Source organism: Priestia sp. D51 (assembly GCF_053345675.1).
On sequence record NZ_JBLTIR010000003.1, the window covers coordinates 57,672 to 173,014 of the forward strand.

Annotated in this window: 119 protein-coding genes, 1 tRNA gene and 1 other annotated feature (2 of these 121 cut by a window edge); of the genes, 86 read left to right on the plus strand and 34 right to left on the minus strand. The window is 37.2% G+C overall.

Annotated elements, in window-relative coordinates; all coding sequences use genetic code 11:
• The 7 genes from ACNHOZ_RS12250 to ACNHOZ_RS12280 all read left to right on the plus strand — a co-directional run.
• Window positions 1–398: the 3' end of a carbamoyl phosphate synthase small subunit gene (locus tag ACNHOZ_RS12250; RefSeq protein ID WP_028412385.1), read on the plus strand. 676 nt of this gene lie to the left of the window's left edge; only the last 398 of its 1,074 coding nucleotides appear in the window; its start codon lies off the left edge, out of view; it ends in the stop codon at window positions 396–398.
• Window positions 391–3,501 (plus strand): carbamoyl phosphate synthase large subunit, encoded by a 3,111-nt coding sequence (locus ACNHOZ_RS12255; RefSeq protein WP_255899182.1) that lies wholly within the window; start codon window positions 391–393, stop codon window positions 3,499–3,501. The genes ACNHOZ_RS12250 and ACNHOZ_RS12255 overlap by 8 nt, the downstream gene beginning before the upstream one ends.
• Window positions 3,498–4,448, plus strand: coding sequence for an ornithine carbamoyltransferase (argF, locus tag ACNHOZ_RS12260; protein ID WP_028412383.1), 951 nt, complete (start codon window positions 3,498–3,500; stop codon window positions 4,446–4,448). Before ACNHOZ_RS12255 ends, argF begins: the two co-directional genes overlap by 4 nt.
• A 102-nt stretch (window positions 4,449–4,550) precedes the next feature.
• Window positions 4,551–5,195: an SDR family oxidoreductase gene (locus ACNHOZ_RS12265; protein WP_028412382.1), complete on the plus strand. Its 645-nt coding sequence runs from the start codon at window positions 4,551–4,553 to the stop codon at window positions 5,193–5,195.
• A gap of 133 nt (window positions 5,196–5,328) precedes the next feature.
• A complete protein-coding gene (locus tag ACNHOZ_RS12270; RefSeq protein ID WP_013055394.1) occupies window positions 5,329–5,508 on the plus strand; it encodes a YjzC family protein in 180 nt (59 codons plus the stop codon).
• Between the two features lie 115 nt (window positions 5,509–5,623).
• Complete coding sequence (clpB, locus tag ACNHOZ_RS12275; protein ID WP_255899187.1) at window positions 5,624–8,227, plus strand: ATP-dependent chaperone ClpB; 2,604 nt, start codon at window positions 5,624–5,626, stop codon at window positions 8,225–8,227.
• Window positions 8,228–8,415: 188 nt separating this feature from the next.
• On the plus strand, window positions 8,416–8,667 hold the full coding sequence (locus tag ACNHOZ_RS12280) for a hypothetical protein (RefSeq protein WP_014461601.1): 252 nt from the start codon (window positions 8,416–8,418) through the stop codon (window positions 8,665–8,667).
• A 28-nt stretch (window positions 8,668–8,695) separates the two neighbouring features.
• On the opposite strand, the gene ACNHOZ_RS12285 is transcribed toward ACNHOZ_RS12280, so the two are convergent.
• Window positions 8,696–9,589, minus strand: a complete 894-nt coding sequence (locus ACNHOZ_RS12285; RefSeq protein ID WP_013081740.1) for a helix-turn-helix domain-containing protein — start codon at window positions 9,587–9,589, stop codon at window positions 8,696–8,698.
• Between the two features lie 338 nt (window positions 9,590–9,927).
• Between ACNHOZ_RS12285 and ACNHOZ_RS12290 the strand changes: the two genes are divergently transcribed.
• Together ACNHOZ_RS12290 and galT are read left to right on the plus strand one after the other, a co-directional pair.
• Window positions 9,928–11,106: a galactokinase gene (locus ACNHOZ_RS12290; RefSeq protein ID WP_255899192.1), complete on the plus strand. Its 1,179-nt coding sequence runs from the start codon at window positions 9,928–9,930 to the stop codon at window positions 11,104–11,106.
• Between the two features lie 30 nt (window positions 11,107–11,136).
• Window positions 11,137–12,660, plus strand: a complete 1,524-nt coding sequence (gene galT / locus ACNHOZ_RS12295; RefSeq protein WP_028412379.1) for a UDP-glucose--hexose-1-phosphate uridylyltransferase — start codon at window positions 11,137–11,139, stop codon at window positions 12,658–12,660.
• A gap of 42 nt (window positions 12,661–12,702) precedes the next feature.
• On the opposite strand, the gene ACNHOZ_RS12300 is transcribed toward galT, so the two are convergent.
• On the minus strand, window positions 12,703–13,587 hold the full coding sequence (locus ACNHOZ_RS12300; RefSeq protein ID WP_033578041.1) for an NAD(P)-dependent oxidoreductase: 885 nt from the start codon (window positions 13,585–13,587) through the stop codon (window positions 12,703–12,705).
• Window positions 13,588–13,790: 203 nt separating this feature from the next.
• The gene (locus ACNHOZ_RS12305) at window positions 13,791–13,979 is read right to left on the minus strand and encodes a YjzD family protein (RefSeq protein WP_028412377.1); all 189 of its coding nucleotides are present in this window, start codon (window positions 13,977–13,979) and stop codon (window positions 13,791–13,793) included.
• A gap of 209 nt (window positions 13,980–14,188) precedes the next feature.
• Between ACNHOZ_RS12305 and ACNHOZ_RS12310 the strand changes: the two genes are divergently transcribed.
• The 3 genes from ACNHOZ_RS12310 (at window position 14,189) to ACNHOZ_RS12320 (ending at window position 16,267) form a co-directional block, all read left to right on the plus strand.
• Window positions 14,189–14,929, plus strand: a complete 741-nt coding sequence (locus ACNHOZ_RS12310) for a hypothetical protein (RefSeq protein ID WP_013055401.1) — start codon at window positions 14,189–14,191, stop codon at window positions 14,927–14,929.
• A 181-nt stretch (window positions 14,930–15,110) separates the two neighbouring features.
• Window positions 15,111–15,995 carry an NAD-dependent epimerase/dehydratase family protein gene (locus tag ACNHOZ_RS12315; RefSeq protein WP_033578042.1) on the plus strand — a complete coding sequence of 295 codons (885 nt, stop codon included), beginning with the start codon at window positions 15,111–15,113 and terminating at the stop codon, window positions 15,993–15,995.
• A gap of 77 nt (window positions 15,996–16,072) precedes the next feature.
• Entirely contained in the window at window positions 16,073–16,267 is a 195-nt protein-coding gene (locus ACNHOZ_RS12320) for a ComZ family protein (protein WP_013081746.1), read from the plus strand.
• A 28-nt stretch (window positions 16,268–16,295) separates the two neighbouring features.
• On the opposite strand, the gene ACNHOZ_RS12325 is transcribed toward ACNHOZ_RS12320, so the two are convergent.
• Window positions 16,296–16,496 (minus strand): hypothetical protein, encoded by a 201-nt coding sequence (locus ACNHOZ_RS12325; RefSeq protein ID WP_028412375.1) that lies wholly within the window; start codon window positions 16,494–16,496, stop codon window positions 16,296–16,298.
• Between the two features lie 256 nt (window positions 16,497–16,752).
• On the opposite strand from ACNHOZ_RS12325, the gene ACNHOZ_RS12330 reads away from it, so the two are divergent.
• The 10 genes from ACNHOZ_RS12330 to ACNHOZ_RS12375 all read left to right on the plus strand — a co-directional run bounded on the left by ACNHOZ_RS12330 (window position 16,753) and on the right by ACNHOZ_RS12375 (window position 26,829).
• Complete coding sequence (locus ACNHOZ_RS12330) at window positions 16,753–17,691, plus strand: beta-ketoacyl-ACP synthase III (protein ID WP_013081747.1); 939 nt, start codon at window positions 16,753–16,755, stop codon at window positions 17,689–17,691.
• Window positions 17,692–17,730: 39 nt separating this feature from the next.
• On the plus strand, window positions 17,731–18,972 hold the full coding sequence (fabF, locus tag ACNHOZ_RS12335) for a beta-ketoacyl-ACP synthase II (RefSeq protein ID WP_028412374.1): 1,242 nt from the start codon (window positions 17,731–17,733) through the stop codon (window positions 18,970–18,972).
• 106 nt (window positions 18,973–19,078) lie between these two features.
• Window positions 19,079–19,852, plus strand: coding sequence for a DUF2268 domain-containing protein (locus tag ACNHOZ_RS12340; protein ID WP_016763040.1), 774 nt, complete (start codon window positions 19,079–19,081; stop codon window positions 19,850–19,852).
• 226 nt (window positions 19,853–20,078) lie between these two features.
• Window positions 20,079–21,101 carry an ABC transporter ATP-binding protein gene (locus ACNHOZ_RS12345; protein ID WP_048021969.1) on the plus strand — a complete coding sequence of 341 codons (1,023 nt, stop codon included), beginning with the start codon at window positions 20,079–20,081 and terminating at the stop codon, window positions 21,099–21,101.
• Window positions 21,101–22,084: an ABC transporter ATP-binding protein gene (locus tag ACNHOZ_RS12350; RefSeq protein ID WP_447697134.1), complete on the plus strand. Its 984-nt coding sequence runs from the start codon at window positions 21,101–21,103 to the stop codon at window positions 22,082–22,084. Before ACNHOZ_RS12345 ends, ACNHOZ_RS12350 begins: the two co-directional genes overlap by 1 nt.
• Window positions 22,085–22,127: 43 nt before the next feature.
• Window positions 22,128–23,867 carry an oligopeptide ABC transporter substrate-binding protein gene (gene opp4A / locus ACNHOZ_RS12355; protein ID WP_053001505.1) on the plus strand — a complete coding sequence of 580 codons (1,740 nt, stop codon included), beginning with the start codon at window positions 22,128–22,130 and terminating at the stop codon, window positions 23,865–23,867.
• Window positions 23,868–23,888: 21 nt separating this feature from the next.
• Window positions 23,889–24,854 carry an oligopeptide ABC transporter permease gene (opp4B, locus tag ACNHOZ_RS12360; protein ID WP_016763044.1) on the plus strand — a complete coding sequence of 322 codons (966 nt, stop codon included), beginning with the start codon at window positions 23,889–23,891 and terminating at the stop codon, window positions 24,852–24,854.
• A gap of 11 nt (window positions 24,855–24,865) precedes the next feature.
• Complete coding sequence (opp4C, locus tag ACNHOZ_RS12365) at window positions 24,866–25,780, plus strand: oligopeptide ABC transporter permease (RefSeq protein ID WP_013081753.1); 915 nt, start codon at window positions 24,866–24,868, stop codon at window positions 25,778–25,780.
• A 112-nt stretch (window positions 25,781–25,892) separates the two neighbouring features.
• Window positions 25,893–26,051, plus strand: coding sequence for a hypothetical protein (locus ACNHOZ_RS12370; protein WP_155017005.1), 159 nt, complete (start codon window positions 25,893–25,895; stop codon window positions 26,049–26,051).
• 28 nt (window positions 26,052–26,079) lie between these two features.
• A complete protein-coding gene (locus ACNHOZ_RS12375; protein ID WP_028412368.1) occupies window positions 26,080–26,829 on the plus strand; it encodes a YjbA family protein in 750 nt (249 codons plus the stop codon).
• A 30-nt stretch (window positions 26,830–26,859) separates the two neighbouring features.
• On the opposite strand, the gene trpS is transcribed toward ACNHOZ_RS12375, so the two are convergent.
• Window positions 26,860–27,849 carry a tryptophan--tRNA ligase gene (gene trpS / locus ACNHOZ_RS12380; protein ID WP_447697135.1) on the minus strand — a complete coding sequence of 330 codons (990 nt, stop codon included), beginning with the start codon at window positions 27,847–27,849 and terminating at the stop codon, window positions 26,860–26,862.
• Between the two features lie 76 nt (window positions 27,850–27,925).
• Window positions 27,926–28,130: a binding site (T-box leader), on the minus strand.
• A 666-nt stretch (window positions 28,131–28,796) separates the two neighbouring features.
• Here trpS and ACNHOZ_RS12385 point away from each other — a divergent pair.
• From ACNHOZ_RS12385 to ACNHOZ_RS12405, 5 genes are all read left to right on the plus strand, one after another.
• Window positions 28,797–30,443 carry a peptide ABC transporter substrate-binding protein gene (locus ACNHOZ_RS12385; RefSeq protein ID WP_430053734.1) on the plus strand — a complete coding sequence of 549 codons (1,647 nt, stop codon included), beginning with the start codon at window positions 28,797–28,799 and terminating at the stop codon, window positions 30,441–30,443.
• 97 nt (window positions 30,444–30,540) lie between these two features.
• The gene (locus ACNHOZ_RS12390) at window positions 30,541–31,476 is read left to right on the plus strand and encodes an ABC transporter permease (protein WP_013055415.1); all 936 of its coding nucleotides are present in this window, start codon (window positions 30,541–30,543) and stop codon (window positions 31,474–31,476) included.
• Between the two features lie 2 nt (window positions 31,477–31,478).
• Window positions 31,479–32,405: an ABC transporter permease gene (locus tag ACNHOZ_RS12395; RefSeq protein ID WP_014461585.1), complete on the plus strand. Its 927-nt coding sequence runs from the start codon at window positions 31,479–31,481 to the stop codon at window positions 32,403–32,405.
• Between the two features lie 14 nt (window positions 32,406–32,419).
• Window positions 32,420–33,490: an ABC transporter ATP-binding protein gene (locus ACNHOZ_RS12400; protein ID WP_028407470.1), complete on the plus strand. Its 1,071-nt coding sequence runs from the start codon at window positions 32,420–32,422 to the stop codon at window positions 33,488–33,490.
• Between the two features lies 1 nt (window position 33,491).
• Window positions 33,492–34,409 (plus strand): ABC transporter ATP-binding protein, encoded by a 918-nt coding sequence (locus ACNHOZ_RS12405; protein ID WP_028412364.1) that lies wholly within the window; start codon window positions 33,492–33,494, stop codon window positions 34,407–34,409.
• Between the two features lie 279 nt (window positions 34,410–34,688).
• Here the strand turns inward: ACNHOZ_RS12405 and ACNHOZ_RS12410 are convergent, their stop codons facing one another.
• Entirely contained in the window at window positions 34,689–35,264 is a 576-nt protein-coding gene (locus ACNHOZ_RS12410; RefSeq protein ID WP_310884197.1) for a GNAT family N-acetyltransferase, read from the minus strand.
• Between the two features lie 435 nt (window positions 35,265–35,699).
• Here ACNHOZ_RS12410 and ACNHOZ_RS12415 point away from each other — a divergent pair, with 435 nt between their 5' ends.
• The 6 genes from ACNHOZ_RS12415 (at window position 35,700) to madM (ending at window position 42,239) form a co-directional block, all read left to right on the plus strand.
• The gene (locus ACNHOZ_RS12415) at window positions 35,700–37,064 is read left to right on the plus strand and encodes an amino acid permease (protein ID WP_028412362.1); all 1,365 of its coding nucleotides are present in this window, start codon (window positions 35,700–35,702) and stop codon (window positions 37,062–37,064) included.
• A 487-nt stretch (window positions 37,065–37,551) separates the two neighbouring features.
• On the plus strand, window positions 37,552–38,955 hold the full coding sequence (locus tag ACNHOZ_RS12420) for an amino acid permease (protein ID WP_447697136.1): 1,404 nt from the start codon (window positions 37,552–37,554) through the stop codon (window positions 38,953–38,955).
• Window positions 38,956–39,375: 420 nt separating this feature from the next.
• Entirely contained in the window at window positions 39,376–39,774 is a 399-nt protein-coding gene (spxA, locus tag ACNHOZ_RS12425) for a transcriptional regulator SpxA (RefSeq protein WP_013055422.1), read from the plus strand.
• Window positions 39,775–39,975: 201 nt separating this feature from the next.
• The gene (locus tag ACNHOZ_RS12430; RefSeq protein WP_048021985.1) at window positions 39,976–40,872 is read left to right on the plus strand and encodes a LysR family transcriptional regulator; all 897 of its coding nucleotides are present in this window, start codon (window positions 39,976–39,978) and stop codon (window positions 40,870–40,872) included.
• 195 nt (window positions 40,873–41,067) lie between these two features.
• Window positions 41,068–41,481 carry a malonate transporter subunit MadL gene (madL, locus tag ACNHOZ_RS12435; protein WP_028412359.1) on the plus strand — a complete coding sequence of 138 codons (414 nt, stop codon included), beginning with the start codon at window positions 41,068–41,070 and terminating at the stop codon, window positions 41,479–41,481.
• Window positions 41,478–42,239 carry a malonate transporter subunit MadM gene (madM, locus tag ACNHOZ_RS12440; protein WP_028412358.1) on the plus strand — a complete coding sequence of 254 codons (762 nt, stop codon included), beginning with the start codon at window positions 41,478–41,480 and terminating at the stop codon, window positions 42,237–42,239. Before madL ends, madM begins: the two co-directional genes overlap by 4 nt.
• Before the next feature lie 96 nt (window positions 42,240–42,335).
• On the opposite strand, the gene ACNHOZ_RS12445 is transcribed toward madM, so the two are convergent.
• Window positions 42,336–43,001: a TerC family protein gene (locus ACNHOZ_RS12445; RefSeq protein ID WP_221833211.1), complete on the minus strand. Its 666-nt coding sequence runs from the start codon at window positions 42,999–43,001 to the stop codon at window positions 42,336–42,338.
• 360 nt (window positions 43,002–43,361) lie between these two features.
• Between ACNHOZ_RS12445 and mecA the strand changes: the two genes are divergently transcribed.
• From mecA to pepF, 4 genes are all read left to right on the plus strand, one after another.
• Entirely contained in the window at window positions 43,362–44,042 is a 681-nt protein-coding gene (mecA, locus tag ACNHOZ_RS12450; RefSeq protein ID WP_013055427.1) for an adaptor protein MecA, read from the plus strand.
• A 214-nt stretch (window positions 44,043–44,256) separates the two neighbouring features.
• On the plus strand, window positions 44,257–45,774 hold the full coding sequence (gene cls / locus ACNHOZ_RS12455) for a cardiolipin synthase (RefSeq protein ID WP_025749882.1): 1,518 nt from the start codon (window positions 44,257–44,259) through the stop codon (window positions 45,772–45,774).
• Between the two features lie 119 nt (window positions 45,775–45,893).
• Window positions 45,894–47,075: a competence protein CoiA gene (locus tag ACNHOZ_RS12460; RefSeq protein WP_221833209.1), complete on the plus strand. Its 1,182-nt coding sequence runs from the start codon at window positions 45,894–45,896 to the stop codon at window positions 47,073–47,075.
• 163 nt (window positions 47,076–47,238) lie between these two features.
• Entirely contained in the window at window positions 47,239–49,056 is a 1,818-nt protein-coding gene (gene pepF, locus ACNHOZ_RS12465; RefSeq protein WP_338705229.1) for an oligoendopeptidase F, read from the plus strand.
• 506 nt (window positions 49,057–49,562) lie between these two features.
• Here pepF and ACNHOZ_RS12470 read toward each other — a convergent pair.
• The 4 genes from ACNHOZ_RS12470 to ACNHOZ_RS12485 all read right to left on the minus strand — a co-directional run bounded on the left by ACNHOZ_RS12470 (window position 49,563) and on the right by ACNHOZ_RS12485 (window position 52,422).
• Window positions 49,563–50,414, minus strand: a complete 852-nt coding sequence (locus tag ACNHOZ_RS12470; RefSeq protein WP_028412354.1) for a ClpXP adapter SpxH family protein — start codon at window positions 50,412–50,414, stop codon at window positions 49,563–49,565.
• A gap of 26 nt (window positions 50,415–50,440) precedes the next feature.
• The gene (locus tag ACNHOZ_RS12475; RefSeq protein WP_013055433.1) at window positions 50,441–50,851 is read right to left on the minus strand and encodes a globin domain-containing protein; all 411 of its coding nucleotides are present in this window, start codon (window positions 50,849–50,851) and stop codon (window positions 50,441–50,443) included.
• Window positions 50,852–51,137: 286 nt separating this feature from the next.
• Window positions 51,138–51,827 carry a lytic transglycosylase domain-containing protein gene (locus ACNHOZ_RS12480; protein ID WP_447697137.1) on the minus strand — a complete coding sequence of 230 codons (690 nt, stop codon included), beginning with the start codon at window positions 51,825–51,827 and terminating at the stop codon, window positions 51,138–51,140.
• A 4-nt stretch (window positions 51,828–51,831) separates the two neighbouring features.
• A complete protein-coding gene (locus ACNHOZ_RS12485; protein ID WP_165635470.1) occupies window positions 51,832–52,422 on the minus strand; it encodes a CYTH domain-containing protein in 591 nt (196 codons plus the stop codon).
• A 216-nt stretch (window positions 52,423–52,638) separates the two neighbouring features.
• On the opposite strand from ACNHOZ_RS12485, the gene ACNHOZ_RS12490 reads away from it, so the two are divergent.
• The 4 genes from ACNHOZ_RS12490 (at window position 52,639) to ACNHOZ_RS12505 (ending at window position 55,455) form a co-directional block, all read left to right on the plus strand.
• Window positions 52,639–53,025, plus strand: coding sequence for a UPF0738 family protein (locus tag ACNHOZ_RS12490; RefSeq protein ID WP_014461567.1), 387 nt, complete (start codon window positions 52,639–52,641; stop codon window positions 53,023–53,025).
• A 27-nt stretch (window positions 53,026–53,052) separates the two neighbouring features.
• A complete protein-coding gene (locus tag ACNHOZ_RS12495) occupies window positions 53,053–53,688 on the plus strand; it encodes a GTP pyrophosphokinase (RefSeq protein ID WP_014461566.1) in 636 nt (211 codons plus the stop codon).
• A 61-nt stretch (window positions 53,689–53,749) separates the two neighbouring features.
• Window positions 53,750–54,547, plus strand: a complete 798-nt coding sequence (locus ACNHOZ_RS12500) for an NAD kinase (RefSeq protein ID WP_025749877.1) — start codon at window positions 53,750–53,752, stop codon at window positions 54,545–54,547.
• A 14-nt stretch (window positions 54,548–54,561) separates the two neighbouring features.
• The gene (locus ACNHOZ_RS12505) at window positions 54,562–55,455 is read left to right on the plus strand and encodes an RluA family pseudouridine synthase (RefSeq protein WP_028412351.1); all 894 of its coding nucleotides are present in this window, start codon (window positions 54,562–54,564) and stop codon (window positions 55,453–55,455) included.
• 33 nt (window positions 55,456–55,488) lie between these two features.
• On the opposite strand, the gene prpE is transcribed toward ACNHOZ_RS12505, so the two are convergent.
• A complete protein-coding gene (prpE, locus tag ACNHOZ_RS12510) occupies window positions 55,489–56,229 on the minus strand; it encodes a bis(5'-nucleosyl)-tetraphosphatase PrpE (RefSeq protein ID WP_098625764.1) in 741 nt (246 codons plus the stop codon).
• Window positions 56,230–56,406: 177 nt separating this feature from the next.
• On the opposite strand from prpE, the gene mgtE reads away from it, so the two are divergent.
• The 5 genes from mgtE (at window position 56,407) to ACNHOZ_RS12535 (ending at window position 61,246) form a co-directional block, all read left to right on the plus strand.
• The gene (mgtE, locus tag ACNHOZ_RS12515) at window positions 56,407–57,783 is read left to right on the plus strand and encodes a magnesium transporter (protein WP_014461563.1); all 1,377 of its coding nucleotides are present in this window, start codon (window positions 56,407–56,409) and stop codon (window positions 57,781–57,783) included.
• Window positions 57,784–57,941: 158 nt separating this feature from the next.
• Window positions 57,942–59,801, plus strand: a complete 1,860-nt coding sequence (locus tag ACNHOZ_RS12520; protein ID WP_447697138.1) for a monovalent cation:proton antiporter family protein — start codon at window positions 57,942–57,944, stop codon at window positions 59,799–59,801.
• A 170-nt stretch (window positions 59,802–59,971) separates the two neighbouring features.
• Window positions 59,972–60,106, plus strand: a complete 135-nt coding sequence (locus tag ACNHOZ_RS12525) for a hypothetical protein (protein WP_447697139.1) — start codon at window positions 59,972–59,974, stop codon at window positions 60,104–60,106.
• 214 nt (window positions 60,107–60,320) lie between these two features.
• A complete protein-coding gene (locus ACNHOZ_RS12530; protein WP_033578056.1) occupies window positions 60,321–60,833 on the plus strand; it encodes a CotO family spore coat protein in 513 nt (170 codons plus the stop codon).
• A 77-nt stretch (window positions 60,834–60,910) separates the two neighbouring features.
• On the plus strand, window positions 60,911–61,246 hold the full coding sequence (locus ACNHOZ_RS12535; RefSeq protein ID WP_048022000.1) for a DUF1360 domain-containing protein: 336 nt from the start codon (window positions 60,911–60,913) through the stop codon (window positions 61,244–61,246).
• 47 nt (window positions 61,247–61,293) lie between these two features.
• Here ACNHOZ_RS12535 and ACNHOZ_RS12540 read toward each other — a convergent pair whose 3' ends face one another.
• Window positions 61,294–62,127 carry a hypothetical protein gene (locus ACNHOZ_RS12540; protein ID WP_033578058.1) on the minus strand — a complete coding sequence of 278 codons (834 nt, stop codon included), beginning with the start codon at window positions 62,125–62,127 and terminating at the stop codon, window positions 61,294–61,296.
• A gap of 139 nt (window positions 62,128–62,266) precedes the next feature.
• On the minus strand, window positions 62,267–63,004 hold the full coding sequence (locus ACNHOZ_RS12545; RefSeq protein ID WP_028412344.1) for a BMQ_0737 family morphogenetic spore coat protein: 738 nt from the start codon (window positions 63,002–63,004) through the stop codon (window positions 62,267–62,269).
• 261 nt (window positions 63,005–63,265) lie between these two features.
• On the opposite strand from ACNHOZ_RS12545, the gene ACNHOZ_RS12550 reads away from it, so the two are divergent.
• From ACNHOZ_RS12550 to ACNHOZ_RS12570, 5 genes are all read left to right on the plus strand, one after another.
• Window positions 63,266–63,652, plus strand: coding sequence for a hypothetical protein (locus ACNHOZ_RS12550; protein WP_028412343.1), 387 nt, complete (start codon window positions 63,266–63,268; stop codon window positions 63,650–63,652).
• A gap of 67 nt (window positions 63,653–63,719) precedes the next feature.
• Window positions 63,720–63,890, plus strand: a complete 171-nt coding sequence (locus tag ACNHOZ_RS12555) for a hypothetical protein (RefSeq protein WP_014461556.1) — start codon at window positions 63,720–63,722, stop codon at window positions 63,888–63,890.
• A gap of 61 nt (window positions 63,891–63,951) precedes the next feature.
• Window positions 63,952–64,131 (plus strand): hypothetical protein, encoded by a 180-nt coding sequence (locus ACNHOZ_RS12560; RefSeq protein WP_014461555.1) that lies wholly within the window; start codon window positions 63,952–63,954, stop codon window positions 64,129–64,131.
• 87 nt (window positions 64,132–64,218) lie between these two features.
• Complete coding sequence (locus tag ACNHOZ_RS12565; RefSeq protein WP_013055448.1) at window positions 64,219–64,341, plus strand: YjcZ family sporulation protein; 123 nt, start codon at window positions 64,219–64,221, stop codon at window positions 64,339–64,341.
• Between the two features lie 133 nt (window positions 64,342–64,474).
• Window positions 64,475–64,732 carry a stage VI sporulation protein F gene (locus tag ACNHOZ_RS12570; RefSeq protein WP_013055449.1) on the plus strand — a complete coding sequence of 86 codons (258 nt, stop codon included), beginning with the start codon at window positions 64,475–64,477 and terminating at the stop codon, window positions 64,730–64,732.
• A 47-nt stretch (window positions 64,733–64,779) separates the two neighbouring features.
• On the opposite strand, the gene ACNHOZ_RS12575 is transcribed toward ACNHOZ_RS12570, so the two are convergent.
• Complete coding sequence (locus ACNHOZ_RS12575) at window positions 64,780–65,568, minus strand: M48 family metallopeptidase (protein WP_028412342.1); 789 nt, start codon at window positions 65,566–65,568, stop codon at window positions 64,780–64,782.
• Between the two features lie 265 nt (window positions 65,569–65,833).
• The gene (locus tag ACNHOZ_RS12580; protein ID WP_048022002.1) at window positions 65,834–68,152 is read right to left on the minus strand and encodes an ATP-dependent helicase; all 2,319 of its coding nucleotides are present in this window, start codon (window positions 68,150–68,152) and stop codon (window positions 65,834–65,836) included.
• Window positions 68,153–68,529: 377 nt separating this feature from the next.
• Between ACNHOZ_RS12580 and ACNHOZ_RS12585 the strand changes: the two genes are divergently transcribed.
• On the plus strand, window positions 68,530–68,781 hold the full coding sequence (locus ACNHOZ_RS12585) for a hypothetical protein (protein WP_033578061.1): 252 nt from the start codon (window positions 68,530–68,532) through the stop codon (window positions 68,779–68,781).
• A gap of 75 nt (window positions 68,782–68,856) precedes the next feature.
• Here ACNHOZ_RS12585 and ACNHOZ_RS12590 read toward each other — a convergent pair whose 3' ends face one another.
• The 6 genes from ACNHOZ_RS12590 to ACNHOZ_RS12615 form a co-directional block, all read right to left on the minus strand.
• On the minus strand, window positions 68,857–69,534 hold the full coding sequence (locus tag ACNHOZ_RS12590) for a DUF421 domain-containing protein (protein WP_028412339.1): 678 nt from the start codon (window positions 69,532–69,534) through the stop codon (window positions 68,857–68,859).
• 89 nt (window positions 69,535–69,623) lie between these two features.
• Window positions 69,624–70,058 (minus strand): GNAT family N-acetyltransferase, encoded by a 435-nt coding sequence (locus ACNHOZ_RS12595; RefSeq protein WP_048022004.1) that lies wholly within the window; start codon window positions 70,056–70,058, stop codon window positions 69,624–69,626.
• Between the two features lie 5 nt (window positions 70,059–70,063).
• Complete coding sequence (locus tag ACNHOZ_RS12600) at window positions 70,064–70,576, minus strand: YjcG family protein (protein ID WP_013055455.1); 513 nt, start codon at window positions 70,574–70,576, stop codon at window positions 70,064–70,066.
• A gap of 82 nt (window positions 70,577–70,658) precedes the next feature.
• Window positions 70,659–71,384 (minus strand): alpha/beta hydrolase, encoded by a 726-nt coding sequence (locus ACNHOZ_RS12605; protein WP_048022007.1) that lies wholly within the window; start codon window positions 71,382–71,384, stop codon window positions 70,659–70,661.
• Between the two features lie 71 nt (window positions 71,385–71,455).
• Window positions 71,456–71,722 (minus strand): hypothetical protein, encoded by a 267-nt coding sequence (locus tag ACNHOZ_RS12610; RefSeq protein WP_080968680.1) that lies wholly within the window; start codon window positions 71,720–71,722, stop codon window positions 71,456–71,458.
• 94 nt (window positions 71,723–71,816) lie between these two features.
• Window positions 71,817–72,203 (minus strand): hypothetical protein, encoded by a 387-nt coding sequence (locus ACNHOZ_RS12615; RefSeq protein WP_048020037.1) that lies wholly within the window; start codon window positions 72,201–72,203, stop codon window positions 71,817–71,819.
• A 172-nt stretch (window positions 72,204–72,375) separates the two neighbouring features.
• On the opposite strand from ACNHOZ_RS12615, the gene ACNHOZ_RS12620 reads away from it, so the two are divergent.
• Entirely contained in the window at window positions 72,376–72,912 is a 537-nt protein-coding gene (locus ACNHOZ_RS12620; protein ID WP_028412335.1) for a phosphatidylglycerophosphatase A family protein, read from the plus strand.
• A 125-nt stretch (window positions 72,913–73,037) separates the two neighbouring features.
• Here the strand turns inward: ACNHOZ_RS12620 and ACNHOZ_RS12625 are convergent, their stop codons facing one another.
• Together ACNHOZ_RS12625 and ACNHOZ_RS12630 are read right to left on the minus strand one after the other, a co-directional pair.
• Entirely contained in the window at window positions 73,038–73,517 is a 480-nt protein-coding gene (locus tag ACNHOZ_RS12625) for a GNAT family N-acetyltransferase (RefSeq protein ID WP_048020038.1), read from the minus strand.
• Window positions 73,518–73,684: 167 nt separating this feature from the next.
• Window positions 73,685–74,530 carry a MurR/RpiR family transcriptional regulator gene (locus ACNHOZ_RS12630; protein ID WP_048020039.1) on the minus strand — a complete coding sequence of 282 codons (846 nt, stop codon included), beginning with the start codon at window positions 74,528–74,530 and terminating at the stop codon, window positions 73,685–73,687.
• Between the two features lie 150 nt (window positions 74,531–74,680).
• Between ACNHOZ_RS12630 and gnd the strand changes: the two genes are divergently transcribed.
• The 5 genes from gnd to ACNHOZ_RS12655 all read left to right on the plus strand — a co-directional run bounded on the left by gnd (window position 74,681) and on the right by ACNHOZ_RS12655 (window position 81,316).
• The gene (gnd, locus tag ACNHOZ_RS12635; protein ID WP_034269374.1) at window positions 74,681–75,580 is read left to right on the plus strand and encodes a phosphogluconate dehydrogenase (NAD(+)-dependent, decarboxylating); all 900 of its coding nucleotides are present in this window, start codon (window positions 74,681–74,683) and stop codon (window positions 75,578–75,580) included.
• 25 nt (window positions 75,581–75,605) lie between these two features.
• Window positions 75,606–77,147: a gluconokinase gene (gene gntK, locus ACNHOZ_RS12640; RefSeq protein ID WP_028412332.1), complete on the plus strand. Its 1,542-nt coding sequence runs from the start codon at window positions 75,606–75,608 to the stop codon at window positions 77,145–77,147.
• A gap of 278 nt (window positions 77,148–77,425) precedes the next feature.
• Entirely contained in the window at window positions 77,426–78,952 is a 1,527-nt protein-coding gene (locus ACNHOZ_RS12645; RefSeq protein WP_033578068.1) for an NCS1 family nucleobase:cation symporter-1, read from the plus strand.
• Between the two features lie 269 nt (window positions 78,953–79,221).
• On the plus strand, window positions 79,222–80,550 hold the full coding sequence (locus ACNHOZ_RS12650) for a GntT/GntP/DsdX family permease (protein ID WP_047751641.1): 1,329 nt from the start codon (window positions 79,222–79,224) through the stop codon (window positions 80,548–80,550).
• A 154-nt stretch (window positions 80,551–80,704) separates the two neighbouring features.
• Complete coding sequence (locus ACNHOZ_RS12655) at window positions 80,705–81,316, plus strand: DUF1349 domain-containing protein (protein ID WP_338705232.1); 612 nt, start codon at window positions 80,705–80,707, stop codon at window positions 81,314–81,316.
• 38 nt (window positions 81,317–81,354) lie between these two features.
• On the opposite strand, the gene ACNHOZ_RS12660 is transcribed toward ACNHOZ_RS12655, so the two are convergent.
• Window positions 81,355–81,975 carry a YitT family protein gene (locus tag ACNHOZ_RS12660; protein WP_048020041.1) on the minus strand — a complete coding sequence of 207 codons (621 nt, stop codon included), beginning with the start codon at window positions 81,973–81,975 and terminating at the stop codon, window positions 81,355–81,357.
• A 172-nt stretch (window positions 81,976–82,147) separates the two neighbouring features.
• Here ACNHOZ_RS12660 and ACNHOZ_RS12665 point away from each other — a divergent pair, with 172 nt between their 5' ends.
• Window positions 82,148–82,597: an Lrp/AsnC family transcriptional regulator gene (locus ACNHOZ_RS12665; protein WP_034269385.1), complete on the plus strand. Its 450-nt coding sequence runs from the start codon at window positions 82,148–82,150 to the stop codon at window positions 82,595–82,597.
• A gap of 27 nt (window positions 82,598–82,624) precedes the next feature.
• Here the strand turns inward: ACNHOZ_RS12665 and ACNHOZ_RS12670 are convergent, their stop codons facing one another.
• Window positions 82,625–83,380: an arylamine N-acetyltransferase family protein gene (locus ACNHOZ_RS12670; protein ID WP_063248130.1), complete on the minus strand. Its 756-nt coding sequence runs from the start codon at window positions 83,378–83,380 to the stop codon at window positions 82,625–82,627.
• Between the two features lie 524 nt (window positions 83,381–83,904).
• Between ACNHOZ_RS12670 and ACNHOZ_RS12675 the strand changes: the two genes are divergently transcribed.
• The 3 genes from ACNHOZ_RS12675 (at window position 83,905) to ACNHOZ_RS12685 (ending at window position 86,172) form a co-directional block, all read left to right on the plus strand.
• Window positions 83,905–84,993 carry a tyrosine-type recombinase/integrase gene (locus tag ACNHOZ_RS12675; protein ID WP_447697140.1) on the plus strand — a complete coding sequence of 363 codons (1,089 nt, stop codon included), beginning with the start codon at window positions 83,905–83,907 and terminating at the stop codon, window positions 84,991–84,993.
• Window positions 84,994–85,148: 155 nt separating this feature from the next.
• Window positions 85,149–85,862 (plus strand): hypothetical protein, encoded by a 714-nt coding sequence (locus ACNHOZ_RS12680; RefSeq protein ID WP_447697141.1) that lies wholly within the window; start codon window positions 85,149–85,151, stop codon window positions 85,860–85,862.
• Window positions 85,863–85,950: 88 nt separating this feature from the next.
• A complete protein-coding gene (locus ACNHOZ_RS12685; RefSeq protein WP_447697142.1) occupies window positions 85,951–86,172 on the plus strand; it encodes a hypothetical protein in 222 nt (73 codons plus the stop codon).
• 46 nt (window positions 86,173–86,218) lie between these two features.
• Here ACNHOZ_RS12685 and ACNHOZ_RS12690 read toward each other — a convergent pair whose 3' ends face one another.
• The 3 genes from ACNHOZ_RS12690 to ACNHOZ_RS12700 all read right to left on the minus strand — a co-directional run bounded on the left by ACNHOZ_RS12690 (window position 86,219) and on the right by ACNHOZ_RS12700 (window position 87,910).
• A complete protein-coding gene (locus ACNHOZ_RS12690) occupies window positions 86,219–86,491 on the minus strand; it encodes a hypothetical protein (RefSeq protein WP_447697143.1) in 273 nt (90 codons plus the stop codon).
• Between the two features lie 243 nt (window positions 86,492–86,734).
• On the minus strand, window positions 86,735–87,367 hold the full coding sequence (locus ACNHOZ_RS12695; RefSeq protein ID WP_447697144.1) for a hypothetical protein: 633 nt from the start codon (window positions 87,365–87,367) through the stop codon (window positions 86,735–86,737).
• A 57-nt stretch (window positions 87,368–87,424) separates the two neighbouring features.
• Entirely contained in the window at window positions 87,425–87,910 is a 486-nt protein-coding gene (locus ACNHOZ_RS12700) for a YjcQ family protein (protein WP_447697145.1), read from the minus strand.
• Between the two features lie 303 nt (window positions 87,911–88,213).
• Between ACNHOZ_RS12700 and ACNHOZ_RS12705 the strand changes: the two genes are divergently transcribed.
• On the plus strand, window positions 88,214–88,954 hold the full coding sequence (locus ACNHOZ_RS12705) for a hypothetical protein (protein WP_447697146.1): 741 nt from the start codon (window positions 88,214–88,216) through the stop codon (window positions 88,952–88,954).
• Here ACNHOZ_RS12705 and ACNHOZ_RS12710 read toward each other — a convergent pair.
• The 3 genes from ACNHOZ_RS12710 to ACNHOZ_RS12720 form a co-directional block, all read right to left on the minus strand.
• A complete protein-coding gene (locus ACNHOZ_RS12710) occupies window positions 88,951–89,178 on the minus strand; it encodes a hypothetical protein (RefSeq protein WP_447697147.1) in 228 nt (75 codons plus the stop codon). The two genes, ACNHOZ_RS12705 and ACNHOZ_RS12710, sit on opposite strands and share 4 nt — an antisense overlap.
• Before the next feature lie 111 nt (window positions 89,179–89,289).
• Window positions 89,290–89,535 carry a helix-turn-helix domain-containing protein gene (locus ACNHOZ_RS12715; protein WP_447697148.1) on the minus strand — a complete coding sequence of 82 codons (246 nt, stop codon included), beginning with the start codon at window positions 89,533–89,535 and terminating at the stop codon, window positions 89,290–89,292.
• Entirely contained in the window at window positions 89,532–89,900 is a 369-nt protein-coding gene (locus ACNHOZ_RS12720; RefSeq protein ID WP_447697149.1) for a hypothetical protein, read from the minus strand. Before ACNHOZ_RS12720 ends, ACNHOZ_RS12715 begins: the two co-directional genes overlap by 4 nt.
• Before the next feature lie 515 nt (window positions 89,901–90,415).
• Here ACNHOZ_RS12720 and ACNHOZ_RS12725 point away from each other — a divergent pair.
• The 11 genes from ACNHOZ_RS12725 (at window position 90,416) to ACNHOZ_RS12775 (ending at window position 100,041) form a co-directional block, all read left to right on the plus strand.
• Window positions 90,416–90,559 carry a hypothetical protein gene (locus tag ACNHOZ_RS12725; protein WP_447697150.1) on the plus strand — a complete coding sequence of 48 codons (144 nt, stop codon included), beginning with the start codon at window positions 90,416–90,418 and terminating at the stop codon, window positions 90,557–90,559.
• Between the two features lie 50 nt (window positions 90,560–90,609).
• Entirely contained in the window at window positions 90,610–90,798 is a 189-nt protein-coding gene (locus ACNHOZ_RS12730) for a hypothetical protein (RefSeq protein WP_447697151.1), read from the plus strand.
• A 49-nt stretch (window positions 90,799–90,847) separates the two neighbouring features.
• On the plus strand, window positions 90,848–91,615 hold the full coding sequence (locus ACNHOZ_RS12735; RefSeq protein ID WP_447697152.1) for a hypothetical protein: 768 nt from the start codon (window positions 90,848–90,850) through the stop codon (window positions 91,613–91,615).
• Between the two features lie 88 nt (window positions 91,616–91,703).
• Window positions 91,704–92,036, plus strand: coding sequence for a hypothetical protein (locus ACNHOZ_RS12740; protein ID WP_447697153.1), 333 nt, complete (start codon window positions 91,704–91,706; stop codon window positions 92,034–92,036).
• Between the two features lie 336 nt (window positions 92,037–92,372).
• Entirely contained in the window at window positions 92,373–92,549 is a 177-nt protein-coding gene (locus tag ACNHOZ_RS12745) for an HNH endonuclease signature motif containing protein (RefSeq protein ID WP_447697243.1), read from the plus strand.
• A gap of 161 nt (window positions 92,550–92,710) precedes the next feature.
• On the plus strand, window positions 92,711–93,208 hold the full coding sequence (locus ACNHOZ_RS12750) for a hypothetical protein (RefSeq protein WP_447697154.1): 498 nt from the start codon (window positions 92,711–92,713) through the stop codon (window positions 93,206–93,208).
• Complete coding sequence (locus tag ACNHOZ_RS12755) at window positions 93,201–94,946, plus strand: terminase TerL endonuclease subunit (protein ID WP_447697155.1); 1,746 nt, start codon at window positions 93,201–93,203, stop codon at window positions 94,944–94,946. The genes ACNHOZ_RS12750 and ACNHOZ_RS12755 overlap by 8 nt, the downstream gene beginning before the upstream one ends.
• 369 nt (window positions 94,947–95,315) lie before the next feature.
• Window positions 95,316–95,849, plus strand: a complete 534-nt coding sequence (locus ACNHOZ_RS12760; RefSeq protein WP_447697156.1) for a Panacea domain-containing protein — start codon at window positions 95,316–95,318, stop codon at window positions 95,847–95,849.
• Between the two features lie 27 nt (window positions 95,850–95,876).
• On the plus strand, window positions 95,877–97,949 hold the full coding sequence (locus ACNHOZ_RS12765) for a hypothetical protein (RefSeq protein WP_447697157.1): 2,073 nt from the start codon (window positions 95,877–95,879) through the stop codon (window positions 97,947–97,949).
• Between the two features lie 213 nt (window positions 97,950–98,162).
• Window positions 98,163–99,104 (plus strand): HNH endonuclease, encoded by a 942-nt coding sequence (locus ACNHOZ_RS12770; RefSeq protein WP_447697158.1) that lies wholly within the window; start codon window positions 98,163–98,165, stop codon window positions 99,102–99,104.
• A gap of 133 nt (window positions 99,105–99,237) precedes the next feature.
• A complete protein-coding gene (locus ACNHOZ_RS12775) occupies window positions 99,238–100,041 on the plus strand; it encodes a restriction endonuclease (RefSeq protein ID WP_447697159.1) in 804 nt (267 codons plus the stop codon).
• A gap of 93 nt (window positions 100,042–100,134) precedes the next feature.
• Here the strand turns inward: ACNHOZ_RS12775 and ACNHOZ_RS12780 are convergent, their stop codons facing one another.
• On the minus strand, window positions 100,135–100,914 hold the full coding sequence (locus ACNHOZ_RS12780) for a hypothetical protein (RefSeq protein ID WP_447697160.1): 780 nt from the start codon (window positions 100,912–100,914) through the stop codon (window positions 100,135–100,137).
• 448 nt (window positions 100,915–101,362) lie between these two features.
• On the opposite strand from ACNHOZ_RS12780, the gene ACNHOZ_RS12785 reads away from it, so the two are divergent.
• The 3 genes from ACNHOZ_RS12785 (at window position 101,363) to ACNHOZ_RS12795 (ending at window position 103,742) form a co-directional block, all read left to right on the plus strand.
• A tRNA-Val gene (locus ACNHOZ_RS12785) sits at window positions 101,363–101,434 on the plus strand.
• A 168-nt stretch (window positions 101,435–101,602) separates the two neighbouring features.
• The gene (locus ACNHOZ_RS12790) at window positions 101,603–103,048 is read left to right on the plus strand and encodes a DEAD/DEAH box helicase (RefSeq protein ID WP_033578076.1); all 1,446 of its coding nucleotides are present in this window, start codon (window positions 101,603–101,605) and stop codon (window positions 103,046–103,048) included.
• A 64-nt stretch (window positions 103,049–103,112) separates the two neighbouring features.
• A complete protein-coding gene (locus tag ACNHOZ_RS12795; RefSeq protein WP_033578077.1) occupies window positions 103,113–103,742 on the plus strand; it encodes a copper homeostasis protein CutC in 630 nt (209 codons plus the stop codon).
• Window positions 103,743–103,992: 250 nt separating this feature from the next.
• Here the strand turns inward: ACNHOZ_RS12795 and ACNHOZ_RS12800 are convergent, their stop codons facing one another.
• Window positions 103,993–105,384 (minus strand): amino acid permease, encoded by a 1,392-nt coding sequence (locus tag ACNHOZ_RS12800; RefSeq protein ID WP_338705255.1) that lies wholly within the window; start codon window positions 105,382–105,384, stop codon window positions 103,993–103,995.
• Window positions 105,385–105,830: 446 nt separating this feature from the next.
• On the opposite strand from ACNHOZ_RS12800, the gene ACNHOZ_RS12805 reads away from it, so the two are divergent.
• The 9 genes from ACNHOZ_RS12805 to ACNHOZ_RS12845 form a co-directional block, all read left to right on the plus strand.
• Window positions 105,831–106,169 carry a general stress protein gene (locus ACNHOZ_RS12805; protein WP_048020044.1) on the plus strand — a complete coding sequence of 113 codons (339 nt, stop codon included), beginning with the start codon at window positions 105,831–105,833 and terminating at the stop codon, window positions 106,167–106,169.
• 283 nt (window positions 106,170–106,452) lie between these two features.
• Window positions 106,453–107,175, plus strand: a complete 723-nt coding sequence (locus ACNHOZ_RS12810; RefSeq protein WP_028412321.1) for an MBL fold metallo-hydrolase — start codon at window positions 106,453–106,455, stop codon at window positions 107,173–107,175.
• Between the two features lie 4 nt (window positions 107,176–107,179).
• The gene (locus ACNHOZ_RS12815) at window positions 107,180–107,758 is read left to right on the plus strand and encodes a TetR/AcrR family transcriptional regulator (protein ID WP_033578081.1); all 579 of its coding nucleotides are present in this window, start codon (window positions 107,180–107,182) and stop codon (window positions 107,756–107,758) included.
• A gap of 259 nt (window positions 107,759–108,017) precedes the next feature.
• Window positions 108,018–109,967, plus strand: a complete 1,950-nt coding sequence (locus tag ACNHOZ_RS12820) for a BglG family transcription antiterminator (protein ID WP_447697161.1) — start codon at window positions 108,018–108,020, stop codon at window positions 109,965–109,967.
• Between the two features lie 162 nt (window positions 109,968–110,129).
• Window positions 110,130–110,435: a PTS sugar transporter subunit IIB gene (locus ACNHOZ_RS12825; RefSeq protein ID WP_028412318.1), complete on the plus strand. Its 306-nt coding sequence runs from the start codon at window positions 110,130–110,132 to the stop codon at window positions 110,433–110,435.
• A gap of 13 nt (window positions 110,436–110,448) precedes the next feature.
• Entirely contained in the window at window positions 110,449–111,807 is a 1,359-nt protein-coding gene (gene celB / locus ACNHOZ_RS12830; protein ID WP_028412317.1) for a PTS cellobiose transporter subunit IIC, read from the plus strand.
• Window positions 111,808–111,820: 13 nt separating this feature from the next.
• Window positions 111,821–112,150 carry a PTS lactose/cellobiose transporter subunit IIA gene (locus tag ACNHOZ_RS12835; RefSeq protein ID WP_034269415.1) on the plus strand — a complete coding sequence of 110 codons (330 nt, stop codon included), beginning with the start codon at window positions 111,821–111,823 and terminating at the stop codon, window positions 112,148–112,150.
• On the plus strand, window positions 112,147–113,475 hold the full coding sequence (locus ACNHOZ_RS12840; RefSeq protein WP_034269418.1) for a 6-phospho-beta-glucosidase: 1,329 nt from the start codon (window positions 112,147–112,149) through the stop codon (window positions 113,473–113,475). Before ACNHOZ_RS12835 ends, ACNHOZ_RS12840 begins: the two co-directional genes overlap by 4 nt.
• A 120-nt stretch (window positions 113,476–113,595) precedes the next feature.
• A protein-coding gene (locus ACNHOZ_RS12845; protein WP_447697162.1) for a LytS/YhcK type 5TM receptor domain-containing protein crosses the window boundary here: on the plus strand, window positions 113,596–115,343 show its 5' portion. The gene runs 4 nt beyond the window's last position; the window shows 1,748 of its 1,752 coding nt (coding positions 1–1,748); its start codon is at window positions 113,596–113,598; its stop codon lies beyond the right edge, outside the window.

A 115,343-nucleotide genomic window follows, 5' to 3' on the forward strand; every position in this document is an offset into this window, starting at 1 on the left:
ATGAATTAAAAGAAATTATTTCAGCGTATCCAACTTTGGGAATTTGCTTTGGACATCAGTTAATTGGGCTTGCTTTTGGGGCAGAAACCAAAAAGCTGGCGTTCGGTCACCGAGGAGCTAATCAGCCTGTAATTGATTTAACGACTAACAAAGTGTGTATGACGTCTCAAAACCATAGCTATGTCGTAGATGAACAGACGATTACGTCTACGCCATTAAGCGTTCGATTTAAAAATGTGAATGACGGATCGGTTGAAGGTTTAATGCATAAAGACCTTCCTGTTATTTCGGTTCAATATCATCCAGAAGCACATCCTGGACCAAGTGACAGCACGTATATCTTTGATGAATTTATGACGAAAGTACAGCAAGTAGGGAGCGGAAAAGTATATGCCTAAAGACCAAACATTAAAAAAGATTTTAGTAATCGGATCAGGACCAATCGTAATTGGGCAAGCAGCAGAATTTGATTATTCAGGAACTCAGGCATGCTTGTCATTAAAAGAAGAAGGTTATGAAGTTATCTTAATCAATAATAATCCAGCTACGATTATGACGGACACTCACGTAGCAGATCGAATCTATTTTGAACCATTAACAGTAGACTGCGTAGAGAAAATTATTGCAAAAGAAAAGCCGGATGGTTTGTTAGCTACATTAGGCGGACAGACGGGTTTAAACTTAGCCCTTGAGCTTCATGAACAAAATATTTTGCCAAAATACGATGTGAAACTTTTAGGAACACCGATTGAATCAATCAAAAAAGGTGAAAGCCGTGAAGAGTTCCGTGCATTAATGAATGAACTAAATGAACCGGTGCCGGAAAGTGAAGTTGTCACAAAAGTAGAAGAAGCATTAGCTTTTGCCGAGAAAATTGGTTTTCCTGTTATTGTACGTCCTGCTTATACGTTAGGCGGAACGGGCGGAGGAATTGCTTATTCTATGGAAGAACTTGAAAAACTTTCAGCGTCAGGTTTACGTGAAAGTGCTATTACTCAATGCTTAATTGAAAAAAGCATCGCTGGATTTAAAGAGGTTGAGTACGAGGTTATGCGTGACGTGAACAATACGTGCATTACAATTTGTAACATGGAAAATATTGATCCCGTGGGTGTTCATACTGGAGATTCGGTAGTTGTTGCTCCTTCTCAAACGTTAACCGACGTGGAATATCAAATGCTTCGTTCGGCTTCAGTTAAAATTATTTCATCGCTTGGCATTATTGGAGGTTGCAACATTCAGTTTGCGCTTGATCCAAAAAGCAAGCAGTACTATTTAATTGAAGTAAATCCGCGTGTGAGCCGTTCGTCTGCTCTTGCATCAAAAGCAACGGGCTATCCGATTGCTAAAATTGCTGCAAAACTATCAGTAGGCTACACGCTTCATGAGTTATTAAATCCTGTAACAGGAGACACATATGCAAGCTTCGAACCAGCTCTTGACTATGTAGTAGTGAAATTTCCAAGATGGCCGTTTGACAAGTTTTTCTACGCGGAGAGAACGCTTGGCACGCAAATGAAAGCAACTGGAGAAGTAATGGCTATTGACCGTAACTTTACACGTAGCTTCCAAAAGGCACTGTCTTCTTTAGAAATTGATTTACAAGGATTGGAAGTAGAAGAACTGCAAGAACTTTCAACGGATGAATTAAAAAGCAAGCTTGGCGAACAAAGCGATGAGCGTATTTTTGTTATCCTTGAGCTTTTACGTCGCGGTACAACGCCTGAGTATATCCATGAAGTAACGCAAATTGATTATTTCTATTTAACACACTTTACGCAGCTGATTAAAATGGAAGCCTCTTTGAAGGAAGTACGTTTTGATTCCATTACAGCTGAACACTTCAAGCAAGTGAAGGAGCATGGTTTTACAGATGCGTATCTAGCAAGCGTATGGAACGTGCCAGAGCTTGACGTAAGAGCGAAACGTAAAGCACTACATATTACGCCAAGCTACAAAATGGTAGATACATGTGCAGCGGAGTTCGAATCCTCTACGGCTTATTTCTACTCTAGTTATTATGGCGAGAGTGAGATTGAACCATCAACGAATAAAAAAGTTGCGATTATCGGTTCTGGACCGATTCGTATCGGCCAAGGAGTAGAATTCGACTACAGCTCTGTACACGGTGTGTTAGCTCTTGAAAAAGAAGGATACGAAACAATTTTAATTAACAACAATCCAGAAACGGTAAGTACGGATTTTGAAGTAGCAGACCGCTTATATTTTGAACCTGTAACAGTAGAAGATGTGCTAAACGTTCTTGATGCTGAAAATGTGACGGATGTAATTGTTCAATACGGAGGTCAAACGGCTATTTCGCTTGTTAAAGGGCTAGAAGAAGCTGGCGTCAATTTACTAGGGATTACAAATGATGTTATTGATGCACTTGAAGATCGCGACCTGTTTTATAAGCTCTTAGACGACTGTGATATTCCGCATATCCCAGGTGAAATGGCGAAAGATGAGCAAGAACTTGTACAAAAAGCAAAAGCTATGGGATTCCCATTACTTATTCGTCCTTCTTACGTCATTGGCGGAAAAGGAATGCTGACAATTCAAAATGAAACGGAGCTGCAGGCTTGTTTACCGGCTATTAAAGCGTCTCATTTCCCAATGCTTATTGATGCTTACTTCCCTGGAAAAGAAGCAGAAATTGATGTTGTAGCAGACGGAAAAGATGTGTTGATTCCGACAATCGTTGAACATATTGAAAAAGCCGGCGTTCATTCAGGAGACAGCTATGCGCTTTTACCAGCAAAAACAGTAGAAGCAGCACATAAAGAAAAAATGGTGAGCTACGCTCAAAAAATTGTAAACAAACTTCAATATAAAGGGATTATGAATATCCAATATGTTATTTACAACGATGAAGTCTACATGCTGGAAGTTAATCCGCGTGCCAGCCGTACAGTGCCTGTAGTAAGCAAAGTGTGCAACACGCCGCTTGTTTCGCTATCAACTCAAATATTGCTTGGGAAAGCATTGTCGGAAATTAGCGAGAAGCTAGGTTTATTGCCGGATCCGGCTTATACAACTATTAAGTTTCCAGTGTTTTCGACAAGTAAATTATCAGGAGTTGATCCGCTTGTTGGACCAGAAATGAAGTCAACTGGTGAAGGAATTGCGATTTCTTCAACGATTGAAGAAGCAGCAAAAAAAGTATTCCATCAGTATGTGTTAAGTAAAAAAGGTGCTGCAGAAGTGTATATTAACGGAGAAGCACAGGGCCTTGAAGAACTTGCGCAAAGCGCGGGATTAACTCTTGTTAAAGATAAAGAAGTTAGTGAATGGGTAAAAACGAAAGAAGCTTTATTATATGTAAGTTTACAGCCTGAAGATAAAGAAAGCCGTATGTCAGCATTAAAACACGGTTTAATGGTTATGACGGAGGCAGAAACGGCTTCGCTATTTTTCCAATCGTTCCAAGTCAATGAATATCACGTTTCATCACTACAAGAATGGTTTCAAAAAACTAAAAAGGAAGTGACAGTATCATGAGTACAGTATCGGTAAATACGAATTTAAAGGGAAAAGATTTGCTTACGCTTAAAGATTTATCATCAGACGATATTATGTCACTTTTAGAAAGCGCCATTGAGCTGAAAGAAAAGCATAAAAATGGTGAAATCGTCACATCGTTAAAAGGAAAAACGCTGGGGCTCATTTTTGAAAAATCTTCAACAAGAACAAGAGTCTCATTTGAAGCGGGAATGATGCAGCTTGGAGGAAACGCCCTCTTTTTAAGCAGCCAGGATTTACAAATTGGACGCGGAGAAACGATTGCTGATACAGCACGCGTACTATCTGAATTCATCGATGCTATCATGATTCGTACGTTTGAACATAGCAAGATCGAAGAGCTTGCAGATTACGCATCCATTCCCGTTATTAATGGTTTGACAGATGATTATCATCCTTGTCAGGCTCTAGCTGATTTATTAACGATTTACGAGCACAAGAAATCATTTGATGGGCTAAAAGTAGCTTATGTTGGAGACGGAAATAATGTAGCGCATTCCTTAATGATTGCATGTGCAAAAATGGGAATAGATATTTCAATTGGATGCCCTGACGGATATGAGCCAAAAGACTTTGTAACAGCTTATGTTAATGAAGTAGCTGCTAAAACGGGTGCGAAGGTTACGATTACAAAAGATCCTGTAGAGGCTGTAAAAAATGCCGATGCTATTTATGCAGACGTGTGGACAAGTATGGGACAGGAAGAAGAAGCACAGCAGCGCTTGAAAATATTTGCTCCTTATCAAGTAAATGAAGAGCTAGCTGCCCATGCGAAGTCAGACTATTTATTTCTCCACTGCCTGCCTGCGCATCGTGAAGAAGAAGTGACAGCAAGCATTATTGACGGACCAAATTCGGTTGTTTTCCAGCAGGCTGGAAATCGTATGCATGTACAAAAGGCCTTGCTTCAAGCAATTTTAGGCTAAGAAAAAAACCTTTCTGAGAATATCAGAAAGGTTTTTTTGTTTAAAGGGAATTAATTGTGGGAACACCAGTTGTATACTAAACAGAACGAAAGGTGATTTATGATGAAAGTATTAGTTGTTGGAGCAAACGGAACAACGGGAAAACAAGTGGTAGAAAAAGTCGCAAACAGCAAGCAGCATGAAGCTTATGCGATGATTCGCGACGAAAAACAAGCAGACGCTTTAAAAAAGCTGGGCGCTAACGTTGTACTTGGTGACTTGGAGCAAGATGTTTCAGATGCTTTAAGAGGTATGGATGCTGTCATATTTGCAGCAGGTTCTGGAGGACATACGGGAGATGAAAAAACAATCGCTGTGGATCAAAACGGTGCTAAAAATATCATTGATGAAGCAAAAAATCAAGGTGTGAAGCGCTTTGTTATGTTAAGTTCAATGGGAACAGATGCACCTGAACAAGGACCAGAAGGCTTACAACTTTACCTGCGTGCTAAAGCGATAGCGGATGAATACTTAAAGCAGTCTAATCTGCAATATACAATTGTACGACCAGGAACTTTATCGAATGATTCAGCTACTGGAAAAATTGATATCAATAATGATATTGAAGATAAATCTCAGACGATTCCTCGAGCAGATGTAGCAACCGTGCTTGTAGAATGCCTAAACGAAGAAGCTACGATAGGAAAAACGTTTGAAATGTTAGCCGGAGAAACTGAAATTGAACAAGCTATTAAATTTACTCATTGATACAAAAGGGCAGATCTAAAGGTCTGCTCTTTTCTGTTCTGTTCCTAATATGAAAACATCTCCATTATGAAACGGAAATCTTAAGGGAATAGTATAGGAGAACATTTCATTTCAGGAATGAGGAGGCAGGACAATGGGACAAAATCGTCATTTCACACCGGGTCAAAAAGCTCCTAATAACGGAGTGTATATTGAAATTGGTGAAACAGGAAGCAACGTAAATAATCCTCAAAAGGTTAAATTAAAAGCAGGAGAGCGTTTTCCAGAGACGGCAAACGATGACCGCCACTGGACATACATGCGCAAGCCTTAAATAGTAAAAAAATAAAGAAGCCATTCTAAATTGAATGGCTTTACTTGTTTTCCCATTGCTGGGTATAATGAAATAAAGGTCAATAAAGGTCAAATGTATCGAAGGAGGATGTTCAATGGACATAAATAAAATGACCCAAAAATTGCAAGAAGGCGTGATGGAAGCGCAGTCCGAAGCTATTAAACGAAATCAGCAGGAAGTGGATATTGCTCATTTGCTTTATACGCTTATTCATCAGCAAGATGGTATTGCTCCTCGCATATTAGATCATTTACATATAGATCATCAATCTTTTCAGCAGCAGGTAAATCAACTGCTTGCGAAAAAACCTGCTGTTACAGGAAGTGGAGCTGAAGTAGGGAAAGTTTATATTACAAATAAACTCCAGCAGCTGTTTGTCAAAGCTCAAGAAGAAGCATCTCGTCTGCAAGATGATTATGTTTCAGTTGAGCACATCTTTTTAGCCTTAGCACAGGAACCGTCTTCTAGTGAATATGGCAAGTTATTTTCAAGTCACGGTATAACAAAAAAAGCTTTGCAAGATGTGCTTACTAGCCTTCGAGGAAATCAGCGAATTACAAGTCAAAATCCGGAAGTTACATATGAAGCGTTAGCTAAATATGGAAGAGACTTAGTGGCAGAAGTAAGAGCAGGGAACATTGATCCAGTCATTGGACGAGACGGAGAAATTCGCCGCGTTATCCGCATTTTATCGCGAAAAACAAAAAACAATCCAGTTTTGATTGGAGAACCTGGCGTTGGTAAAACAGCGATTGTTGAAGGTCTAGCACAGCGCATTGTTCGTAGAGATGTGCCTGAAGGATTAAAAGATAAAACCATCTTCTCATTAGATATGGGAGCTTTAGTAGCAGGAGCGAAGTTCAGAGGCGAATTTGAAGAGCGTTTAAAAGCTGTTCTTCAAGAAGTTAAGAAAAGCAACGGTCAAATTCTTTTATTTATTGACGAACTTCATACAATCGTTGGAGCAGGTCGTACGGACGGAGCGATGGATGCAGGGAATATTTTAAAACCAATGCTTGCTAGAGGAGAACTTCACTGTATAGGAGCTACAACTCTTGATGAGTATCGTCAGTATATTGAAAAAGATCCAGCTCTTGAAAGACGCTTTCAACAGGTGCTGGTTGAAGAACCTTCAGTAGAAGATACAATCTCTATTTTACGCGGTTTAAAAGAACGGTTTGAAATTCATCACGGTGTAAACATTCATGACCGAGCGATTGTTTCAGCAGCGGTTATGTCTGATCGTTATATCTCAGATCGCTTTTTACCTGATAAAGCAATTGATTTAATTGATGAAGCATGCGCAACCATTCGAACAGAAATTGATTCGATGCCATCAGAATTAGATGAAGTAACACGACGTGTCATGCAGCTTGAAATTGAAGAAGCGGCATTAAGTAAAGAAACAGATCAAGCAAGCATCACAAGGTTAGAGGCAATTCGAAAAGAAGTCTCTGATTTAAAAGAACGTGCAGATACAATGAAGCTGCAGTGGGAAAAAGAAAAGCAGTCGATTCAAACGGTGCAAGATGTCCGGGAGCAGCTTGAGAAAGCGAAGCGAGATTTAGAAGAAGCTGAAGGGAAATATGATTTAAATAAAGCAGCCGAACTTCGCCACGGACGCATTCCAGCTCTTGAAAAAGAACTAAAACAGCTGGAAGAAACAGCTGCTGAAAAAGCACAAGAAAACCGTTTGTTAAGAGAAGAGGTAACGGAAGAAGAAATTGCTGAAATTGTAGGAAGGTGGACGGGAATTCCGGTGTCGAAACTAGTTGAAGGAGAAAGAGAAAAGCTGTTGAAGCTTGAGTCAATTTTACAGCAGCGTGTGATTGGACAGGACGAAGCCGTATCCTTAGTTACAGATGCTGTGATTCGCGCAAGGGCAGGCATTAAAGACCCGAACCGCCCAATTGGATCATTTATTTTCCTAGGACCTACCGGAGTAGGAAAAACGGAGCTAGCCAAAACGTTGGCACATTCGTTATTTGACAGTGAAGAACAAATGGTTCGTATTGATATGTCTGAATACATGGAAAAGCATGCGGTCTCTAGGCTTATAGGAGCGCCTCCTGGCTATGTAGGGTATGAAGAAGGCGGACAGCTAACGGAAGCGGTGAGACGCAAGCCTTATTCAGTCGTTTTGTTAGATGAAATTGAAAAAGCTCATCCCGAAGTATTTAACGTGCTCCTTCAAATACTAGATGATGGAAGAGCAACAGATTCAAAAGGAAAAGTCATTGATTTTAAAAATACAGTCATTATTATGACGTCAAATATTGGTTCTCAATTTTTATTAGACGGTTTAACAAGTGAAGGCGAGATTACTGAAAAAGCCAGAGAGCAAGTGATGGCTCAATTAAGACAGCATTTTCGCCCAGAATTTTTAAATCGAGTAGACGACACGATTTTATTCAAACCGCTAACTGTTCATGAAGTAAAGGGAATTATTGATAAGCTATTGCTTCAGCTTGAAAAGCGTTTATCCGATCGTCATATTTCGTTAATGTTAACAGAAGAAGCAAAAAATCATATTGCAGCCTCCGGGTTTGATCCGGTATACGGAGCGCGCCCTTTAAAAAGGTTTATTCAAAAATATATTGAAACAAAAATTGCCAGAGAATTAATTGCAGGGCAAATTGAAGATTATAGTCAAGTGACAGTTGATGTAAAAGATGATGAGTTTGTTGTCAGCGTATAAGTTTTCTAAAAAGGCCATTCATGATAATTTGAATGGTCTTTTTTTGCTATTAAGAGCAGCATCCCTTTTAAAATAAATAAAAAAAATACGTGAGAGCTAAGCGTAAAAACTTATTCAGTTTTAGGTTGTAGAATATATCTAATTCATTTATGATAATACAAAATGGGCAAAGGAGCATGAATGAGCACATGAAGGACCGTATAGAGCTTATATATGACGAAGCATACGATTTTATAGATCAGGCATTAACTAAAATAAGAGCGCTGGATAAAAATGATCTTCAAGCTGAAAATGAAGAAGTGCAGGAAAAGGCAGAACGGACAGAGTTTGCACTTCAAGCTGCACGAGATATTTTAGAAAATATGATTATCCCGGGTAAAAAATTGACTTTTATTTACGAAAAAGGTTCTGTGGTAGTAGAAATTCCCGATAAAAAATAAAAACGACTTCCTTTTATGGAAGTCGTTTTTATTTTGGTAATGCAAAGTGTTCATCAATGGATGCATCACTTTTTCGATACTGCCCGGGTGTCATATTGGTTGTTTTGCGAAATACTTTTGTTAAATAATTGGCATTTGCATAGCCGACGTTTTCAGCAATTTCTTCGATTGAATACTTGGTTTGATGCAATAGCTCGGCCGCTTTTTGAATGCGAAGCTTCGTTAAATATTGAATCGGCGTAATCCCTGTTGTTTGTTTGAATAACCGGCTAAAATGATAGCGAGATAAATGAGCTGCATCTGCCATTTCATCCGGACCGATTTCTTCATGATAATGATTGCGGGCAAATAAAATAGAGCTAATGATACTTTCAGGCCAATCCTCTGTAAAACTGTCCATGCTTTTAATATATTGATACAGCTCCATTACAAAGCGGTAAGATAAGCTTGAGGCATGAAATGGATCTGCTATATGTTTTTCACTTGCCCTCTTATATATCTGAGCAAGCAGCTGAACAGGTGCTGATTCAGGGTGAAATCGAATTACAGGGGAGTGGGTTGACTGAATATAATCCCAGCATTTTTGTACTTCATCTCCGTATAATGTAAGAAAAATAAACTCCCAGTTTTCACTTTCCTTTGGTAAGTAATAGCGATAATTTCCAGGTATATTGACGATGAATGCTTTTCCAGCATCCACTTTATATTCTTGTCCATCTATTTCAATCATCCCGTACCCAGAAACCGTGTATTGAAAAATATATTTTCCTACATCTTTTCGCTGATTTCCGCTCCAGTTATAAAGGGGCGAGAAAACTTCATCCCATCCAACCGACCAGAGCTGCGCAACTTCGTTTGTGCGGGATTCTAAAAACCTGTATGCGTACGTTGAATATTCTTGAGCTTGGAAATGTGAGAGCAAATTTTCACCTTCTTTTTGAAATAAAGTAGTACTTAATTCTTACTTTAACGTAATCGCTTTCATTTTTCTATAATTTTTTGAAAATATCATGATTATTTTTAGTGAATGTCTCTAAATCTATTATTTTCTTATAATTTGCAAGTCAAGGCTCCCATGAAGATAACACCTTTTTGGCGCAAGAGCAGTTCATCATCAATTTAAAAGAATCATTTTTAAAGTGATAAGCAAAAAAGTACCGATTATCGATAGGAATTTTACCATTGAGGCAAGGAAAATTGGACTTTACAATGTACATATGAATCCGTTTCCAAAAAACTACTTAAAATAGGTGATAATAAATGCTGGAAAAATTAATCGAAGAGTTCAAACAAATATTTCATTCGTCAGAAGCTATTCGCTGCTTTTTTGCACCAGGGCGTGTCAATTTAATTGGAGAACATACTGATTATAATGGAGGGCATGTTTTTCCTTGTTCATTGAGTATAGGAACGTATGCGGTAGTACAAAAACGTCATGATGGAAAAATACGTATGTACTCTAAAAACTTCTCTGAAGCAGGCGTTATTGAATCCTCTTTAGAGCAATTAACGTACAAAACCGAGGATGATTGGGCTAATTATCCAAAAGGAGTAATGGACACCTTTAAAAAGCAGGGATATGATCTTCCTTTTGGTTTTGATATCTTGTTTTTCGGCAACATTCCTAACGGAGCAGGGCTTTCATCGTCGGCATCAATTGAGTTAGTCACATGCGTACTTTTAAATAAAATTCTTGAATTGAATATTGATATGATGGACCTTGTAAAAATGGCGCAGCAAGCTGAAAATGAATTTATCGGCGTAAGCTGCGGGATTATGGATCAGTTTGCAATTGGAATGGGAAAAGAAAATCAAGCCGTATTGTTAAACTGCCAGACTCTTGAATACCAGTATAGCCCGCTGCAGTTAACAGATGCTGTGCTCGTTATTTCTAACACAAATAAGCGAAGAGGGCTGGCAGATTCAAAATATAATGAGCGCCGTATGGAGTGTGAAAGAGCACTATCAGATTTGCAAACTTCACTTTCCATTGATTCGCTTGGTGATTTAACGAAAGAACAATTTGAAAAGCACAAATCTTTAATACAAAACGAAGTAGATTGTAAGCGCGCTAAACATGCGGTATATGAAAATGAACGCACAAAAGAAGCGGTTGCTAAATTGCAAAACGGCGATTTAAAAGGATTTGGTCAATTGATGAATGAGTCGCACTGTTCGCTGCGAGATGACTATGAAGTAAGTGGAAAAGAATTAGATGCTCTTGTAGAAGCAGCCTGGTCGCAAGAAGGTGTGATTGGATCACGCATGACGGGTGCAGGCTTTGGCGGCTGTACAATCAGTATCGTAAAAAAAGCACAGGTTGATAGATTTATTGAGGAAGTAAAAGACGCTTATTATAAGCAAACGAGTTTAGAAGCTGAATTTTATGTGGTTACGGTTGGAGAAGGAGCGCGTGAACTCACATTAGAAGCAGTATAAGAGAAAACAGATAGAGAAAGGAACGAGTGTATGTCAGTCAACATTCATGAAGAAATCACCCGACTTATTCAATATGGTTTACAAAAGAATCTAGTAACAAAATGGGATATAGATGTGGTGAGAAATAAACTGCTGGAAGTGTTAGAACTCGACGAATGTATTACGGTAGAAGTTAAAGAAGAACGTTTGGAACATCCAGCTGCTATTTTAGATAACATGCTTGATTGGGCTGCCGAAAACAATCGAATCGCCGATAATTCTATCACATATAGAGATTTATTCGATACCAAAATAATGGGATGCTTTGCAAGCATGCCTTCAGAGGTTAATCGAACCTTTTACGATCACTATCAGCAAAACCCTCAAAAAGCCACAAGCTATTATTATAAGCTGTCAAAAGACATTCACTATATTCGCAGAGATCGAATTGCTAAAAACGAAAGATGGGTAACAAACACTGACTTTGGAGAACTTGAAATTACTATCAACTTATCTAAGCCGGAAAAAGATCCAAAAGCAATTGCAGCAAGCAAATCACTGAAAGAAAGCAACTACCCGCTATGCCTGCTCTGTAAAGAAAATGCTGGCTATGCAGGCCGCATTAACCACCCAGCTCGCCAAAATCACCGGATTATCCCTGTGGAATTGCAGGAAGAGCTGTGGTACATGCAGTTTTCACCTTACGTTTATTATAATGAACATGCCATTGTTTTTGCGAGTGAGCATACACCTATGCATATTTCAAAGCAAACGTTTAAGCGGCTGCTTGCCTTCGTTGAACAATTCCCACATTATTTTTTAGGGTCAAATGCAGATTTACCCATCGTAGGAGGATCTATTTTAACGCATGATCACTTTCAAGGAGGCTATCATGAGTTTCCTATGGCTAAAGCAAGAATAAATAAATCGTTCTCTCTTGAAGCGCATCCAAACGTGAAAGCTGGAATTGTTCATTGGCCAATGTCGGTCGTTCGTCTTCAAAGTTCGCACCTTGCACCATTAGTGGAAGCAGCGGATTTCATTTTGAAGAAATGGAAATCATATAGTGATCAAAGTGCTGGTATTTTAGCTTTTACAGATCAAACTCCTCACAATACGGTCACGCCTATTGCTAGGAAAAGAGGGGATTTGTACGAATTAGATTTAGTACTGCGAAACAATCGAACAAACAGCAAGCATCCAGATGGCATTTATCATCCGCATGCAGAAGTTCATCATATCAAAAAAGAGAACATAGGTTTAATTGAAGTAATGGGGCTTGCGGTTTTACCCGGTCGTTTGAAAGACGAAATGAGTCTAGTGGCCAAAGGGTTAGTTCAGAATAACCTGAGTGAAGTAGCCAGCAGGCATGATCAAGTGAAAAAACACGTGAAGTGGGCTGAACACATCAAGAAAAAATATCCGCATATTGAAGTGGAAAATGTCCAAAGCATTCTTCAACAAGAGCTCGGTTTGATCTTTGCGACTATTTTAGAGCATGCAGGTGTGTTTAAACAAACTGCTGAAGGGCAGCTCGCATTCAGTCGTTTTATGAATTCGTTAAATGAAGCGTAAATCATTAATAAAAACAGGCAGCTCGTAATGAGCTGCCTGTCTTTATACAGTTAGGGCATGCTGTTTTAAAAGGGTATACAGAGCCTGTGTTCCTTTATTATCCTGGCCTTGTTTTTCGAGCTGTTCATAAAGCGATTTTGCTAATTTTAGCCCGGGTGTATACAGCTCCATTTCTTCAGCTGATTCAATGGCAATCTTCATATCTTTAATGAAGTGTTTAATATAAAAGCCTGGTTCGAAGTCTCCTTTAATCATGCGAGGAGCTAAATTGCTTAACGACCAGCTTCCCGCTGCGCCTGTTTCAATACTTTTTAGAACGGTATTCGGATCTAATCCGGCTTTTTCAGCATAAAGTATCGCTTCGCAGACACCCATCATATTAGAAGCAATAGCAATTTGATTGCACATTTTTGTATGTTGACCAGCACCGGCGCTTCCTTGAAGAACGATATTTGTCCCCATTTTTTCAAGAATAGGCGTAACGGCAGAGAATGCTTCAGAATCGCCTCCTACCATAATCGCTAAGGTTGCTTTCTGAGCCCCAATATCTCCTCCTGAAACAGGAGCGTCAAGCGCATGAATGTGCTTCTCTTTTGCTGCTTGATAAATCTCACGAGCAAGTATAGGGCTTGATGTCGTCATATCAATTGTATAGCAGCCTTTCTTTGCATTATGTATAATGCCGTCTTTTCCTAAATAAATCTCTTTTACATCGTGAGGATAGCCTACCATGGTGATAATAACATCAGATTGTTCGGCCACTTCTTGAACGGTTTCTTTCCATTTGGCCCCTTTTTCAAGTAGTGCTTGAGCACGAGTTTTTGTTCGTGTATAAACAAGGACTTCATATCCTGCGTCAATTAAATGCCCGGCCATGCTTTGACCCATAACGCCTGTTCCGATAAAACCAATTTTTTCTTTAGTCACAGCAGTATTCACTCCTAAAGTTAATAGTTTGATTATTCTAAAATTATATAGTTAAAGTTTGGGATAATCAATGATTCCGACTATATATAGATAGAGAAAAGCACTCTCAGTCCTATGTCTTGAATACGAGGTAAGGAAAGAAAGTACTGAGAAGAACCTATGCCAAAAAATAAAAAAAGCGCTGGCTTTACAGCCAACACTTTTTAGTGTTGATTATTTGCTGGTTTATTCGGTACACCCAGTTCTCCAATCAAAATTACAACTAGCGTGAAAACTACTCCAAGGATGGAAGCGGTTGCGAAACTGTAAGTACCGCCCGTCATTGCAGAGATTACGTACACTGCCATATTCATTAGTAAAAAGCCCCAAACAAAAGCCATTACGACACGCATTCTATTCACCTCGTTTACAGTACAGTTTGATTTCATTTTAGCATATAGCAGTCAAATAAGAAATTGAATTTTTTATGAATAAATAAGGGGCGTGCTCCCATGCAGAAACAAAAGAGCAATAAGTCAGAAATAGGCATTATTCTAGTGCGCTTTTTTATGGTTCTATCATACACTGTATGGAACAACTAGTAAGTTACGGAGGAAGAGCTATGATACATCGACGCTTTTTTAGCTTAGATACGCAATGGAATGTCGTACATGTCCCTGAACGACCGAATGGTTTCGGTGTGTTAGTATTGGGTGATAAAGATCATTTTGTTGAAAGTTCAACTAGCTTATGGATTCAGCACGGCGGAAGGTCACAGCTGTTGCAATGTTTACAAGATGAAGGATACACAGTATTTTATTCCAATTTATATGGCCGGCATTGGGGGTCTCCTGAAGCATATCACCTTGCAAAACAACTTTATCATTTAGTAATGAAACAAGAAATTTTAAATAAACGAATTCATATTTTAGCTGAAGGAATGGGGGCTCTGTTAGCGCTGCAGCTAATGGAAAATGACGGGAATACGTTCATTCGATCAGCTGGTTTACTAAATCCGTGTATTGATCTTCATACGCATGCAGAACATGAAAAAAACAATAAATTCTTTTATAAACAATTCACGAAGGACTTGACTCAAGCTTATAAAGTGGAGCGGAAGCAAGTATCAAAGCTAATTAAGGAGTACCCTTCCGTTACGGAATTAAAATCAACGCTGCCCGTGAAGATATGGACCGCGCCTAATGCCTCTACTCATTATCCAATTGCACACAGTAAAAAATATGAACTACATCGTGAAGAACTTCACTCTCCGATTATGCTTTCACTTTATTTGCCTGAAAAAAACTATTTATTTGAACGGTCCCTTCTCCAATTTTATAAACAGCATGAAAAAGTGTTATAAGCAAAGCTTCTATGATTATACATATCATAGGGGCTTTTTGTATAAGAGATAAAAGGAAAAAGAGAGTTCATGATGTTTTTACGGATGAACTACTTTGAAATAAGGAATGAGTACTCTCTATAACTATAGGGCTTTAAGCTTTTGTTTAATAAATGATGAATGAAGAATTGGAGGAAGCGATATGGGAAATGTAGTAGTAATAGGGGCAAACCGCTTTATTGGTTTTCATTTATGTATGACTTTTTTAGACGAAGGTACAGAAGTAAAAGGATATACACATTCTGCTCATAAAGAAGAAGATGATTTGCAGGAAGAGATGAAATTTTTCTTAGGGCGAAACGCTAATTATGTATCGACTGAAGTAGGCGATTCATTAGATATGATTACCTCAGAAACGGATATTGTCTACTTCACATATTTCGATGGAGGAGATTTTTATCATCCTGATTTTTTAAGACAAGAAATGCAAAAAGCGCAGCAAGTACTCATTCAAGCACTTAATAAATGCCGTCAATTCAACATTCGATTTGTGTTTGTTTCTACCATGCGCGTATTTGGAGACCAGCAGCGAAAGATTGAAGAAACAACGATTCCAGAACCGGACAGTAGTGAAGGAAGGCTATACGTTCATTTTGAGCGAATGATAGAAAAATATAAAGATGATGGATGGCCCATTATGATTGTCAGAACGCCCACTCTTTACGGACCTTGGCAGCCTTTGTCAATGTGCTATTCTAAAAATATTGCCGGGTACGAGGAAGCTTTTACCATTATGGAAGGCACGGATTTTATTATTTATATTGAAGACGCCGTCAGTGCACTCAGACGCTGTAAAACTGGTGCATATTCATATGAAGTGGTTCATTTAGTTGAAGAAAAATTACAGCCTTGGAGCGCTGGAGCAAACATTACTCATATGGAGGTGAAGGAAGAAGCGGCTCAAGAAAAATATGAAATCAGCAGGAAAGCGAAAGAACTGCTGCATTTTTCTTCCAAAGTAACGGCTAAAGAAGGCATTTACCTGCAAAAAAAACATATGAGAACATTCTTTTTACCTCTTCATTAAAAGGAGAAAGTTGTACTTATAGAATAGATTCGCTAATATAAGGAGGAATAAATGTTTTTAATAAAGGAGATTTCACTATGGAAGAGCAAAATATGCAATTCATGCAAATTGCAATGAAGTACTTGCCAGAAGCAAAGCAGATTTTAGATGAAACAGGCGTTGAGTTATCAATGGAACACGTACAGCCGGTATTGACATTACTGACAAAAGTAATGAACGACGCCTATGAGCTTGGCAAGCAAGATGCATTAGCTGAAAATGAAAACAACTAAAGAAAACAGCTCGGTAGAATCCGAGCTGTTATTTTTGTTTGTAAAATAAATCGACTAAAGGGGCAAACTGTTTAAGAAGAGGAGCTAGTTCTTCAACGGCGAGTACAATTTCATCGATTTGTTTGAATAATCTTTCCCACTCCTCTCGCTCTCTTTCTTCTCTTGATTTTCTGCGCCCAGCTCCAAACATAAAATCAGAAAAAGCTTCATTTCTTTGTCTTCTTGCCATGATACTCATTCCTTTCACTATTTTAATGGTGGGTAAGTTCTTACCTAATGTCCCATACTAGAGTAAGAGGGACCCGTATGATTACTATATGTAGCATGATAGATACCTGAGTAGGACGAACACCCATATAGACAAAAAATAAAAAATGAAGTAAAATTAGTACCAACTCATAATAATTGATTATATAATCGGTAAATGAAATGACAGATATAGGTTTTATAGGAATATAAGCCTTTTATTTAAAGGAGAGGTTGATATGAACGCTGGCGTTCTAGGAATTGGACGTTATGTACCAGAGAAAGTTGTAACAAATTTAGATCTTGAAAAAGTAATGGATACATCAGATGAGTGGATTCGTACGCGCACAGGTATTCAAGAGCGCCGAATTGCAGCCGATAACGAGGACACATCTGATTTAGCTTATAAAGCAGCAGTTGAAGCTTTACATAAAGCTAACGTCGAGGCAGAAGATATTGACATGATCATTGTTGCTACGGTAACGCCAGATCAACCGTTTCCTACAGTATCATGTATGCTGCAAGAAAAATTGGGAGCAAAAAAAGCAGCTTCTTACGATGTGAGTGCAGCATGTGCAGGATTTATGTACGGCATGATTACAGCTAAGCAATTTATTGAAACTAATGCTTACAAGCATATATTAGTGGTCGGTGTAGAAAAGCTTTCTAAGATTACAGATTGGGACGACCGTAACACGGCTGTTTTATTCGGAGACGGAGCAGGTGCAGTTGTAATGGGACCTGTGTCAGAAGGACGAGGTATTTTATCCTTTGAACTAGGATCCGACGGTACAGGAGGCAAGCACTTGTATCAAAACGAGCTTGATCATATTGTCATGAACGGACGTGAAGTATTTAAGTTTGCTGTTCGACAAATGGGGGAATCTGCTGTTAATGTAATTGAAAAAGCAGGTTTAACAAAAGAGGATGTTGATTTTCTTGTACCTCATCAAGCGAATATTCGTATTATGGAAGCTGCAAGACAGCGATTAGACTTGCCTGAAGAAAAAATGTCTAAAACAATCCAATACTACGGCAATACATCAGCAGCATCGATTCCAATTTCAATTGTTCATGAGCTTGAAGCAGGGAAAATTCAAGACGATGATTTAATTGTAATGGTTGGCTTCGGAGGCGGCTTAACATGGGGAGCTATTGCCATTAGATGGGGAAAATAACACTACATTTTTAAAGCAACTGAAGGAGATGAATGTACGATGAATAAAAAACGTGTAGTTGTAACAGGACTTGGTGGGCTTACACCAATTGGAAATGACGTAGAAACAGCTTGGAAAAACGCAGTAGCAGGCGTGTCTGGCGTTGGTCCTTTAACAAGACTAGATGCAGATGAATTTCCTGCTAAAGTAGCGGCTGAAGTAAAAGATTTTAACGTGGAAGATTTTATTGACCGCAAAGAGGCTCGTAAGATGGATCGCTTTACTCAATATGCGATGGTAGCTGCATTGGCGGCTGTTAAAGATGCGAATTTGACTATTACGGAAGAGATTGCTCCAAACGTCGGGGTTTGGATTGGATCTGGAATTGGCGGTATGGAAACGTTTGAAAATCAATATTCAACGTTATTAGAAAAAGGTGCCCGCCGTGTAAGTCCATTCTTTATTCCGATGATGATTCCTGATATGGCAACAGGACAAGTTTCTATTGCTTTAGGGGCGAAAGGCGTGAACTCTTGTACGGTAACGGCGTGTGCAACAGGTACAAACTCTATTGGTGATGCATTTAAAGTCATTCAACGCGGAGATGCAGACGTGATGGTGACGGGCGGTACGGAAGCACCAATCACGCGTTTATCTATTGCTGGTTTCTGTGCGAATAAAGCACTTTCTACAAATCCAGATCCTGCAACAGCATCTCGTCCGTTTGATAAAGACCGCGACGGCTTCGTTATGGGAGAAGGTGCGGGTGTTATTGTGCTTGAAGAGCTTGAACATGCATTAGCACGCGGCGCACGTATTTATGCTGAAATTGTGGGCTATGGTTCAACAGGAGATGCTCATCATATCACAGCGCCAGCTCCAGGAGGAGAAGGCGGCGTTCGTGCAATGCGTCATGCGATTGAAGATGCAGGTCTACAGCCAAGTGATATTGATTACATCAATGCTCACGGTACAAGTACAGGGTACAACGATAAATTTGAAACGATGGCTATTAAAGAAGTATTTGGTGACCACGCTCAAAAAGTAGCAATTAGTTCAACAAAGTCAATGACTGGCCACTTGCTAGGAGCTGCTGGTGGAGTAGAAGCTATTTTTAGTGTGAAAGCAATTCAAGACGGTATTCTTCCTCCAACAATTAACTATCAAACACCCGATGAAGAGTGCGATTTAGACTACATTCCAAACAAAGCGCGTAAGCAAGAAGTAAAAGCGGTGCTAAGCAACTCACTTGGATTTGGCGGTCACAATGCAACAATCATCTTTAAAAAATACGAAGCATAATGAAAAATTCTAGGCTGACGCCTAGAATTTTTTTTATTTTTAATAACCAAAAGAGTAGCTGTGAACATATCATGAAGCAAAAGGATGAAGAAAGAGAGGGGAAAACATGCCGATTGTTTCAACTTCTACTTGGACGGAGCCGAAAGAAATAAGCCGTTATCTTGCGCGCTATTTTAAGAAATTAAAAGAAAAAGAATATATGGAATTACTTTTTAACTATGGAATGTGTCCGCCTTCTTTAATGTTTATAAAAGAATTAGAAGAAATGAAGAAAAGGCAGGTTTGGAAGAAAGTAAAAGCACATTATGAAAAGCTTAAAAAAGCATGGAATGGGCCGGATGTAGCGGTGCTAGTGCTTCCAAGCAATCCTCGAAATCGAAAAATGCAGCGTGAATTTAACGGAAGAGCAGGTGTCGCTTTTACCGATAAATTATTTGTGTTTATGACAAGCCATACATCCGATGAAGAAATGTTAGCGGTGCTTACCCATGAATATCATCACGTTTGCAGGCTAAAAGCCATTAACAAATCTGATGAAACGATTACTTTGTTAGACGCTATGATGATGGAAGGGTTAGCTGAAAGAGCAGTGGAGGAATATTGTGGTAAAAAATATTTAGCCCCTTGGACAAATTATTATACCATTGAAGAAGCTAAAAAAATGTGGGAAAAGCATGTTAAACCTTATTACAATCTGCGCGCTGACGAAAAAAAATATGATCAACTGTTATTCGGCCAAAATTGGTATCCAGAAATGATGGGCTACAATATCGGTTATCATCTTGTTACTTCATGTATGAAGCCTCACACTTTAACTACTACCCAGCTGCTTCCTCTTAGTACCAATACTATCTTAAAAAAATCTGCGTTCCAACTGTAAAAAAATAAGTTCTATATACCTAAAACAAAAAATAGTAAATTTTATCCTGTTTTCAACAAAAAATTAGGAGGTTTATGCGTTAAAGTGCTGAAGAGATATTCAAAAATCATTATTTTAAAAATAAAAAATATAATTAATTTTCAAAATATATTGATTTTGTAATGGAATTGTAATAATATCTTATTCAAATATAACAATTTTTAGAAAAATGAGGTGTGCACTATAAATGGATAAAAAGCCCGTCGAATCAACACCTTTACTAGAAGTGAAAAATTTACAAACTGCTTTTTCCATTAATGATTCCTGGCATAATGCTGTGGACGACGTGTCGTTTCAAGTCGGACGAAAGCGAATTGTAGGAGTTGTAGGAGAATCTGGCTGTGGAAAAAGCGTATTGTCTTTATCCGTTATTGGGCTATTACCTAAAGTAAATAGTCAAATTAGAAGCGGAAGCGTTGTATTTAACGGAAAGAGTCTTACGCACTTATCAGAGGATGAGATGAATGATGTTCGGGGAAAAGACATCTCAATGATTTTCCAAGAACCGATGACATCTCTCAATCCTGTTTTAACCATTGGGTATCAGCTGCAGGAAGTATTGTTTAACCATATGAATATATCGAAAGCGGAAGCGCGTGAAAAAAGCATTGCGCTTTTAAAAAGCGTTGGTATTTCGAGATCCGAAAAGCTCATCGATGAATATCCGCATCAGCTGTCGGGAGGAATGAGACAGCGCGTCATGATTGCCATGGCGGTAGCTTGTCAGCCTAAACTTTTAATTGCGGATGAGCCGACAACCGCCCTGGATGTTACGGTTCAAGCTCAAATTTTAGAATTGTTAAAAGAAATTCAAGAAAGCAATGATATGTCTATTATTATGATTACTCATGATTTAGGAGTCGTTGCTGAGATGTGTGATGAAGTGATTGTCATGTATGGCGGGAAAATTGTTGAGCATACAGATGTTGATACGTTATTTTATGCCCCAAAACATCCGTACACGAAAGCTCTTCTTCACTCAATTCCACGCATGGAAGATGATGTAGAAGTATTAAATACGATCAAAGGAATTGTGCCTTCTCTTGTAAACATGCCGAGGACAGGCTGTCGTTTCGTTAACCGATGTCCTCATGCAATGGAAGACTGCAGTTCCGTTACGCCTGTTCTTCGCGAGGATTCACAGGGGCATGACGTCGCATGTCTGCTGTATGAAAACAGCTATCCGTCAAAAGGAGTGAAGACAAGCTAATGACTAAAGCAGTGAAAGATGTATTGCTAGAAGTTCAGCATTTAAAAACCTACTATCCTATTCACGGGGGATTTTTTCGAAAGAAAATTGGTGATGTAAAAGCAGTTGACGGTATTTCCTTTGCGATTCGAAAAGGAGAAACGCTCGGTCTGGTAGGAGAATCTGGCTGTGGAAAATCCACGGCAGGAAGGACGATTCTAAGACTGTTGGAACCAACTAGCGGAAAAATTATTTTCGATGGTAAAGATATCACAGAAGCAAGAGGAACTTCTCTCCGTAAAATTAGACAAGATTTCCAAATGGTTTTTCAAGATCCCTATGCTTCCCTCAATCCAATGCAAATGGTTGGAGATGTTATTTCTGAACCAATTCGGAATTTTACAGGAAAATCAACCAATCAATTAAAATCAGAAGTTATGAATCTACTTACAAAAGTAGGGTTACCGGAAGATGCATACTATAAATATCCTCACGAATTTTCCGGTGGACAGCGTCAGCGTATTGGAATTGCACGTGCACTTGCACTTCGTCCAAAACTTATTATTGCTGATGAACCGGTGTCGGCACTTGACGTTTCTGTCCAATCACAAGTTTTAAACCTTCTTAAAGAACTTCAACAAGAATTCGACCTAACCTTTTTATTTATTGCCCATGATTTGAGTGTTGTTAAACATATGAGTGACCGTATCGGTGTTATGTACCTAGGCGGTTTAGTGGAAATTGCTGATAAGAAAAGTCTATACGCAGAGCCGTTGCACCCTTATACGCAAGCGCTTGTATTGGCTATACCTGAACCAGATCCACGGAAGAAAAAACAGCGTATTATTTTACAGGGAGATGTGCCAAGTCCAATTGATCCGCCAAAAGGCTGTGCGTTTCATCCTCGCTGTATACATGCCATGGCAGAGTGCAGCCAAACGAAACCTGCCTTAAAGGAGGTGAGACCTGGCCATCAAGTAGCTTGCCATTTATATAACTCGTAAAAGCTACATACGAACAGATTATTAGTTAAATAGGGGGAACGTCATGATGAAAAAGAAATCGTTTTTATCACTTGTTTCCATTTTGCTTGTGCTATCGCTTTTTCTAGCGGCATGTAGCGGTGGAAGCAGTTCTTCATCTTCTAGTAATAAAGAAGGCGGAGAAGCAAAAACTGAAGGTGCAAAAACAGACAAGCCAAAAGATGGCGGAACGATTACGTATGGAATTGACGGAGCGCCGGAAGGAGTATTCGATTTTAGTTTTTATCAAGGTGAATACGACGCTAACGTTCTGCAGTTCATTAATGAAGGTCTTTATGATTACGATAAAGAAATAAAAATTCAGCCGAACTTAGCTACTTGGAAAATTAGTGACGATAAATTAACGTATACCTTCAAATTAAAAGAAGGTGTTAAATGGCATAACGGCGATGAACTAACAGCCGATGACTTTAAGTATACGTACGAAACAATAGCAAATAAAGATTACACAGGGCCACGTTATGCCAACGTAGAAATTATTAAAGGTGCTCAAGAATATCACGATGGCAAAGCAGACTCTATTTCTGGAGTAGAAGTTGTTGACCCTCATACGTTTAAAGTAACGTTTAAAGACGTTCGAGTAAATAATCTAGATACTTTATGGGCATACCCAATGCCAAAGAAATATTATGAAGGCATTGCTGTGAAGGACCTTCAAGAGTCGAAAAAAGTTCGTCAGGAGCCAATCGGCGTAGGTCCTTTTAAAGTAAAGAAAGTAGTATCAGGAGAGTACGTGGAGTTAGAGCGTAATGATGACTATTGGCAAGGGAAGCCTCACTTGGATAAAGTTGTCGTAAAGGTTATTGACCCATCTGTTGCGGCCGGAGCTTTAAAGAAAAATGAAATCGATGTATTGAGTGTACGCCCAGCAGATTTAGGACAAATCAATAAATTGGACAACATTGAACTTCTCGAAGGAAAAGCATCTATTTATTCTTATATAGGCCTTCGTTTTGGTCATAGAGATAAGGACAAAGGTATCAGTGTAGACGATTATGATAAGTTTAAAGATAAAAAAGTGCGTCAAGCGCTAATGTATGCATTAAATCGACCAGCTATGATTAAAGCGTTCATGAATGATAAAGCAACGGTTTCAAATACGGTTATTCCGTCTGTTTTCTGGTTAGCAGCAGATCCAAAAGACTTAAACCAGTATAAATATAACCCAGAAAAAGCTAAAAAATTATTAGCAGAAGCAGGTTATAAAGATGTAAATGGCGATGGATTTGTTGAAGATCCAAATGGTAAGCCATATAAGATCTCGTTCGGACATTACGCTGGCCCAGCAAACTTTGAGGGGCGCGCAAAAGCCATTATTCAAGCATGGAATGATATTGGTGTGAAAACTGAATTAGCATCGGGTTCATTAATTGAATTTAACTTATACAATGAAATGAAAGAAAACGATGACAAGTCGTTAGATGCATTTTTTGGCTCATGGGGAACAGGATATGACCCAGACCCAAGTATTACGTGGGGATCAAATGCAGAGTGGAACCATGGTCGTTGGATTAATAAAGAATCTGATCAGTTGATTAAAGATTCGTTAAGTGAAAAAGCATTTGATGATAAATATCGTAAAGATGTTTCTGTAAAGTGGCAGAAGTTATTTAACGAAGAGCTCCCAGCCCTTCCTTTATGGGAAAATGTTAACATCTATGCAGTTAATAAACGTCTGAAAAATGTAACGATGGATCCAGACACAATCATCCTAGATTCACATAAGTGGTCAGTGACAGAATAATTAAAAGAAGGAGAATCAACGATGCTACAATACTCATTAAGACGTATTTTAGGAATGATTCCTATGTTGATTCTAATCTCCTTTGTAGTTTTTTCCCTGGCAAAAATGATGCCAGGGGACCCTTTTGGGGGCATGATTGACCCAAGTAAGACAGATCCAAAATATATCGAAGAGATGCGTGATAAGCTTGGATATAATGATCCTATCTACGTACAGTATTGGACTTGGATTAAAGGGGTGCTTCAAGGAGATCTTGGAAAATCAACAACACATAAGTTGCCGACACTTGAGATTATAAAAGAACGTATGCCTAATACTATATTTTTAGCGCTAACTTCATTATTCATTACTTATGTATTTGCTTTTATACTAGGGATGTATGCAGGTAAAAAACCGTATACTTTAGGAGATAATCTAATTGCAGGGTATAACTATTTTGCATTAGCAGTTCCATCGTTCATTGCCGGAATTGTAGGAATTTATTTCTTTTCTTTTCAGCTAGATTGGTTTCCATTTAGCGGTTCAGTAGAAGTTGGATTAGAAAAAGGAACTTGGGCATATATACAAAGTAGAATACATCATGTTATTCTCCCAGCTTTAATATTAGGACTGATGTCAACTGCTCAATATACGCAGTTTTTACGTAATGATATTATTGAAAACAGTCGCAAAGATTTTGTGCGCACAGCCAGAGCAAAAGGGACAAAAGAATCTAAAATTTATAATGTTCATATCTTACGCAATTCGATGATTCCTCTTATCACCTTCTTAGGCTTTGACCTTGTAACAGTAATAGGAGGAGCTATTATTACAGAAACAATTTTTACATACCCAGGTATTGGAATGTTATTTGTGGAATCTGTGTCTACCCGGGATTACTCTGTAATGATGTCACTAACTATGCTATTTTCAGTACTTACGCTACTCGGAAATTTACTTGCTGATGTGTTATACGGCGTAGCAGATCCGCGTATTCGTTTGGATTAGGAGGAGAAAGTATGGAAATTGTAACGAAAAAAGATGTACAGCCAGAAGTGAATATGAAAGCTCCTAAAAACCTTTCTCCATGGGCGATTGCGCGAAAGAAGTTTGTTAAAAATAAACTAGCTATGATAAGTTTAGCTTTCATGATTGTGATTACGCTTCTTGCTATTTTTGCACCTCTGCTTACAAAAGCAGATATTACACGTATCGACTATATGGCGATGAATGCAGCGCCTTCCAGTGAGCATTGGTTTGGAACGGATACGAATGGTCGAGACGTATTTGCACGTACATTGTATGGAGGAAGAACTTCGTTACTGATTGGAGTTGCCTGTACAACACTCGTTATTTTAATCGGAACTCTTATTGGTTCGATTGCGGGTTATTACGGAGGCAAAGTGGACCAATTCTTGATGCGTTTTACAGACTTTGTCTTAAACTTTCCGCTCATTGTTTTTGTTGTAGTGTTAAATACAATTCTAATTGGAAAAATCTCAGGCGTTTGGACGCTCATCCTAGTTGTTAGTTTCCTAAGCTGGGGAAGTACGGCCCGGCTGGTGCGAAGCAAAGTCTTGGCTGAAAAAGAAAATGAATATGTGCTTTCAGCTGTTTCCATTGGGTGCAGCCCGTTTAAAATCATCTTCAAACATTTGCTGCCAAATGTGTTTTCAACGATTGTGGTTCAAGCCAGTTTGCAGATGGCCATCCTTATCGTGTTTGAGTCAGCGATTAGCTTTATCGGTTTTGGCGTGCCGGCTGATACGCCGAGCTGGGGGAATATGCTGACAGAAGCAAGGGAATCAGATGTGCTGCAGAATAAGCCTTGGATGTGGGTTCCGCCAGGTTTAGCTATTACATTTACGATCCTGGCTATCAACTTCATTGGTGAAGGATTAAAAGATGCTTTAAATCCAAAATCTCTTCGTTAAAAATCTATCACAAAAGTGTGATAGATTTTTTTAGGTTTGTCAGACCTCCTGACAAACCTATTACTATAGAAGAAACTCGGATTTTTTCTGCTTATAGGGGTGGATATAGTTCATGAAGCCTGTAGCAATCATTAGCACTGGCGTTATGTCTGAGCTTCGAAATAAGTGCATTTGCATAATAACCAAAAACGAAGGTATTTTACAATTAATTTTTAGAAAAATAACATCATTTGGAATAAAAATTCCTTTCTCTGCCTATACTGATGGATAACAAACAGATAGTAAGTGAGGGGTAAATTATGCTATATCTTCATGATGTATGGGTTAATTGGTTTGAAGGCGAAGAAAACGGTTATAATGTGTGTCATTTCCATGAGTGGAGAAAAGACGATTGTGTAGAACTGCTCGATCAAGCACCGTTATTAAAAGTAAATCCGCTTTTATTTCATTACATTGAAAATGATCTTTCCGAGCTACCTCAACAACTACTACAAGATGTCTATCAGAAAGCATACATTCGGAAAAATCATGAGCGCACGCAGGTTGAATATTGTTTTATTGTTACAGATGGAACGAATATTTTAGCAATTGATACGATGGGATACCATATTCCGATTCGAAAAAGCCGCTTAATTCCAAGACAAGAACAGTTAGTTTATGAGATGATTGCGGATCAAGAAGAGCTAGAATATAAGTTCAGTGAAGACGAGCTAACTAAAAAAGAGCATCATATTCTTTCGCCGTCTCCTGAAACGATGAGAGGGCTAACACGTAAAGAACGTCAGCTAAAACAGCTGTTATTTATGGCACTTGATCAGCTACATACAACAAAAAATACAGCTCAAATCCGCTACTGGTACACAGAGTGGAATCCAACGAAATACGAAGACATTCAAGAGATGCCGTTTCAAGATGTATGGAATCAGCTATACGATGAAACGAAGTCAGGGTGGTCACCGAAACATAAATTATTATGCGAGCGCTTAGTAAAAGGACAACCTTTCTTTGAAAAACTTTGGGAAATTGAACAAGAGCCAAAAGTGAATTAAAAAAACGACTGCATAGCAGTCGTTTTTTTTTTAACGTTTACGGCCAATTCCCATTGCGTTTCGCATTTTGCGAAGCATTTTATTAGCCGTTGCATTTGCTTTATCGGCACCTTGATCTAAAATATCATCTAACTCGCTAGAATCAACTAATTCATAATATCTTTCTTGAATTGGAGCAAGTGCTTCAGCTACTACTTTAGCTGTGTCAGCTTTAAAGTCACCATAACCTTTGCCTTCGTACATTGCTTCAATGTCTTCGATTGATTTATTTGCTAGGATTGAATAAATGCTTAATAAGTTTGAAATACCTGGCTTATTTTCTTTATCGTAGCGAACAATACCTTCTGAATCCGTTACGGCACTTTTGATTTTCTTTTCAATCGTTTTAGCGTCATCCAAGAGCGTAATAAAAGCTTTTTGGTTTGGATCGGACTTGCTCATTTTTTTCGTAGGATCTTGAAGAGACATGACGCGTGCGCCCACTTTTGGAATACGTACTTCAGGAATAGTGAAGATATCATTGTATTTTTTGTTAAAGCGCTCAGCTAAGTCACGCGTTAATTCTAAATGCTGCTTTTGATCTTCACCAACTGGAACCAAATCGGTGTTGTATAAAAGAATATCAGCTGCCATTAGTGGAGGATAAGTTAATAATCCTGCTGATACTGCTTCTTTTCCAGCGGACTTATCTTTAAACTGAGTCATACGCTCAAGTTCACCGATATACGCTACGCACTGTAACATCCATCCTGCTTCCGTGTGGGCGGGCACTTCTGATTGAATAAATAAAGTTGATTGTGCTGGATCAATTCCTACTGCTACATACAGAGCAGCAAGGCTGCGAATGTTTTTACGAAGTGCTAAACGGTCTTGAGGCGCTGTAATTGCATGCTGATCTACAATACAAAAATGACAGTTATAGTCATGTTGAAGTTCAACAAATTGCTTCATCGCTCCAATGTAGTTACCTAAAGTGATTGTACCGCTTGGTTGAATACCTGAAAAAATTGTTTTCATCAAATCTTCCTTTCATCTGCACATATATGATGCTAGTTTACGTATACAACATAAAAAGGCCCATCCGCTCCTAGCATAAGCTAGGGGCGAATGGACCGCGTTGCCACCCTAATTAGCACACATTATTGTGAACTATCTTTATTCATGTAACGTTGAGATCAACGTTCAAGCTTTTCACTTGAAAGCTCCAAAGTCCATTCTGCAGGTTTCAATGTTTGTTCTCACCAGCCACAAACTCTCTAAAAATGAAAACTCTGCATACTACTCTTTTTCACAGCTTTAATTATATAGTTATTCGTTATTATAACGCGAAAAAGCAGGAATTTAAACATCTTATCGCTAAAAAGTTTTATAAGACAATTTACTGGAATTTTTCTGCGATGAAAAAAGACAAGAACCTTTTAATTAAAGCATTTCTTGATGAAAATTTGGTGGAGGATTTGGTAAAAATCTTTTATTTAGTATTTCTAATAACTTTGTAATACTATTGTAATACCTATACTACAAAAAAGATTTTAGACGTCAGACAAGTAGGCACAATCCTTATAAGATAAGGTTTTTTCCCTTATGACAAAAAAATACCATTAAATAATAGTATTGCAATAAATTTTTAAAATATTTATAATAGGCGTAACAAACATATTTTTTACAAAGGTATTACAATTTCTTAATTTTTCAGAAAACACAAAATAGACAATGTTTTGTTTCAATTAGCGGATTTTGTAATGAATAAGTCTTCTACATATTAAGCGCATACATTGGATTTACAGCATGTAAACAATTGATGACAGTTTCATAGGGTAGAAGAATAATTTTGCAGCGAGGTCTTTAACGCTCTACTACGCGAAAAAATAACTGATTATTTTGTATTGAAAGAGGATTAAGAAATTAGTGCATATCAAAAAAATATGGTTGCCACACAAACAAAATTTAATAGGGGGTAACACGCAATGAAGAAAAGGTTGTCGATTCTTTTCAGTTTGCTGCTTGTCATGAGCTTGTTTTTAGCTGCATGTGGATTTAACAAAGAATCTGGTAGCAGTGAAAATGCTAGCAGTGATGGTGGCGACAAGAAAAAAGAGCAAGAGCTTCGCGTAAACATTAAAACTGAGCCTTTTTCACTAAACCCAGGCTTAGCTAATGATTCAACGTCATCAAACGTATTATTACAAACATTTGAAGGTTTAACTCGTATCGGTAAAGATGGAAAGCCTGAAAATGCAATGGCGAAAGATGTGAAGATCAGCGATGATCAAACTAAATATACGTTTACGATTCGCGACGATGCAAAATGGTCAAACGGTGACCCTGTAACAGCAAAAGATTTCGAATATGCATGGAAATGGGCGTTAGATCCTAAAAACGAATCTCAATATGCATATCAATTATACTATGTTAAAAATGCACAAGCTGCTAATGAAGGAAAAGGTTCATTAGATGATGTTGCCGTTAAAGCAACAGATGATAAAACGCTTGAGGTAACATTAGAAAACCCAACGCCATATTTCTTAGAATTAACAGCTTTCTATACGTACTTCCCAGTGAATACGAAAATTGCTGAATCAAATGAAAAATGGTACACAAATGCAGGCGAAAACTATACGTCAAACGGTCCTTTCAAGCTTAAAACTTGGAAACATAACGACAAAATTGAGTTAGTTCCTAATGAAAACTATTGGGATAAAGATGCTGTAAAACTTAAAAAAGTTGAAATGTACATGATCAATGATAACAACACTGAACTTTCAATGTTCAAAAACGGTGAATTAGACTGGGCGGGTATGCCTACCGGTCAATTACCAGCTGATGCACTTCCTGAATTAAAGAAAGACGGTTCATTAAACATTCAAGAAATTGCAGGTACTTACTGGTACAAGTTTAATACAGAACAAAAACCTTTAGACAATGTGAACATTCGTAAAGCATTAGCTTATGCAATTGATCGTAAAGGTATTACAGAACAAATTACAAAAGACGGTTCAGTTCCAGCGATGGCGGCTGTACCACCAACAATGTTTGAAGATAACAAAAAAGGCTACTTCAAAGACAATGATGTGAAAAAAGCAAAAGAATATTTAGAAAAAGGCTTGAAAGAAATGGGCCTTAAAGATGCTTCAGAACTACCAGCAATTAAGGTTTCATACAACACGGATGAAAAACATGCAAAAATTGCACAAGCTGTTCAAGATATGTGGAAGAAAAACCTTGGTATTAAAGTACAGTTAGACAACTCTGAGTGGGCTGTTTACATTGAAAAATTACACCAAGGAGATTATCAAGTTGGACGTATGGGCTGGTTAGGAGACTTTAACGATCCAATCAACTTCTTAGAATTGTTCCGTGATAAAAAAGGCGGAAACAATGATACAAACTGGGAAAACCCAGAATATAAAAAGTTATTAATTGACTCTCAAAAAGAAACAGATCCTAAAAAACGTCTGGAAATGTTGAAAAAAGCAGAAGGTATTTTCATGGATGAAATGCCAGTGGCACCAATCTACTTCTATACAAACGCTTGGGTACAAGACAAGCAGCTGAAAGATGTTGTGATGTCTGGACTTGGAGACATTCAGATTAAGTGGGCTCATTTTGAGTAAGTAACATCAATTATGACAAAGGGTATATGGGGCCTGGTGCTCCATATACTTTTCTTTCTTGTGCGCGAATTTTGTAAAAATATGGAGGTGTGTCAGGGTGTTCAAATATATAGGAAAACGACTTATTTATATGTTTCTATCATTATGGCTGATTGTAACAGCGACCTTTTTCTTAATGCGTGCTGTTCCAGGAGGTCCATTCACATCAGAAAAGCAGCTTCCCCCTGAAATTCAAAAAAATCTAAATCAGTATTACGGTTTAGACCAGCCTTGGTACCATCAGTACTTTGATTACTTAACATCAATTTTAAAGTGGGATTTTGGGCCATCTTTCAAATATAAAGGCCAAACGGTAAATGATTTGATTAACGGAGGTTTCCCTGTTTCATTCATGCTAGGGATGGAAGCTATTTTAATAGCAATTGCTATTGGTGTAGTACTAGGTGTTATTGCTGCTTTAAAACATAATAAGTGGCAAGATTACACGGCGATGGTTATTGCAGTTCTAGGAATCTCAGTTCCAAGTTTTATCATGGCAGCGGTATTACAATACGTTCTGGCTATGAAACTACAAATTTTTCCGGTTGCACGCTGGGAATCTTGGGCGCACACGGTGTTACCAGCTCTCGCACTTGCTTCAACCCCTATGGCGTTTATCGCACGATTAACTCGGTCGAGTATGCTTGAAGTATTAAGCAATGATTATATTCGTACAGCGAAAGCAAAAGGTTTGAGCAGAGGCGTTATTACAGTTAAGCACGCCATGCGAAATGCGATGCTTCCAGTCGTATCCTATATGGGACCTTTAGTAGCAGGGATTTTAACGGGTAGCTTTGTTATTGAAAAAATATTTGGTATCCCGGGATTAGGTTCACACTTTGTACTCAGTATCTCAAACCGAGATTATACAACGATTATGGGCGTAACGGTGTTCTACAGTATTTTACTACTTTTTTGTATCTTGCTTGTAGATATTGCATACGGCTTCATTGACCCTCGAATTAAACTTACAGGTGCTAAGAAAGGAGAGTAACTATGCAGCAACTTCCGAAAATTCCTAAAGAAATGTTTGAAACAGCAGGGATTGACCATGCTCAAGCAGAAAAGATTGAAAAACCGAGTCTTTCATTCTGGCAAGATGTTTTTATTCGTTTTCGCAAAAATAAGCTTGCTATGTTTGGTGTAGTACTAATGGTTCTCCTTGTTTTTATGGCTATATTTGGTCCATTGATGGTGAAATATGATTATGCAACTAATGACTTACTGAATGCTAATCAGGCTCCATCTTCTGAGCACTGGTTCGGTACAGATGAATTAGGGCGTGATGTTTTTGCTCGTACGTGGGAAGGCGCTCGTATTTCATTATTTATCGGGTTAGCAGCAGCTTTAATTGATTTATTCATCGGCGTAGTTTGGGGAAGCATCTCTGGATACCGCGGCGGCCGTACGGATGAAACAATGATGCGTGTTGCGGATATCTTATATGGTGTTCCTTACCTTTTACTGGTTATTATTTTAATGGTTATGCTTGGCCAAGGGTTAGGCACGATGATTTTGGCGATGACCATTACTGGCTGGATTAACATGGCCCGTATTGTACGTGGACAAGTATTGCAGTTGAAAAACCAAGAGTACGTAATGGCTTCACAAACATTAGGAGCAACCACAAAGCGTATTTTATTTAAACATCTTATTCCGAATGCAACAGGTCCAATTTTAGTAACAATGACACTAACGATTCCTTCAGCAATCTTTACAGAAGCATTTTTAAGCTACTTGGGACTAGGCGTTCCGGCACCGCTTGCAAGCTGGGGAACAATGGCTTCAGAAGGCTTACCTGCTTTGGAATACTATCCTTGGCGCTTATTTTTCCCAGGTTTGTTTATCTGTTTAACAATCTTAGCGTTCAACGTAATTGGTGATGGATTACGAGATGCGTTAGATCCAAAACTACGTAAGTAAGGAAGTGAACTCATATGTCACGTTTATTAGAAGTAAAAAATTTAGCTGTATCATTTAAAACATATGGCGGAGAAGTTCAAGCTGTTCGCGGCGTTAACTTCCACTTAAATAAAGGTGAAACGCTAGCAATTGTTGGTGAGTCAGGATCTGGTAAAAGTGTAACTTCACAAACAATCATGCGCCTTATCCCGATGCCTCCTGGACGAATTAAAAGCGGTGAAATGCTGTTTGATGGCATTGATTTAGCAAAGAAAACGGATAAAGAAATGGAAGCTATTCGCGGTAAGGATATCGGTATGATTTTCCAAGATCCGATGACTTCTTTAAATCCAACAATGAAGGTTGGAGCTCAAATTGGTGAAGTCGTAATCAAGCATTCCAAAGTATCTAAAGCGGAAGCGAAAAAACGTGCAGTCGAGTTATTAACGCTTGTAGGCATTCCTTTTCCAGAACAGCGTGTGAATCAATATCCGCATGAATTCAGCGGAGGGATGAGACAGCGTGTTGTCATTGCGATGGCTCTTGCTTCTAATCCGAAATTACTGATTGCTGATGAACCAACAACGGCGCTTGATGTAACAATTCAAGCTCAAATTTTAGAGTTAATGAAAGACATTCAGAAAAAAACGGATACATCTATTATCTTTATCACCCATGATCTTGGTGTAGTAGCAAATGTAGCAGATCGAGTAGCCGTTATGTACGCTGGTCAAATTGTTGAAACGGGCACAGTGGATGAAGTGTTTTACGACCCAAAACATCCGTATACGTGGGGACTGCTAGCTTCTATGCCAAGCTTAGATAACGAGGCGGAAGAAGAGCTGGCTGCTATTCCTGGAACGCCGCCAGATTTAACGAATCCTCCAAAGGGAGATGCATTTGCAGCGCGAAATCCGTACGCAATGAAAATTGATTTTGAACAAGAACCTCCAATGTTCAAAATATCGGATACGCACTATGCAAAAACATGGCTCCTACATCCCGATGCACCAAAAGTAGAGCCGCCTGCTTCAGTTCAGCGCCGCATGCGTAAAGTTGATAATGTATACAGTACACCTGTACTCGTAGCGAAGGATGGTGAATAACATGACAGATAAATTATTAGAGATTAAAGGCCTAAAGCAACATTTTTTCACAAGTAAAGGAACAATTAAAGCGGTTGATGGTCTGACGTTTGACATCTTCCGCGGAGAGACGTTAGGTCTTGTAGGTGAATCTGGTTGCGGAAAGTCAACGACAGGCAGAACGATTATTCGTTTATATGACGCTACTAGCGGTGAGGTGCTATTTAATGGCGAAAATGTACATGGTCGCAAATCTCGCTCGGAGCTTAAAAAATTCAATCGTAAAATGCAAATGATTTTCCAAGATCCATATGCGTCACTTAACCCTCGTATGACCGTAGCAGATATCATAGCAGAAGGCATTGACATCCACGGTTTAGCTAAGACGAGAAAAGAGCGTATGGCAAAGGTTCACGAGCTTCTTGAAACAGTGGGGCTCAACAAAGAACATGCAAATCGCTATCCACATGAGTTTAGTGGCGGCCAGCGTCAGCGTATCGGTATCGCAAGAGCACTGGCAGTAGAACCTGATTTTATCATCGCAGATGAACCAATCTCAGCTTTGGATGTATCTATACAAGCTCAAGTTGTTAACTTAATGAAGAAGTTACAGCGTGAACGTGGACTAACCTATTTATTTATCGCCCATGATTTGTCAATGGTAAAATACATTAGTGACCGCATCGGCGTTATGTACAGAGGTAAGATTGTAGAGCTTGCACCAAGTGATGAACTTTATCGAAACCCTGTTCATCCATATACAAAAGCGTTGCTTTCAGCTATTCCGCTTCCCGATCCTGACAGTGAAAAAACGCGTCAGCGCAAAATTTATGATCCAAGTATCCATGATTATAACGGTGAAGAACCGGAGCTTAGAGAAGTATCTCCAGGTCACTACGTGTCTTGTTCTCAAGCAGAGTTTGCCGCATATACAACCTAACAAAAACGATCTCACAACGAGGTCGTTTTTTATTTAGTTATCAAAGAACGCTAAACTTTAAATTGGAAAAAACATGTAAGAACAAGTGACATTAGCGCTTTACAGGTATTATACAATACAGGATTAGAAAATACTATTAAAATTTTCAGAATTTTATATTTAAGACAAAATATCTATGTTAAAACCTTATAACTAAAGGAATATAAGTGATTAATAATGTTGTGTGTTGAATAATAATTCAAAAATATAAAAGAAGGTAGACGTATGCCTACCTTCTTTTTATAAATCTGCTAAGATATCGCCGTCTTTACGATTTTTGTCAATTTTTAATACTTGATCTGCCGGCTGATAAGACGCACCATATATTTCTTTGTCTTTGTAAGTATGAATTAACTCGTACGTTTTTTTCATTTTATTTAAAATGCTTTCCTCTGTTTCAGAGGTAGGAGACCAGTATAGAATTTCCATCTGATTAACTTCATTTGTAGCTAATGAGCGGCGGTTATAGCCGATTGTTTGAGCATGCTTAAAGTCTGCACGTTTATAAAAATGCAGTCTTTTTGCTGAGTCTGAATCTTTATAGTCTATAGGCTCTACTTCTAGGATAATTGGTTTGTTATGTTGTTTTAACTCATCAATTAATTTACCGCCAAGCCCTTGACCTCTAGCGTCTTTTGAAACAAAGAGGTAATCAACAAAGATAAATTGGTCTGTTTCCACGTACATTAATACGTGATGAGGTCCTTCATTTTTATGATAAATATCGCTGCGTTCTTGTAAAAGCGTTTCGATATGCTTCTTTGATTTCATTTCTTCAATGGGAAAATATTGACTTAGTTTTTGATACCAATTCATAGCACCCTCCTACTGATCTTTTCATGATGATGTTCATAATAGTGTTTAAACAGTTATCTTATCTTTACCCTTTTTGGGGAAAAGTAAGCATCTATAATTGAAAATAAGGAAAAATAATAGATTTATTATTCTTAATAGTTAGAAAATTATAGCAGAATAAGAACATATAATGTGAAAAATGGTTTTTATTATATTTTTATTGTAAGTTTATTTGTGAAAATCACAAAAAACTATCGCATTTTTTGTGATTTTTGATAAAATGAACAAAGTGAAGTTTTTTTAATATTGTATTTTATAGATGTGATAGCGGTAAAAATGCAGGTGTGGAACTTGCATTATCAGATTTTTAGTACATACACTGCCTAGAATTATTTGTTTGAAAAATAAGTTAATTAGCCGCTATTAAATGAAATGGACATGTTAGGAGAGAGAATTATGCAAGGGAACACGCAAGAAAAAGAATTAAGCCGTGGACTTGAGGAAAGACATATTAGCTTAATGTCTTTAGGCGCAGCTATCGGAGTTGGACTGTTTTTAGGTTCTGCATCCGCTATTCGGTTAGCAGGTCCTGGTATTCTTATCATGTATGGAATCAGTGGTCTTATTATGTTTTTTATTATGAGAGCGTTAGGTGAAATGGCAGTACAAAATCCAGTAGCCGGTTCTTTTAGTAAGTATGCTAACGATTATTTGGGACCACTAGCTGGTTATTTAACAGGCTGGAACTACTGGTTTATGTGGATTATTACATGTATGGCTGAAATTACAGCCGTTGGAGTATATATGGATTTTTGGTTCCCGGGTGTGCCCCAGTGGATATGGGCACTTGCAGCGCTCGTTATCATGACAGGCGTTAACTTTTTAGCTGTAAAAGCATATGGTGAACTAGAGTTTTGGTTTTCTCTTATTAAAGTAGTAACGATTATCCTTATGATTGTGCTTGGTCTAGGCATGATTATTTTTGGAATTGGAAATGGCGGCATTGCAACAGGAATCAGTAATTTATGGAATCACGGTGGCTTTTTCCCGAATGGTATGAAAGGTGTTCTTCTATCACTTCAAATGGTTATGTTTGCTTACCTTGGTATTGAAATGATTGGGGTAACAGCAGGAGAGGTGAAAAATCCGGAAAAGACGTTAACAAAAGCAATTGATAATGTACTGTGGAGAATTTTGATTTTTTACATCGGAGCTTTGTTTGTTATTATGTCTATTTATCCTTGGCCAGAGATCGGAACACAAGGAAGCCCATTTGTTTTAACATTTGATAAAGCTGGAATTCCCGCTGCAGCAGGGATTATAAACTTTGTAGTGTTAACAGCGGCTTTATCTTCTTGTAACAGTGGGATTTTTAGTACAGGCCGTATGTTATTTAATTTAGCTCAGCACGGGGAAGCACCAAAACGCTATGCCAATTTAACAAAAGGCGGCGTGCCTGGTGCAGCGGTTATTGCTTCAGCTGTTGTACTGCTACTCGGAGTTGGCTTAAACTATGTTGTTCCTGATAAGGTGTTCACGTGGGTGACAAGTATCGCGACTATTGGAGCGATTTGGACATGGGGCATTATTTTACTTTCTCAAATTCGCTTCCGCAGAGGATTAAGCGATCAGCAGGTAAGTGATTTAAAATATAAGCTTCCGTTTTTCCCGTATACGTCGTATCTCGCTCTTGCTTTCTTAGCGGGGGTAGTAGTGGTGATGGGTTTCTCCTCTGATACAAGAATAGCCCTTATTGTAGGTCCGATATGGTTTATTTTGTTGGTTATTATTTACTATTCAAAAGGTTTTCATAAAAGATAAAAAATAAGGCTGAGACAAACTTATTTTTGTTGAAGGGAAATCCGAACGCGTTGAATTCTTGATTAAGAATCTAACGCGTTCGGATTTTTTTATTTGTAGGGTGAACGTAGGTTTACTGTATGTAGGGGCTTCTAGCTGTTGATTGGAGGACAAGGCGAAGACTTCTGCGGGAAAAGCGAGACAGGCTCACCGGCCGCCCGCGGAAAGCGAAGTCTTGCATGGAAATGAACAGCGGTGTCACAAGCGCAATCCACACGAGCTCATATATCCCTTCTGTTCATCTATAGATGAATGGAGTTATGTCTCAGCCGCATTTTTTTCCAAAAGAAAATGAAGGATTTATTATTTCACTTTTTGCTTTAGTGTGCTAATATATTATATTGTTAAACAAATGAAGAAATAAATAATTTCTATGTTTTAATAGATTAGCATCGAGCTTTCTATGTCAAAAGTTTAAGCTTTTAGAAGGCAAAAGGAGACACAGCAAATGAAAGACAAAAAATGGGGACTTTGGTTTTTAACAGCCTTTGTAGTTGGTAATATGGTAGGCGGCGGAGTATTTATGCTTCCTTCTAATTTAGCAAACGTATCAAGTCCAATTGGTTCAACACTTGCTTGGATTGCAACAGGTCTTGGCGTGTTCATGATTGCTCTTGTGTTCGGGAACTTAGTTATGAGAAAGCCTGAATTAAAAGGAGGGCCTCAAAGTTATGCAGCGAACCTTTTTTCATCGCCTAAAGCAGGTAAAGTAGCTGGGTATAGCATGGCTTGGGGTTATTGGGCAGCAAACTGGGCTGCAACAGCATCTGTCATCATATCGTTTGCGGGATATTTAACAACGTTCTTTCCAGTAATGGAGAGTAAGGATATTTTATTTTCAGTCGGAGATTTTCAATTAGAAGCTGGGAAATTTATTACGTTTTTAGTATGTTCTGTTTTATTATGGGGAATTCAAGCTATTTTGCAGCGAGATATCAATAGCGCCGGTAATATTAACTTTATCACAACGGCAGCTAAAATTATTGGATTCGGTTTATTTATTGTTGTGGCGCTATCGCTATTTAGCGCATCCAACCTCGTCAGTACAGAATTTGTTAATTCAAAGGGTATAAATGTAGGATTAGGAAGTCAGGTCAATGGAGCAGCCATTGCTACGCTGTGGGCATTTATCGGAATTGAATCAGCTGTACTGTTATCTAATCGTGCAAAATCACAAAAAGTAGTAAAGAAAGCAACGCTGCTTGGATTATTAATCTCAATGGTTATCTATGTGGGGATTACGCTTCTAGCTATGGGGATTCTTTCGACAGCTCAGCTTCAGCAGTCTCAAAAGCCTTTGGTAGATACGTTAGAAATGGTTATTGGACATAAAGGTGCTTACGTAATGGCCATTTTAGCACTTATATCTTTATTAGGTTCTACTGTTGGATGGATTGTTGTTAGTGCAGAAGTTCCTTATCAAGCAGCAAAATCAGGGTTGTTTCCACAGTGGTTTGCTAAAACGAATCAGAACAATAGTCCAGCCCGCTCACTAACATTAACAAATGGCTTAACACAGTTGTTTTTGTTTGCGACTATTTCAGGCACAGTTTCGCAAGCCTATAATTTCGCTATCGTTGTAGCTACTCTTGCCTATTTAGTTCCTTATTTCGTGACGACAGTTTATCAATTAAAGCTTATTGTGACGGGTGAGACGTACGACACGATTAAAGGATCGCGAGTAAAAGACGGAATTATTGCTTCGTTAGCACTTATTTATTCGCTATGGGTGATTAAGACAGGGACAGCTGATTTAAAAACATTTTTCCTAGGTATTGGCTTATTTGTAATCGGGCTTTTACTGTATCCTATCTTAATGAGACGAGGAAAAAGCACATCAGCTATTAAATAAATAAGAGATTATCTCAAAAGCTTTGCAGAAACGTCATTTCTTCTGCAAGGCTTTTTTAGTGACTGAAAAGTTCGAGGAATTTGTGAAAGAAAAAAATAATAAAAAAAAATGAAACTAATCTACAGGTTTATTCGTAATAGTAGTGTGGTAAATAAATAATGAAGAAAATCGGTAATGAAAATAATGACAGTGAAGGAACGAACTAATGTACTAGTTCACTTTAAAAAGTATATCATTCCGATGAAGTTTATAGTATAATGCAAATAGATATTATTTTTTAAAAGTAATTATAAAGTAGTATCGATTTTCATTATCAGTCATTAAATATTTACACTCGTTGAAGTTTGTATAAAACAACATGATTTACAGTTCATGTTTTGAATGTTATGACCGATTATGATAGAAGGAGTGAAGGAGTAAATGGTTACATTATATACATCACCAAGTTGTACATCTTGTCGTAAAGCGAAAGCTTGGTTAGAGGAAAATGATATTGGATATACAGAGCGTAATATCTTTTCAGAGCCGTTATCAATCGATGAGATTAAAGAAATTTTACGTATGACAGAAGATGGAACAGATGAAATCATTTCAACACGTTCGAAAACTTTCCAAAAACTAGACGTTCAGGTAGACGCTATGCCTTTACAAGATTTGTATGAATTAATTCAGCAAAATCCTGGCTTATTGCGCCGTCCGATTATCATTGATGAAAAACGTCTACAAGTTGGTTATAATGAAGACGAGATCCGTCGTTTCTTACCACGTAAAGTGCGTACTTTCCAACTTCGCGAAGCTCAAAGACTTGTGAATGGTTAATTTTTATATTTGTCTGTTTAAGATTTAAATACGAAACCAACCAAGTAACGTTTGCTTGAAGTTGGTATATAGAAAATAAGCAGCAGGGAGCCAAATGGCCTCTGCTGCTTATTTTTTGTCGAAATAGCAGGGAAAATGAAGTATATATGTAATTAATAAAGAAAGAGAGTAATTAAGCATATAAAAGTGGTGGTGAACGGATTGGAGCTTTTACAGCTAAAATATTTCCAAGTAGTTGCTAGACTAGAACATATCAGCAAAGCGGCTGAAGAGCTATACGTATCTCAGCCTGCGCTCAGCAAAACGATTTCACAGTTGGAAAAAGAGCTAGGCATTCGTTTGTTTGATCGAAACGGTAAATACATTAAATTAAATCGGTACGGTAAAGCGTTCTGTTCCAAAGTAGAACGTGCTTTAAAAACATTAGAAGACGCAAAGCATGAGCTAAAGGATATGTCGAACGATCCATGTGAAGAAATTCGTCTTGTTGTGTTAGCTAGTTCACATTTACTTCCAGAGCTATTAAGCAGGTTTCGTGAGCAATATCCTCAGGTGCGTTTTCGGCTAATGCAGCATTTGACTAATAGCTATTCACAGCCTGATTTTGATTTATGTATTTCAGCTTTTCCATTAACAACCCGTCATATCGAACATACTCCTTTACTTCGTGAATCGATTTTGCTTGCAGTCCCTCTTGATCATCATTTAGCCAAGCAATCACGTGTAAAGTTAAATGAACTTAAAAATGAAAAATTCATTGTGCTAAAGAAAGGGAAAGAGCTAAGAAAAATAACGGATGCGATTTGTAAGGAACAGAATTTTGTACCTCAAATTACGTTTGAAAGCGATGATCCAGCAACAGTGAGAGGTTTGATTAGAGCAAAGCAAGGAATAGGTTTTATTCCTGAAGTGACGTGGGGAGGTTCTACAGGAAAAGATGTAAAACTGCTAAAAATTGAAGAAGAAACATTTGAACGTACAATCTTTTTAGCTTGGAACAATGGAGGCTACGTGACGGATTTACAACAAATCTTCAGACAGTTTGTGATTGATTATTTTAAACATTTACCCTCCGATATGCCTCATGAATACATATAAGAATCATGACTAAATGTCATGATTTTTATTTCTTTTTCGAATAAATCTAAAATGAACAGTAGAGAAAAACTGCATTATGTCATTTTTGATATAAGTATATAACTAAAAATGCATAGGTTATTCAACTTTTTTCCTTTACACTATTTTTAAACCATAAAGTAAACGCTTTCAATAATGGGTTGGGGAGGAATTAATATGATAATCTTCGGTGTAGCGCTGCTGTCTATTTGCATGTTGATAGGGGTAATTGTAGGGGACGCATTAGGAGGGCTGATGGGAGTAGAAGCCAACGTTGGAGGAGTAGGGGTATCCATGCTTCTTCTTGTACTAGCGGTGGATTATTTAAAGAAGAAAAATAAGCTCCAAGTAAAATCCGAAGAAGGCATTGCTTTTTGGGGAGGAATTTATATTCCTATCGTGGTAGCGATGTCTGCACAGCAAAATGTTGTAGCTGCTCTTGATGGAGGAGGCATGGCGATTCTTGCAGGGGTGGTAGTAGTCGTAGTAGGCTTTTTATCCATACCATTTATCAGCAGAATAGGAGAGAAAGCGAAGGTGAAGGAACAAGAAATAGAGCTTTCTATTTTACCTAAGGAGCAGATAAAATGATGAATATGATTAAAGAAGGATTAGAAAATAACGGACTGATTACGGCATTTGCTATTATTGGAATTGTCATGTATATTGCTTATTTTTTATCAGATAAATTAACAAAAGGAAGAGTTCACGGATCTGCTATTGCTATTATGTTTGGATTAATTCTTGCTTATATCGGTGGAGTGAATACAGGAGGAGAAAAAGGGATTTCTGATATACAGTTATTTTCAGGAATTGGTTTAATGGGCGGGGGGATGCTGCGAGATTTTGCCATTATTGCTACGGCGTTCGGCGCCAATTTTAGCGAAGTCAAAAAAACGGGAATCAGCGGGATTACGGCTTTGTTTTTTGGAGTTTTCTATTCCTTTGTACTAGGTGTAATTATTGCTCTTTGTTTTGGGTATAGAGATCCCGTTGCTTTGACTACAATCGGAGGAGGGGCTGTGACCTATATTGTGGGACCGGTTTCTGGAACTGCGATTGGAGCCTCTTCTGATATTATCGCGTTAAGTATAGCTGTAGGATTAATTAAATCCATTTCAGTTATGATTTTGACACCGGTATTTGCTAAGAAAATCAAATTAAACAACCCTCGTACAGCAATGATCTATGGAGGAGTTATGGGGACGACGAGCGGTGTGGCAGCTGGTTTAGCGGCGACAGATGTAAAACTTGTACCTTACGGAGCCATGACAGCTACATTTTATACAGGTCTTGGTTGCTTGCTCGTACCATCTATTCTTTTTTTACTCACAGAGATTATTTTTTAAGTGTACAAAGTGTTTTATGAATAAAAGACTGCTGTGCTCATTAAACTAAAGAAAAGGCCATACTAAATAAAAATGTTTAGTATGGCCTTTTCTTTATCATTTAGTTGAACGAAAGCTATTAACAGCCATGCCGCTTATCAGCACAACAGCAATTGTTATAAACGGAATAAATGTTCCTAGAGATGTATGGTCTGCAAAGAATGAATGTAAGTTTTTTTCATGTCCAATCATATTTCCAGCAGTATAAGCTAAAATAGCTGCTCCGCCGTAAACAAGCAGGGGAAACCGTTCCATCAAATACAAAATGAGCTTGCTTCCCCAAACAATAATAGGGACGGATACGAGTAGTCCCGTGACAACCAAGATAATATTTCCATGAGCTGCGCCTGCCACAGCTATTACATTATCTAGTCCCATTACAATATCAGCAAATACAATTGTTCTCACAGCGGCGCCTAACGTCAAACCTGCACGAATTGAAGATGCATCGTCACCTTCTGATACAAGAAGCTTAAAGGCAATGATCACTAATAAAAAACCGCCGATGAGCTGCAAGTAAGGAATAGTTAGTAAATAAACAGCTAAAATAGTAAGTACAATGCGAACGATCACAGCTAAGCCAGTCCCTAAAAAAATAGCTTTATTTCGTTGATGTTCAGGTAAATTGCGGCTTGCTAAGGCAATAACAATAGCGTTGTCTCCACCTAATACAATATCGATACCGATAATAAGAAGAATGGAGGTTATTAATTCTAAATCCAATAGTCTTCCCTCCCAATATGTAAGGATAAGTAGCTCATATTGCTTTATCTGTGTTCATTTTTAACAAAAAGCGTTCATAGGGTAAAGAGATTATGTATATAACAAAGTAAGGTGTAAGGTGGCTATGAGTTGTCAGAGTATTTTTTATTTCCTTTCTTTCGCATTTTGTCATAAAATAGATATACAAGGTTCACTCAAATAGTGTATGCTTGTATATCCCAAGTTAGAATGCTTTACAAAGTGAGAAAGTACATGTAATATTGCTTTAACACGGGGGTAAAATAGTCCCTTCATCGTTTAGGGGTAATGTTCGAAATGGCCGGATTACCTTCACTGATTTTTCCGAAGGGAGAGATGATAATGGAAATCGAACGCATTAATGAAAACACAGTAAAATTCTTTGTCACTTACGTAGATATTGAAGAACGTGGATTTGATCGCAATGAAATTTGGTTTAGCCGTGAGCGCAGTGAAGAGCTATTCTGGGAGATGATGGACGAAATTCATCAAGAAGAAGAGTTTGTAGCAGAAGGTCCTCTTTGGATTCAAGTACATGCGCTTGAGAAGGGGCTAGAGGTTATCGTAACAAGAGCACAAGTTTCAAAAGACGGTCAAAAGTTCGAAGTACCTGTTGGTGAAAATGATAAAATCGATATCCCTGTAGATGGAAAAATTGAAGCGTTGCTTGATCATCAAGCGAATCAAAATAAAAAAGCTGATTTTGAAGAAGAAATTATAGAAGACGAAGGGCTACAGTTCGTCGCACGCTTTCAAGACTTAGAACATTTAATTTCCTTAAGTCACCATTTAGAGTTAGATGATATCATCAACAGCATGTACGTGTTTGAAGGGAAATATTATTTATACGTTGAGTTTACAGATGATGAAGACTTTGTAGCTGAAATTGATAACATTTTAAGTATCATTTTAGAATATGCAAATGAATCAAATGTAACAGTTCATCGTTTAATGGAATATGGAAAAGAATTAATCAGTGAAAATGCACTTGAACAAGTAAAACAGTATTTTCCTTTACGATAATAGCAGCCGATTTCATGTATATGAAATCGGTCTTTGTTTTGTCCTCTTTTTTGGAAAAGCTCTCCGCTCATATCGAACAGTATAGGTAGAAAAAGCAGGCGGCTGGTTCCTACACGGGAAAGTGTAGTGTTAAAATACCAAGTTTGAGGATAATAACAGTATAGAGACCTGTTATGAATGATGAAAGATTGGTTTTAGGATAGGTGAAAACAAGTTGAAAAATAGATTACAGCTTTTAATTTTTGTTGTTGGTATTATTGCCTTGCTTTATTTTACAAAAGGGTATTGGGACGGTAAATTTATTGGCGTGCTAAGTATCTTAATTACGATTAGTGTTGTTTTCATCGGTCTTGTTATTTCATTAGAAAACCGTCATCCAACTCAAACGCTAACGTGGCTCGTAGTATTAGGCGGTTTTCCAGTAATAGGGTTCTTTTTTTATTTGTTATTTGGACGCAATACGCGAAAACGGCGTTTATTTGCTAAAAAAGCAAAGCTGGATGAACAGGTGCTTTTAAAGATGGAAAGAGATTCTGGTATATTAGAAAATCACTTTGAACAGTTGGGCACCAGTAGGAAGCAAATGCTGAAACTAGCCGTGAGGCTTGGCAAGAGTCCCATTTCTTTTTCTTCAGATACGCGCGCATTGACGAATGGAAAAGAGACATTTCACGAAATTATGGAATCTTTAAAGCATGCAAGGCATCATATCCATTTAGAGTATTACATCGTACGACATGATCACTTAGGAGAACAAATTAAAGATATTTTAATTCAGAAAGTACAAGAAGGAGTTTATGTACGTTTCTTGTATGATGCCGTGGGCAGTTTTCAGCTTTCACCGCATTATATTCATGAGTTAAGAAACGCGGGCGTAGAAATGATTCCGTTTTTGCCGGTGAGACTTCCATTTCTCAATAATAAAATCAACTTCCGTAATCATCGTAAAATTGTAGTCATTGATGGAACAATTGGATTTGTAGGAGGTTTGAACATTGGTGATGAATATCTCGGAAAAAGTCGGCATTTTGGCTTTTGGAGAGATACTCATTTGATGGTGAAGGGTGAGGCAGTCCGTTCATTACAGCTTATTTTCTTGCAAGACTGGTATTATATGACAGGACAGACGATGCTTACTCAAACGTATCTATCGCCGGATTTAATTGACATTGATATGGAAAAGTGCGGCGGTGTTCAAATGATTGCCGGCGGACCAGACCGTGAGTGGGAAATTATTAAACACTTATTTTTTTCGATGATTACGTCTGCGAAAGAGTCCATTTGGATTGCTTCTCCTTACTTCATACCTGATGAAGATATTTTTACTTCTCTCAAAGTAGCTGCTTTAAGCGGTATAGATGTAAGGCTTCTTGTACCTCAGAAGCCCGATAAAAAAATTGTTTTTCATGCATCACGCTCTTATTTTCCTGAGCTGCTAGAAGCAGGTGTGAAAATTTACGAGTATAAAAAAGGATTTATGCACAGCAAGATTGTGATTGTTGATAGAGAAATTGCCTCTATTGGAACAGCTAACATGGATATGAGAAGCTTTCATCTGAATTTTGAAGTAAATGCTTTTTTATATCGCACAGCTAGTACCCAAAAGCTCGTATATGAATATATGCAAGATTTAGAAGAAACGAGTGAGCTTCACTTTAAAGACTTTGAAAAGCGGCCATTTATACAGCGGCTGTTTGAATCAACAGCTCGTTTGCTTTCACCGCTATTATAATCGCTGTAAACCACATTGCGTATGCTGCAATGTGGTTTTTTTCTGAAAGAAAAGGGTTTAGTAGAAAGGTGTCGAATACAAGGATATAGCTCGCTACTATAGGAAGGAGAAATGTACGATTGTTAGTTGCCCGAACAGAAGAAGGCCTCATTTCACTAGCTCAGCGCTTTTCGCTTGAACAGCTTAAGCTGTGGAAAAAAGAAAAGCAGTTCTACTGTCCCTCTTGTCAATCCCCTGTACAGTTAAAGGTAGGTACAAAAAAAATCCCTCATTTTGCTCACCTGAAAAAAACGTGCGTCGCTCAGCATGAAGGTGAAACAGATTATCATCTTGACGGAAAGCGAAAGCTGTTTCACTGGTTTAGTTCTCATCTTGAAGTCGAGTTAGAAAGTTACCTTCCTGACATTATGCAGCGTCCAGATCTTCTTATAGATACCCCTTCGCAAAAATATGCAATCGAATTTCAATGTGCGTCCTTATCTTCCTCAGTGCTAACCAAACGTTCTATTCATTATGAGAAAGGAAATTATATGCCTCTTTGGATTATGGGGGCAAAAAGAATGAAACGCTTATCCACTTATATGTATCAACTTTCTTTTCAAGAGTGGCAGTTTCTCACTCTTTCCGATTATACGCCCACACTTCTTTATTTTTCACCTTCTACTAATCAGCTGTTGAAACTTGAACATCTTATGCCTTTTTCATCTCAAATTTGTTATGCACAGCTTGTCGTGCTCTCTCCTCACGAGCATACCTTTCATGATCTTTTTTCTACACATACACAGCCTCAATTTTTCTCTTCATGGGTAAAGAAAAAGAAGGCATGGAGAACGCATTATATCCTCTATCCTAATCAGAAGCTTCAGCCTTTTTTACACGCTCTTTATGAAAACAATATTCCTCCTTCTCATATTCCAGCAGAAGCGGGCATGCCGCTGCCTTCTTTATACATGATTGAAACGTCTGCTACTATATGGCAAACGTGGCTGCTTCTTGATTTAATGCAGCAGAAGCAGCTAGGGGATTTAGTTACAGAAAAAGAGTTATGCAGGCTATGGCTCTACAGAATTCATCAGAGGCATATTGTGTTTCGGTCTTTGCCGATGGCCCCTGTTGTTGTGGAACAGCCCTTGTTTGAGTATATAGAGGTATTATGCCGGTTAGGGATACTAACGTCTATAACTTCTGGGTTATACAAAATCAGAAGACCTTATACGATTCCAAAGCAAACATCCGATGCTTTTTTAGAAGATGGACAGATGATGAAAAAGTGGTTAAATCAAGCAAAAGAAGTGACATAACCACTGAAAATCAGTACGCTTAAGAAAGAATCCTTTTTTCAAAAGCGTACTGACTTTTGATTAATTCTTTTAAAACAACATACAATAACGAAAGAAATAAAAAGGATTCGCCTTAGAAAAAGCGAACAGTTATAGACAGGTAGAAAAAGATGGAGGGATGACCATGAGTGAACAATCAAAAGTAAAAAAGTTACCAAGTAGAAGCGAGATAAAAATAGAAGATACGTGGAAACTAGAGGATATTTTTGCTTCAGATGACGCATGGGAAAAAGAATTTGAAGAAGTAAAAGCTCTTATTCCAAAAATGGAAAAATTCAAAGGGAAACTTGGAGAGTCCGCTCAAACTTTATACGACGCTCTTCAAGAGCAAGATGAGCTCACAATGCGCGTTAGTAAACTTTATACATATGCTCATATGCGCTACGATCAAGATACCACTAATTCTTTTTATCAAGGATTAAATGATCGTATCAAAACACTTTATACTCAAATTGCAAGTGCACTATCTTATGTAACACCAGAAATTTTGTCTATTGAAGAATCAAAAATTAAACAATACATGGCGGAACATAAAGAGCTAAAGTTATATGCTCATGCATTAGATGAAATTACTCGCGAGCGTCCGCACATTTTATCAGAAAGCGAAGAAGCGCTTCTCGCTCAGGCTTCTGAAGTATTAGGATCTTCAAGCAACACGTTTGGAATGTTAAACAACGCGGACTTAGAATTTCCTTCTATTAAAGACGAAAATGGAGAAGAAGTAGAAATTACGCACGGACGATATATTCGTTTTTTAGAAAGCAGCGATCGCCGCGTACGAGAAGAAGCGTTTAAAGCGGTGTACGAAACGTACGGTAAGTTTAAAAATACGTTTGCAAGTACATTAAGCGGCACGGTGAAGAAAGATAATTTTAGCGCCCGCGTTCGTCACTATAATTCAGCTCGTCACTCAGCTCTTAGCACAAATAATATCCCAGAAGAAGTATACGATAACTTAGTTAAAACAGTGAACGATAATTTGCATTTATTGCATCGATATATTGATTTACGTAAGAAAGTATTGGGAATTGAAGAGCTTCATATGTATGATCTCTATACGCCTTTAGTAAAAGACGTAAAAATGGAAGTAACGTATGAAGAAGCAAAAGATTATATTTTAAAAGGTCTGAAACCACTAGGTGAAGACTACCTTAATGTGTTAAAAGAAGGATTTGAAAATCGTTGGGTAGATGTTCATGAGAACAAAGGCAAGCGAAGCGGTGCTTATTCTTCAGGAACGTACGGCACCAATCCTTATATCTTAATGAACTGGCAGGATAATGTAAATAACTTGTTTACACTAGCCCATGAATTTGGCCATTCTGTACACAGTTATTACACAAGAAAAACGCAGCCATATCCTTATGGAGATTATTCAATCTTTGTGGCAGAAGTAGCTTCCACGTGTAATGAAGCGCTTCTAAACGATTATTTACTAAAAACGATTGATGATGAAAAGCAGCGTTTGTACTTGCTTAACCATTATTTAGAAGGGTTTCGCGGTACGGTATTCCGTCAAACGATGTTTGCTGAATTTGAGCACGATGTGCACGTGCGTGCTCAAAACGGAGAGCCGCTTACACCTGAATTATTAACAAAATTATATTATGACTTAAATAAAAAATATTTTGGAGACAACTTAGTAATTGACGAAGAGATTGGGTTAGAATGGGCTCGTATTCCGCATTTCTACTACAATTACTACGTTTATCAATATGCTACAGGATTCAGTGCAGCAGCGGCATTAAGCAAGCAAATCCTTGAAGAAGGAGATGCAGCTGTTGAGCGCTATGTAGGTTTCTTAAAGTCAGGAAGCTCTGATTATCCAATTGAAGTGTTGAAAAAAGCAGGAGTGGACATGACAACATCTCAGCCTATCGAAGAAGCGCTAGCCGTATTTGAAGAGAAATTAACGGAAATGGAACGTTTATTAAATCAATAAAAATTAAAATGAAGCAGGAGCTGTATCCTGCTTCATTTTTTAAATCCCCGAAATTTGTTGTGATTGTTAAGCAATGTAAAAATAATAAGAATAGCTAAAAATAAGAGAGGGCCTGCGATAATGAGAGGAACAAGCTGCATAAGAGATAAAATATAGAATAAAAAAGAAAACAAAAGAATCACAACCCCTAGAGTAATTCCAGCAATTTTCATAGTTAACACCTCTATTAAAAGCATAATTGGTTGTACTATATGAGTGAATCTGGCTGTTTATGAAGTTTTTTTATAAAAAAGTGAATAAAATTGAAAAAAGGGGTTGCCAAAAGTCGACATAATTTGCTATAGTATTAATCGTGAAGTTTATCACAAAACAAACATATACCCCTTTGTTTGACCGTGAAAAATTTCTCCCATCCCCTTGTTGTCTTAAGACAAACGAAAAGACTTGGCGAAAGCCAAGTCTTTTTTGTGTAGTTGATGCTTAGGATAAGCATCAACATTTAATAATTAACAGCTCTTTTCAGTACTTCTCCAAAAGGTTCCATATTTGACAGGAACTCTTTCAACAACCTGCTGAAGCTGAAGTTTTTTCAATTCTTTTTCAGCCTCTTCTAATGATAAACCATACACAACTGCAACTTCTTTTGAAGCAACAAATTGAAAATAGCTTAAAAATGAACGAAGAGGCGGAAGACAAGCTGGATCTGGGTCAATTTCTAACATCTCTTTAATGATGTGTACATATGTTTCGTACGAATAGTATCCTGATATCTTAATGCCTTCTTCTTCAACTTTTTCGTTAAAGAACACAAGAGTTGGAATCTCATCGACATCCATTTCCGATGTGATTTTTAAATCACATTGAAAAGCCTTCGCAGCGTAATCTGAATGCAAATCTTTTACAAATTCATTAACATCTAGCCCCACATGTTTTGCACATTGTATTAAGACAGATTCTTCTGTAACATTTTGTTTTTCTAAAAATACTACTTCTTGAAGTCTTCTCAAAAAGCGAATGCCCTGTTTCTTTCCTTGCAGCCCGGCCGCTTTAATTGCAATTGATGCAGCGTAAGGAGTATCGATGGGGTTTTCAAGCCACAGGTTGCCGTCACATGACATGCCGGAGCGGCTTCCAGTTTTCTCCCACGATTTTGCAATATGTTCAAATCTCTGCTGTGCTCCAATATTTAATTGCTGCAAGTTTCCGCCAAGCACATGCTTGAGGGATAACAGCTGACCATATTCTATTTGTAACTTCTTTAGAATAGGCTCGAGTGCCCAGCACTCTGGACAAAGAGGGTCAACAAATACATAGATTTCAAGCGGTTTTTTATTTGAACCTTGACAAAGCTGATGCAAGGATGGGTATTGGCTGTTTAGATTACTCAATGTGAAAATCCTTTCTCATCTGTCTGTTCCGGTGAATTAATCATGTGTTGGGCAGTTAAAATAAGACGATGATAAAGTTCATCTCTCTCAGGGCCTTCTAAATTAATTTCGTCCATTGCTTCATGCATACACGTCAGCCAGGCTTTGGCTCTTGACGGTGTAATTTCAAAAGGAAGATGCCTAGCTCTCAGCATAGGGTGACCATGCTCTTCAGTGTATAGCGAAGGCCCTCCTAAATATTGTGTCAGAAATTGCTTTTGCTTTCGTGCTGTTTCTGTTAAATCATCAGGAAAAATTGGCGCGAGCTCAGGATGTTGTCCAACGCGTGTATAAAAAGCATCAACAAGTTTTGAAATCGTATGTTCACCGCCTAATAATTCGTAAGGGGAGTGGATTTTTTCTCTCATGTTGATAACTCCTTTGTTATAAGAAATATACGTCTTAACTCTTTGGTGTTTTTTACTTTCCTTAATTTTAGCAGTGTCATTTCGTTAACTCAAACTATCCGCTTACTTCTTCTACTGGAAAAGAGATAAAGTGGAATTTTACATAAGAAAAGTCTATGATGCTGTGGCGAATCACTTAGTATGAGAAACAAAGGAATCCTTTCACAAACGTTTCCTTCTATTTATATAGTGTAACCTCGACAAACTACAGTCATTCCATGGTCGAGTCGCGAATGATTGGACTCTTTTACACGAGATAAGAAGACATAATTTTATTTACATATTTTTGCGTTTCTTGAAAAGGAGGTACTCCGCCGTATTTATCGACATTACCTGGTCCAGCATTGTAGGCTGCCAACGCTAATTTCACGTTTCCGTCGTATTTATCTAACATTTGTCGAAGATATTTGGCTCCTCCAAATACATTTTGCTTGGAGTCATACGGATCTTCTACACCAAGAGCTTTAGCGGTTGCTGGCATTAGCTGCATAAGCCCAGCCGCTCCGACAGAACTTTTGGCAGAGGGATTAAAATTTGACTCTTGTTTAATAACAGAACGAATAAGTTTAGGATCCAGCTGGTAGCGTGCAGCTGCTTCATTAATTATCGTTTGTACATCCTGAGAACTGGCCTTTGCCGTTTCGTTTTTTTGTGCAGGTAAGGCAGCAGTTGAAGCGGCTGCCTTATCTGAAGAAGAAACAGATGGCTGGGGTTGCGTTTGAACCGCTGTAGCTGGAAACATGTGCGCTACCTGCAAGTAAAGGTTGGTACTCATTTGAGGCTCTTGATTGACGTAGTCTTGAAAAAGCTGAGCAAATACAGAGAGTAAAGTTGTACCAAGCATCACGTTAGCTGTTGGCAGCTGGTTGTTAACTGAAAATGGCTGAGTTCCAGGAAATTGAACGGAAGACATGTAATGGTTAATATTCATGCTCATGAATTTATTCTCCATCCATTAACGTATACTTTCGCTTGTAAAACCGTCGAATTTTGTTTTCCGTTGGTTTCTTTTTAATATCAAGCTCCGTAAGCAATTGCTCAAAATATTTGGCTCCTTCATTGGCATCGGTTACTTCGTATTCGAGTTCATAGTCCTCAGCACCTAGATAAAAGCTATGATCGAGTACAAGTAACCCGTTCTTATATGGAATTTCTGCTCGACTTGTACGCAAAGTGCCAAAATAAGTTAGCGAATGGCTATCGACTTGTAAATCAGTAATAAGCTGTTGAATCGTTGACGGAATCTTGGCGCTGCCATCTAGCAATTCTTTAGCTTGTTCATTTGTTAATGCTTCATGTGTTTCTAAAAGGCCCTCTTGATGAGGCTGTTTTAGCGTGAGAACGGATTTATTTTTTTTGCTTCGAATTCGCAGGGCAGCTCCGCAGTCTTTCAATGAGAAAGCAGGTGTATCAAAATAGTGGTTTTCTTGAGCAATAAACTGATCTTCAGTTAATTGAAAGTGTGAGCGGAGACGATCAAACTCTTCTTTCGTTACTATATTTTTAAATTCAATTTCAATTTCTTGTTTCAATGAAATCATCCTTTTAATTTAGGTCTTTTGGTAAGGCACTTTCCATCTTAATTTATCACACTTTTTGAGACAGTAAAACTACATTTCCTAACAGGAATATCCATATGGGGAACTTGGAAAATGAAGAAATACGGATTGTTTAGGTTTTACCTTTATTAAACGTTCCTGGAATGTGTTAAAATAGTAACGAATTGTATAGTTGGAAGGAGTTTATTTATGCACAATCGAATTGACATCACTACCTGTGTGATGAAATCAAATGAATTACATTTAAAAGCAGACCCTATTGAGACGGAAATTGAACAATTGGAAGATACAAAACAAATGCTTGTTGACTCAGATAACATGTCATTTGTATATGTTGTAGATATTAATGATCAATTTATGTATGTTGGCCTTAGTGATAATATTTGGGCGAATTTAAAGCACGTCTTACATAAAGATATGAAAGTATTTTTAGAAATTAATAAGGAAGTAATTGAGCTATCAGCCGTTAAAGAAGAGCTGTCTTATCTCATCAGTAACATCGAAGGAAATGTGAATTATGGAGACGAGATGGTAGCAAGAGTAGAGGAAGTTTTTTTAGATAAAGAAAATAAGTAACAGAGAGAAAAAAGGGGGGTGTTATTAATGATCAGGCATTGGGATTTATTTTTAGCACCGTATAAACAAGCCGTTGAAGAACTTAAGGTGAAATTAAAAGGAATTCGTTCACAGTATGATATGAAGTCTACGCATTCACCTATTGAATTCGTGACGGGACGAGTAAAGCCTATCGCCAGTATTTTGGATAAAGCGACTCGAAAAGGAATTTCTCTCGATCGCTTAGAGGAAGAGATGCAGGACATTGCAGGACTCCGTATGATGTGTCAATTTACGGACGATATTAAAGCGGTCGTAGAGCTCCTTCGTCAGCGCACAGACTTTGAATTGATTGAAGAAAGAGATTATATTCTTCATAAAAAAGAAAGCGGCTATCGTTCATATCATGTGGTCGTATGTTATCCTGTTCAGACAATTAAAGGTGAAAAGAAAATTTTAGTGGAAATTCAAATTCGTACACTGGCTATGAATTTTTGGGCTACAATTGAGCATTCTTTAAATTATAAGTACAGCGGGAAATTCCCTGAGAATATCAAAAAGCGACTTCAGCGTGCTTCTGAAGCGGCTACTCAGCTCGATGAAGAAATGTCTCAAATACGAGGTGAGATTCAAGAAGCCCAGGCTATTTTCTCACGAAAAAAAGAATCGGCGGAAGAATCTTAGGTATGACTCAGCAACAGCTTTGTACACTGGATGGATAGGGGGAGAGAATTAGGTGGAGAAAATAAAATTTGCTATTACATCAAAAGGCAACCAAATATCAAATACGCTTATGCAAAAAATGAAAACGTATTTATTAGATTTTCATTTAGAATATGATGAAAACCAGCCTGATATTGTAGTGTCAGTAGGGGGGGATGGAACGCTTCTCTACGCGTTTCACCGCTATCGAAACCGACTTGACAAGACGGCTTTTATTGGGGTTCATACCGGTCATTTAGGCTTTTACGCAGATTGGACACCTGATGAGATTGAGAAGCTGGTGATTGCTATTGCAAAGACACCCTATCAGACTGTAGAGTATCCACTGCTCGAAGTGATTATCCGCTATACGAACGGTGGACGCGAAGCTCGATATTTAGCTCTGAATGAATGTACGGTGAAAAGTGTAGAAGGCTCTTTAGTAATGGATGTGGAAATTAAAGGGCAGCGATTTGAGACATTCCGAGGAGACGGCCTTTGCGTATCCACTCCCTCGGGAAGTACAGCTTATAACAAATCCCTTGGAGGCGCGATTTTACATCCTTCGCTTCAAGCTATTCAAATTGCTGAAATGGCTTCTATTAACAATCGAGTGTTCCGTACGATAGGTTCTCCATTGGTTCTTCCTGGACATCATACAGCGCTGTTAAAGCCTGTTAACGACGCAGACTTTCAAATTACCATTGATCATTTAACTCTTTTACATAAAGATGTAAAGTCGATTCAATTTCGGGTAGCAAGCGAAAAAATTCGATTTGCTCGCTTTCGCGCGTTTCCTTTCTGGCAGCGTGTCAGAGACTCTTTTGTATGTGATGATTAAAGGCAGGGAAGAGAATGAAACAAGTTTTTACGTTGAGTTGGACCGTAGATCATTCTTTCGAGGGTGTAGCGGTTCGTGAATTTTTAAAAGAACATGATATTTCCAAAGCTTCGCTGACGGACATTAAGTTCAGAGGAGGAGCGATTGAAGTAAATGGAAAGCATGCAACGGTTCGATATATTCTGCAAAAAGGTGACGAAATCAAGGTAGCGTTTCCACCAGAAAAAGCAAGTGAAAGTCTTCTTCCTAAAGCTATACCTTTGGATATTGTATACGAAGATGAGTATATATTAGTTTTGAATAAGCAGCCAAACATGCCAAGTATACCTTCTCGAGAACATCTAACGTGGTCACTAAGTAATGCTGTGCTCTATTATTATGAGAAAAATAACATTAACTCGACTGTTCATCTTGTGAACAGGTTAGACCGAGACACATCTGGGCTGCTTATTGTCGCTAAGCATAGGCACGTTCATTACTTATTCTCTAAAGCACAAAAAGAGCATGAAATTAAACGCGTGTACCGAGCTTTTGTTCATGGTAAGCTTGTTGGCAAGGAAACGATAGAGGCACCGATTGGCCGAAAAGAGTCAAGTATCATCGAACGGGAAGTAAGAGAAGATGGGCAGTTTGCTATTACACACTATACGGCGCTTCGTCCGTATTCTTCTTTTACAGAAGTTGCTCTTTCGCTTGAGACGGGGAGAACTCACCAAATTCGTGTTCATATGGCTTATAAAGGATATCCACTGCTTGGAGATACCCTATACGGCGGAACGAATCATCTTATTTCTCGTCAAGCTCTCCACAGCTATGAGCTCACTTTTTTTCATCCTTTTTTACAAAAAACGTTGTCTTTTACAGCACCTTTGCCGCCAGATATGCAGAAACTTCAAATCGTAAGATAAAAGTCGCTTTTTAAATGAAAAGCGACTTTCTTTTTACACGAAGTGATTAAATTTTTCCTCTACATAAGGCATAGATGAAGGCACCGATATAATATTCCCTTCAGGATACTGAAACGCCGTTAAAGCCCCTCCAAAAACTGCGCCCGTATCAATATTAATGGTATTATGAATTTTTCTGGCTTTTACTACGGGTGTATGCCCATACACGATAAAAGGTTTTCCGTTATAATGTTGGGCCCAATCCCGTCGGACAGGCATACCGTTTAGATGTTTTTCACCCGTAATGTCTCCGTATAGCACAAAGGTTTTAACTTTTTTATCCGTTCTGCCGATGTATTCAGCTTTAAGGCCGGCGTGAGCAATAATTAATTGATTTTGATCAAGCTGCACATATAGAGGTGATTGCTCATAAAGCTCGATAAACTTTTTTTTAATGAATTTCTGTTCTCTTGAAGGCAAGGCTTCGTACTCAGCAACGGTCGTTTCTAACCCATGAGTAATTTGCACTTTGTTACCGCAAAAGAAGCGATATAGCTTATTACAGTGATTGCCTGGACAGTAGTAAGCTTGCTGATGCTTGATTACAAGTGACCATACGAGCTCAATCACTTTTAGTGAATGAGGTCCTCGGTCTGTTAAATCACCTACAAATCCAAGGCGCCGTCCGTCAGAGTGGACAGGAATCCCGTCTTGCCACTCATACCCAAGTTTTTCTGTTAACGCTTTTAATTCATCATAGCATCCATGGATATCGCCTATTATATCTACTTTCATCTTTTATCCACATCCTTAAAAGGTTTTTCCTTTGACGATATAAAATTACCCTTATATGGAGCAAACTATGTGTAGAACTTATATATTATTGGGAAAAGAGTAAAGAGCTATGAGTTGAAAAAAAACAAAATTCATCATACAGTTAAATGAGTTTTGTGCGACAGGGAGGTTGAAGACATGACAGATTCAATTGAAAAAGAAGAAAAAGCATGGTTCGCCGAACATTTATTATCACTTCTAGAAAAAAATGAAATCGATGCATTTCGTGAAGAATTTTTACATATGCATACGTATGACCAAGCTCAATTTTTTGAAGAATTAGATGAGCCTTCTAGGTTTGCGCTGTACGAGATGTTATCTCCGGAAGAAATGGCGGATATCTTTGAAAATGTAGAGATACGAGAAGAAGATTATCAAGAAATTCTCTCAGAAATGCATCCCAATTTTGCAGCAGACATGCTGTCGGAAATGTCGGCGGATGATGCCGTTGACGTATTAAATGAATTGGATAAAGAACAAGTGGCGAGCTATTTAACGATTATGGATGAAGAAGCAGCCGATGAAATTAAAGAGCTGCTTCATTACGAGGAATATACCGCTGGAAGTATTATGACGACTGAGTTTGTGGCCATTCGTGAAAATCAAACCGTACATTCAGCTATGCACATTCTACGCAGGGAAGCTCCAGAAGCGGAAACGATTTATTATGTATTTGTTATTGATGAACAAAAGCATCTAGCAGGTGTTATTTCTCTTCGTGATTTAATTATAGCAGATGAAGATACGATGATAAGCGAAGTTATGAATGAACGAGTTGTATCCGTGTCAGTAGCAGAAGACCAAGAAGAAGTTGCGCGCATTATGCGCGATTACAACTTTCTTGCGCTTCCAGTTGTTGATTTTCAGCAGCATCTTCTAGGGATTATTACGGTTGATGATGTGATGGATGTTCTTGATGAAGAGGCATCGGATGACTATTCTAAATTAGCCGGTATTAGTGATGTAGATGATACGATTGACCACAATCCCTTAGTAGCGGCCAAAAAGAGGCTGCCTTGGCTGATCATTTTGCTGTTTTTAGGAATGATGACAGCGAGTTTAATTGGACGTTTTGAAGATACGTTGAATCAAGTAGCTATTTTAGCTGTATTTATACCTTTAATTGGCGGTATGGCTGGTAATACAGGAACACAGGCACTAGCCGTTGCGGTTCGCGGACTGGCGACGGGAGAAATCGAAGAAGAAAGCAAATTTAAGCTGTTAATCCGAGAAGCAGCTACCGGAATGATTACGGGCGCATCATGTGGACTTTTAGTTGTATTAATTGTTTATATTTGGCAGGGAGATCTGATTTTAGGCGCTTTGGTAGGCGTCTCTGTATTTTCAACATTGATTGTGGCTACACTAGCAGGAGCGTTTATCCCGCTTCTCATGCACAGATTCAAAATTGACCCTGCAGTCGCATCAGGACCATTTATTACAACGATCAATGATCTTATCAGTATTTTAATTTACTTCGGTCTAGCCACAACATTTATGAGTTATTTAAAATAATGAAGGGACTTTGGAATTCGACATGAGTAATCATGTCGGATTTTCATTATCAGTTCATATAGTTGACAGAGAACCTTCAAGCTTTTATGATTAACCTTTAATTTTGAATACTAACGTCTTCGTTTTATAAATAGCGAAGGTAAAAGGAGGGGAATCTAATGGAACAGCACGCGTCCTTTACATCACTTGTTATCGTCATTAGTTTGGCCTTTTTAACGCCTATACTGTTGCATCGGTTTAAACTCAACATTATACCTGTAGTCGTAGCTGAAATTATTATGGGATTAATTATAGGGAAAAGTGGTTTTGACCTTGTGGAGCAGGATATGTGGCTTGAAACACTTTCCACTTTAGGCTTTATCTTTTTGATGTTTTTAAGTGGTTTGGAAATTGATTTTTCTGCTTTTGCTGGAGGAAATTCAAAAGACAAAAAGGCATCAGGAGCGAAGGTGCCAAATGCTTTTTCCATTTCTATACTAGTGTTTGCAGCTATCTTTGCGGTTTCACTATTTTTGTCCTATGTTTTTGTATGGACCAATTTTATTGATAATGCCTTTTTGATGACGCTTATTATTTCTACCATTTCACTAGGAGTAGTAGTGCCGACTTTAAAAGATGCACAGATTATGAAAAAGCCAATTGGACAAACCATTTTATTGATTGCGGTTATTGCGGACTTAGTCACGATGATTTTACTAGCCGTATTTGCTTCCGTCTATGATAAATCAGGAAATAGCAATACATGGTTGATTTTAATTTTATTTGGAGTAGGAGTGATTTTATACTTCATAGGGAAGCAGTTTAAAAACCGATCGTTTCTTGAGACAATGTCTAAAGGTACAATTCAAATCGACACGCGCGCCGTATTTGCACTCATTATCATTCTAGTGGGCCTTTCGGAGTCAATTGGTGTTGAAAACATTTTAGGCGCTTTTTTAGCGGGATCACTCGTTTCTCTTCTTGCGCCTAATAAAAACTTAGTTCATAAATTAGATTCGTTTGGCTACGGTTTTTTAATTCCTATCTTTTTTGTGATGGTAGGAGTGAAGCTTGACGTTTGGTCATTGTTCAGTGATAAAAAAGTGCTGATTTTAATGCCTTTATTATTCATTGCATTATTAATATCCAAGCTAGTTCCAGCGTTAATCTTAAGAAAATGGTATGATATGAAAACTGTTTTGGCATCGGGTTTTCTTTTAACATCGACTTTATCACTCGTTATTGCGGCAGCAACGGTTGGTGAAAATATTGGTGTGATTGATTCCCAAATGTCCGGTGCGCTGATTTTGGTGGCGATTATTACATGTATTATTACACCTATTATCTTTAGAAAGCTGTTTCCAAAGCCAGAAATCAGTGATAGAAAGCTGAAGGTTAATATGCTTGGTGCAAATCAATTTACACTCCCGGTTATTCGAGAAATGGATCTTGATTTATATGATGTGACGATTTATCATCCTACTCAGGACAAAATTGAAAACCGTACGTCGGATTCCATTTTTAATATCGTCGACATCGATGGATATAGTAAGGAAACGTTAAGAAGTATGGGGATTTTAGATGGGGATGTATTAGTTGTAACAACAGGGGAAGAAGAAAGAAATAGCGACATTGCTCTATTTGCAAAAGAGTATGGTACAGAACGGGTTATTGCCCGCGTAGAAAGTCCTGTCTTAGATGAAAAGATGAAAGAAAATAACATTGAAGTTTTTTCTGTGCTGTTATCTACAACAGCATTGCTAAAAGCTTTAATCGAATCGCCAAATATTTTAAATATCTTAACGAATCAAGAAACAGCACTTTATCAAATTAATATGCGTAACCCTAAATACGAGGGGGTAGAGCTTCGTAAGTTCCCGTTTACAGGAGATGTGATTTTTGTTCGAATCTTCAGAGGTAAAGATTCTATTGTACCTCATGGCGATACAGAGCTTGAATTTGATGATCGTTTGATTGTAACGGGGTCTCGTTCGTATGTGAATGAATTGCGTATGCTTCTTGAGTATAAAATTAGATAAAGGTATTTAGATGGATTTAGTTTTCTACCTGATTGAATGAGAGGAAGAGACTGAGACAAAAGTATTTTAGCTCAAGTGAAAAACGAACCACTGATCAACATGTTTGATTAGTGGTTCGTTTTTTTTGTTGTTTTGAAAATAAGTTTCATCTGTTTAGCTCTTTCTAGCAGTTGATTGGAGGGCAAGACGAAGACTCCTGCGGGAAAAGCGGAACAGATGAGACCCCGCAGGAGTGCAAGCGACGAGGAGGATCATTGGCCGCCCGCGGAAAGCGAAGTCTTGCACGGAAATCAACGGCGGTGTAACAAGCGGTCAGCTCATGTATCCTATTTATGCGTCTTTAGATTGAATTAATTTAGTTATATCTCAACTTCTTTTGTGGTATTTTCCTAAATTATATAAAAAAGTATAGTGCTGCTTTTATTTCTAAAAAGGCTACTGCAAAAAAATAAACAAGTTTTTCCGTGTGCAAGCATACATTTTTAAAAGAACGATAACAAGCAATTGGAGGTATGCTTCATGACTAACTCAAAATCTAAGTCAGAAGAAAATGAGCCGCTAATGTACATTGTCCAGCCAAACGCTACGCAAAACCAGCGTTCTATGCAATATTATTTTAGTTCAAAACAGCAAGACAATAAAGGAATAGAGAAAGAGCACGTGTTAAAAGAAGAGCCCAGCTTTTCTTCTATTCAAGAAGTCAAAGAGCCTGACGTAGAAAAAGTGGAAGAGATTAAGAATGAAAAAAAGGAAGAGCGTTCAATTGTTCCCGTGGATATACCGCAATCAGAGAATAAAAAGCCAAATAAAATGTTTCAGTCTATGACGATTAAAGAAAAAGTTGAATTTCTATGCAGCTTCCCGCCTCATATGTCTCAGCCAATTTGTGAAATTACGTGCCAAAATCAAAAATATATAGGAACAATTTTAGAATTAAAAGAAGGAAGTTTATACGTAAGCGTTCCTCCTAATAAAGAGAAAACAGTATTGACATTTCATGATATTCAAACCATATCTATCGTTAAAATTTAAGTAATTTTAAAAGCTAACAGTGAAAAAGCACGTTAGCTTTTATTTTCATAAGTTTGTGAATGTACGGAGGAATGAAGATGACATGGATTTATCTAACGCTATTTATCTTTGCAACGTTTCGACTTACTCGTCTAATTGTTTTTGATAAAATTACGGCTTTTATTCGGAAGCCGTTTCACAAAATTGTAGAAGATCAAGATGAACAAGGAAATACGGTAACGTACCTGGAGATAAAAGGGAAGGGGCTGCAAAGGTGGATTGGAGAACTGCTCAGCTGCTATTGGTGTACAGGCATATGGTGTGCAGTAGGAATTTATTTTAGTTATGTAGCGGTCCCGCACATTGCTATTCCTGTTATTACAATCTTAGCTATTGCAGGGTGTGCAGGAATTATAGAATCTTTTATGAAATAAATGGACGAGTTAAAAGACATATTGATCGTCAATATGTCTTTTAATGATTAAGGGAAATTTAGCACAACTTTATTTAAAAAAGGAATACCTTCCTGCCACTCTTCACTATAGAAAAAGCCTTCTAGGATAAATGAAGTTGTATCAGTGGAGAGAGGAATGACTACTTGAAAAGAGTCAAATAGTAATTTGCCTTTGGGCTTTAATACTGTTTGCTTAATGGGTTTAATCCAATATTCACCGTCATTTTGAATTTTTTCGTTCCATTTTGGATGAGCGTAGCGCCATTCTAAAGAAGAAGAGGGGACACTAGAAGCTTCAATATCTTTTTCATCAATGATCTTCCCGCTTAACATAGCAGAAGCAGTAGGCTTCATTTTTAAGCAAAGTGTTGGAGAGTATAAAGTACTGCTCGTTTGATTTTGAATAATTACGTTGCCGAACATCATCAGCTCGCTTTCATCTTGTTCTGGCAGCAGTATGGAATGTTGGAAGAAACAGAGGATATCGCTTTTTTCGAACCTTTCTATGGGTTTTTCTACAATCTTTTCAATTACTTTCTCCACGATTTTTTCTTCAATAACGGGCTGTTTCCTTGAAGCTTTTTCTCGAAACGCTTCGGCAATAATTTTTTGTTCGGAAAGCTCGTTTCTCAGTAAATCCAGTTCTTTTTCTAATTCTTCAATTTCTACTTCTTTTTCAGATGTAGAAAGCGTCTCAGCGTGTTTCTTTTTCCAAAACGATGTATTTTCTTTTTCTCGCTCTAAAGCTCGTTCATAGCTTTTCAGTTGGTTTTGCACGTTTCGAATTTCTGATTTATAGTGTATGAGCTTTTGTTTTAATTGAGTTAGATCATCTTTAGGGGAAGGGGAGTTACGACTCATCTAGTAGTCTCCTTTCCTGCTGAGCTATAAATTAATCTGGTCGTTAGAGCTGCCCATAGCAGTTTTATTTATATGTATGCAGAAAGCGCGTAAAGGATGAAAAAAGAGGAGAAATATTCTCCTCTGGCTTTTTATCTTGTTAATCAAATTCGTGATGGTCGAAGCCTGACTCTACATCGTCTCCATCAAAATCATCGTGATGTGGTCTTCCAGGGAAAATAGCATCACATTGAGGTGGATATTCAATAGGTGAGCAGCTGCTTGTAGAAATGATTTCAGGGCGAGGGTAGCAGAAGCTTCCTTCTACTTCAACTTTAACATCTTTTTCAATTTGAACACTTAGGCATAACATAAGATCAAAGCTTAATTGCTGTAAGTGACAATCTGATAATCTGAGAGAACCGTCAGTTCCTTCAAAAGATTCAAGGTGGACAACAGGTTCTGTTCCTTCCGGGGCGCATAAATAGAATGTTTGATGTATTTTCCAAGGAATAACGCTAGATTCAACCTCATCGTGTTTGTGATGTCCATTCAATTCAATTAACTTAACTCGGTAAAAGCCGCTAATTGATAATTTTACTTCATGAAGAACGACAACTTCTCCATCTGGTAACACAATTTTTTTAGGTCTGCGACCACCGTGCGGCACAAGCTCAATCACGTTATCAAGTGCGTCTTCATCTGAAGGATCTACAGGGTGACCTTCACTATCTGTTAAAACAATTTCCACTTCTACGTCATGGCCTAAATCTTTAAGTGCTTCTTCTTCAAATAATGAAGTGTCGTTCGTAAAGATTTGTGGTAAAACAACTTGACGTCTAACCCAGTCGTACACTTTAGGTACGCGGATACATAATGATTCAAAAAGTTCTGCCATTTTTAAACCTCCTAATTTTAATTGTCCTTCCTTTACGCTTTTCGTTACTAGGTATCGGACTACTATAGTGTATGAATGACCTGCTTTTATGTTCCTTAGTAAAAGCGGAATTTATCGGAATAAATCCTAGTTGGAGCGAGCATAAAAAATGAAGGAAATAATAAACTCAATTACAGCATATTCATGTTAATAAAAAGTGTTATTCATCTTTAACTGATTTTTTAGAAGCTGTGGGTTATTTATAATGGAGGAGTGAAGGGCATGAGCGAGGAAAAAACAAAACAATATATTGCTTCATTGAAGTCGGAGTTGGCTTTTTATAAAGAAGAATATCAAAAATTCAAGCACCAAGAATTTGAATATGAAGATATGAAGGAAGAGTTATTGGAATTACAGCAAAAGCATGAAGAAGAAAAAAAGAAGCTAGAGGAAAAAATAGATTGGCTTAAAGCATGCGTCAATGAACAAAAATCAAAAACCGAACAGTCTATTGTACAGTACAATCATCAAGCTCAAGGGACAATTCAAGAACTGCAAAATCGGCTGCGTGAAGTGACAGAGCAAAAGGGAGGAGAAAGACCGAGAGTGAGGAAACAAAAAAACAGCACGGATTTATTTTTGTCCCTGCAGCGCAAAATGGACAAATAAGATAGAACGTCTTTCTTTAGTCCTGAATATAATGTTATAGATAGGATGCTGTGAAAAGGAGGGAAACATGATGTATTATAATTATAATCCTAATCAATACCCTCAGCCCCTGCCTTATCATCCACAACCAATGACAAAACAATCGGTGAAGAAAGGGCATGCCATTCCTAAGCCAGTCCAGTACCCTTCTCCAAAACAAGGTGGTTGCGGCTGCGGTTCAAAGTTACCAAAGCGATAAGCAATAGAAGCATTGTCACTCGGACAATGCTTTTTTACATGGAGTGGAGAGAGGTGTAGAGATGCCAGATTTTTTTGATGAATTTGAACGGTTTTTTGAACAGCATATGATGGGAGAACATCGAAAGAGAATGAAAGAAGTAGAAAAAGCAGAAAATCAGATGGAACAGCAAGAGAGGAAACTGCAGCAAAATGTAAAAAGACTTGATGAGCAAGATGCTGAAGATCCGTTTGGACAATGAAATTTAATGTACACAGTTGAAAAGCCCATACAAAATCATATTATTGAACATACAGTATAGAGAGTAAAACAGAGGGGGTGTAATATTATGGGCTGCGGATTTGGCTACGGTGGTTGTGGTTACGGTGGTGGCTACGGCGGTGGTTTTGCGTTAATCGTTGTATTATTCATTCTATTAATTATTGTTGGTTGTGTTTGTTTTTACAATTAATCCCTTCTATGAATAAGGCACCGAAAAGTGCGGGTGAAGTTTCACTCGCACTTTATTTTTTTATTAAATGTAAAGGGCACCATCTAGGCACATGGTGCATACGATGAAGTATAAATAAAGGAGGTCATGCAAAATGGATAATAATATGTTTAAAAATATAGAAAAGAAAACAGGCGTTAATATGAAGGATATTTTTGAACTTGCGAATTCTGTACAAAATGCTAATTTTAAAGATGAGCAAACGGTGCGTAATATTGTGAAGCGAGTAGCACAAATTGCGAATAAGCCAATTTCAAAACAAAAAGAAGAACAAATTGTTAAGGCGATTGCAAACAATAATCAATCCATTGATTTTGCGACCATCGCTAAAATGCTAAATGAGAAAAAATAATTTAATATTTTTATATAAAGCCCTGAGGTGTCAGGGCTTTTTTCCATTTAGGCAATTTCATTTGTTTGAAATGCGTTAGAATCAAGATCAAACAGTTCGGGATGCTGTGCTAAGTAATTAATTTCTTTAATACGATGAGCGATAGGAGGGTGAGTTGAAGTAGCTTGATTCAACCACATAAAAAAACCTTTTTCCTGTGAGTGCGTATGAACAAATTCTTCCTGATTTACTTTTTTATTTAGACAATGACCAACCGCAAGTATAGTTAGTGCTTGAGTGGCAGCTTTTGCATCACCAATCGCAACGGAAGCTATGCGATCACATGTATATTCACAGGCCCTAGAGTAAGCTTTTCCTAAAAAAGGAACCCAAAGAGCAGGTAGAATAAGTGAGTGGTAGAGTGTGTGCTTACGTTTGATATGAACTAATTCGTGGGCAATGATAAAAGAAAGTTCTTTTTCTTGATTATCTTCAATCATTTCAACAATGTCGGAGTATAAAACGACAAAGTGACGTCCAAAAAAACGTGTAGCAAACGCGTTTAATAAGCCGCCTGATTGAACAATATAAATATCGGGCAGCTCTAAATCCAGCTCTGAAGATAAATGTTTTGCCTGATGATAAGTGTGCGGGAACTGCTTCTCTGTCAATCTAACTCCATTATTGCGAATTTGAGCAATAGAGAAACCGTGTAGCATAAATGTAATGAAAAAACCGATTGCAATGTAGAGAATGCCGACGAGTGAAATAATTAAAAACAAATAGGTTAATAAGCTGATAACCATACACAAAATGAAAAAAATCTTTTCATTTTCATGAATAAGCTTTGCGTTCAATAATGGAACCTCCTAAAATATAGTAATGCAGTACATAACGTAGTGTAACGCATCTACTTATGAATATCTACCTCTTAGTGGAATGTTTGGTTAATAATAGAGGTTGAAACATAGCGAAATCAATCCAATCAACAGCTAGAAGCAACTAAATATATTAACTCTACATGTACATGACAATAAAAAGTACGAACGGTTAATCAATAATTTTGATTAACCGTTCGTACTTCAATTTGACTAAAATACTTTTGTCCCAGCCTTTTTTGCTTTATACTTTTTTTATAAAAGACTTCAGAAATCTTGAAGGATAAGCGGTTTTACCTCTTCTAGTTTGCGGAACAGATAAGTAAAGTGAATTCTGTGCACGCGTCATGGCTACATATAAAAGGCGGCGTTCTTCTTGAAGCGGCACATCATCTCCGCCTCGATAAGCTTCGAGTGCATAATCATGAGGCAATCCTCCGTCTACGCTGCTCAGTACGTATACATGCTTATATTCAAGACCCTTTGCTCGGTGAATGGTGGTTAGCTGAATACTTTCATTAAATTGCTTGCTTAAAGCTTTCATCTCTGTGTTCATGGCAATCATATGATCCACATGCTCTAACAGTTCAGGTACGGTTTTGAATTTACGTGCTACAACTTTTAAATCCCGCACGTCATCCGAACCTTTTTCCATCATATTTCCTTCATTTCCGCGTTTTTTGACAAAATCATCGAATCCCATATCTTTAGAAATCGTCTCAAGTGCCAAAGAAGGAGACATTGATTTTAGCGACTTGAATAAAGGAATTACTTTCTTGAGCTTTTTTTGCTGAAACGGTTTTAAATCTTGAAGATATTCAAGCGCATCAATAAATGTACCGTCATGAAGAATACTTGCTGCTTTTAAGTCATTGACTGCTGTTTTCTTTAAAAAGAGTGCGTTCACTAAATCTTGTAGCGAACTTGCGTCATTTGGATTCACGCTCAAGCGTAGAAATGAAAGTAAACTTCGAACCATTCTTCTTTTATAAAACGAATCCGCATCTTGTTCGATTGAAAATGGCAGGTTTGACTGCGATAAACGTTCAAAGATGGCGCGTGAAGAAGCGTGAGTTCGGTACAAGACCGCGAAGTCAGTTGGAGAAGCTCCTTGCTTAATCTTTTCTTTCATATCCGTTACAATCATTGTTGCTTCTTCTTCTTCGTCGTATGGAAAGAAGAAGGTAGGTCTCAACTCATTATCAAACTGGGCAGCCATTTCTTTTTGTCGGCGCGCTGTATTTCGTGCAATCACTTTATTAGCGGAAGAAACGATGGCGTGAGCTGAACGATAATTTTGGTTTAACGTAATAACAGTTGTATGAGCAAAATCTTTTTCAAAGTTTAAGATGAACGAAGGGTCGCTTCCGCGGAAAGCGTAAATTGATTGATCATCATCTCCTACGACACACAAGTTTTTAGAGTCTTCACTTAGCATTTTCATAATTTTATATTGAACTTTATTGATATCTTGAAATTCGTCAATTAAAAAATAGCGAAATCTTTTTTGATAACGAGTTAGCAAATCGGGATTTTGTTTTAGCATTTCATAACATCCATACAGCATGTCATCAAAATCGAATAGCTGTTTTTGCTTTTTGACTTCTTCATAGCGACGATATAAAAAGTGCACATCTTGTTCCCATTTGTCTTTTGGGCGAACATCTTTCACGCCAACAAGCGTGTTTTTCCAATAGCCGATTTGCTGAAGTGCCTGGTCAAACGGGAAATCTTTTTCATCCACGTGGAGCTCTCTTGCTGCTTCTTTCACGATCTGTTCTTTTTGCCAATCCCATTTCAGCAGGCGATCCATTTGCCACGCTTGAGGGTTGTGATGAACAATCATACGTAAGAAAATGCTGTGAAAAGTTCCAACTAGCATTTGACGAAGATGTAAGCCGGACATCTTTGGATATGTAGCCAATCGTTCTTTCATTTCTTTAGCTGATTTAGCCGTGAAAGTCACCAGCATAATGGATTTTGGATCAATTTGTTTTTCTTGTATCATATATGCGGTGCGAGCTGTTAACACACGCGTTTTTCCGCTTCCTGCACCGGCTAGAATAAGAAGAGGTCCTTCTGAATGTGTAACAGCTTTCCATTGGTTCGAATCTAATTCAATACCGCTCTCTTTAAACTCATTTAAATAAGGAGAGTCAGAGTGTTTAGGAACAGGTGGTTTTGAGCGAAAAGCAGGAATACTTGAAAAAGGCGCGGAAGACCTCCATGTCGCTTTCTCTTTTACAGTTGAATTTTTCTCACCAATAGCTCGTCCTTTAGGAATACGAAATCCATTGGTTTCTCTGTATTCAGCCGGAGTTTCTTTTATTTGTTGTACAGCTGTTGTTTCTGATAGTGTGTCTGAACACTCTTCTCTTTCATGAGGAACTTGAGCATGATAAAAGTAAGGAGAATGTTCAATCCCCAGATATAATTTAACTGGTTCTCCGCAGTGAGCACATGTTATTTCTCCTCGGAGACTAGCTTCATATAAATATTGAAATCGGTCTCTAGCCGTTATAGCAAGATTAAGTATCTGTTTTTGATAAAGTGCACGTTGCAAAAAACATGGCCTCCTTTGTAAAACATGAACAATCAATAGTAAATAAGAGGGAGTTAAAGCAAGAAGCCGCTCTTGTTCTACATCGATATAGATGTGTATATACGCACAGTTTTTATTCTATAATCAAAGTCTATCATATCAAAATCATCTTTTTTTAAAAAGAGTACGGATATTTTTGGAGGGATACGATGTAAAAAAGGGTATATATTGAGTAAGAGATCACATATGTTCAAAAAAAGGCGGTATAGATACAAAGTGCTATCTGTTTTGAACAAGTCTAGAAGAGGGCGTAAGTGAGCTGTTTCAATGTCGATACTTCTTGCGAAAAATACTGAGGTCTGGGAGTAGAAGGTATCTTGAAAAAGAGGAGGGTTCATATGGGATATATACTGCCCGTCACACCTTATCAATCTATTCAATATGCAAATCGCCTTCAAAAAAATAATGCTTCTTTTTCAAATCGTATTTGGCCTGTCCAGAAAAAAAGCTTTGACGAAGAGTTTGAATCGCGTTCTCACTCATTGGAATTGACGCCAAGTTCCGTACAAAAGCGAAAAAAGCTTCAAGCAGCAGAGCGTGTATACAGCAAGCTAACAAATAAGGGCCTAGTGATTAATACACGGGTATAATAGAAAAAATCGTGAACGCAGCAGAATGAATGCGATCACGATTTTTAACAAAGCAATGAACAAGTAAAAAACACCTTAGTAAGATTCAATAAAAAGTGTACGGCCCTGCTGCCATTCAGCATAAAGCACCTGTTTATAATCGGTAAATCCCTGTTTTTTTAACTGTTTCTTTAGCCAGTCTTCATCAAAGCCTGACTGAATTAAGTTTTTCAAAAGCAAACGTCCATCACTGACGAAGGCGATAGATAAAACAGGTTCAGAAGGAGGCAGCTGCAGATCGCTTCTTGTTGGCTTAGCATAATCAGATTTTGGCAATACGCTTAGCGAGCCATCTGTTTCTAAAATCGCATATTCAACTTCACGAATGGAAAATATGTCTTTTGAACGCAGCATATGAAGAAGTTGATCGATATCTAATCGATTTTTGCTAAGTTCTTTGTACGAAATTTTCCCTTTTCGAATAATAATAGATGGCCGTCCTTCTAAAAACAAGCGCAGGCGAATATTTTTTTGAGTAATAACTTCGGTGACATAAATAAGCGCTCCCCAAAAGATAACAGCAAATAAAATTTTGCCTATGCCTACTTCTGAGTCATATAACGCATTTCCTACTAACTCTCCTAATACAAGAGCAGAGATAAAATCAAAAGTGGTAAGCTGAGTGATCGTCGCTCTGCCTAAAAATTTAGTTAAGATAAACAAGCAGATAAATCCAATAAAGAGTTCTAGTGCAATTCCGATAAGTTCATCCATATTTTCACCTAATTCACATGATTAGGTATTAGTATAAGCAAAGCAAAGGTTCTTATCCTTTAAAAAAGCAAAAACACCAGGTTCAATTCCTAGTGTTTTTTACTTAGTTTCTTTACCATCTCTACATGTGGAATTCCAGCATCCATAAATTCACCTGAAACCGTTACGTAGCCTAGCTTTTTATAAAATCCTTCCGCATGCGTTTGAGCATGCAGCTTAACCTTTTCAATCTCATGCTCTGCTGCGATCTCTTCTAACTTATCCATCAAAAGCTTTCCTACACCGTCTTTTCGATAAGAAGAAAGAACGCAGATTCGTTCAGCTTTTCCATAGTCCTCTACCATACGGAAGCGTCCTGCCCCAATTGGTGTAGTTCCTTTGTATACAACTAAATGCAGGGCTTCGGAATCGTATTCATCGATTTCTTGCTCTACATCAACCTGCTGTTCTTCTACAAATACTTTTTGACGTACGAAGTAAGCATCAGAAGGATCTTGTTTGTTCGTTAGTACTTTGATGTTCACGTATCTTATCCCTTTCCAAGACGAAATGTTTCAAACACAGTCCATGTTTCATTTTCAAGCTGGTACATTAAATGAAAGCGATCAACTGTTTCTTCATGAGCGACATCTACAAGCTTCAACTGGCTATACACATCTAAGTGCTCATCATCTGAAAGTCGTTGACCAATTGTAATATGTGGAATAAATGAATACTCAGTTGGCTGTTCGAGATTGCCTTCATGAAGTTTATTGTAAAGTGACGTCAGTTCTGGCTTTTGTTCCACTTTTAAGTAAATAACGTTATTGGCTGGTGAAAATGAGCTTACTTTCGTTACATTTAATGTAAATGGATTTGTTTCTTCGGCAATTTTACGCAAATTAGCCGCAATTTCATCAATTTGGTCTTCTGTAGCTTCAAAGACTTCTTTTAATGTAAGATGAGGCGGAATTAATGAATAGTGAGAATCATAGCGCTTTCGATAAGAATTCGCTACATCTTGCAATTTTTTAGATGGAAAAAGTACAACGCCAAATTTCATAAAAAATCCCTCCAAAGTAAGATCATAAAATATGTATAAAGCGAGCTTATTATAACAAATTTTCAAAAAATATGATATCTTTCTACTTCAACATATATTGAAGCGACCGCTTTACGTCTTTTTGCCAGTATTTCCACGTATGATTTCCATTAAATTCTTCGTAGAAAACAGAATATCCACGCTGCTTCATTTGTTCGTGCAACAGGCGGTTAGGCTCAATAAAGTTCAATATACCGTCTTGTGTTGTTTTGACATCCGTTTCTTCCGTTCCAATAACATGATACAAATCCAGAAGTGAAGGAGAAGAAAATGAGTTGACCGTTTGTAATACAGCATCGTTCACGAAAGGAGAATGCATAATTACTTTCCCGAACGTGTGAGGATACGCAATGGCCGTCAGCAGTGAAACTGTAGCAGCAAGCGAATCACCAATTAGAACACGAGATTTTCCCATTTGATATGTAGGATATGTTTTATCCAAAAATGGCACAAGTTCATGTGCTAAAAAGCGAATGTAAGCATCTACCTGCTTTCCTTCTGGATGATACTTATCGCGTCTGTCTTCCACGCTTTTATATGGAATTCCAACAAAAATAGTACGATCGATTTCTGACTCGTTCATTAAATCATCGATTAAACGAGGTGTACGTCCGTACATAACATAATCTTTTCCGTCTTGGGCGATAAGTAGAGAATACTTATAGAGCGTAGAATAGTTTGACGGCAAATAGACTAGTAACGTGACATCTTCTTGCAGTGCGTCACTATAAAAAGAAATTTCTTCTAACTTCCGCTTACTTTCTGACATGAATAATCGACTCCTATGCATTTGAATGAAAGCGTTACCTTTATTGTAACACATTTTCTGAAAATCGTTCTTTATTTTATTGTAACGAATTTTTTAGCGAATGACGAGAAAGAGGCATGCGTTGCTAAAAAAAGAGGTTGGGACGTAACGAAATGAATTTCATCCAAACATGAACAATCTGGATATATAATCTGGGCAGCTTGCTCGGCCGCAGTTGATTTCCGTGCAAGACTCCGCTTTCCGCGGGCGGCCGGTGAGCCTCCTCGTCGCTTGTGCTCCTGCGGGGTCTCACCTGTTCCGCTGTTTCCGAAGGAGTCTTCGACTTGCCCTCCAATCAACTGCTAGAAGGAATGAAACAGATAAAACCTGCGTCCACTTTAACAAAAAAACGAATCATCAATCAAACAGCTTGATTGATGATTCGTTTTTTTGTTAATCTAATTTTTTCATCTTTTTAAACATATCTTTTTCTGCTTGAGTGGCTTTTTTTAGCGGTTTTTTCGTATATTCCTCTTCTTTTTCATCAATCGAAACCAATTCTGTGTCATTTTTTACATAACTTCGGATATTGCGAGCACCGAAATAGCCGTTTACATCTTTCAAAATAGGCTTGTTTTCTTTTTGATCATAAAGAGTATATGAATTCTCTTCTTTAACGATAGCATAGTGATTTCCTGCGAGCAGAGCCACAGCTTCTTTTTCGCTTTTTCCAAAAGTAGACATGAGAAACAGAACGATTAAGATGATAAAGAAAAGGGCTGTTGCGCCAATGAAAAATAATAATAAGCCTCTGCTAAATTTACTTTGTTTTTCTTCCACAGTAGACAAACCTCCTGATTCGATAATTTTATTATAGCAAGTAAATGTAATGAGCGCCTAAAGAGATATGTGACGAGTTTATGAACTCAGGCGGATGAACAAAAAAGGTTTTTAGCGGCTCTCATCGAATTTAGTATAAAGAGAGACAACAACTTGAAAAGGAGAGAGAGACATGACAGCGAAAAAAATCCCAACGAGCAAAGAAGTAGCAAAGGCAACATTTAATTTGCTGGAAGAGCGTGGCGTAACAGTTTTGGATATTGCTGAAATTGTGTATGATTTACAGCTTCCTTATCATCCAGCTCTAACCATTCAGGAATGCGCTGAAAGCGTAGAGAGAGTACTGCAAAAGCGAGAAATTCAGCATGCCCTTCTAGTTGGAATCGAACTTGATAAGTTAGCTGAGCAAAATAAATTATCAGAACCTCTTCAAAGTATTGTAGAACAAGACGAAGGGTTGTTTGGCGTTGACGAAACGATTGCTTTAGGTGCCGTTTTAACCTATGGCAGTATCGCTGTTACGACCTTTGGCTATTTAGATAAAGTAAAAGTAGGTATTATTGAAAAGCTGGACTGTAAAAAAGAAAAAGGAGTTAATACCTTTTTAGATGATTTGGTAGCGAGCGTAGCTTCTAGTGCGGCAAGTCGTTTGGCTCACCGTCAGCGTGATGAACAAGAACAGCTGCAAGAAGGCAATCCGGCTACGTAATAAACTTCTTTTAGTATGTATATAAGCTGCGTAAATTAACGCGTTAAAATGATTTAGTCTTTTATTTGAATAACGGAGGCTAGGCACGTAGGAGATACGTGCCTAGCCTCCGTTAATGGAACGATTTATGGCTGTAGTGAAGTAGTCATAAGATAGCTTAAGTTTTCCAGTCCAAGACTTTCATAAAAAGCACGTGCTTTTTCGTTAAATGCCCATACGGTAAGCTGGAGATCATTTGCTCCTTTTTGTACAGCCCACTGTTTTGTAGCAGAAAAAAGACCTTTTCCTACGCCGTAATTTTGAAAGCCTTTTTTTACACCAAAATATTGGATGTATGCTGTGTAGGAAAGAGGAGCTAATGTAGTGGGAGGGTTATATTTTAATTCAACAACAGAAGCCCCAATAATTTGATTTCGATATTGAGCTACAAGAATATCAATGGTTGCATAATAAAGAGTAGCTTGATATTGTTCAGGAGATAAAACAGCCATTTGATTATCAAACATAGAAGGAAGCGCATTTGCGTGGAGTTCTAGTGATTCCCCTAATATTTTATTCACTTCTGCATACTCATCTAGTTTTGCAGTGCGATAGATAATATCCATACACACTTCACCTACTTTTTAAAAGTTGTGCTTTATCATATGTAGCAACTTAGAAAATGTTAAATGAGAATGAAAACCTGAAAATTTCAAGTGAAGAACCGTACTAAACAGAGCATATATTTTATGCTCTGTTTGATGTTGGAATTGAAGAATATAAGGATGAAACATTAAATTCTCGTTTCAGCAATGGCATCGCGTACTTTTTCAAGCGAGTGTTTAGAAGTGTCTTTATTTGCAATCATTACATTAACATACAAAGCGTCAATGAGGCTTAGCTGTCCAATTCTCGAGGCGAGAGCTTCAGATCGGTATTCGGTTTCTTCTGAACTTGTATAAAGAGAAACGTCAACGTTTTGACTTAATGGAGATTTAGGGAAACCCGTGATTCCGATCGTTTTGGCACCGTTCGCTTTTGCTGTATTTAAAATGTTCATCGTGTCTTTATTTGTTCCAGAATGAGAAATCACTACCGCTACATCTTGTTTCGTCAATTGAGAAGCGGACATAAGCTGGAAATGGGAATCGATAAATGCAAACGTTTTAATTCCTGTTCGCACAAATTTATGAAAAGCATCCATAGCCACGACTGAAGAGCCTCCCGTGCCATAAAATTGAACTTTATCGGCCTTCATTAAAAGTTTGACGGCTTTTTCAATAGCATTGCTTTCTAGTATTTGTAATGTATTTTCAAGCGTTCGCACATTGGAGCGAAAGATTTTTTCAGCAATCGTTTTTTCATTATCCGTTTCAGCAATTTCCTCGTGAATCTGCTGAATAGGCGTCATAATTTCAGCAGCCAGCGCTATTTTCATAGCTTGATAGCCCTTGAAGCCAATTCGTTTGCAAAAGCGAAAGACTGTTGCATCAGCTACATTTAAATCGTCTGCCACTTCGTTAATGGTACTGTGAATAATTTGTTCCGGCTGTTCTAAAATATAATTTGCTATTTTTTTCTCTTTTTCGCTGAATCTAGCATAGTGAGAACGAATTTTTCCTAAGCAATTTTGCGTCATAACTGATGTTCCTTTCCACGAATTTAGTAGTAAAAAGAGTATAGCACAAAAACATGAGTGAAAAAAATTTTCTTGTAAACGATTGCAAAATGAAAAATAATTCGTATAATGGAGGTAATGTGAAATTTTTTTTCAAAGGGAGTTTGTAAAATGAAAATTGGATTAATCGGTTTAGGAAAAATGGGATATAATTTATCATTAAATTTAATGGACAATCATCATGAAGTAGTAGCTTATGATGTGAATAAAGAAGCGGTAGAAAAACTTTCAAATGAAGGAGCAGCTGGTGCCTTTACTATTGAAGAGTTAGTCAACGAACTGCCTGCTTCACCTAAAGTTGTATGGGTTATGGTTCCGGCTGGAGAAGTAACGGAAAATGTGATTACAGAACTAAAAGAACTTCTGTCAGAAGGAGATATTGTAATAGATGGAGGAAACTCTAATTATAAAGAATCTGTTCGACGTGCTCAGGATCTTCAGGAAAAAGGTATTTACTTCTTTGATGTAGGGACAAGCGGCGGAATGGAAGGTGCAAGAAACGGAGCATGTACAATGATTGGCGGAGATGCAGAAGCATTCCGTACAATTGAACCAATTTTTAGTGATATTTGCGTAGAAAATGGATTTATGTACGCAGGCAAAAGCGGAAGCGGTCACTTTTTAAAAATGGTTCATAATGGTGTAGAATATGGAATGATGCAATCCATTGCTGAAGGATTTGAAGTTCTGGAAAAAAGTCAGTTTGATTTCGACTATGAAGCCGTAGCGCGCGTTTGGAATAACGGATCTGTCGTTCGCTCTTGGTTAATGGAACTAACGGAAAATGCGTTTTCAAAAGATCCTAAACTAGATAGTATTAAAGGAGTCATGCAGTCTTCTGGTGAAGGGAAATGGACCGTAGAGACTGCCCTTGATCTTCAAACGGCAACTCCTGTTATTGCTTTATCGCTAATGATGCGCTATCGTTCATTAGAGGAAGATACATTTACAGGAAAAGTTGTAGCAGCACTTCGAAATGAATTCGGCGGTCACGGTGTTGTAAATAAGTAAAGTAGTAAAGTAGGGGGACAGCAGCATGAGCAAAAAATATGCAATAGGTGTAGATATCGGAACAACGAGTACAAAGTCTGTATTATTTTCAGTAGACGGTACAGTCATTGCTAACCATGGGATTGAGTATCCACTATACTCGCCTACGCCCGCGATGGCTGAGCAAGATCCTGAAGAAATTTTTCAAGCAGTTGTACGTACTATTCAAACGGTTGTAAAAACAAGCGATGTAAAACCTGAGGATATTTTATGCGTTTCATTCAGCTCAGCTATGCACAGTGTTATTGCCGTTGATCAGCAGGGAAAGCCGCTGACAAAATGTATTACGTGGGCCGATAATAGAAGTGCAGAATGGACGGAAAAAATTAAAAATGAATACAACGGCCATGAGATTTATTTACGTACAGGCACGCCTATTCACCCGATGTCGCCACTTTCCAAGCTAACATGGCTTTCTAATGAACAGCCTGAATTAGTGAAGGGAACACATAAGTTTATTTCAATTAAAGAATATGTATTCTTTAAGTTGTTTAACGAATATGTGATCGACTATTCGATTGCATCAGCAACAGGTTTATTTAATCTGAAAAATCTTGCGTGGGATGAAGAAGCATTAAAAGTAGCAGGTGTGACGACAGATCAGCTATCCACTCCTGTTTCAACTATGCATCAAGTGAAAGGGCTAAACACAGAGCTTGCAGTTGAGATGCACTTACTGCCGGATACGCCCTTTATTGTAGGTGCAAGCGATGGCGTATTATCAAACTTAGGTGTAAATGCGATTGAACCAGGCGTTGTTGCAGTAACAATTGGGACAAGCGGAGCTATTCGAGCAGTCACTGACAAGCCAGTAGTCGATCCTAAAGGTCGTATTTTCTGTTATGCGTTGACAGAAGACCACTGGGTAATTGGCGGCCCTGTAAATAACGGAGGCATGATTTTTAGATGGGCTCGTGATCAATTTGGAGCGTCGGAAGTCGAAACAGCTAAACGTCTTGGAAAAGATCCATATGAAGTATTAACGGATATTGCGGCTTTAGTGAAACCTGGAGCAGACGGCTTATTGTTTCATCCATACCTGTCAGGAGAGCGTGCGCCGCTTTGGGATGCAAATGCTAAAGGTTCGTTCTTTGGCCTAGGTTTGCATCATAAAAAAGAACATATGATTCGCGCCGTATTAGAAGGCGTTATTTTTAACTTGTATACGGTATTATTGGCACTTGAAGAGTTAATTGGAGAACCTACAAAAATTCAGGCAACAGGCGGATTTGCACGTTCCGCACTTTGGCGCCAAATGATGGCAGATATTTTTAACCAAGAAGTATCCGTGCCGGAAAGCTTTGAAAGTTCATGTCTAGGAGCAGTTATTCTTGGCTTATATAGCCTTGGCGAAGTCGACTCATTAAACGTTGTTTCCGATATGGTTGGAGCGACTAATCATCATTATCCAATCAAAGAAAACAGTGAAGTATATAAAGAGTTAACGACTATCTATATTCGTTTGGCTCGTTTATTTAAAGAAGAATACGAAAGCATTACGGCTTTTCAAAAAAAATACGTACATTAAGTTCAAAAATCATCGCTTGAAGCTTTCAGGCGATGATTTTTTGTGTGTTAGGTTATCTAACAACCAAAAGAGTTAACACTACACAATATATAAAAGTTCCCTCAAATAATGTTACAATTTGTCCAGTGTATCCCTGTTTCGCATTAAATATAATAAGGAATAACGTTAGTATTTATCACATACTAGAAGGAATCGTCACAAACGCCTTTATATTTCAGAAAATTCAAATAAAATTTGTTTTTTGAAATGAACTTATTTTATGAAAAGGGGTTTTATGGATGAAAACACAAATCGAGCAAGATGGAATTGTGACGCTCACAGATGAGACGCACAATCAGCTGAGCGGCAGCGATCTTTGGAATGAAGATTTACGTCCTACTACGATGAAAGAACATTCTTGGAAAGGAGTTAACTTTGCCACGCTTTGGATTGGGATGTGTCTGTGTATTCCAGCTTACACAATGGCGAGCGGAATGATGACGCTTGGAATGAACTGGTGGCAGGCAATTGGTACAATCTTTTTAGGAAATGTAATTGTTCTTATTCCTATTTTGCTTAATTCTCACGCTGGAACCAAGTTTGGCATTCCTTATCCGGTATTTGCCCGCCTGTGGTTTGGAGATAAAGGAGCACATATCCCAGCACTGGCTAGGGCTATTGTGGCTGCTGGATGGTTTGGAATTAATACATGGATTGGAACGGAAGCAATTGATACACTGCTAAGCGCTTCATTTTCATCTTGGAATGGTTTAGCTGGTCATACAGCCATTGTATTTGCTCTCTTTTGGCTTTTAAATGTAGGAGTGGCGTATAAAGGACCGCAAGCAATTAAAGTGTTAGGAGCGATTGCTGCTCCGGTTATTGGTATTTCAGCTATTATTCTTTTTATATGGGCTTATACAAACTCAGGAGGGTGGGGACCCATTTTATCTACGCCTTCTAAATTTACATCCACCGGAGAATTTCTAGCTGTATTTTTCCCTGCTTTAACCGGAGTCATTGCATTTTGGGCGACGCTCGCTTTGAACATTCCGGATTTTTGTCGATATGCTAGAAGCCAGAAATCCCAAATGGTTGCGCAAACCTTCTCCTTGCCGTTGACGATGAGTGTTTTTTCATTTATTGGAATTGCTGTTACCTCGGCAACCATCGTTATATTCGGAGAAGCTATTTGGGATCCAGTGGCGTTAGTAGCTAAATTCCCTCCGTTTATCATTTTCTTAGGAACAATCGTTATCGTGCTTTCTTCTTTAACGATTAATGTGGGAGCAAATATTGTGGCGCCGGCCCGTGCAATTGAGAATCTGAATCCAAAGAAAATCACGTTTGCGATGGGAGCGCTAGTAACCGGTATCTTTGCTATTTTGCTTCAGCCATGGTACATCATGTCTAATTTCGGGAATTATATCTTTGGATGGCTTGGAACATACGGAGCGCTGCTTGGTCCTATAGACGGCATCGCCATTGCTGACTACTGGCTTGTAAGAAGGAGACAGATGGCATTAAAGGATTTATACGAGGTAAACGGTCGCTATAGTTATTCAACTGGTTTTAATAAAAACGGTATTTATGCATTAGTAATTGGCGTGGCCATACCTGTTTTAGGCTTACTGATTCCTGGACTGCGCTTTTTATGGGATAATGCCTGGACATTTGGTCTATTCATTTCTATCATCGCCTATACGTATCTCATGAGAGGAGATAAAAGTGTATTAGCGCCGGGAGAATATGAAGAAATAACGTTAAAAACAAGCGAAAAACCAATTATCGACAGTCAAACCGCTGATCCCACCATCACTAAATAAATAAGATAAATCCAATCATTAACATGATTGGATTTTTTTATGAGTTGAAACTCTATGGAAGAAAATTGATAAAATTTTTTTGAGTTTTTTTATTGATTTAAGAATTTTTTTTTCATATAATTTAAGTAATAAAAAGATGAAATCGTTTTCTGATTTAATTAATGTAAACGATTTCGATAATTAAAACGTATTTTTTAAAAAATTAACAGGTTTAGAGCTTTTTTGCTACATAAAGAAAGCGTTTACTTAAGGGGAAGGTGGAAAGCAAGATGGATGCATACTTATTAGCTATTACGGTTGTCGCAATTGTTATTGTTATTGTAGGTGTTTCAGTTTTTAAATGGCATGCGTTTATCAGTTTAACGGTTGCGAGTTTGTTTTTAGCAATTGCTTCTGGGTTATCAATGGATAAAATTGTTGCCGCTTACGAAACGGGAGTGGGCGGTGTTTTAGGACACTTAGTAGGAATTTTAGCACTGGGAACAATTTTAGGTAAGCTGATGGCTGATTCAGGCGCTGGCATGCAGGTAGCAGATTATTTTGTAAGAATATTCGGTGTGAAAAGATTGCCGTGGGCAATGCTAGTAGCAGGTTTCATTATTGGTATTCCTGTTTTCTTCGAAGTAGGAATTTTAATCTTACTGCCTTTAGTTATTTCGATTCATAAAACAACAAAACAAAATATATTATTGATTGCTCTGCCAGTTATTGCAGGATTATCAATTGTTCACGGTCTCGTTCCTCCTCATCCGGGAGCGATGGCAGCTATTAGTATTTACGGAGCAAATACGGGGAAAGTGCTTTTATACGCGTTAATCATTTCAATTCCAGCAGCAGTTATCGCTGGACCAGTTTTTGCAAAATGGGTTAACAAACGAGTAATTCCAGAAGGAGAGCCGGATTTAATTCGTATCACGACAACATCTAAAAATCTTCCTGGTACAGGCGTTTCATTCTTTGTTATTTTACTCCCTGTTTTATTAATGGTTTTAGCAGCAATAGCGCCTATTATTAACGGATTGCCAAGCGGCGTAGTGAAGTTTGTAGAATTAATAGGAAGTCCATTAATTGCACTTTTAATTTCTTGTTTTGCAGCGTTTTACCTGCTTGGAAAACGTCAAGGTATGACAAAAGATGTGATTAAAAAACTAACGGAAGAATGCTTGCTTCCTGTAGGATCTATTGTCTTGATTATTGGTGCAGGCGGTGGCTTCAAACAAGTATTAATCGATAGTGGAGTAGGTACAACGATTGGTCAAATGTCTGAACATCTATCTCTATCACCACTTGTACTTGCATTTTTAATTGCTGGATTAATCCGTATCGCTACAGGTTCAGCAACAGTTGCATTAACAACAGCGGCGGGTATTGTTTCACCGATCATTGAGCACATGTCTGGTGTTAATTTAGAACTTCTGGTTATTGTTACGGGCGCGGGTTCACTAATGTTCTCTCACGTTAATGATGCTGGATTCTGGATGGTGAAGGAGTATTTAGGATTAACAGTAAAAGAAACGTTCAAAACATGGACTGTTCTGGAAACGCTTCTATCCTTTATTGCTTTTGCAGGAGCACTTATTCTAAATGCAATAATCTAAAAATAAGACTCTTTTACTCTATGTAAAAGAGTCTTATTTTTTTATGAAAGAAAAGAATTTACTAGAAAAATAATCAAAATATTTTATTTATTCGTTAAATTATGGCAAAATAGAAATATAAGAACAATAGCTTCTAAGAAGGGAATGACAGAGAGTGAGTAATCAACTATTATTTTTCACAAACTTTTCAGAAGGAAAATTAGATTCAGACGTTTCTTGGTATTGTCCACCAGCTCAATTTCAAATTGATACGGAAACGAATCGATTAGTGATTAAAACAGACGCTAAAACAGATTTTTGGCAGCGTACTCATTATGGTTTTGAAGCGGACAATGGACACTTTCTTTATCGTGAAGTAGAAGGCGACTTTGAAATCATGACAAAGGTGCATACATATCCAGTTAATCGCTACGATCAAGCAGGTCTCATGATTCGTGTATCAAAAGATACGTGGATCAAAACGTCAGTTGAATACAATCCCGATGGCCCTAACCAATTAGGAGCAGTCGTAACCAACCAGGGCTTCTCAGATTGGTCCAGTCAAAATTTTACTCAAAACAAATCAGCGCTTTATTTTAAAATTCAGCGCAAAAATGATGATTACACCGTTTGTTATTCAAGTGATGGAGATTCCTGGACTCAGCTCCGACTCGCTCACTTATTGCACTCATCCAAAGAACCTGTTCAAGTTGGGATTTACGCTTGTAGTCCTCAAGGAGAAGGATATGAGGCCCAATTTGATTTTATAAAAGTAGAAAAGCTTTAAACGAAAAACACGATTTAGTCACAGCTAAATCGTGTTTTTTATTTAGAGAGTACATTATCTAAAGGCTGTGTGGCAGCAGTGGGTGTCGATTGATTGTGTAAAGCAATTTTTTGTTTGAAATAGCTGATGACAAACCCTGTAATCGCAATGGACATAACAGAGAAAATTCCTTTTGAAAATCCAATTGAATACATGCTCGACAGCACGACGAGGAAATCAAATGAAAAATTCACTTTTCCAGGATCCCAACCGAATTTTCGCTGCGCGAATAACGCTAGAATATTAGCACCCCCAAGAGAAGCTCCGTTCATAAATAAAATGGATAAGCCAAGACCGGCAATTAGTCCGCCCGTAACAGCACCCATCAGGCTGGGAAGTGTAAAAGCAGGAAGCAAGTGATCGAGTGAAGTGAGAAGTGATAGCAAAGACACTGATCCTATAGTTGTGACGGTAAATTTCCATCCCATTTGAAAGAAGGAAAAGAGATAAAAAGGAATATTAATGAGAAAAAAAATCACCGCAAACGATAAAGGAAGGGCATATGACATGCTAAGAGACAGACCAGCTGTTCCCCCCGTCACTACGTGAGAGTGTCGCAAGATAAGAACACCAATACTTGCAATCGTACATCCAAGAATAATCCATAAAACTTTTTTCATAAATAAACCCCTTTGTTTGTTTTTTCGGAATTTTCATTTTCAATTATCTACTTTAATGATAGGATATTAAATAAAGAAAACACATGTATAAATGAAGGAAATAATACTTGTTCTGTTATCAACTTGAATAAAGATTTTATTTATTATATTCATTTTGAAAGGAAAGGTTTGTATGGATCAAATCGATGCACAATTGTTGTCTATTTTGCAAAGAGACGGGCGTATGACGATTAGTGATTTATCAAAAAAGCTGGCTCTTAGCCGTCCAAGCGTATCAGAAAGGCTGCAGCGCCTTCAGGAACGAGGAGTGATACAGCGTTTCAGCGCTACGGTGTCTCCGAAAGCTTTAGGGAGAGATACACAGCTGTTTATTCAAGTAAGCGAATTAAAAAGAAAACCAGAGGAATTTGAAGACTTTATTGAGCAAAATGAAGATGTGCTTGAATGTCATCGCGTAACGGGACCGGTTTCTTATTTTATCAAAGCAGCCGTGTCTGGAATGGATGGACTTAGAATGCTCGTGGATGAACTGATTCCTTATGGAAATGTGAATACCTCAATTATTTTAAAGTCGCCTGTAGAAAACAGGATGATTACTCCTATACAAAAACCGACCCCATAAGAGGCCGGTTTTTTGTGTAAGGACATATTAATAAAACCCTTTGATAATATAAAAATGATTTTGCAAAATATCAGGAACTTCTTCTTCTGAAACGTTTCTTTTCGTCTTTTTTCCGCTGTCTGTTACAGTTAGTGTTTCACCAGAGAGGGTAATTCGCCCTGTAGGTGTTGCGATCGTAACAAGGCGTTTGTGTACAAACGGAGAATCAGCTGACGTTTGATTGAACTCACACATGGGAGTAAAGTCTGTCAGTTTCTTAGGAAGCGTAGACACACGGTACAGCGTTTTCCATACATCATCTTCCCATCGCTGCAAATCATACATATGCTCAGCAACGTTTGTCATACGATAAGAGCCGCTTACATCTCTTACTACTTCGCCATTTAAAGGCATTGGCTTGCGAACAGAATCTCCAAATCCAACGTCTACGATATAAGACTGATTTTCAACCGTCACAAGGTTTGTAGCGTGACTTCCTTCAATGGTCCACGTGCCATCGGGTTTTTTGACGGTAGCTGAAACGTACGAGACTTCATAACCGCTTTCTTTTAACAGCCAGCCAAATAAACCGTTTAATTCGTAGCAAAATCCTCCGCGCAAATTTACAATTACTTTTTGAAAGATCCGTTCTAAATCAATGATAATAGGAGTTTGAGACAAAACGTCTAAGTTCTCAAACGGAACATGAAGCATATGCTTGTTCTGTAAAGTAGCTAAGTTTTCATACGTTGGACTATCCGGTTTCTTAGCTAAAAACCGACTAAAATAATAATTAATATTCATCAAATACACCTCTTAGTGAATCATTTCTCTTTGTCTTTAAGCTTAGCAGAATATTCATGTAACAGCGTTTTTTCAATGGTTTCTTTGGAAGCAAATTCTTTCAATCTCAGCTTTTTGTTCTTTACTGACTTCTCTTAAAGGATTAGTGGCTAGAAAACATAGTAGACAGACAAAATCAAAATAAAATTCAGCGTGTGCTTTCATCCCGTCATGCTCCTTTATGGCATATTTTTAGTTTATCAAAAGTAAAGACGGTTCTTCCAACTTGGGGACTGTGGAAAAATAGTTGACAAAATTGGATAACTCTTTCTATAATATAGTCAATACATATCACGAGCGATTAGTTCAGTGGGAGAATACATCCTTGACAGGGCTTGGTTGCTGTATTTAAACCCATATACTGAATTATCAACGTTGAAACTAACTCTAGTCTAAACAAACGTTTAATTAGTTTTAGTCAATAATTGACCACAACATAACACTACATCATTCTGAAAACAGAGTGAGAGGGAGTGTTATTTTTTATGCCTTCATTTAACTATTTCGAAGAAAAACCCACAGTGAAAAAGCGACAACCACACAAGCGCAAACCTGATAAAGTTATAAAGCAGGATTCAGTGAAAGTAATATTTGAAAGGTTCATTGAATTTAAAGTAGCGCAAAACCTTAGACCACCTTCCCTAAATAAATTCATTGTACTATTTAAAAGTTTAGAAGCGTTTCATGAGACGAGGAGCACCCAACTCTTATATGTAAACAACATAACTACAGATTTTATTTCTGACTATGTTTACTGGTTGAAAAATGAATGTGTAAAATTTGAAAATAACAATCATGTTCCTGACCGCATGAAAACAGTAGGACTAGCAGACAGTTCAATCTCTACGAGGGTAAGAAGTTTAAAGACATTTATTAATTGGTGTGTTAAAAAAGATTTACTTCAAAGAAATCCATTTGATAGATATGAGGGTTTTAAACAAAATGCTCATGAAATTGATGTTTTGACGAGAAGTGAACTAAATAATTTGCTTAAAGTGACTAAAGCACATTCTAATAAATCTTTTAAGCATTTTAGAGATTACGTTTTGCTTCATTTATTAATAGATGGCATGTTGCGTATTACCGAAGCATTGTTATTGTCTCCAGATGATATTGACCATATAAATAAGACGATATTGATTCGTTCAGCTAATGCCAAATCGCGTAAGAGCCGTTTAATTCCATTAAGCAATAAAACTTATCGGTTGTTGAATCAGTTATTACAAGAAAATGAAGCATTTGAAGGAGATACAGATGACCTTGTGTTTTTGTCACTAAGTGGACGAGTATTGGATAAGCATAATATCTTGCGTGACTTTAAGAAGTATGCGAAAGAAGCAGGAATCAAAAAGCGTTTTTACTTGCACTTAATTCGTCATTCCGTAGCAACGGAGTATTTGCGTTCAGCAGGTGACATTGAATCATTACGTAAAATTCTTGGTCATAGCGACACAAGAACAGTACAAATTTATTTGCATATGGCAGATAGTACCGTACAGGAGCGACATGCTACTCACGGTTTCTTTAGTGGCAATAATTCAACGAGTAGAAAAAGAAATAATAAAAGACTTTAGAGAAAATTAAGCATGTGTTAATATGTAAAAGTTTACAAAATAAAAACGAACGGGTCAAAGGACTGCAATCCTACCGTTCGTTTCCCACAAATCCACAAAGGACTCATATGTTCATTTTAGCATATGTTCCTTTGAATTGAAAAGGAGCAGGAACAATGTTATTAAACGGTAAAGCAGAAGATTTAAGCAAATATTCCAAGTTGAAATATGAAGCAAATAAATTTATCAGCAAAGTAAAAGAAGTTTGGGAATACAGTGATTTACAAATCCGTTGTGTTTACTTAATAAGTGACTTAGCCAAAAAAGGAAACGGTGTATTTTCAATCGCATACAGCACATTTCAAACGATGTTTGAACAGCGTTTCAAAATGAAAATTTCATTATCATCTGTAAGAAGATTCTTCACACTAATGAGTAAATTAGGTTTGGTATCCGTTCATAAAGCAAAACGCAAAAACGAACAGCAATCAGCGAACATTTATATTATTGAACAACAGTGCGAAGAACCAAAACAAATTGAAAATAAAGAACACCCTGTAGAACAGGCTCCTGAACATCAAAATAGTGTTTCTAAAGAAACACAAAACGGTGAACAAAAACCTTTAAGTAAAAAATATGTTAACACCGATAACGTTCAACAAGAGAAAATAATACATAACGCATATATCAAATTTAAAAAGCACATAAACCAAACTTTATTTTTCAAAATCCTTACAGAAGTGAAAAACAAAAAAGGCATTAGAAATTTTAAATCTTATCTTGAAGGAGCCTTATCGAAAGTGGAGAATCATATAAAGTGCAACAATGGCACAAAGGTATTTGAACATCACGGTTTAAGTGATTTCTACGGTGTCCTAATGGGTCAGTAGATTGCATGTATGACATAGGATTGATACGGTGTAGAATCGGCAACTGATGTCATTTAGACGACAATTAAACATAGGAGTGATGTAGAACATGCGACTATTTAACAACGTTTTTAAGAATCGTATTTTCCAAACGGTGTTATTAGGCTGTGGAGCAATGTTAATGTTCAGCATGATTTCATATATGCTATTTATTCATGCTTTCCCCAAAAACGCGGAGGAGGAGCAACGTATTAAGCAGTTCCAATCGACTTGGGATAAACGAGCAGAATACTACAAGAAACACCCACATAAAGAATTGAGCGAACAATAAAAAAACACCAGCTAATGAAAGCTAGTGCGTGTATTGACGTTTAAACTTATTCACCGTTCATAATATCATTCACAATTGTTTTAACGTTGCTCGGTGTGCCTGAACCCCAGTGAATGTTACAGCCTGTTTCGTGACATGTGATTGTTGTAAGTGAAGCTGTGTAGTCATAGATTTGAATCAAATGTTTGTCATTTCCATTCTTATCTAATTGCAATTCTACTTTTTTGACCAATTCTTCGAGGGCATCTTCAATCTCCCAAAATCTCATTTCTACCAGCTGTTTTAAATCTTTTCCTGTAATTGTAACTGTTTCTGTCATCTTGCATGACCTCCGTAAAAGTTTGTTTCATTAGTAATTAGGAGGATATTATGTAATTTCAGCAAATGTCGAAATTTGCCGTTTTCCGATTTGATAAGTTTATATTACACCTATTAATATGCAGTGTATAGAGGTCTTTTATAAAATGAATCGAATGTCCGTGTTGACGAATGTAAACACATTTATGCTTTTGAACATTAATATTCAAAATAAAAAACACCTCCGTAGAAGTGCTTTAAGACATTATAAATACGTATTAAGAATTTTTACTTGAAATGCTGTTAAATTGTTGGAGAAGTAAACGTAATTAAAAATGGCAGATAAAAATATTGCTAGTTGAAAGGCTAATCCTATGATGTAAAAAGCTAGCATAGAGTCATTGTTATAAAGAGCAAAACCGGCTATTCCAGATATAGCAAAAGAAATGGCTGAACTTACGGACAACGACCCAAGTCCATGTATTGTTCCTAATAAATGACGGTATCTCCCTTCAATATATGTTCTTTTTTCTGCATCTAAGTTGAGCAAAACACCATGCCATACGTATTCAAATTGGAAATAATCTTCATCTTTATTGTTTCCCCACTGTGGGTGACGCGGAAATTTCTTTATTTTTTTTGCGGTTTTTTTCAAGTGCTTATGTCTTTTATTATTACCAACCCATATAGTGCCAAAATACATTTGATGTAATAGGTATCCAATAGGAACACCAAGTGCAGTTAAAGAAATTAGCAATGTGAAACCTTTTGAGATGTCTACTAATTTAGTATCTAAAGGATTAATGCTTTTTAAAAATAAAAATTCATAGAATAACCAAAAGATAAAAATCCAACCAGGAATACCCCAGCGTATTAAATACTTTGTTTCAAACTTCAAGTTACATCATACTCCTTAAATAAAATAAAACACTCCACGAGGAGTGCCTTGACCGCATTATACTTCTTGTGAAACTTTTTCTGTGTATTGAATCGTTACCGTATACCATTCTTTAGTAAAGAACAGCATTTTACCGCATTCTACAGCAATAATCTCATGATTTGGGTTTTCCAAAAATCTTTCAGCGTCTGAAACTGTTGGTGGGTTTTCTTCAACCTCAGCAACCGTTTTACCTTCAGGCCATGGAATCACACACACTTGTATTTTCGGTTTTGAATCATTTTCTTCTGAAGGTTGAACATCATTTTCTTCAATGTAGTTCAAACCTGCCATTGTGATGATAGCAGAAGATAAAGAAATGTGAAGTGCTTTATTTCCTTGACCTCCACGAGTAACATGAATGTTTTTTGCTAAACCTTCGTCACGAACCATTTCAGATACTTCGGCTAAAAATTGTAAATCTACTCCCAATTCTTTTGTAGTCATGGGCTGTTTGTCGCGTATACGTTTTAGAATTTCAAGCGCTAGTTTTTTTCTATCCATTTTGTCACCACCTTCCTATCCGACTTTATAACTTCGACAAAAATGTCTAGAAACCTCCTAATTTTTTCATTTATTTACATCTTTGGTACTATATTTTTGAAAAAAATATTCAATTTTCTACATTCTAGAAAAACGGACGTTCAAAATGTATCAGAATTTTGTTTTCTAATAGGTTGTAATAATTCGTATCATAAAGTGATTAAAACGTCACTTGGGCGAAACTGGGCGTTGTAGTTAGATTTTGTTGTCAGTATAGTATTTTATGGTATAAAATATTATTACTGTAAAAATGAGGTGGATAATTTGATAGTAATTGAGAGTAAAGATAGTTTTGACTGGGTAGCTTTAACGAGTGCAATTATTTCCTTTCTTGCTGTGGTTGTTGCAATAGCAGCTATTTGGATACAGCAAAAACAATTTAGAAAACAAAGAGAACCTGTAGTAGCTCCAGCAATCAAAGGTTTTAGTTTAGAATTGCCCGAAACACATTTGGACTGGGATACTAGTGAAGAGCTGGATGATAAATTTTCTAAAACTACTATACCTGTTTATAACTACGGAGGTACTACTGCTTTTAACATAGGATACAGTTATAAATTTATTAATCTAAATGAAATGAAACAGCATTTAGACAATAAAGTAAGAGCTAAGAATTTTGATATTAAAATAGAAGAAGTTGACGAAGTAGAGGAATCGTTTGATTTGCGTTTTACCAATCATGTTAAACATAGGAGAATGATTGGAATCAGACGTTATGGAAGGCGACAAGACTTAATTCAACCTGGCGAAAAAGTTGATATTGTATTGCCAAGTTATTTTTTAGTTCTTATCAGCTACGAATATCAATTAGCTGGTCTTAACGATATAAAATTGCCAGTGTTAGAATTAACTGTAGATTACAATGACATTAGCAATAAAAAATGGATGGTTAAATATTTAATTAAAATGGACAGGACTGTTACATATAAAAATAATGAATTAAATTCGAGTTTTATTGCTGAATTTGTTAGCAAAAAACAACTGGACAAAAAAAAGCGTACTTAAAAAGTACGTTTTTTTTCATTATTAACTCTTCGATTCATGCGGTAACGTTCGGCAAGATACAGCATATCTTCAATCAGTTTAGCGTCCTCATAGAACACAAAGACTTGATATTGTGGACGTTCACGGTTTCGCATTGTGTGTGAAAGTGTGTGTCCCAATTTAATCAAATCTTCGGCTAAAGTACGTTTATAGATGTTTTTCTTTCTCGGTTTTTCCTCTGTCATTTGTATTCACTACTTTCTGTAATTTTGAGAAGGGCTGTCTTTGCCTATGGCAAAGATCAGCGAGACCTAGGGTATAACCAAAGGGTATAAAATAGATTTATACCCTTCAATTCATTCCCACGGACGGTATTTTTCTCTAAGCACTTTCAACTCTTCTTTTTTCCGTAACAAATCATCCTTCAAGAATAAACTGATAGCGCCTGTTTTCTTCGCTGGCTCAATCTTTCCGTCCTTAATCATCTTACTTAACCTTGGTCTTGAGATTTCTAGCAGCTCTAATGCTTCGGGCGAAGTTAAGGCGCACTCACGAATGAACTTTCGCTTTAGTTCGGGCTTAATGTATTCAAATTCTTTCATTGTAACTCCCTCAAATGCACATCAAGAATTTGCGCTGCTTTGTAATCGTACTTAGCGATAAAATCAATCAAGCATTCGTAATCTTTTTCCTTCAATACTTCTGCTAATAATTCAAGGTGTCCCAAAATATAATACTTGCTTTGCGTGTCACACATGCCTTCTAGGAATTTGTAAAAGATAATCTGTTCTTCTTCCGTTGCTTGCTTTAAATATTTTACAAGCGTTTCTACAGCGTTTGTCATAAGTTCTTTATTCATTCTTACTCGCCTCGAACTCCATGTTTCCGTTTTGATTGATTCCATAAAGTAAATTTGTTCCATTAAATTTGGTGAATGTGATTTTGCAAGTTTGACAAGTTTGTCCATTCAGTTATTCCTCCCATATTTTTCTTACCAAACTATAGTAAGTCAAGCATTAACTGGTGTGAGTAGGTAGAAAGAGGTAAATTACGTTCAGGAAATGAGGTAGGTCGCGTAGCGAACACCTTAATTTCTAGTAGGTCGTATTCTGACCTAGTACTAGGTCGCTACACGGACACCTGTAGGTCATATTCTGAACTACTAGTAGGTCGCCAAGTGAGCACTAACTATACTTAATAACTAAACTTAATAACTAAACTTATAAAACAAAACTTATTACTTGCTTGAAAACTGGCGTTTTCGCGCATTGTTGTTTCCTTTCGGAATTTCTATAGTTCATATAATGAAGGGAAAATAATTTAATAAAATTATCAAAAATACCTGACGTAGAAAAACAACGTAATACAATATCTGAGTAATGAAAAACATTTAAAAAAAGTAAAAAAGATTTAAAAAAAGCCTTTCGTTACATACGAGCAGTGTATATATAAAATGAAACGTTAAAACAGGAGGAAAAATTTATGAGTGAAACACCGGTAAAAAAATCATATACAGTTCCGTTAATGCCCGAAATTCAAAAACGCGGAAAAGCAAAGGCGAAAGCAAACGGTAAAACATTTAACGTATATGTGGAAGACTTGATTCGTAAAGACACGGAAAAATAAGAGCGTCTAACTGACGCTCAATCAAATTAAATCAAATGGAGGTTTACGGTATGCAAAAACAACGAACTAAAGAAAAGTTAATCTTCGCTAAATGGATGGCGGAAGAATTAAAAGCAAAAGGAAACAATTTATTATTCGTCCGAAAAAATATCAAGCATGAACATTATATGGTTTATGCTTTCGAGGAAACGATAGATTTACTTACTGACATGCACAATATTAAAAAACGCGGTCAATAAAAAGCAACATCATATAATGTTCAAATAACTTTAAGGAGTAACTGTTCTAATGACAAATTATCTAAAGGAATCAGATTTTGACCAAAGCAAGTTTTATCAAACACCGAAAACGATATTTATTGACGACAGAATCATGGAAGATACACGAGGAAGTCATAATGCAGTAATTTTGTATATGGGTATTGTTGATAAAGTTAGTTTATCCAAAAGCAAATATGAAAAGAAAAATGACGCTAGTTTCATGGATTTAAAAGGACAATTCTTTTGCACGTTTCCAGTTAAAACGGCTCGTGAAGAATTAAGAATCAAGCGAACTAAATACAATGAACACAAAGCGTTCCTAAAAGAAATTGGATTGATTCATTATGCGGAACAAGAAGTTAAAAAAGAAGGTGACGCTTCAAGAATTTATATAACAACTTGGGCAGACTGGGTAAAACAAAATGGTCTATATTCTGACGGTGAATGGATTGTACAGCCATTGAGCAAAGATTTCTATAATCCGAAAGATATTGTAACGGTACAACCGATTATTGAAAAAGCAGTAGAAGTAGAAGTAGAAGTTGAACAAAAACAGCAAGAATCAATTGAAGAAAATCTTCAAGAATACGAAGCCATTATGACAGAAGCAAAATCATTGGGTGTTAAATTCTATAAAGATAACCGCATGAGCGAACTAAAGAAAATTACTGAGAAACATTTAGGCGTTGGGAAACGGTTTACTGATTCTACTGTAAAAGATTTACCCGTGTTGCGTCCATGCTATGAAGAAATGAAGAAAACATTCTATCGGGAAACCAATTCTCTTGATTTTTGAGTAGGGAATCAAATTGAATATTAATATTCAAAACTGTATTTAAATAACTGAAAATTCAGTAAATAAAACGAAAAGGAGATTATTTATTATGAAATTAACTTACGCACAATATGACGAAACGATGGATTACTTAGAAAAAATTTACGATGAATACGTTGAATTAACTACTAAAGAATTAATCAATGAGGGTTTATCACATGTACGAAACGATTGCTGTAGTTCAATCGAATGGGGCATGGAAGATTATAAAGTAATATATTCATTCAATGATTTTGCAACCACAGTATATTGTGGATATGACGGCAGTTTAACAGTTTCACATGTGATTGATATTTCGTTTGATGGTTTAGGTCTTGTAGGGTATTTAACTAATAAAACTGGTGAAATTGATATTGAAATTAAAGTAGAAAAAATGAATTGAAAACGAGCGTCTTTGGGCGCTCTTACATATCGGATTAAATCAAAAGGAGAAGTGGTCTTATGGAAGCAGTTGTATTCTGTGAATATTGTCGTTTGGTGATACGAGGAGATGAGTGTGCATGTAAAGGAATAGGAACAGCATATAAACATGGAGAATCAACCAGGCACCCAAGCAATACGAGGAGATGAGTGTGCATGTAAAGGAATAGGAACAGCATATAAACATGGAGAATCAACCAGGCACCCAAGCAATACGAGGAAGTTTCAAAAGCTACGGAAGCAAATCATTAAACGTGACGGTGGTCATTGTGTGCGCTGTCGTATCAAATACGATTGGATGAGATTCGATAACCTGCAAGCTCACCATATCAAATCATGGAGGGACTTCCCTGAGTTAGCCTATAATGAATCAAACCTCATAACGGTATGTCGTGATTGTAACTTAGAGCTAGGAACCAGTAATAAGCTTGATTTCAAATGGGAATCTCCAGAATTAGAACTGCCAATTTTATAGATTATATCATTTGTGTGAGTTGTCACTAAAATCACTGACGTTTTTAGTCCCCCCTAGGTGCCACTTTTAATTTCGGTAGGGAACGAATGGACTAAGGGGTGGTCAATACAAAAAAAAATTTTCCCCATAACTAAGAATTTTTGAAAGGAGCGCATTTTACAATGAGACCCACAAAATCGGTGTCTGAAATGACACGAAAAATAAGCAAAATTGAGCAAAAAGAACGAGAAAACGCTGAAAAACAAGTAAAAGCTTTAGGAAAATCAGTTCCTGAACCTATAACTGCTATGAATGACATTGAGTTGACAATCTTCGAGAAATATGCAGCTTTAAACGACAACTTCAATGAGTTCGATTCTACAGCACTTTCATTACTTGTCAATAGCCTTTACCAATATAACGAACTGAACGTGGCTATCAAGGAGCTTGACATTCTAGACGATAGAAGAGCAGGCTTGGTACGTCAACAAGCAACTTACGACAAGGCTATACAGCAACACGCAACAGCACTATCATTAAGCTTGACAAACCGCTTAAGAATGGCTAATGAAATGGCTAAGGTAGCAATTGAAGAAAAGAAATTAGCTAATATGGAAGCAGAAAAAGCACCAGCTGTCAATCCATTGTTAGCACTCTTGGAGGACGATGATTATGAATAAATCAGTACAGTATGCTAAAGCAGTAGTGTTCGGTGACATCGTAGCACCGAGTCAAGTTAGGCAGAGCTGTGTCAACTTCCTCTATGAGTACTATTGGCTTCAAGACCAAGAGCATTACCAATTCAAATGGAACAGCAAAATTGAAAAAAAGGTTGACAAAATCATTCAAAACCTTAACTTTGCTCGAGGAGCTAAATCCGCTCAGCCGATGTTTCCTAACCTTGCACTATTTCAGTGGTTCCTAATTCAAAACATATTCTGCTGGGTGTATAAGGAGTTCCCGCTCAAGAGACGAATCCGTGAGGTAGTCTTTACAGTAGCTCGAAAGAATGCTAAGTCAGTATTGGCTTGTATTATTCATATTATCGGCTTCTTCTTGGACGAGGAGAACCAGACTCACTACATCGGTAGTAACACTAAGCAACAAGCCACTATCATATTTGACGAGCTAGTGTCAATTATCAAATCTTCTCCTAATATGCAACCTTTCTTCAACATCAAAAAAACCTATGTAGAATTTACGCCTAAGAATTGCAAAATAGTTGCACTTTCTGGAGATGCACAAAAGGCTGACGGTACGATGGTATTTATGGCTTCAGTCGATGAATTAGGTGCCTCAAATGAAATCTTTAAGATGGTATCGTCACTTGAGACAGGTCAGTTTGGTCCTCGTAATCCGCTGATTGTCAAGATATCTACTTCATATCCGATTGAAAATGGCTTTAACTACTGGAATGAAACTGTAGAAGAATTGAGACGTAACACATTCTTAGAAGAACCTAACCCTAGGAAATTCGGCTTAATCTTTACTATTGACAATCCGAAGGAAAAGGTAAACGACAAGGAAAGATGGGAAGACCCAGCTGTATGGCCTGAAGCTAATCCTCTTGTAGCTGAAGTTGATGATTTAGCTGAGAAGCTCATGGAGGACTACAAGACTAAAAAGGAAATCCCGAAAGACTTCTTCCTGTTTAAAGTCAAGAACTTAAATATGTGGATGCAAAGCAACGAAGGTGATGGTAACTTCTTTGTAGATATGCACACACTTAAGAAGGGTATATTCGAGCCAGTGTCAAGCTGGGAATGGTGGCGTAATCAGCGTCAGGTTATTATAGGACTTGACTTATCGTTAACTACGGATAATACAGCTGTTACTTTCTTGAAGTATAACCCAGCAGAAGATTTGTATTATGTCAAGAACTTGACATTTTACCCTAAAAACATGGAAGAACAAAAGACTCGAGACGAACGCATACCTTACGAACAGTGGGCAAAACGAGGATTTTGTCAAGCCATCGGTGAAGACGTTGTAGATTATGATGAACTAGGAGACATAATCATAAACCTATGTCAAGAGTATAATATCGGTGTAGCTTCGGTGGCTTATGATGCTAAATACAGTTATACGCTAATGAAGAAGCTTCGTGAGGACTTACCTATGGAAATTGACCCAATTAAGATAGAGCAGAACAGTAGACATCTAGGAGATGTCATATCGAACCTGCAACGTATTGTCTACGAAGGTAAATATCGTTATGCTCCTAACCCATTAATGGAATCCGCTTTCATTAACGGACTTATTGAGTTCCGCCAAGGTAAACCGTACATTACTAAGGGTGATAAGCACCGAAACAAGATTGATAACCTATTCAGTAGCTTCAATGCCATGAAAGTGTCAATGTATTTCGAGCAGAATCATCTATATGAAGGTGAGCGTGACTTTTTCTTTGAGCTATAACACATTTTGCAGTTGTGGTCAACATATGGCTGCTAAGATAGCAATATGTTCGTATAAAAAGTCTAAGTAGTGTAATAAAATACTGAAATCTAGGAGATAAAGTAAGTTAAAGGGAATATAGATATTTTATATTTTTTATACATAAATTTGGATTTATAACAAGTGGTAATTTATTTTTTACACTTATGGAAATGTGTGAATTTATTGGTTAAAATAGAAAATATAAAGGTTTGAGAGAGGTTTATGTCGAATATATATAGTGTAAATATTAATAAGATGTGCAACATCGTAAAATTTACAGCATATAAATATTTACGTGAAGTTTTCCTCGATAGTATGTTCAAGATGCTTAAGAGAGGAGTGGGTAGTATGACTACAGAAACATTAAAAAGAGAACAACAAACATTAGAACAGAGTGCATTAGAACAATCTGTTAATTTACCAAGTGCAATGGATGTGGCTCGCTATTTTTTGCACAAGAGCCAAAGTGATTCCAGACCAAATACTAAAATAACTCATTTAAAACTGCAAAAGCTCGTTTATTATGCTCAAGCTTGGCACTTAGCAATGTTGAATCGACCATTATTTGATAGTAGATTAGAGGCATGGGTCCATGGGCCTGTTTCACCTGAACTGTACAATCTATATCGTCCGTATGGGTATCAGGTTATACCTCATATAGTTGCAAGTTCTTTTGCCTTTACTAAACCTATGTTAGAAGTACTAAAAGCTGTTTGGCACATATATGGAGACAAGGATGCAAAAGAGTTGGAAAAGCTAACACACTCTGAGACACCTTGGTTAAAGGCTAGAGGAAATACTCCATTGGATATGGCGGCAAATACAGAAATCTCAAGAGATGATATGCGTGATTATTACGCTGAGTATCTTAATAAGGGTTAATCCCTTTTTTTTTGGAGAGAAAGTATTATGAAAAAAAAACCAATAGTTTTATTGAGTGTCACTAGCAACATTTTTTCATTTATCACCAAAGCATATAATTATGCAATGGAAATGTGCCTTAAGTTTGGTTATGCAATTAGAGCTGTTTGTTCCACTGTAAAACAACGAGTAGAGAAAAGACCAATTCTGAGCTTTATGAGCTTATTGGCGTTTTTAGTATTAGTAGGAATTTTTATATTTTTACATAAATCTTATAGTCACAATAAAGTTTCAACTTTGTTTGAGAAAGCCTATAATTTAGTTACTTTTGGTTCTAATAACATAAAAGGTTATACTGATATTGATGATGCTTCAATATCTTTTCTTAACGCTATTAATCAGTTTTTTAAAGTGAGTCTGCCCTTAACTTTAACCTTCTACTATTTCATTTACAAAGAGCAAAAAAGTATTTCATCTAATATCGCAAAAGGTATGCCGTTATGGAAATATCTATCGGTTACTATTTTTACTCTTCTATTAGGGTATTATATAGTATTTAATAAAGAATATTATGATAGAAGCTTTTTTACTGGGGACTACTTTTTTGTATTGTTAAGTTGGATATTTTTAGTGATTCTATCATTTATATTCTTTTTGTCCCTGTTAACTAAATTACTAGGAAGCTTAGATATAAATTTTTTGTTTAGGCATAAAAGAAAAAAATTCAAGCAAAAAATTAAAACAATTTATTACTCAACTATAAATCAAGATAATCATTATGAGCACTTAAACACCTATTTAGAATCAATCTTTCAATGTTTTGACTATGTAATGGAAAAAGGCTTGGATAAATTGTTTGAACACGAGTTACAGGAATGGGGAAAAATGCTCTCTTTAATAATGGAAGAAGCACCTGGCAATAAACAAAACCTTACTATAACTGCTAACAAATTAGCAGAGCATAAAGGCGAACCTAACGAAATGTTTCTAGAGTTTTATGGTTTACTTTTAAATAAACAAGGGGATTTACTGTTTAAATTGGTAGCTAAGAATCGCTTAGCTAAATTGAATGATGGATTAGAAACTTTGAAATCTTTGGAACCTAATAAGGTTAAAGTGCTATATCCGCAGTTCATCACTTCACTAGACGAAATAATCCTAAAAGCTTATAAGCAAAAAGGGTTGCCTTTGAGTAAGATATTAGAAATTTTAAATGGCATCGTGCCATCATATACTCTAAAAAACAACCAAGAAGCTAATATTGAAGAACAAAATTTTAATATTGCTAAAACAGTAGCTATAATATATATATATAAGTCTATACTCAAAGAAGCAGTTGAAACAGATAACATAAAGGATATTACTACCATAACCTACTCGCTATGTGAAATTATTAGGGAAATGGACACAGAACAAGAAGCTGAAGAAGAAGCTCAGACTCTGTACCCAGCATTTCTCAACACTGTTGGCGAGAGCAGCGAAAGTAACAATGAGATAAATCATTTTGAAATACTCAATGCTATGCAACAAGCTATGCAAAATTCTGTAAATAAAGCTAAGGTTAACTTAAATCAAGGGGAACAGAAACAAATAAAAAAAATTATTTTGTTTGTTCTATTACAAATGGCATTGAAAGCTGTGGAGCTGAGCCATTATAAAACTGTTGGTCAGTTAGTTAAAAGGGTTACGACGGATTTTGACCCGTTGACAATTAGAAATACCTTCGAAGAATTTAGAACCTCAAAAGGAAGAATAAAAAAAGCTCCCTTCTTGAAAGAAAATGGTTTAGAATTTGCCTTCACTTCTGATTCATCTATGATTTCTCAAATATATACAGATATTTTATTTAACAAACAATCCATAGAGTATTGTATGCAAAAACTAGCGTTATTAATATATGGTCAGCAATTCTACATTATTGATAAAGAGCTTAAATTCACTGAGTACTATAAGAGCTATGAAGAACACTCTGTTGAAATTGATTTATCGTTTGTAGAATCATCTTACCTGGACTACACAATAGGGAAAATTAAACAAGTAGGAAAGGGCTACGGTCTATTGTTTGTTGAACAACCAGGATTTGAAGAGAAAGTCAAAGAAGTGGTTAAAGTAACAGTTTAACGGCTAGGATGCTATTTTTATAATAAATAGCAGTCAAGCATCTTTGTAAAAGGATAAAGAAATAATTTGAATTTTTTTCGCTAGAAAACAAGCCTATAAAAAAGTTGCCTATCTTGTAATAGACAGCTTTTTTGTATTTGACAAGTTTTCCTGTAGATTTTGAGTATGATATTGATAACTGAATTATTAATAAAATAACATGGGTGATATTAAATGAAGGTTAATAAGAGTTGGTCAAAGCCAGATGGTGTACCAAATTTAATTGGAATAAAGAAAGTAGATTGGTCAATTTTTGAAAACGGTTCGACAATACCTAGTGATTTTCATGAAGATTTTGATAATGTTAATGGCTTCCATTTCAAAAGAGGTGATAGATATAAGGTTGAAATCATAAATGAAGGCAATATATATGAAGTACAATTGGTGAACGTCGATAGAAAAAATATAAAATCCGATACATATCAGATAAGATATGATTCTAATACCGAGTTTAGGAATGTGTTAGAAGAAGCTTTTAAATATAGCTATAGATATTTGAAAACAGAAAGGATGAGAAAAAGCCAAAAAGAAAATAAGAAATCTTATGTAGTTGTTCCAGATGAAAATGCCGAATATATTGAATTTTATTCTGTAGGTAAACCATTTGTGTACGAAGTGAAATTTGTGCCGTATATTATCGCTTCTCAAGAGGAAGCAAGAGACTCTATTTATCAAAAAGAAGTGGAAATATCAACAACCTCCAATATAAAGTTAGAAATTAATGATGTACCAATAGATAAGCCATTAAAAAATGACAAGGCAACCTCTAAAGTTTATAGAAGAAATGCAAAAAAAGGTAAGAATGCAATAGTAGTTGCTAATTATCTTTGTGAAGTGAATAGCAACCACAAAGATTTTACTTCTAAAGTTTCGGGAAAGAATTACGTTGAAGCACACCATTTAATTCCTATAGAATTTCAAGATAGTTTTGATGTTAGCATCGACATTGAAGCGAACATAGTTAGCTTATGCGTGAATTGTCATAAAAGACTACATCATGCACTAGCCAAGGAGAAAGAAAAAATTTTAAAGAAGCTCTATAGCCAAAGAGCCTTTAGACTAAAGAAGTGTGGAATTGATATTTCAGAAGAAATCTTATTTGGTTATTATGAATAAATAACAATGGATATTATCTTGCGAAATAAAAAAATATATGCTTTTAAAATTGATAATTAACTGGATATAATAGGTATAAATGCATAATGCTATTTCGATTACATAATAAAAATAAATCGAAAGGGTGTTGTAAATGTCGTTACCTTGTTATGACGAAATTCATTGGCCATTATTAAGCTTAATTACACACAGAAAAATTTATAGCTTGAAAGAGGCTGTAAATGTATTAGCAGGGGAGTTTGGTTTAACTAATGAAGAATTAAATGAAACAGTCCCGTCAGGAGTTAAAAAGTTTTATTCTCAAGTAAGCTTTTCAAAAATGTTGCTAATTAGAGCTGGGTTAATATTTAAAGATATAAAGCCATTTAAAATTACAACTAAGGCAAAAAAATTATTAGCTCAAAACCCTACTAAAATTACAAAACGTTGTTTAGATGAACTAGCTAACGATACGCGGATTAAAACAATTCATAAAGAAAAAGGCATAGTTTGTAAGCCACTTATGAATACTTATAAAGAATATTTGAATAAACTAGAAAAAATAGATGCCTCATACTTTGAATCTGTTTCAGGATTAATATTGTCTAAGGTTTATAACGTAGATTTTTTAGCGAGTGTAGAAATAACATCTAAAAATAATGATGGTGGGATTGATGGGGTAGTTCACTTGGGAAGAAATGAAGGGTCAAAGGTCTATTTCCAGTCTAAAATTCGGAGAGGCTATTCAATTGGTCAACCATTAGTACGAGATTTTTCAGGTGCTTTAGATGGAGTTTATGGTATCAAAGGGTTTTTTATCACTACAAGTAAATTTTCTTCTGAAGCTGTTAAATATGTAAAGAAGCTAAGGCATAAAGAGATTATACTAATAGATGGTTATAAATTAGTTGAACTTATTTTTAAGTACAAACTTGAAAATAAAATAAAATTAGATTGAGCAATGGTTACTCTATGCCCTGCTTTTCTTTGTTTTTATAAAATGAAAATTTTATTATAGAATTTTTCCGAATTGCTCCTTTAATTTTTTTATCTAGAAAAGTTCTGCTTTTAAATTACAGGAACATGACTTTACTTGCCCACCACATTTTGGACAAATTTCTAAGCTACAGCCGAGGGTATGATAGTAACCTTGTTTTACTTCACAATCATCACACCGACTATGTTCTGATAAAAAATCCAAGTTCTCTTCTTTTCCAAACTTTATTCGTTTATAACTTTCACTTTTTCCAACGTAATAAGTCAGCATTTGAGATTCAGCAATTTCACTAGGATATAATTTATTTACCTCAATGCCATTATATAAAACAAATTCCTTTTCGAATTTCTCCATTAATTTCGCTTCAATTTTCCAGTAGCTAGGACGTATACGTTCATGTAGTTCTTCTTTTAAAAATCGGTAATGAAAAGAATGAATAAATTCAAAAATAACAATATAAATAGTAATAAGCTCTTTGATATCAAGTTCTAATTCAAAATGAATAATTTGATTACGTAAATCAATTGCTCTTTTAATTTTTATTTCGTCTTTTTGTTCTAGATTTAATCCTATTATATTTTTCAATCTTTGCAATGCTGTTGAAATGGATACAGTATGTTTTGGTTTATCTATATTTTCATATATAAGAAATTCATTTCTTCTTCTTAACACTTCTTTGAACATTAATTCCATTGATTGAACAATATCAACTAAAGAAAACTTCAAATATCGTTTCTGAGTTTCAAAAGAAACTTCAGAAGTAGCCCAATTAAAGTGGCTTAAGGAGTTATGTAAAAAATCATAGGAATTTTCTAATAAGGTTACTTTTATCATAAAGGCTCTTTCACCCCTATATTTATTATTTTATAAAATGCTTTTTGCATCAAGCAATCATACCTTTAATATTAAAGTACTTTCCACTTTTATGAAATAAATAAGTACTGATATTTACCATTTTTTAAAGGTGGTTAGTTAAGTTAACCATTATACAAGATATGAAGAATCAGTTGACAACTCTCTAGGTATCAATGGGCTATCTATTCTGCAATCGATTGAAACTAACAATTTGTAAATTTTTTTCACTATAATAACTATAAGAATTTAGAAAGCAACACAGTGTAATTCAATATAATTTATCTAATACAACCGTCACTTCCCATTAATTCAATTGGTGTTATTTTTTAAGTTTATATGTAAAAAAATACTTGAAGAGTTTTGGTCAAATAGCGTATAATTAAGCAAACAGATTGATGTAATTGTTGTTATAGTCAATACATATTGCGAGCGATTAGTTCAGTGGGAGAATACATCCTTGACAGGGATGGGGTCGGGGGTTCGAATCCCTCATCGCTCATACCAAAGCCGTTTTCTTATTAATAAGAGAGCGGCTTTTCTCTTTGGCTTAACAAACCAATGCTATATTAAATCTTGAGCGCGCATAGAAGAATTAAAGTATAATGAAACATAGTGCATCAGGTCATGATAAAGATAATCACTAATTTAAAATAAATGAGGGTACAAAATGAATCAAAGAAGTTTTAGTCAATATGGTCTTAGTGACAAGGTAGCTAAGGCGCTTTCTAGCCTGCAATACAATCATCCTACGGAAGTACAAAGTAAGGTGCTTCCCATTGCGCTAGAAGAAAGAGATGTGGTCGTGAAGTCTCAAACAGGAAGTGGAAAAACGGCTTCCTTCGGCATTCCACTGTGTGAATTAGTTAACTGGGAAGAAAATAAGCCCCAAGCCTTAGTGTTAACACCTACACGAGAGCTGGCTGCGCAGGTAAAAGAAGATATTACAAATATCGGCCGTTTTAAGCGAATTAAAGCAGCTGCTGTTTATGGAAAATCACCGTTTGCCAAGCAAAAAGTAGAATTAAAGCAAAAAACACATATTGTTGTAGGTACGCCTGGACGAGTGCTTGATCATATAGAAAAAGAAACGCTGGCATTAGAGAAAATTCGTTATTTGGTTATTGATGAAGCAGATGAAATGCTAAATATGGGTTTTATTGACCAAGTGGAAGCGATTATTCAACATCTTCCTAGTGAGCGTGTAACGATGCTTTTCTCGGCTACGCTTCCGGAAGATATTGAAGAACTGTCTCGCAAATATATGAAGAAGCCGGTTGATGTTGAAATCAAAGCGAACGGATTAACAACAAGCACGATTGACCATTCTGTTATAACAGTACAAAATGAAGGTAAATTTGAACTGCTGAAAGACGTAACTACAGTAGAAAATCCGGACAGCTGCATCATTTTTTGCCGCACGCAAGAGCAGGTAAATACGCTGTTAGATGATTTAGATGATCTTGGATATCCTTGTGATAAAATTCATGGGGCAATGGTGCAAGAAGACCGTTTTGAGGTTATGAATGATTTCAAAAAAGGGAAATTCCGCTATTTAGTAGCAACAGATGTAGCTGCGAGAGGAATTGATATTGATAATATCACGCACGTTATTAACTATGACCTTCCGTTGGAAAAAGAAAGCTACGTTCACCGTACGGGAAGAACGGGACGTGCCGGTAAAAAAGGGAAGGCTATCACATTTGTAACGCCTTATGAAGAGAGAATGCTATCGGAAATTGAAGAATATATTGGTTTTTCGATTCCAGTATCTACTCCTCCTTCTAAAGAAGAAGTACAGCAGGCAGCATTCGCTTTTAATGAAAAAATTAATGAGCGTCCAGAAGTTAAAAAAGATAAAAGCGAGTCATTAAATAAAGACATTATGAAGCTGTACTTTAACGGCGGAAAGAAAAAGAAAATTCGAGCGGTCGATTTTGTAGGAACAATCGCAAAATTAGACGGAGTAACCGCAGACGATATTGGAATTATTACCATTCAAGAAAATGTCTCGTATGTAGAGATTCTGAATGGAAAAGGTCCCAAAGTGTTGCAAGCAATGAAAAACAAAACAATTAAAGGAAAGAAATTAAAAGTTCATAAAGCGATTAAATAATAAAGGAAAGTCCATCTTTTTAAAGATGGGCTTTATTTATACAGCCAATAAAGGAGTTGAAAGTATGAAGTACATAAAAGAAGCGTGTGTAGAAGGGTATGAGCAGGCAAAAAAAGCGGAAAAGCTAGGAGCAGACCGCATTGAATTATGTGATAATCTCAGTCAAGGAGGCACTACGCCAAGTTACGGCACCATTCAACATGCAAGTGAACATCTTGATACAGATATCAACGTGATTATTCGCCCAAGAAGCGGTGATTTTTTATATTCCGAAGCAGAATTTCAAATTATGAAAAAAGACGTTAAAGCATGTAAAGACCTTGGAGTAAACGGAGTAGTATTCGGCATATTAACAGAAAAAAATGAAATCGATCACGGACGGACTAAAGAATTAATAGCAGAAGCTCGTCCTTTAAGCGTTACGTTTCATATGGCATTTGATGAGATTAAAGATAAATACAAAGCCATTGATATACTTAGTGAAATGGGAGCAGACCGCATTTTGACCAAAGGTGGGAAAGGGTCTGCTTTGCAAAACTTGCAGGTGATCCGAGAACTGATCACATACGCCAATGACCGTCTTATTATTTTGCCCGGCGGAGGAATTCATGAAGGCAACGCAGATCGGGTTATAAAAGACACACAGGCAACTGAATTACACGGAACAAAAATTGTAGGAGATTTATCGGATTAAATAAAAGAGGCTGGGACAAAAGTATGTTAGTCAAAGTGAAAAACGAACCACTAATCAACATGTTTGATTGGTGGTTCGTTTTTTTGTGATGGTAAATATAGTTTTATGTGTTTCGTTTCTTCTAGCAGGTGATTGAAGGGCAAAGCGAAGCCTTGCACGGAAATCAACTGCGGTGTCATAAGCAGTCTAGCTCATCTATCTCCCTTGTTCATCTTTAGGTTGGATTCATTTCGTTATGTCTCAACCTCTTTTATTTTGATGTGTTTTCTTTTGCTGCTAAGCCGCTCGTCATTTTGGTACGCTGAAAGAAAAACGAACCTACGACGAGTACAGCAATTAAAAGAGTTAAAAAGAACTGTGAACGCAATGAATCAATAAATGCCATGGCAATAAAGATACTAGTGATGGCAACGATTGTAGCGTAAGTTAAGTAAGGAAATAACCACATTTTAATTTTTAATGCTTCAGGGTTTTCTTTTTCATATTTTTTTCTCATTTTAATTTGTGAAAATGCAATAACGAGGTACACAAGAAGGGCTACGCCGCCTGATGCATTCACTAAGAACAAAAAGATTTTATCTGGCGAAATGTAGTTAAAGATGACGCTGATGTACGAAATAACTGTACATGCTAATATCGCGCTAACCGGTACGCCTTTTTTATTTAATTTTGAAAAGCTTTTTGGCGCATTACCATTTTGAGACATGGAAAACAGCATACGAGAGCTTGTATACAAACCAGAATTCAGACAAGAAAGGACAGCTGTTAAAATAATAAAGTTCATAATTTGAGCGGCGGCCGGTATGTTTACTAATTCAAGAATAGAGACAAATGGGCTTTTCATTAGGCTTGATGAATTCCATGGAAGAACGGTTACTAAAATAAAAATAGATCCTAAATAGAAAAATAAAATACGATAAATAACGGTATTGGTCGCAATGGTAATGGCTTTTTCAGGTTGAGAAGATTCACCTGCCGCGGTTGCAACAATTTCTGTTCCCATAAAGGAGAACATGACAAGGGCGATTCCTAAAAATACAGAACTAATTCCATTCGGTAAAAAGCCGCCTTTATGCAAAAGATTGGAAGTGCCGGGAGAATCAATTCCTGGAATGAATCCACAAATAATAGCAATACCTAAAAGTAAAAAAAGAACGATACTGACAACTTTAATGAGAGAAAACCAATATTCAAATTCTCCGAAAGATTTAACAGAGTACAGGTTGGTCATCGTTAATAAAAAAGTAAGAGCCAGGCTGACTCCCCAAGACGGTAAAGACGGGAACCAGTATTGAATAATATTTGCACCTGCAATGGCTTCAACAGCAATAACGATAACCCAGAAAAACCAGTAGAGCCAGCCAATTGTGTAGCCGGCCCAAGGGCCTAATGCCTCTTTTGCATAAGTGGAAAACGAACCGCTGGAAGGATTTGCAGTAGACATTTCTCCAAGCATTCGCATGACTAAAATAACGAGTAAACCAGCAAATGCGTACGAAAAAATAGAGCCGGGTCCAGCGGTGTTAATGAGTGATCCGCTTCCAATAAACAATCCAGCGCCAATAATTCCTCCGAGAGAAATCATGGTGATATGCCGGATCTTTAACTCTTTTTTTAACTGTGGGTGTGGATGGCTGTTCATTTGTAACCTCCTGTATAATCTGAATTTTTAGTTAATATGGAGAATTATATTATGTTATAAGGTGCAAGGACAGGATGTTGTTAGAAGTTCTTTCATATAAAAAACCGGATATGAATGGTTGCATTCATATCCGGCTTACTCTGACACAGACATTCATTATGCGTGGAAAGTACCTGATTAGCGCCTTTTTTCTTTATTATAATAAGCAATGCAGATGAATTTTTTATGAATGGTAGCTGAAAATAAGCTGAATGATTGTTTTAGATACGTTAATCAAAAGAGATATACATCCGATTAAAGGATAATATGGAATGATATTCAAACTCTCCGTAAAGCGCTAAATGCGGGTTTTCCTTTCTGAAAACGGGTATATATAGTAGTAAGAAGTTCATTCTTTTGCTAAGTATAAAAGAAAGATGTGCGATAGAAACAGGAGGTTATAAATAATGAAACATGTTGAAGTAGTAGAAAACGGAGCGAATATTAACGAAGCAGTTAATCAATTTGCAGATAAAGGTTTTGAGAAAAATGAAGTATACGTGTTTACCTATGACAAGGAAAATTCTAAAAATTTAACAGAAGTAACGGACACAAATATTATTCGACTATCTGAAGAAGGTCCTTTACATTCAGCAGCGAGTTTATTTTTAACAAGAGAAGATGAGCTTCGAACAAAAATGGCTGCGCTAGGTTTATCAAAAGACGAAACAAAAAAATATGAAGAAGAGTTAAAGAAAGGCAGTGCGATTGTAGTGGCTGCTACGGGAGAAAGAAAAGACGTTTAATTTTAATAGAGGCTAGGGCAAAAGTAGTTTAGTTAAAGTAAGATCCGAACGCGGTTGATTCTCTATCAAGAATCAGCCGCGTTCGGATTTTTTTGTGGGGACGGTGTAACATGTGATCTATACGAGCTTCTTTATTCCATTTGTTCGTCTTTAAATTCACTCGATTTCGTTATGTCTCACACTTTTTTTGTTTTTTCCAATATATGATTGATAAAACTAATGGTATTAGTTAAAATAAAAACTAATACCATTAGTTTTTATTTTGATAATAGGGGATGAGGAAATGAGAATAGTTCGTGAGAAAATGTTGTATCAATTGACGTTTTTGCCTCGATTTTTTCCAGTGAATTGTTATTTAGTCGAAGAGAAAGACAGTCTTACGTTAATTGATGCGGCTCTTCCTTACAGCGCGTCAGGTATTTTAAAAGCTGCAGATCAAATTGGAAAACCGATTACTCGAATTGTTTTTACTCATACTCATGAAGATCACATCGGAGCGATTGATAACGTGAAGAAAAGTTTGCCGAATGCTTCTGTTTACATGTCGCAAAGAGATTATCGATTATTTTCAGGAGACTTCACACTAAATTCTGAAGAACCTCAAAACCCAATCCGTGGAGGAATACCAAAACTAGGAAAGATTTCAACTAAAATTGATCATTTCATCGAAGAAGAGTCTTATATAGGCTCACTTGCTCCTATTTTTACACCTGGACATACACCTGGGTCTATGTCTTTTTTAGACCAGAGAACAAACGCATTAATTGCAGGAGATTCTTTCCAAGTGCGGGGAGGAGTTGCCGTATCAGGTCAGTTAAAACCGCTGTTTCCGTTTCCTGCTTTTGGAACGTGGAGCAAAGAGCTAGCGCTTAAAAGTGCAGAAAAGCTATATGAATTAAACCCATCACTTCTTGCTGTTGGACACGGAAGAATGCTTTCTCAACCGCTAAAAATGATGGAAAAAGCAATACAACAAGCAAAAGTGAAAATAGAAAAGAGGAGATGAAAGGATGTCGCCACGACAAGGACTAGATTTCAAAAAGGTTATTCAAACAGGTGGAAATTTGGCTAATCGTGAAGGGTTTTATGCTGTTACAATTGCTTCATTAGCCAAAGAATTAGATGTTCGCCCTCCGTCTTTGTATAATCATATAAAAGGGTTAGAAGAGCTGCGCAAAGAACTGGCTTTAAGCGGACTGCAGCAGCTACACTATCTTCTAAAAAGTGCTGTTGAACATGCTTCTGCAGAAGACGCTGTTTATCAGCTAAGTAAAGCGTACGTTTCATTTGTAAGAAAGTCTCCCGGAATATACGAAGCAACGGCAACGGTGGCACCAACGATACAGGATGAAGAAGTACAAAAAGCATCTGATAACATCGTATTTTTAGTGCTGGAGGTGTTAAAACCGTATCATCTTCCAGAAAGTGAAGCCCTTCATGCTGTTAGAAGTCTCCGCAGCATTTTACATGGATTTTCTTCTTTGGAGCAAAAAGGGGGATTTGGAATGCCGTTAAGTACTGATGAGACACTAGATTTTTTAATTCGTACGTTTGTATTGGGGCTACACCGGTATGAACAGACCCCATAAATTTCATTAATGGCACTAAGCCTAACGCTTTAATGGAAATTGAAAAAAAACAGAAAGAATGATAGATTACAAATAAAGACATTTATTCCTATTGTTTTAGGGTTGTTACTGATGAAGCAGGCAAAACCTAAGCTGCAAGGACAGAAAAGGTAGTTTCTGTTTGTTGCTGTTTAGGTATTTTTTGCTTTTGTTTAAAATAACCAGCTCTTTTAATTTATTTTATAAAGGGGAAATCTTCTGAGAATGGAGAGAAACAAACATGCTTAATTCAAGAATAATCGTCATATTAAGAGAACTAATGTCCGTACAGTCTACATTATCAACCGTTACGAGCGAATATTTAGCAACAGTAAATCAGGTATCTTCTCGAACTATTCGAACGGATATAAAACAGTTAGATGACATTTTGTCTCAGTACGGGGCCAAAATTAAATCAGCTCGAGGGACGGGATATGAACTTAGCGTTTTAGATGAAAAACAATTTCATCAGCTATTAAAAGAACTTTCGGCTAATCAATTATTTGATTCAACTTCTATTCCAACCGTTCCTGATGACCGCGTGCATTATTTAATTAAAAGACTGCTGCTAGCAGACGAATATTTGAAGCTCGAAGATTTAGCAGACGAGTTATATATTAGCAAATCAACGGTTCAAAACGATTTAAGAGATGTTAAAAAACAGCTGTGTAAGTATGATATTCTTTTAGAAAAACGTCCTAACTATGGCTTGAAAGCTAAAGGGGACGAAATGAAAATGAGATTTTGTATATCTGAGTACATATTTAACCGAAAAGATAAAGAAGTAGATATGGTATACAATGAAATATCCATCCTGCCCCAAGAATCAATCTTAACGATTAAAGCCCACATTTTAAATCAAATAAAACGATACAATATTATGGTTTCAGATATTGGATTAAATAATTTAATCATTCATTTAGCAATAGCTTGTAAGCGAATACAAGAAGAAAATTTTATCTCTTTGTATTCAGAAGACTTGCTTGAAATTATGGAGCATAAAGAATATGAAGTAGCAGCTGAAATTGTGAGGGAAATTGAAAAGGCATTCAAGATTCGTTTTCCGAAATCAGAAACAGCGTATATCGCCATTCATTTGCTAGGTACAAAAATGCTCAACAATAGCAATCATGAAGACAAAGAAGTGAAGCAGTTTATTGCCGCAGATATTTATGAATTAACAGCGGCTATATTAGAAGCAATTGAAAAAGAGCTTCATTTAGGAATTAGTGAAGATTCAGAGCTGATTCTTGGCATGAGTTTGCATTTGAAACCGGCTATCAACCGCTATAAATATGGAATGAATCTGCGAAACCCGATGCTTGAAGGAATTAAGAGTCATTACCTTCTTGCTTTTGAAGCTGGAATTATTGCCGGGAAGGTTTTAAAAAATCGCCTTGAAATTGACATGCATGAAACGGAAATTGGCTATTTAGCTTTACATATTGGAGGGGCCATTGAACGTCGGAAAATTATCAATCAGCCTAAGCGCTGTTTGATTGTATGCGCATCGGGAGTAGGGAGTGCAAAGCTATTATCATATAAGCTGCAGGCTACGTTTGGATTAAATCTTACTATTTTAGGAACAACTCAGTATTATAAGCTTCACCAAATGTCGCTGCACTCTTTAGATTTTATTGTTAGTACCATTCCAATTCCAGAGGATCTTCCTGTTCCTGTAGTACAAGTAAGTACAATTCTAGGAAACAATGATTTTAAAAAAATTGAATGTTTAATGAAGAATAAACCGCAGTCTTCGTTAGAATACACGAAAAAAGAATTAGTATATTTACAGCAAGAATTTCAAACAAGAGAAGAAGTGCTTCATTTTTTAGGAGAGAAATTAACTCATCTAGGACTAGTTCCTTTTCAATTTATAGAATCTGTTTTTGAAAGAGAAGCTGCATCCCCAACAAGTTTTGGCAATCTCGTTGCGATTCCGCATCCTATGGTTCCTCAAACCGATACGACGTTTTGGGCCATTTGCACGTTAAAAAAACCGATTATGTGGGAAGGAAACCTTGTCCAATTTATTTGTCTTTTAAGTGTAAAAGCAAATAATCAAGGCGATTTGCAGAAGATGTACAGTTTGTTAGTCCGCGTCGTAGATGATAAGCAGGTCGTGCAGCGCTTAGTAAAGTGCAAGGATTATGAGGAGTTTATAGAGGTATTTATGAAAAATATTAGATAAAAAAAGAAGTCCAAGAGAGGGCTTCTCTTTTTGTCTGAATGTTCAAACATAATTTTTCCGTTACTAACGGAAAAAGGTTGTGTATAAATGTAAGCGCTTTTATTTTAAGATAAAACTATCAACAAAACAGATGACAAAATAAAAAAACCGGGGGAATGACAAATGAATATTCTATTATGTTGTGCAGCTGGAATGTCTACAAGTTTACTAGTAACAAAAATGGAAAAAAGCGCTCAGGACCAAAGTACGGAGTATAAAATTTGGGCGGTTCCTGGTGACTCTGTCCGCAACCATATTGATCAAGCAGATGTACTTTTATTAGGACCTCAAGTGCGCTACTTGCTGCCGCAGCTTAAGAAGCTAGGTGAAGAAAAAGGTGTGCCAGTTGACGTTATAAATCCTGTTCACTACGGAACGTGCAATGGAGAACAAGTATTAAAATTTGCAGCTCAACTAGTTTCAAAATAGGAGTGTGGACTACATGAGCAAATTTAATAGTATGCTTGAAAGCAAAGTAATGCCTATCGCCGGAAAAATGGCGGGTCAACGCCATTTACAAGCACTTCGAGACGGTATTGTTCTGACAATGCCTCTCATTATTATCGGTTCAGTATTTTTAATACTATCGAATTTACCAATACCAGGTTACAACGACTTTATGGCAGGGATTTTCGGAAAAGAATGGGCAACGAAAATGGCCTATCCAGTTGGAGCTACATTCGATATTATGGCCCTGCTTGCTTGTTTCGGAATAGCCTATCGGTTAGCTGAAAAATACGGGGTGGATGCTTTGTCCGCAGGGGCAATTTCACTTGCTGCTTTTTTACTCGCCACTCCGTATAAAGTGTCCTTTCTCCCGAGCGGAGCCAAAGAAGCTATTTTAGTAGACGGCGGAATTCCAACCGCTTTAATGGGAAGTAAAGGGCTCTTTGTGGCAATGATTGTCGCGATTCTCTCTACAGAAATTTACAGATGGTTTATTCAAAAAGATATTGTTATTAAGATGCCTGATGGAGTTCCACCCGCTGTTGGAAAATCGTTTGCCGCTCTTATTCCTGGCTTCACGGTAATCGCATTTATTTGGATCTTACGTTTGTTAGTAGAACAAACGCATTTTGGAAGTCTGCATAATATTGTTGGAGAATTGCTTGGAAAGCCTTTAGGCGTGTTAGGCGGCAGTTTAGGCGGTACGCTAGTTGCCGAACTTGTTATTATGCTCATGTGGTCTTGTGGACTTCATGGAGCGAATATTGTCGGTGGAATTATGGCTCCCATTTGGTATGGAGCTATGGATGAAAATCGAATTGCATTTGCTAACCATGAAGCATTACCCAATATTTTTACACAGCAGTTCTTTGACATTTGGATTAATATCGGAGGCAGCGGAGCGACACTAGCTCTAGTCGTTGCCATGATTTTAAAAGCACGCAGTCAACAAATGAAGCAGCTTGGTAAATTAGGAATAGGGCCAGCTCTTTTTAATATCAATGAGCCGATTATCTTTGGACTTCCGATGGTGATGAATCCAATGATGCTTATTCCGTTTATTATTACCCCTCTTGTGACGGTAGTAGCAACCTATATTGCCATGTCGACAGGACTGGTAGCAAAACCAGCAGGTATTGCGGTTCCTTGGACCATGCCTCCGATTATTTCTGGCTATTTGGCCACAGGAGGAAAATTATCGGGTGCAGTTATGCAAGCTATTAACATCGGCATTTCTGTTTGCATTTATTATCCTTTCTTTAGAATGTGGGATAAACAAAAATTCACTGAAGAACATGGTATACAGCCTGCAGTTGAAGGGGTACCAAGCGATACACAGAAAGATATTGTGTGAGGAGGGATAAAGAATGGAAAGCGTTCAAGAATATATTTTTAAATTAATCTTACACGGTGGAAACGGCAGAAGTTCAGCAATGGAAGCGATAGCGGCTGCCAAAAAGGGAGATTTTTCAGAAGCGCGTGAAAAGCTTACACAAGCTTCTGAAGAATTAAATGCTGCTCATCATATCCAAACGTCGTTAATTCAAGGAGAAATTAGAGGGGATAGCACAGAAATTTCTCTGCTCATGATTCATGCTCAAGATCATTTAATGAATGCGATGACGGTAAAAGAAATGGCTACTGAATTTGTAGATTTATATGAAGCAATCAAAATTTCTGGGGGGATTACATTATGACAAAAGGTATTAAAATTGTAACGATTGGCGGAGGTTCAAGTTATACGCCTGAACTAATAGAAGGGTTTATTAAACGGTATGATGAACTTCCAGTTCGAGAACTGTGGCTAGTAGACGTGGAAGAAGGAAAAGAAAAATTAGAGATTGTTGGAAATTTAGCGAAGAGAATGGTGAAAAAATCAGGTTTGCCAATCGAGGTTCATTTAACGCTAAATCGAAGAGAAGCACTAAAAGATGCGGATTTCGTAACAACTCAATTTCGCGTTGGCTTGTTAGATGCACGAGCGAAAGATGAAAGAATCCCGCTTAAATACGGGGTGCTCGGTCAAGAAACAAACGGACCGGGAGGATTATTTAAAGGACTTCGCACCATTCCCGTTATTTTAGATATCTGCCGTGACATTGAAGAGTTATGTCCAGAAGCTTGGCTGATTAACTTCACAAATCCTGCGGGCATGGTAACAGAAGCTGTGCTTCGCTATAGTAACATTAAAAAGATTGTAGGACTTTGTAATGTGCCAATCGGAATGGAAATGGGGATTGCTAAGCTGCTTGATGTAGACCACTCTCGCATTCGAATTGATTTTGCTGGTTTAAATCACATGGTCTACGGATTAGATGTATATGTAGATGGGGTAAGTGTCAAAGATCAAGTTATTGATTTATTGAGTGATCCAACTAACAGCAGCTTTGTGAAAAATGTAGCAGGACTTGGATGGGAGCCAGAATTCACAAAAGCGCTAAATGCGTTAACGTGTCCATATCACATGTACTATTACAAAACGCGTGAAATGGTAGAAAAAGAGCTTGTTAATTATGAAAAAGGTGAAACCAGAGCAGAAGTCGTGAAACAGTTGGAAAAAGAGCTGTTTGAACTGTACAAAGATCCTAACCTAGACATTAAACCGCCTCAATTAGAACAGCGCGGAGGTGCTTATTATAGTGATGCAGCGGTTCGATTGATTACATCCATTTATACGGATAAAGGCGATATTCAACCTGTAAACACAGTGAATAATGGCGCTATTGCAAGCATTCCAGCTGATTCTGCTGTAGAAGTAAGCTGTATCATTACAAAAGATGGTCCAAAGCCAATTTCAGTAGGCGATCTTCCCGTACCTGTCCGCGGTCTTGTTCAAACCATTAAGTCATTTGAGCGGATTGCAGCTGAAGCAGCAGTGACAGGAGATTATGACAAAGCTATTTTAGCATTAACTATTAATCCTCTTGTTGCTTCTGATAAACTAGCTAAACAAATTGTCGATGAGATGCTAGAAGCTCATAAAGATTACTTGCCTCAATTTTTTAAAACGGTTCAAGCTTAAAGTCAAGCTGTTCGAATACAGTACGTATTCGAACAGCTTTTTTCTGTGTATACGGCTAGATTTCTGACACCATCAATGTAACAATATAAAATAGAAACAGACAGCAAAGGGTGGCTAAAAATGATTCACTTATTAATTATGATGGTAGAACGAGTCGGAGTTATTGTCATTTTAGGTTTTTTGCTGGCACATACAAAAGTTTTTCGGCAATTTCTCCGCAAACAGCAAGGGTATAAAGGAAAGGCTGTACTTATTTTTATTTTTTCTCTTTTTAGCATTATTAGTAACTACACGGGAATTGAAATTCAAGGAACCATTATTCGAAGTGAAGATTTATTATTAAAAGTAGATCCATCAAGCTCGATTGCAAATACGCGAATTATGGGTGTGGAAATGGGTGGTCTGCTTGGCGGTCCTTTTGTTGGTTTAGGAGTCGGACTGCTTGCTGGTGTTCATCGCTTTATGTTAGGAGGGAGTACGGCGTTTAGCTGTGCAGTTTCGTCCGTTTTAGCAGGGGTGTTAACTGGGTATATCGGCTATGCCTACCGGAAAAAACGTCGAACGATTACACCGCGCTTTGCTGCACTTGTAGGCATAGCGATGGAAACGCTTCAGATGCTGATTATTTTATTATTTGCTAAACCGTTTGATGCGGCATGGACGCTAGTGAGTATCATTGCTATTCCAATGATTATTGTAAATGGTACGGGAAGCTATATTTTCTTATCAATTATTCAGTCCATTTTACGGCAAGAGGAACAAATGAGAGCGCTTCAGACACACAAAGTATTATTAATCGCGGATCAAACGCTTCCACATTTTCGTCAGGGCCTCACTAGTGAATCATGTGAAAATGTTGCAAATATTATTCATCGCTTCACAGGTACGGATGCTGTTTCGTTAACTGATACGCACAAAATTTTAGCTCATGTGGGAGAAGGAATTGATCACCACGTTCCTTCCCATAGTTTAATTACCGGGCTGTCTCATGAAGTGCTGAAGACGGGGAAAATTATGAAAGCAAAATCGAGAGAACAAATTGATTGTCAGCATAAAGACTGCCCGCTTCATGCCGCTATTGTGATGCCGCTTACTTCTCACGGTACTACCATTGGAACACTAAAAATGTACTTTAAAGATGCGAGCGGGTTAAGCCGGGTGGAGGAAGAGCTGGCAGAAGGATTAGCTAAACTTTTTTCAACTCAGCTAGAGCTCGGCGAAGCAGAGCTTCGAAGTAAATTGCTAAAAGATGCGGAGATTAAAGCTTTACAGGCACAGGTGAATCCTCACTTTTTATTTAATGCCATTAATACGATATCGGCGCTGTGCAGACAGGACGTAGAAAAAGCCAGAAAGCTGCTACTGCAGCTAAGCATTTATTTTCGTTCCAATTTGCAAGGTGCAAGGCAGCTGCTGATTCCGTTATCAAAAGAGCTTGATCATGTTCACGCGTACTTATCGCTTGAACAAGCCAGGTTCCCTAATAAATACGAAATTGACATGTATATTGAAGAAGGGCTAGATGTTGTCTTGCTTCCGCCGTTTATTCTTCAAGTACTTGTGGAAAATGCCATTCGGCACGCATTTCCGCGCAAACAAAAGCACTGTCGCGTAGAAGTTTATATTGAGACAAAAGATAAATATGTATACGTAAAGGTAAAAGACAATGGACAAGGTATAGACACAAAACGATTGGAACTGCTTGGCAATCAGCCCGTTTTTTCAGAAAAAGGAACGGGGACGGCTCTTTACAATATTAAACAACGTTTACATGGATTGTTTGGAAAAGAAACAGCGCTGGAGTTTGACGTAACAGAAGGAACAGCGGTTTCGTTTGTTATACCAATTGAATTAAAAAGCGAGGGTAT

Excerpts from the sequence above, each read along its gene's own strand:
- ACNHOZ_RS12255 (WP_255899182.1), top strand. The coding sequence starts at position 391 with ATGCCTAAAGACCAAACATTAAAAAAGATTTTAGTAATCGGATCAGGA.
- argF (WP_028412383.1), top strand. The coding sequence starts at position 3,498 with ATGAGTACAGTATCGGTAAATACGAATTTAAAGGGAAAAGATTTGCTT.
- ACNHOZ_RS12265 (WP_028412382.1), top strand. The coding sequence starts at position 4,551 with ATGAAAGTATTAGTTGTTGGAGCAAACGGAACAACGGGAAAACAAGTG.
- ACNHOZ_RS12270 (WP_013055394.1), top strand. The coding sequence starts at position 5,329 with ATGGGACAAAATCGTCATTTCACACCGGGTCAAAAAGCTCCTAATAAC.
- clpB (WP_255899187.1), top strand. The coding sequence starts at position 5,624 with ATGGACATAAATAAAATGACCCAAAAATTGCAAGAAGGCGTGATGGAA.
- ACNHOZ_RS12280 (WP_014461601.1), top strand. The coding sequence starts at position 8,416 with ATGAAGGACCGTATAGAGCTTATATATGACGAAGCATACGATTTTATA.
- ACNHOZ_RS12290 (WP_255899192.1), top strand. The coding sequence starts at position 9,928 with ATGCTGGAAAAATTAATCGAAGAGTTCAAACAAATATTTCATTCGTCA.
- galT (WP_028412379.1), top strand. The coding sequence starts at position 11,137 with ATGTCAGTCAACATTCATGAAGAAATCACCCGACTTATTCAATATGGT.
- ACNHOZ_RS12305 (WP_028412377.1), bottom strand. The coding sequence starts at position 13,979 with ATGCGTGTCGTAATGGCTTTTGTTTGGGGCTTTTTACTAATGAATATG.
- ACNHOZ_RS12310 (WP_013055401.1), top strand. The coding sequence starts at position 14,189 with ATGATACATCGACGCTTTTTTAGCTTAGATACGCAATGGAATGTCGTA.
- ACNHOZ_RS12315 (WP_033578042.1), top strand. The coding sequence starts at position 15,111 with ATGGGAAATGTAGTAGTAATAGGGGCAAACCGCTTTATTGGTTTTCAT.
- ACNHOZ_RS12320 (WP_013081746.1), top strand. The coding sequence starts at position 16,073 with ATGGAAGAGCAAAATATGCAATTCATGCAAATTGCAATGAAGTACTTG.
- ACNHOZ_RS12325 (WP_028412375.1), bottom strand. The coding sequence starts at position 16,496 with ATGGCAAGAAGACAAAGAAATGAAGCTTTTTCTGATTTTATGTTTGGA.
- ACNHOZ_RS12330 (WP_013081747.1), top strand. The coding sequence starts at position 16,753 with ATGAACGCTGGCGTTCTAGGAATTGGACGTTATGTACCAGAGAAAGTT.
- fabF (WP_028412374.1), top strand. The coding sequence starts at position 17,731 with ATGAATAAAAAACGTGTAGTTGTAACAGGACTTGGTGGGCTTACACCA.
- ACNHOZ_RS12340 (WP_016763040.1), top strand. The coding sequence starts at position 19,079 with ATGCCGATTGTTTCAACTTCTACTTGGACGGAGCCGAAAGAAATAAGC.
- ACNHOZ_RS12345 (WP_048021969.1), top strand. The coding sequence starts at position 20,079 with ATGGATAAAAAGCCCGTCGAATCAACACCTTTACTAGAAGTGAAAAAT.
- ACNHOZ_RS12350 (WP_447697134.1), top strand. The coding sequence starts at position 21,101 with ATGACTAAAGCAGTGAAAGATGTATTGCTAGAAGTTCAGCATTTAAAA.
- opp4A (WP_053001505.1), top strand. The coding sequence starts at position 22,128 with ATGATGAAAAAGAAATCGTTTTTATCACTTGTTTCCATTTTGCTTGTG.
- opp4B (WP_016763044.1), top strand. The coding sequence starts at position 23,889 with ATGCTACAATACTCATTAAGACGTATTTTAGGAATGATTCCTATGTTG.
- opp4C (WP_013081753.1), top strand. The coding sequence starts at position 24,866 with ATGGAAATTGTAACGAAAAAAGATGTACAGCCAGAAGTGAATATGAAA.
- ACNHOZ_RS12370 (WP_155017005.1), top strand. The coding sequence starts at position 25,893 with ATGAAGCCTGTAGCAATCATTAGCACTGGCGTTATGTCTGAGCTTCGA.
- ACNHOZ_RS12375 (WP_028412368.1), top strand. The coding sequence starts at position 26,080 with ATGCTATATCTTCATGATGTATGGGTTAATTGGTTTGAAGGCGAAGAA.
- ACNHOZ_RS12385 (WP_430053734.1), top strand. The coding sequence starts at position 28,797 with ATGAAGAAAAGGTTGTCGATTCTTTTCAGTTTGCTGCTTGTCATGAGC.
- ACNHOZ_RS12395 (WP_014461585.1), top strand. The coding sequence starts at position 31,479 with ATGCAGCAACTTCCGAAAATTCCTAAAGAAATGTTTGAAACAGCAGGG.
- ACNHOZ_RS12400 (WP_028407470.1), top strand. The coding sequence starts at position 32,420 with ATGTCACGTTTATTAGAAGTAAAAAATTTAGCTGTATCATTTAAAACA.
- ACNHOZ_RS12405 (WP_028412364.1), top strand. The coding sequence starts at position 33,492 with ATGACAGATAAATTATTAGAGATTAAAGGCCTAAAGCAACATTTTTTC.
- ACNHOZ_RS12410 (WP_310884197.1), bottom strand. The coding sequence starts at position 35,264 with ATGAATTGGTATCAAAAACTAAGTCAATATTTTCCCATTGAAGAAATG.
- ACNHOZ_RS12415 (WP_028412362.1), top strand. The coding sequence starts at position 35,700 with ATGCAAGGGAACACGCAAGAAAAAGAATTAAGCCGTGGACTTGAGGAA.
- ACNHOZ_RS12420 (WP_447697136.1), top strand. The coding sequence starts at position 37,552 with ATGAAAGACAAAAAATGGGGACTTTGGTTTTTAACAGCCTTTGTAGTT.
- spxA (WP_013055422.1), top strand. The coding sequence starts at position 39,376 with ATGGTTACATTATATACATCACCAAGTTGTACATCTTGTCGTAAAGCG.
- madL (WP_028412359.1), top strand. The coding sequence starts at position 41,068 with ATGATAATCTTCGGTGTAGCGCTGCTGTCTATTTGCATGTTGATAGGG.
- madM (WP_028412358.1), top strand. The coding sequence starts at position 41,478 with ATGATGAATATGATTAAAGAAGGATTAGAAAATAACGGACTGATTACG.
- mecA (WP_013055427.1), top strand. The coding sequence starts at position 43,362 with ATGGAAATCGAACGCATTAATGAAAACACAGTAAAATTCTTTGTCACT.
- pepF (WP_338705229.1), top strand. The coding sequence starts at position 47,239 with ATGAGTGAACAATCAAAAGTAAAAAAGTTACCAAGTAGAAGCGAGATA.
- ACNHOZ_RS12475 (WP_013055433.1), bottom strand. The coding sequence starts at position 50,851 with ATGAGAGAAAAAATCCACTCCCCTTACGAATTATTAGGCGGTGAACAT.
- ACNHOZ_RS12480 (WP_447697137.1), bottom strand. The coding sequence starts at position 51,827 with ATGAGCATGAATATTAACCATTACATGTCTTCCGTTCAATTTCCTGGA.
- ACNHOZ_RS12490 (WP_014461567.1), top strand. The coding sequence starts at position 52,639 with ATGCACAATCGAATTGACATCACTACCTGTGTGATGAAATCAAATGAA.
- ACNHOZ_RS12495 (WP_014461566.1), top strand. The coding sequence starts at position 53,053 with ATGATCAGGCATTGGGATTTATTTTTAGCACCGTATAAACAAGCCGTT.
- ACNHOZ_RS12505 (WP_028412351.1), top strand. The coding sequence starts at position 54,562 with ATGAAACAAGTTTTTACGTTGAGTTGGACCGTAGATCATTCTTTCGAG.
- prpE (WP_098625764.1), bottom strand. The coding sequence starts at position 56,229 with ATGAAAGTAGATATAATAGGCGATATCCATGGATGCTATGATGAATTA.
- mgtE (WP_014461563.1), top strand. The coding sequence starts at position 56,407 with ATGACAGATTCAATTGAAAAAGAAGAAAAAGCATGGTTCGCCGAACAT.
- ACNHOZ_RS12520 (WP_447697138.1), top strand. The coding sequence starts at position 57,942 with ATGGAACAGCACGCGTCCTTTACATCACTTGTTATCGTCATTAGTTTG.
- ACNHOZ_RS12530 (WP_033578056.1), top strand. The coding sequence starts at position 60,321 with ATGACTAACTCAAAATCTAAGTCAGAAGAAAATGAGCCGCTAATGTAC.
- ACNHOZ_RS12535 (WP_048022000.1), top strand. The coding sequence starts at position 60,911 with ATGACATGGATTTATCTAACGCTATTTATCTTTGCAACGTTTCGACTT.
- ACNHOZ_RS12540 (WP_033578058.1), bottom strand. The coding sequence starts at position 62,127 with ATGAGTCGTAACTCCCCTTCCCCTAAAGATGATCTAACTCAATTAAAA.
- ACNHOZ_RS12545 (WP_028412344.1), bottom strand. The coding sequence starts at position 63,004 with ATGGCAGAACTTTTTGAATCATTATGTATCCGCGTACCTAAAGTGTAC.
- ACNHOZ_RS12550 (WP_028412343.1), top strand. The coding sequence starts at position 63,266 with ATGAGCGAGGAAAAAACAAAACAATATATTGCTTCATTGAAGTCGGAG.
- ACNHOZ_RS12555 (WP_014461556.1), top strand. The coding sequence starts at position 63,720 with ATGATGTATTATAATTATAATCCTAATCAATACCCTCAGCCCCTGCCT.
- ACNHOZ_RS12560 (WP_014461555.1), top strand. The coding sequence starts at position 63,952 with ATGCCAGATTTTTTTGATGAATTTGAACGGTTTTTTGAACAGCATATG.
- ACNHOZ_RS12565 (WP_013055448.1), top strand. The coding sequence starts at position 64,219 with ATGGGCTGCGGATTTGGCTACGGTGGTTGTGGTTACGGTGGTGGCTAC.
- ACNHOZ_RS12570 (WP_013055449.1), top strand. The coding sequence starts at position 64,475 with ATGGATAATAATATGTTTAAAAATATAGAAAAGAAAACAGGCGTTAAT.
- ACNHOZ_RS12585 (WP_033578061.1), top strand. The coding sequence starts at position 68,530 with ATGGGATATATACTGCCCGTCACACCTTATCAATCTATTCAATATGCA.
- ACNHOZ_RS12590 (WP_028412339.1), bottom strand. The coding sequence starts at position 69,534 with ATGGATGAACTTATCGGAATTGCACTAGAACTCTTTATTGGATTTATC.
- ACNHOZ_RS12600 (WP_013055455.1), bottom strand. The coding sequence starts at position 70,576 with ATGAAATTTGGCGTTGTACTTTTTCCATCTAAAAAATTGCAAGATGTA.
- ACNHOZ_RS12605 (WP_048022007.1), bottom strand. The coding sequence starts at position 71,384 with ATGTCAGAAAGTAAGCGGAAGTTAGAAGAAATTTCTTTTTATAGTGAC.
- ACNHOZ_RS12620 (WP_028412335.1), top strand. The coding sequence starts at position 72,376 with ATGACAGCGAAAAAAATCCCAACGAGCAAAGAAGTAGCAAAGGCAACA.
- ACNHOZ_RS12625 (WP_048020038.1), bottom strand. The coding sequence starts at position 73,517 with ATGGATATTATCTATCGCACTGCAAAACTAGATGAGTATGCAGAAGTG.
- ACNHOZ_RS12630 (WP_048020039.1), bottom strand. The coding sequence starts at position 74,530 with ATGACGCAAAATTGCTTAGGAAAAATTCGTTCTCACTATGCTAGATTC.
- gnd (WP_034269374.1), top strand. The coding sequence starts at position 74,681 with ATGAAAATTGGATTAATCGGTTTAGGAAAAATGGGATATAATTTATCA.
- gntK (WP_028412332.1), top strand. The coding sequence starts at position 75,606 with ATGAGCAAAAAATATGCAATAGGTGTAGATATCGGAACAACGAGTACA.
- ACNHOZ_RS12645 (WP_033578068.1), top strand. The coding sequence starts at position 77,426 with ATGAAAACACAAATCGAGCAAGATGGAATTGTGACGCTCACAGATGAG.
- ACNHOZ_RS12650 (WP_047751641.1), top strand. The coding sequence starts at position 79,222 with ATGGATGCATACTTATTAGCTATTACGGTTGTCGCAATTGTTATTGTT.
- ACNHOZ_RS12660 (WP_048020041.1), bottom strand. The coding sequence starts at position 81,975 with ATGAAAAAAGTTTTATGGATTATTCTTGGATGTACGATTGCAAGTATT.
- ACNHOZ_RS12665 (WP_034269385.1), top strand. The coding sequence starts at position 82,148 with ATGGATCAAATCGATGCACAATTGTTGTCTATTTTGCAAAGAGACGGG.
- ACNHOZ_RS12670 (WP_063248130.1), bottom strand. The coding sequence starts at position 83,380 with ATGAATATTAATTATTATTTTAGTCGGTTTTTAGCTAAGAAACCGGAT.
- ACNHOZ_RS12675 (WP_447697140.1), top strand. The coding sequence starts at position 83,905 with ATGCCTTCATTTAACTATTTCGAAGAAAAACCCACAGTGAAAAAGCGA.
- ACNHOZ_RS12680 (WP_447697141.1), top strand. The coding sequence starts at position 85,149 with ATGTTATTAAACGGTAAAGCAGAAGATTTAAGCAAATATTCCAAGTTG.
- ACNHOZ_RS12685 (WP_447697142.1), top strand. The coding sequence starts at position 85,951 with ATGCGACTATTTAACAACGTTTTTAAGAATCGTATTTTCCAAACGGTG.
- ACNHOZ_RS12690 (WP_447697143.1), bottom strand. The coding sequence starts at position 86,491 with ATGACAGAAACAGTTACAATTACAGGAAAAGATTTAAAACAGCTGGTA.
- ACNHOZ_RS12700 (WP_447697145.1), bottom strand. The coding sequence starts at position 87,910 with ATGGATAGAAAAAAACTAGCGCTTGAAATTCTAAAACGTATACGCGAC.
- ACNHOZ_RS12710 (WP_447697147.1), bottom strand. The coding sequence starts at position 89,178 with ATGACAGAGGAAAAACCGAGAAAGAAAAACATCTATAAACGTACTTTA.
- ACNHOZ_RS12715 (WP_447697148.1), bottom strand. The coding sequence starts at position 89,535 with ATGAAAGAATTTGAATACATTAAGCCCGAACTAAAGCGAAAGTTCATT.
- ACNHOZ_RS12720 (WP_447697149.1), bottom strand. The coding sequence starts at position 89,900 with ATGGACAAACTTGTCAAACTTGCAAAATCACATTCACCAAATTTAATG.
- ACNHOZ_RS12725 (WP_447697150.1), top strand. The coding sequence starts at position 90,416 with ATGAGTGAAACACCGGTAAAAAAATCATATACAGTTCCGTTAATGCCC.
- ACNHOZ_RS12730 (WP_447697151.1), top strand. The coding sequence starts at position 90,610 with ATGCAAAAACAACGAACTAAAGAAAAGTTAATCTTCGCTAAATGGATG.
- ACNHOZ_RS12735 (WP_447697152.1), top strand. The coding sequence starts at position 90,848 with ATGACAAATTATCTAAAGGAATCAGATTTTGACCAAAGCAAGTTTTAT.
- ACNHOZ_RS12740 (WP_447697153.1), top strand. The coding sequence starts at position 91,704 with ATGAAATTAACTTACGCACAATATGACGAAACGATGGATTACTTAGAA.
- ACNHOZ_RS12745 (WP_447697243.1), top strand. The coding sequence starts at position 92,373 with ATGAGATTCGATAACCTGCAAGCTCACCATATCAAATCATGGAGGGAC.
- ACNHOZ_RS12750 (WP_447697154.1), top strand. The coding sequence starts at position 92,711 with ATGAGACCCACAAAATCGGTGTCTGAAATGACACGAAAAATAAGCAAA.
- ACNHOZ_RS12755 (WP_447697155.1), top strand. The coding sequence starts at position 93,201 with ATGAATAAATCAGTACAGTATGCTAAAGCAGTAGTGTTCGGTGACATC.
- ACNHOZ_RS12760 (WP_447697156.1), top strand. The coding sequence starts at position 95,316 with ATGACTACAGAAACATTAAAAAGAGAACAACAAACATTAGAACAGAGT.
- ACNHOZ_RS12765 (WP_447697157.1), top strand. The coding sequence starts at position 95,877 with ATGAAAAAAAAACCAATAGTTTTATTGAGTGTCACTAGCAACATTTTT.
- ACNHOZ_RS12770 (WP_447697158.1), top strand. The coding sequence starts at position 98,163 with ATGAAGGTTAATAAGAGTTGGTCAAAGCCAGATGGTGTACCAAATTTA.
- ACNHOZ_RS12775 (WP_447697159.1), top strand. The coding sequence starts at position 99,238 with ATGTCGTTACCTTGTTATGACGAAATTCATTGGCCATTATTAAGCTTA.
- ACNHOZ_RS12780 (WP_447697160.1), bottom strand. The coding sequence starts at position 100,914 with ATGATAAAAGTAACCTTATTAGAAAATTCCTATGATTTTTTACATAAC.
- ACNHOZ_RS12790 (WP_033578076.1), top strand. The coding sequence starts at position 101,603 with ATGAATCAAAGAAGTTTTAGTCAATATGGTCTTAGTGACAAGGTAGCT.
- ACNHOZ_RS12795 (WP_033578077.1), top strand. The coding sequence starts at position 103,113 with ATGAAGTACATAAAAGAAGCGTGTGTAGAAGGGTATGAGCAGGCAAAA.
- ACNHOZ_RS12800 (WP_338705255.1), bottom strand. The coding sequence starts at position 105,384 with ATGAACAGCCATCCACACCCACAGTTAAAAAAAGAGTTAAAGATCCGG.
- ACNHOZ_RS12805 (WP_048020044.1), top strand. The coding sequence starts at position 105,831 with ATGAAACATGTTGAAGTAGTAGAAAACGGAGCGAATATTAACGAAGCA.
- ACNHOZ_RS12810 (WP_028412321.1), top strand. The coding sequence starts at position 106,453 with ATGAGAATAGTTCGTGAGAAAATGTTGTATCAATTGACGTTTTTGCCT.
- ACNHOZ_RS12815 (WP_033578081.1), top strand. The coding sequence starts at position 107,180 with ATGTCGCCACGACAAGGACTAGATTTCAAAAAGGTTATTCAAACAGGT.
- ACNHOZ_RS12820 (WP_447697161.1), top strand. The coding sequence starts at position 108,018 with ATGCTTAATTCAAGAATAATCGTCATATTAAGAGAACTAATGTCCGTA.
- ACNHOZ_RS12825 (WP_028412318.1), top strand. The coding sequence starts at position 110,130 with ATGAATATTCTATTATGTTGTGCAGCTGGAATGTCTACAAGTTTACTA.
- celB (WP_028412317.1), top strand. The coding sequence starts at position 110,449 with ATGAGCAAATTTAATAGTATGCTTGAAAGCAAAGTAATGCCTATCGCC.
- ACNHOZ_RS12835 (WP_034269415.1), top strand. The coding sequence starts at position 111,821 with ATGGAAAGCGTTCAAGAATATATTTTTAAATTAATCTTACACGGTGGA.
- ACNHOZ_RS12840 (WP_034269418.1), top strand. The coding sequence starts at position 112,147 with ATGACAAAAGGTATTAAAATTGTAACGATTGGCGGAGGTTCAAGTTAT.